Source organism: Micromonospora palomenae (assembly GCF_007829925.1).
In the GTDB taxonomy this organism is placed as follows: domain Bacteria; phylum Actinomycetota; class Actinomycetes; order Mycobacteriales; family Micromonosporaceae; genus Micromonospora; species Micromonospora purpureochromogenes.
On sequence record NZ_VIXA01000003.1, the window covers coordinates 55502 to 168778 of the forward strand.

The 113277-nt window shown below is 74.0% G+C and carries 107 protein-coding genes, 2 tRNA genes and 2 pseudogenes (2 of these 111 only partly in view); 65 read left to right on the forward strand and 46 right to left on the reverse strand.

Annotated features, from left to right (window positions below):
* The 5 genes from FHX75_RS21195 to FHX75_RS21215 all read right to left on the reverse strand — a co-directional run.
* A protein-coding gene (locus FHX75_RS21195; protein ID WP_154942112.1) for a fumarate reductase/succinate dehydrogenase flavoprotein subunit crosses the window boundary here: on the reverse strand, window positions 1-200 show its start. 1717 nt of this gene lie to the left of the window's left edge; 200 of the gene's 1917 nt are visible here — the first part of the coding sequence; it begins with the start codon at window positions 198-200; its stop codon lies off the left edge, out of view.
* A gap of 13 nt (window positions 201-213) precedes the next feature.
* Complete coding sequence (locus FHX75_RS21200) at window positions 214-1020, reverse strand: hypothetical protein (protein WP_154942113.1); 807 nt, start codon at window positions 1018-1020, stop codon at window positions 214-216.
* 269 nt (window positions 1021-1289) lie between these two features.
* Window positions 1290-2681 carry a TldD/PmbA family protein gene (locus FHX75_RS21205; protein WP_154942114.1) on the reverse strand — a complete coding sequence of 464 codons (1392 nt, stop codon included), beginning with the start codon at window positions 2679-2681 and terminating at the stop codon, window positions 1290-1292.
* Window positions 2678-4114, reverse strand: a complete 1437-nt coding sequence (locus FHX75_RS21210; RefSeq protein WP_154942115.1) for a TldD/PmbA family protein — start codon at window positions 4112-4114, stop codon at window positions 2678-2680. Before FHX75_RS21210 ends, FHX75_RS21205 begins: the two co-directional genes overlap by 4 nt.
* Window positions 4115-4147: 33 nt before the next feature.
* Complete coding sequence (locus FHX75_RS21215; RefSeq protein WP_154942116.1) at window positions 4148-4696, reverse strand: Uma2 family endonuclease; 549 nt, start codon at window positions 4694-4696, stop codon at window positions 4148-4150.
* 286 nt (window positions 4697-4982) lie between these two features.
* Here FHX75_RS21215 and FHX75_RS21220 point away from each other — a divergent pair, with 286 nt between their 5' ends.
* From FHX75_RS21220 to FHX75_RS21240, 5 genes are all read left to right on the forward strand, one after another.
* The gene (locus FHX75_RS21220) at window positions 4983-6038 is read left to right on the forward strand and encodes an ABC transporter ATP-binding protein (RefSeq protein WP_246158524.1); all 1056 of its coding nucleotides are present in this window, start codon (window positions 4983-4985) and stop codon (window positions 6036-6038) included.
* On the forward strand, window positions 6035-7240 hold the full coding sequence (locus tag FHX75_RS21225) for an ABC transporter ATP-binding protein (protein ID WP_154942118.1): 1206 nt from the start codon (window positions 6035-6037) through the stop codon (window positions 7238-7240). Before FHX75_RS21220 ends, FHX75_RS21225 begins: the two co-directional genes overlap by 4 nt.
* Window positions 7237-8247 carry an ABC transporter permease gene (locus FHX75_RS21230; RefSeq protein ID WP_154942119.1) on the forward strand — a complete coding sequence of 337 codons (1011 nt, stop codon included), beginning with the start codon at window positions 7237-7239 and terminating at the stop codon, window positions 8245-8247. Before FHX75_RS21225 ends, FHX75_RS21230 begins: the two co-directional genes overlap by 4 nt.
* 10 nt (window positions 8248-8257) lie before the next feature.
* The gene (locus FHX75_RS21235; RefSeq protein ID WP_154942120.1) at window positions 8258-9244 is read left to right on the forward strand and encodes an ABC transporter permease; all 987 of its coding nucleotides are present in this window, start codon (window positions 8258-8260) and stop codon (window positions 9242-9244) included.
* 203 nt (window positions 9245-9447) lie between these two features.
* On the forward strand, window positions 9448-11142 hold the full coding sequence (locus tag FHX75_RS21240) for an ABC transporter substrate-binding protein (protein WP_246158417.1): 1695 nt from the start codon (window positions 9448-9450) through the stop codon (window positions 11140-11142).
* Between the two features lie 56 nt (window positions 11143-11198).
* On the opposite strand, the gene FHX75_RS21245 is transcribed toward FHX75_RS21240, so the two are convergent.
* Entirely contained in the window at window positions 11199-13340 is a 2142-nt protein-coding gene (locus FHX75_RS21245; RefSeq protein ID WP_154942122.1) for a prolyl oligopeptidase family serine peptidase, read from the reverse strand.
* Between the two features lie 87 nt (window positions 13341-13427).
* Between FHX75_RS21245 and mshB the strand changes: the two genes are divergently transcribed.
* From mshB to FHX75_RS21260, 3 genes are all read left to right on the forward strand, one after another.
* Window positions 13428-14351: an N-acetyl-1-D-myo-inositol-2-amino-2-deoxy-alpha-D-glucopyranoside deacetylase gene (gene mshB / locus FHX75_RS21250; RefSeq protein ID WP_211364534.1), complete on the forward strand. Its 924-nt coding sequence runs from the start codon at window positions 13428-13430 to the stop codon at window positions 14349-14351.
* Between the two features lie 17 nt (window positions 14352-14368).
* Complete coding sequence (locus FHX75_RS21255; protein ID WP_154942695.1) at window positions 14369-14806, forward strand: hypothetical protein; 438 nt, start codon at window positions 14369-14371, stop codon at window positions 14804-14806.
* Window positions 14807-14887: 81 nt separating this feature from the next.
* Window positions 14888-15352, forward strand: coding sequence for a hypothetical protein (locus FHX75_RS21260; protein ID WP_154942124.1), 465 nt, complete (start codon window positions 14888-14890; stop codon window positions 15350-15352).
* Window positions 15353-15606: 254 nt separating this feature from the next.
* Here the strand turns inward: FHX75_RS21260 and FHX75_RS30900 are convergent, their stop codons facing one another.
* Window positions 15607-17112 carry a hypothetical protein gene (locus tag FHX75_RS30900; RefSeq protein WP_170285428.1) on the reverse strand — a complete coding sequence of 502 codons (1506 nt, stop codon included), beginning with the start codon at window positions 17110-17112 and terminating at the stop codon, window positions 15607-15609.
* Window positions 17113-17219: 107 nt separating this feature from the next.
* The gene (locus tag FHX75_RS21270) at window positions 17220-18179 is read right to left on the reverse strand and encodes a GNAT family N-acetyltransferase (protein WP_154942125.1); all 960 of its coding nucleotides are present in this window, start codon (window positions 18177-18179) and stop codon (window positions 17220-17222) included.
* 79 nt (window positions 18180-18258) lie between these two features.
* Here FHX75_RS21270 and fdxA point away from each other — a divergent pair, with 79 nt between their 5' ends.
* From fdxA to FHX75_RS21295, 5 genes are read left to right on the forward strand one after another with little or no spacing between them, the layout of a single operon-like run.
* Window positions 18259-18585 (forward strand): ferredoxin, encoded by a 327-nt coding sequence (fdxA, locus tag FHX75_RS21275; protein ID WP_007464872.1) that lies wholly within the window; start codon window positions 18259-18261, stop codon window positions 18583-18585.
* Complete coding sequence (gene dapC / locus FHX75_RS21280; protein ID WP_154942696.1) at window positions 18582-19697, forward strand: succinyldiaminopimelate transaminase; 1116 nt, start codon at window positions 18582-18584, stop codon at window positions 19695-19697. The genes fdxA and dapC overlap by 4 nt, the downstream gene beginning before the upstream one ends.
* A gap of 7 nt (window positions 19698-19704) precedes the next feature.
* A complete protein-coding gene (locus FHX75_RS21285) occupies window positions 19705-20751 on the forward strand; it encodes a prephenate dehydrogenase (RefSeq protein WP_154942126.1) in 1047 nt (348 codons plus the stop codon).
* Window positions 20752-20755: 4 nt separating this feature from the next.
* The gene (locus tag FHX75_RS21290; RefSeq protein WP_154942127.1) at window positions 20756-21394 is read left to right on the forward strand and encodes an SIMPL domain-containing protein; all 639 of its coding nucleotides are present in this window, start codon (window positions 20756-20758) and stop codon (window positions 21392-21394) included.
* Complete coding sequence (locus tag FHX75_RS21295) at window positions 21394-22041, forward strand: nucleoside/nucleotide kinase family protein (RefSeq protein WP_154942128.1); 648 nt, start codon at window positions 21394-21396, stop codon at window positions 22039-22041. The genes FHX75_RS21290 and FHX75_RS21295 overlap by 1 nt, the downstream gene beginning before the upstream one ends.
* On the opposite strand, the gene FHX75_RS21300 is transcribed toward FHX75_RS21295, so the two are convergent.
* A complete protein-coding gene (locus FHX75_RS21300) occupies window positions 22018-24597 on the reverse strand; it encodes a hypothetical protein (RefSeq protein ID WP_154942129.1) in 2580 nt (859 codons plus the stop codon). The two genes, FHX75_RS21295 and FHX75_RS21300, sit on opposite strands and share 24 nt — an antisense overlap.
* 93 nt (window positions 24598-24690) lie before the next feature.
* Window positions 24691-25248: a sugar O-acetyltransferase gene (locus FHX75_RS21305; RefSeq protein WP_154942130.1), complete on the reverse strand. Its 558-nt coding sequence runs from the start codon at window positions 25246-25248 to the stop codon at window positions 24691-24693.
* A 114-nt stretch (window positions 25249-25362) separates the two neighbouring features.
* On the opposite strand from FHX75_RS21305, the gene FHX75_RS21310 reads away from it, so the two are divergent.
* The gene (locus FHX75_RS21310) at window positions 25363-28752 is read left to right on the forward strand and encodes a S8 family serine peptidase (RefSeq protein ID WP_154942131.1); all 3390 of its coding nucleotides are present in this window, start codon (window positions 25363-25365) and stop codon (window positions 28750-28752) included.
* A gap of 84 nt (window positions 28753-28836) precedes the next feature.
* On the opposite strand, the gene dapD is transcribed toward FHX75_RS21310, so the two are convergent.
* Window positions 28837-29796 (reverse strand): 2,3,4,5-tetrahydropyridine-2,6-dicarboxylate N-succinyltransferase, encoded by a 960-nt coding sequence (gene dapD, locus FHX75_RS21315; RefSeq protein WP_154942132.1) that lies wholly within the window; start codon window positions 29794-29796, stop codon window positions 28837-28839.
* An 80-nt stretch (window positions 29797-29876) separates the two neighbouring features.
* Here dapD and dapE point away from each other — a divergent pair, with 80 nt between their 5' ends.
* Entirely contained in the window at window positions 29877-30950 is a 1074-nt protein-coding gene (gene dapE / locus FHX75_RS21320; protein WP_154942133.1) for a succinyl-diaminopimelate desuccinylase, read from the forward strand.
* A 169-nt stretch (window positions 30951-31119) separates the two neighbouring features.
* Here dapE and FHX75_RS30905 read toward each other — a convergent pair whose 3' ends face one another.
* Window positions 31120-31275, reverse strand: coding sequence for a hypothetical protein (locus tag FHX75_RS30905; RefSeq protein WP_170285425.1), 156 nt, complete (start codon window positions 31273-31275; stop codon window positions 31120-31122).
* 159 nt (window positions 31276-31434) lie between these two features.
* Here FHX75_RS30905 and FHX75_RS21325 point away from each other — a divergent pair, with 159 nt between their 5' ends.
* The 8 genes and pseudogenes from FHX75_RS21325 (at window position 31435) to FHX75_RS21355 (ending at window position 42944) form a co-directional block, all read left to right on the forward strand.
* On the forward strand, window positions 31435-32334 hold the full coding sequence (locus FHX75_RS21325) for an LOG family protein (protein ID WP_154942134.1): 900 nt from the start codon (window positions 31435-31437) through the stop codon (window positions 32332-32334).
* A gap of 3 nt (window positions 32335-32337) precedes the next feature.
* Window positions 32338-32883 (forward strand): LOG family protein, encoded by a 546-nt coding sequence (locus tag FHX75_RS21330; protein ID WP_154942135.1) that lies wholly within the window; start codon window positions 32338-32340, stop codon window positions 32881-32883.
* Between the two features lie 133 nt (window positions 32884-33016).
* On the forward strand, window positions 33017-36646 hold the full coding sequence (locus FHX75_RS21335; protein WP_246158429.1) for an ATP-dependent helicase: 3630 nt from the start codon (window positions 33017-33019) through the stop codon (window positions 36644-36646).
* 100 nt (window positions 36647-36746) lie between these two features.
* Window positions 36747-39422: pseudogene (locus tag FHX75_RS21340) on the forward strand (ATP-dependent helicase); the annotation flags it as partial.
* Between the two features lie 300 nt (window positions 39423-39722).
* Window positions 39723-40499 (forward strand): annotated as a pseudogene (locus FHX75_RS32115) (RecB family exonuclease); the annotation flags it as partial.
* Between the two features lie 204 nt (window positions 40500-40703).
* Window positions 40704-40907 (forward strand): transcription antiterminator/RNA stability regulator CspE, encoded by a 204-nt coding sequence (cspE, locus tag FHX75_RS21345; RefSeq protein ID WP_007464836.1) that lies wholly within the window; start codon window positions 40704-40706, stop codon window positions 40905-40907.
* Window positions 40908-41157: 250 nt separating this feature from the next.
* A complete protein-coding gene (locus FHX75_RS21350) occupies window positions 41158-42462 on the forward strand; it encodes a DEAD/DEAH box helicase (RefSeq protein ID WP_154942137.1) in 1305 nt (434 codons plus the stop codon).
* 281 nt (window positions 42463-42743) lie between these two features.
* The gene (locus tag FHX75_RS21355) at window positions 42744-42944 is read left to right on the forward strand and encodes a hypothetical protein (RefSeq protein WP_154942138.1); all 201 of its coding nucleotides are present in this window, start codon (window positions 42744-42746) and stop codon (window positions 42942-42944) included.
* Window positions 42945-43096: 152 nt separating this feature from the next.
* Here the strand turns inward: FHX75_RS21355 and FHX75_RS32030 are convergent, their stop codons facing one another.
* From FHX75_RS32030 to FHX75_RS21375, 4 genes are read right to left on the reverse strand one after another with little or no spacing between them, the layout of a single operon-like run.
* Window positions 43097-43663: an RrF2 family transcriptional regulator gene (locus FHX75_RS32030; RefSeq protein ID WP_281290827.1), complete on the reverse strand. Its 567-nt coding sequence runs from the start codon at window positions 43661-43663 to the stop codon at window positions 43097-43099.
* 1 nt (window position 43664) lies between these two features.
* Complete coding sequence (locus FHX75_RS21365; RefSeq protein WP_154942139.1) at window positions 43665-44549, reverse strand: ABC transporter permease; 885 nt, start codon at window positions 44547-44549, stop codon at window positions 43665-43667.
* Window positions 44539-45318, reverse strand: a complete 780-nt coding sequence (locus FHX75_RS21370; RefSeq protein ID WP_154942140.1) for an ABC transporter ATP-binding protein — start codon at window positions 45316-45318, stop codon at window positions 44539-44541. The genes FHX75_RS21365 and FHX75_RS21370 overlap by 11 nt, the downstream gene beginning before the upstream one ends.
* Window positions 45315-46373, reverse strand: a complete 1059-nt coding sequence (locus tag FHX75_RS21375) for an ABC transporter substrate-binding protein (protein ID WP_154942141.1) — start codon at window positions 46371-46373, stop codon at window positions 45315-45317. Before FHX75_RS21375 ends, FHX75_RS21370 begins: the two co-directional genes overlap by 4 nt.
* A 265-nt stretch (window positions 46374-46638) precedes the next feature.
* On the opposite strand from FHX75_RS21375, the gene FHX75_RS21380 reads away from it, so the two are divergent.
* Genes FHX75_RS21380 through nudC form a run of 3 tightly spaced genes read left to right on the forward strand, consistent with a single transcriptional unit; the run spans window position 46639 to window position 50286 of the window.
* Window positions 46639-47949: a M16 family metallopeptidase gene (locus FHX75_RS21380; RefSeq protein ID WP_154942142.1), complete on the forward strand. Its 1311-nt coding sequence runs from the start codon at window positions 46639-46641 to the stop codon at window positions 47947-47949.
* 55 nt (window positions 47950-48004) lie between these two features.
* Entirely contained in the window at window positions 48005-49342 is a 1338-nt protein-coding gene (locus FHX75_RS21385; protein ID WP_154942143.1) for a M16 family metallopeptidase, read from the forward strand.
* Window positions 49339-50286 carry an NAD(+) diphosphatase gene (gene nudC / locus FHX75_RS21390; RefSeq protein WP_154942144.1) on the forward strand — a complete coding sequence of 316 codons (948 nt, stop codon included), beginning with the start codon at window positions 49339-49341 and terminating at the stop codon, window positions 50284-50286. Before FHX75_RS21385 ends, nudC begins: the two co-directional genes overlap by 4 nt.
* A 155-nt stretch (window positions 50287-50441) precedes the next feature.
* Here nudC and FHX75_RS21395 read toward each other — a convergent pair whose 3' ends face one another.
* From FHX75_RS21395 to FHX75_RS21405, 3 genes are all read right to left on the reverse strand, one after another.
* Entirely contained in the window at window positions 50442-50717 is a 276-nt protein-coding gene (locus FHX75_RS21395) for a hypothetical protein (RefSeq protein WP_154942145.1), read from the reverse strand.
* A gap of 215 nt (window positions 50718-50932) precedes the next feature.
* Window positions 50933-51166 (reverse strand): DUF397 domain-containing protein, encoded by a 234-nt coding sequence (locus FHX75_RS21400; RefSeq protein ID WP_154942146.1) that lies wholly within the window; start codon window positions 51164-51166, stop codon window positions 50933-50935.
* A 72-nt stretch (window positions 51167-51238) separates the two neighbouring features.
* Window positions 51239-52216, reverse strand: coding sequence for a helix-turn-helix domain-containing protein (locus FHX75_RS21405; protein ID WP_154942147.1), 978 nt, complete (start codon window positions 52214-52216; stop codon window positions 51239-51241).
* A gap of 229 nt (window positions 52217-52445) precedes the next feature.
* Between FHX75_RS21405 and FHX75_RS21410 the strand changes: the two genes are divergently transcribed.
* The gene (locus tag FHX75_RS21410) at window positions 52446-53705 is read left to right on the forward strand and encodes an MFS transporter (RefSeq protein ID WP_154942148.1); all 1260 of its coding nucleotides are present in this window, start codon (window positions 52446-52448) and stop codon (window positions 53703-53705) included.
* Window positions 53706-53774: 69 nt separating this feature from the next.
* Here the strand turns inward: FHX75_RS21410 and FHX75_RS21415 are convergent, their stop codons facing one another.
* Window positions 53775-54017, reverse strand: coding sequence for a mycoredoxin (locus tag FHX75_RS21415; RefSeq protein ID WP_154942149.1), 243 nt, complete (start codon window positions 54015-54017; stop codon window positions 53775-53777).
* A 94-nt stretch (window positions 54018-54111) separates the two neighbouring features.
* On the opposite strand from FHX75_RS21415, the gene FHX75_RS21420 reads away from it, so the two are divergent.
* From FHX75_RS21420 to FHX75_RS21430, 3 genes are all read left to right on the forward strand, one after another.
* The gene (locus FHX75_RS21420; RefSeq protein ID WP_154942150.1) at window positions 54112-56277 is read left to right on the forward strand and encodes an ATP-dependent DNA helicase UvrD2; all 2166 of its coding nucleotides are present in this window, start codon (window positions 54112-54114) and stop codon (window positions 56275-56277) included.
* A gap of 124 nt (window positions 56278-56401) precedes the next feature.
* Window positions 56402-56656, forward strand: coding sequence for a hypothetical protein (locus FHX75_RS21425; protein ID WP_088964418.1), 255 nt, complete (start codon window positions 56402-56404; stop codon window positions 56654-56656).
* A 127-nt stretch (window positions 56657-56783) separates the two neighbouring features.
* Window positions 56784-57149, forward strand: coding sequence for a WhiB family transcriptional regulator (locus FHX75_RS21430; protein WP_088960445.1), 366 nt, complete (start codon window positions 56784-56786; stop codon window positions 57147-57149).
* Window positions 57150-57456: 307 nt separating this feature from the next.
* Here the strand turns inward: FHX75_RS21430 and FHX75_RS21440 are convergent, their stop codons facing one another.
* From FHX75_RS21440 to FHX75_RS30910, 3 genes are all read right to left on the reverse strand, one after another.
* Window positions 57457-58788, reverse strand: coding sequence for an ABC1 kinase family protein (locus tag FHX75_RS21440; protein ID WP_154942152.1), 1332 nt, complete (start codon window positions 58786-58788; stop codon window positions 57457-57459).
* Window positions 58789-58943: 155 nt separating this feature from the next.
* On the reverse strand, window positions 58944-60029 hold the full coding sequence (locus FHX75_RS21445; protein ID WP_154942153.1) for a ThiF family adenylyltransferase: 1086 nt from the start codon (window positions 60027-60029) through the stop codon (window positions 58944-58946).
* Window positions 60030-60234: 205 nt separating this feature from the next.
* Window positions 60235-60402, reverse strand: coding sequence for a DUF5679 domain-containing protein (locus FHX75_RS30910; RefSeq protein WP_012014940.1), 168 nt, complete (start codon window positions 60400-60402; stop codon window positions 60235-60237).
* Between the two features lie 513 nt (window positions 60403-60915).
* On the opposite strand from FHX75_RS30910, the gene FHX75_RS21450 reads away from it, so the two are divergent.
* Both FHX75_RS21450 and FHX75_RS21455 read left to right on the forward strand, forming a co-directional pair.
* The gene (locus FHX75_RS21450) at window positions 60916-61446 is read left to right on the forward strand and encodes a M48 metallopeptidase family protein (protein WP_154942154.1); all 531 of its coding nucleotides are present in this window, start codon (window positions 60916-60918) and stop codon (window positions 61444-61446) included.
* 132 nt (window positions 61447-61578) lie between these two features.
* Window positions 61579-62187 (forward strand): hypothetical protein, encoded by a 609-nt coding sequence (locus FHX75_RS21455; RefSeq protein ID WP_154942155.1) that lies wholly within the window; start codon window positions 61579-61581, stop codon window positions 62185-62187.
* Window positions 62188-62283: 96 nt separating this feature from the next.
* Here FHX75_RS21455 and FHX75_RS21460 read toward each other — a convergent pair whose 3' ends face one another.
* Window positions 62284-63519, reverse strand: a complete 1236-nt coding sequence (locus tag FHX75_RS21460) for a zinc-dependent metalloprotease (RefSeq protein ID WP_170285429.1) — start codon at window positions 63517-63519, stop codon at window positions 62284-62286.
* Between the two features lie 181 nt (window positions 63520-63700).
* Between FHX75_RS21460 and FHX75_RS21465 the strand changes: the two genes are divergently transcribed.
* The 7 genes from FHX75_RS21465 (at window position 63701) to FHX75_RS21495 (ending at window position 70071) form a co-directional block, all read left to right on the forward strand.
* On the forward strand, window positions 63701-64714 hold the full coding sequence (locus FHX75_RS21465) for a YlbL family protein (protein WP_170285430.1): 1014 nt from the start codon (window positions 63701-63703) through the stop codon (window positions 64712-64714).
* 115 nt (window positions 64715-64829) lie between these two features.
* Entirely contained in the window at window positions 64830-67811 is a 2982-nt protein-coding gene (locus tag FHX75_RS21470; protein WP_211364537.1) for a UPF0182 family membrane protein, read from the forward strand.
* A 151-nt stretch (window positions 67812-67962) separates the two neighbouring features.
* Window positions 67963-68472 carry a SigE family RNA polymerase sigma factor gene (locus tag FHX75_RS21475; protein ID WP_154942158.1) on the forward strand — a complete coding sequence of 170 codons (510 nt, stop codon included), beginning with the start codon at window positions 67963-67965 and terminating at the stop codon, window positions 68470-68472.
* Complete coding sequence (locus FHX75_RS21480) at window positions 68462-69376, forward strand: superantigen-like protein SSL4 (protein WP_154942159.1); 915 nt, start codon at window positions 68462-68464, stop codon at window positions 69374-69376. The genes FHX75_RS21475 and FHX75_RS21480 overlap by 11 nt, the downstream gene beginning before the upstream one ends.
* A 59-nt stretch (window positions 69377-69435) precedes the next feature.
* Window positions 69436-69512 (forward strand) — tRNA-Met (locus tag FHX75_RS21485).
* Window positions 69513-69638: 126 nt separating this feature from the next.
* Window positions 69639-69712 (forward strand) — tRNA-Met (locus FHX75_RS21490).
* A gap of 110 nt (window positions 69713-69822) precedes the next feature.
* Window positions 69823-70071 carry a hypothetical protein gene (locus FHX75_RS21495; protein WP_154942160.1) on the forward strand — a complete coding sequence of 83 codons (249 nt, stop codon included), beginning with the start codon at window positions 69823-69825 and terminating at the stop codon, window positions 70069-70071.
* 35 nt (window positions 70072-70106) lie between these two features.
* On the opposite strand, the gene FHX75_RS21500 is transcribed toward FHX75_RS21495, so the two are convergent.
* Entirely contained in the window at window positions 70107-71438 is a 1332-nt protein-coding gene (locus FHX75_RS21500) for an ABC transporter substrate-binding protein (protein WP_246158432.1), read from the reverse strand.
* A gap of 208 nt (window positions 71439-71646) precedes the next feature.
* Between FHX75_RS21500 and FHX75_RS21505 the strand changes: the two genes are divergently transcribed.
* Both FHX75_RS21505 and FHX75_RS21510 read left to right on the forward strand, forming a co-directional pair.
* Window positions 71647-72480, forward strand: a complete 834-nt coding sequence (locus tag FHX75_RS21505; protein WP_154942162.1) for a phosphoribosylaminoimidazolesuccinocarboxamide synthase — start codon at window positions 71647-71649, stop codon at window positions 72478-72480.
* Between the two features lie 128 nt (window positions 72481-72608).
* Window positions 72609-73547 carry a ribose-phosphate diphosphokinase gene (locus FHX75_RS21510; protein ID WP_154942163.1) on the forward strand — a complete coding sequence of 313 codons (939 nt, stop codon included), beginning with the start codon at window positions 72609-72611 and terminating at the stop codon, window positions 73545-73547.
* A gap of 14 nt (window positions 73548-73561) precedes the next feature.
* Here the strand turns inward: FHX75_RS21510 and FHX75_RS21515 are convergent, their stop codons facing one another.
* Window positions 73562-74029: an ATP-binding protein gene (locus FHX75_RS21515; RefSeq protein WP_154942164.1), complete on the reverse strand. Its 468-nt coding sequence runs from the start codon at window positions 74027-74029 to the stop codon at window positions 73562-73564.
* Between the two features lie 119 nt (window positions 74030-74148).
* On the opposite strand from FHX75_RS21515, the gene macS reads away from it, so the two are divergent.
* Together macS and FHX75_RS21525 are read left to right on the forward strand one after the other, a co-directional pair.
* Window positions 74149-75282, forward strand: coding sequence for a MacS family sensor histidine kinase (gene macS, locus FHX75_RS21520; RefSeq protein WP_154942165.1), 1134 nt, complete (start codon window positions 74149-74151; stop codon window positions 75280-75282).
* Window positions 75283-75296: 14 nt separating this feature from the next.
* Complete coding sequence (locus tag FHX75_RS21525; protein WP_154942700.1) at window positions 75297-75944, forward strand: response regulator; 648 nt, start codon at window positions 75297-75299, stop codon at window positions 75942-75944.
* Window positions 75945-75957: 13 nt separating this feature from the next.
* Here FHX75_RS21525 and FHX75_RS21530 read toward each other — a convergent pair whose 3' ends face one another.
* The 3 genes from FHX75_RS21530 to FHX75_RS21540 all read right to left on the reverse strand — a co-directional run bounded on the left by FHX75_RS21530 (window position 75958) and on the right by FHX75_RS21540 (window position 78402).
* Window positions 75958-76530 (reverse strand): DUF5709 domain-containing protein, encoded by a 573-nt coding sequence (locus tag FHX75_RS21530; RefSeq protein ID WP_154942166.1) that lies wholly within the window; start codon window positions 76528-76530, stop codon window positions 75958-75960.
* 73 nt (window positions 76531-76603) lie between these two features.
* On the reverse strand, window positions 76604-77344 hold the full coding sequence (locus FHX75_RS21535) for an ATP-binding protein (RefSeq protein WP_246158435.1): 741 nt from the start codon (window positions 77342-77344) through the stop codon (window positions 76604-76606).
* Between the two features lie 56 nt (window positions 77345-77400).
* Complete coding sequence (locus FHX75_RS21540) at window positions 77401-78402, reverse strand: SDR family oxidoreductase (RefSeq protein ID WP_154942168.1); 1002 nt, start codon at window positions 78400-78402, stop codon at window positions 77401-77403.
* Between the two features lie 298 nt (window positions 78403-78700).
* Here FHX75_RS21540 and FHX75_RS30915 point away from each other — a divergent pair, with 298 nt between their 5' ends.
* From FHX75_RS30915 to FHX75_RS21555, 3 genes are all read left to right on the forward strand, one after another.
* Window positions 78701-78994 (forward strand): hypothetical protein, encoded by a 294-nt coding sequence (locus tag FHX75_RS30915; protein WP_170285431.1) that lies wholly within the window; start codon window positions 78701-78703, stop codon window positions 78992-78994.
* Window positions 78991-79236 (forward strand): hypothetical protein, encoded by a 246-nt coding sequence (locus FHX75_RS21550; RefSeq protein WP_154942169.1) that lies wholly within the window; start codon window positions 78991-78993, stop codon window positions 79234-79236. Before FHX75_RS30915 ends, FHX75_RS21550 begins: the two co-directional genes overlap by 4 nt.
* 474 nt (window positions 79237-79710) lie before the next feature.
* A complete protein-coding gene (locus FHX75_RS21555; RefSeq protein WP_154942170.1) occupies window positions 79711-80910 on the forward strand; it encodes a glycosyltransferase in 1200 nt (399 codons plus the stop codon).
* Between the two features lie 8 nt (window positions 80911-80918).
* On the opposite strand, the gene FHX75_RS21560 is transcribed toward FHX75_RS21555, so the two are convergent.
* From FHX75_RS21560 to aroA, 4 genes are read right to left on the reverse strand one after another with little or no spacing between them, the layout of a single operon-like run.
* A complete protein-coding gene (locus FHX75_RS21560) occupies window positions 80919-81782 on the reverse strand; it encodes a hypothetical protein (protein ID WP_211364564.1) in 864 nt (287 codons plus the stop codon).
* 60 nt (window positions 81783-81842) lie between these two features.
* A complete protein-coding gene (gene hisN / locus FHX75_RS21565; RefSeq protein ID WP_154942172.1) occupies window positions 81843-82661 on the reverse strand; it encodes a histidinol-phosphatase in 819 nt (272 codons plus the stop codon).
* Between the two features lie 25 nt (window positions 82662-82686).
* Complete coding sequence (gene rsgA, locus FHX75_RS21570) at window positions 82687-83772, reverse strand: ribosome small subunit-dependent GTPase A (RefSeq protein WP_246158533.1); 1086 nt, start codon at window positions 83770-83772, stop codon at window positions 82687-82689.
* 18 nt (window positions 83773-83790) lie between these two features.
* Window positions 83791-85092, reverse strand: a complete 1302-nt coding sequence (gene aroA / locus FHX75_RS21575; RefSeq protein ID WP_154942173.1) for a 3-phosphoshikimate 1-carboxyvinyltransferase — start codon at window positions 85090-85092, stop codon at window positions 83791-83793.
* Between the two features lie 102 nt (window positions 85093-85194).
* Here aroA and FHX75_RS21580 point away from each other — a divergent pair, with 102 nt between their 5' ends.
* The 5 genes from FHX75_RS21580 to rsrA all read left to right on the forward strand — a co-directional run bounded on the left by FHX75_RS21580 (window position 85195) and on the right by rsrA (window position 88629).
* The gene (locus FHX75_RS21580) at window positions 85195-85893 is read left to right on the forward strand and encodes an SOS response-associated peptidase (RefSeq protein ID WP_154942174.1); all 699 of its coding nucleotides are present in this window, start codon (window positions 85195-85197) and stop codon (window positions 85891-85893) included.
* Window positions 85894-86093: 200 nt separating this feature from the next.
* Window positions 86094-86486, forward strand: coding sequence for a WhiB family transcriptional regulator (locus FHX75_RS21585; protein ID WP_088979381.1), 393 nt, complete (start codon window positions 86094-86096; stop codon window positions 86484-86486).
* Window positions 86487-86606: 120 nt separating this feature from the next.
* A complete protein-coding gene (locus tag FHX75_RS21590; RefSeq protein ID WP_154942175.1) occupies window positions 86607-87215 on the forward strand; it encodes an alpha/beta hydrolase family protein in 609 nt (202 codons plus the stop codon).
* A gap of 306 nt (window positions 87216-87521) precedes the next feature.
* Entirely contained in the window at window positions 87522-88340 is an 819-nt protein-coding gene (locus tag FHX75_RS21595; protein ID WP_154942176.1) for a sigma-70 family RNA polymerase sigma factor, read from the forward strand.
* A 1-nt stretch (window position 88341) separates the two neighbouring features.
* Entirely contained in the window at window positions 88342-88629 is a 288-nt protein-coding gene (rsrA, locus tag FHX75_RS21600) for a mycothiol system anti-sigma-R factor (protein ID WP_154942177.1), read from the forward strand.
* 112 nt (window positions 88630-88741) lie between these two features.
* On the opposite strand, the gene FHX75_RS32280 is transcribed toward rsrA, so the two are convergent.
* Entirely contained in the window at window positions 88742-88816 is a 75-nt protein-coding gene (locus FHX75_RS32280; protein ID WP_369700219.1) for a 50S ribosomal protein bL37, read from the reverse strand.
* A 249-nt stretch (window positions 88817-89065) separates the two neighbouring features.
* Here FHX75_RS32280 and FHX75_RS21610 point away from each other — a divergent pair, with 249 nt between their 5' ends.
* Complete coding sequence (locus FHX75_RS21610) at window positions 89066-89281, forward strand: biotin/lipoyl-binding carrier protein (protein WP_088973021.1); 216 nt, start codon at window positions 89066-89068, stop codon at window positions 89279-89281.
* Complete coding sequence (locus FHX75_RS21615; RefSeq protein WP_154942179.1) at window positions 89278-89790, forward strand: GNAT family N-acetyltransferase; 513 nt, start codon at window positions 89278-89280, stop codon at window positions 89788-89790. Before FHX75_RS21610 ends, FHX75_RS21615 begins: the two co-directional genes overlap by 4 nt.
* On the opposite strand, the gene FHX75_RS21620 is transcribed toward FHX75_RS21615, so the two are convergent.
* Window positions 89781-90374 carry a TetR/AcrR family transcriptional regulator gene (locus tag FHX75_RS21620; RefSeq protein WP_211364565.1) on the reverse strand — a complete coding sequence of 198 codons (594 nt, stop codon included), beginning with the start codon at window positions 90372-90374 and terminating at the stop codon, window positions 89781-89783. The two genes, FHX75_RS21615 and FHX75_RS21620, sit on opposite strands and share 10 nt — an antisense overlap.
* Window positions 90375-90480: 106 nt before the next feature.
* On the opposite strand from FHX75_RS21620, the gene FHX75_RS21625 reads away from it, so the two are divergent.
* A complete protein-coding gene (locus FHX75_RS21625; RefSeq protein ID WP_154942181.1) occupies window positions 90481-92070 on the forward strand; it encodes an MDR family MFS transporter in 1590 nt (529 codons plus the stop codon).
* An 80-nt stretch (window positions 92071-92150) separates the two neighbouring features.
* Here the strand turns inward: FHX75_RS21625 and FHX75_RS21630 are convergent, their stop codons facing one another.
* On the reverse strand, window positions 92151-93986 hold the full coding sequence (locus FHX75_RS21630) for a tetratricopeptide repeat protein (RefSeq protein WP_246158439.1): 1836 nt from the start codon (window positions 93984-93986) through the stop codon (window positions 92151-92153).
* Window positions 93987-94169: 183 nt separating this feature from the next.
* On the opposite strand from FHX75_RS21630, the gene FHX75_RS21635 reads away from it, so the two are divergent.
* Together FHX75_RS21635 and FHX75_RS21640 are read left to right on the forward strand one after the other, a co-directional pair.
* On the forward strand, window positions 94170-95201 hold the full coding sequence (locus FHX75_RS21635; RefSeq protein ID WP_154942702.1) for an SIS domain-containing protein: 1032 nt from the start codon (window positions 94170-94172) through the stop codon (window positions 95199-95201).
* A gap of 25 nt (window positions 95202-95226) precedes the next feature.
* On the forward strand, window positions 95227-96762 hold the full coding sequence (locus FHX75_RS21640; RefSeq protein WP_154942183.1) for a PAS domain-containing sensor histidine kinase: 1536 nt from the start codon (window positions 95227-95229) through the stop codon (window positions 96760-96762).
* 82 nt (window positions 96763-96844) lie between these two features.
* On the opposite strand, the gene FHX75_RS21645 is transcribed toward FHX75_RS21640, so the two are convergent.
* Window positions 96845-98740, reverse strand: coding sequence for a glycosyltransferase family 39 protein (locus tag FHX75_RS21645; RefSeq protein ID WP_154942703.1), 1896 nt, complete (start codon window positions 98738-98740; stop codon window positions 96845-96847).
* A gap of 1006 nt (window positions 98741-99746) precedes the next feature.
* On the opposite strand from FHX75_RS21645, the gene FHX75_RS21650 reads away from it, so the two are divergent.
* From FHX75_RS21650 to FHX75_RS21660, 4 genes are all read left to right on the forward strand, one after another.
* Window positions 99747-101459 (forward strand): nitrite/sulfite reductase, encoded by a 1713-nt coding sequence (locus FHX75_RS21650; protein WP_154942184.1) that lies wholly within the window; start codon window positions 99747-99749, stop codon window positions 101457-101459.
* The gene (locus tag FHX75_RS30920) at window positions 101456-101617 is read left to right on the forward strand and encodes a hypothetical protein (protein ID WP_170285433.1); all 162 of its coding nucleotides are present in this window, start codon (window positions 101456-101458) and stop codon (window positions 101615-101617) included. Before FHX75_RS21650 ends, FHX75_RS30920 begins: the two co-directional genes overlap by 4 nt.
* Window positions 101614-102375: a phosphoadenylyl-sulfate reductase gene (locus tag FHX75_RS21655; RefSeq protein ID WP_154942185.1), complete on the forward strand. Its 762-nt coding sequence runs from the start codon at window positions 101614-101616 to the stop codon at window positions 102373-102375. Before FHX75_RS30920 ends, FHX75_RS21655 begins: the two co-directional genes overlap by 4 nt.
* Window positions 102376-102464: 89 nt before the next feature.
* Window positions 102465-103223 carry a sirohydrochlorin chelatase gene (locus FHX75_RS21660; protein WP_154942704.1) on the forward strand — a complete coding sequence of 253 codons (759 nt, stop codon included), beginning with the start codon at window positions 102465-102467 and terminating at the stop codon, window positions 103221-103223.
* A 127-nt stretch (window positions 103224-103350) separates the two neighbouring features.
* Here FHX75_RS21660 and FHX75_RS21665 read toward each other — a convergent pair whose 3' ends face one another.
* Both FHX75_RS21665 and FHX75_RS21670 read right to left on the reverse strand, forming a co-directional pair.
* Complete coding sequence (locus FHX75_RS21665) at window positions 103351-103608, reverse strand: WhiB family transcriptional regulator (RefSeq protein WP_088960482.1); 258 nt, start codon at window positions 103606-103608, stop codon at window positions 103351-103353.
* A gap of 442 nt (window positions 103609-104050) precedes the next feature.
* Window positions 104051-105001 carry a diacylglycerol/lipid kinase family protein gene (locus FHX75_RS21670; RefSeq protein WP_154942186.1) on the reverse strand — a complete coding sequence of 317 codons (951 nt, stop codon included), beginning with the start codon at window positions 104999-105001 and terminating at the stop codon, window positions 104051-104053.
* 43 nt (window positions 105002-105044) lie between these two features.
* Here FHX75_RS21670 and FHX75_RS21675 point away from each other — a divergent pair, with 43 nt between their 5' ends.
* On the forward strand, window positions 105045-105434 hold the full coding sequence (locus FHX75_RS21675; protein ID WP_154942187.1) for a hypothetical protein: 390 nt from the start codon (window positions 105045-105047) through the stop codon (window positions 105432-105434).
* A gap of 23 nt (window positions 105435-105457) precedes the next feature.
* On the opposite strand, the gene FHX75_RS21680 is transcribed toward FHX75_RS21675, so the two are convergent.
* From FHX75_RS21680 to sodN, 3 genes are all read right to left on the reverse strand, one after another.
* The gene (locus FHX75_RS21680; RefSeq protein ID WP_154942188.1) at window positions 105458-105865 is read right to left on the reverse strand and encodes an ATP-binding protein; all 408 of its coding nucleotides are present in this window, start codon (window positions 105863-105865) and stop codon (window positions 105458-105460) included.
* A 32-nt stretch (window positions 105866-105897) separates the two neighbouring features.
* A complete protein-coding gene (locus FHX75_RS21685) occupies window positions 105898-106353 on the reverse strand; it encodes a GNAT family N-acetyltransferase (RefSeq protein WP_154942705.1) in 456 nt (151 codons plus the stop codon).
* Window positions 106354-106418: 65 nt separating this feature from the next.
* Complete coding sequence (gene sodN, locus FHX75_RS21690; protein ID WP_154942189.1) at window positions 106419-106823, reverse strand: superoxide dismutase, Ni; 405 nt, start codon at window positions 106821-106823, stop codon at window positions 106419-106421.
* Window positions 106824-106907: 84 nt separating this feature from the next.
* On the opposite strand from sodN, the gene FHX75_RS21695 reads away from it, so the two are divergent.
* From FHX75_RS21695 to FHX75_RS21705, 3 genes are all read left to right on the forward strand, one after another.
* The gene (locus FHX75_RS21695) at window positions 106908-107258 is read left to right on the forward strand and encodes a S26 family signal peptidase (RefSeq protein WP_246158441.1); all 351 of its coding nucleotides are present in this window, start codon (window positions 106908-106910) and stop codon (window positions 107256-107258) included.
* Window positions 107259-107399: 141 nt separating this feature from the next.
* Entirely contained in the window at window positions 107400-108578 is a 1179-nt protein-coding gene (locus tag FHX75_RS21700; RefSeq protein WP_154942190.1) for an NAD(P)-dependent malic enzyme, read from the forward strand.
* 169 nt (window positions 108579-108747) lie between these two features.
* On the forward strand, window positions 108748-109710 hold the full coding sequence (locus FHX75_RS21705; protein WP_211364539.1) for a zinc-binding dehydrogenase: 963 nt from the start codon (window positions 108748-108750) through the stop codon (window positions 109708-109710).
* 114 nt (window positions 109711-109824) lie between these two features.
* On the opposite strand, the gene FHX75_RS21710 is transcribed toward FHX75_RS21705, so the two are convergent.
* Both FHX75_RS21710 and FHX75_RS21715 read right to left on the reverse strand, forming a co-directional pair.
* On the reverse strand, window positions 109825-110793 hold the full coding sequence (locus tag FHX75_RS21710) for an alpha/beta hydrolase family protein (protein ID WP_154942192.1): 969 nt from the start codon (window positions 110791-110793) through the stop codon (window positions 109825-109827).
* Window positions 110794-110898: 105 nt separating this feature from the next.
* Complete coding sequence (locus FHX75_RS21715) at window positions 110899-111786, reverse strand: alpha/beta hydrolase family protein (protein ID WP_154942193.1); 888 nt, start codon at window positions 111784-111786, stop codon at window positions 110899-110901.
* Window positions 111787-111944: 158 nt separating this feature from the next.
* On the opposite strand from FHX75_RS21715, the gene FHX75_RS30925 reads away from it, so the two are divergent.
* Entirely contained in the window at window positions 111945-112115 is a 171-nt protein-coding gene (locus FHX75_RS30925) for a hypothetical protein (RefSeq protein WP_170285434.1), read from the forward strand.
* Between the two features lie 22 nt (window positions 112116-112137).
* Here FHX75_RS30925 and FHX75_RS21720 read toward each other — a convergent pair whose 3' ends face one another.
* On the reverse strand, window positions 112138-113259 hold the full coding sequence (locus FHX75_RS21720; protein ID WP_154942194.1) for an acetate/propionate family kinase: 1122 nt from the start codon (window positions 113257-113259) through the stop codon (window positions 112138-112140).
* Window positions 113256-113277: the 3' end of a phosphate acetyltransferase gene (gene pta, locus FHX75_RS21725; RefSeq protein WP_154942195.1), read on the reverse strand. It continues 2045 nt past the right edge of the window; only the last 22 of its 2067 coding nucleotides appear in the window; the start codon falls outside the window, past its right edge — the gene reads right to left on this strand; its stop codon occupies window positions 113256-113258. Before pta ends, FHX75_RS21720 begins: the two co-directional genes overlap by 4 nt.

Here is a 113277-nt window from a genome sequence, read left to right on the forward strand (position 1 = left end):
CGGTTGTTCACGTTCCCCATGGCGGCCGCCGCGCCGCCCTCGGCCATCACGGTGTGCGCCTTGCCGAAAAGCGACTTGGAGATGATCGCGGTCTTCTTGCCCGCCAGGCGGGCCTCGATCGCCGCGCGCAGGCCGGCGCCGCCGGCCCCGATCACGACGACGTCGTAGTGGTGTCGTTCGATGCGAGTGGTAGTCGTCATGTCCAGGCGCCCTCTAGTTGATGAACCGCAGGTCGTTGAACCAGCCGGCCGCGACCGCCATGACGTAGAAGTCCGTCAGGGCGAGGGTGCCGAGGGTGATCCAGGCGAGCTGCATGTGCCGGACGTTCAGGGCGGAGACGAAGGTCCAGGCCTTGTACCGCATCGGAGCCTTCGAGAAGTGCTTGAGCCGCCCGCCGATGATGTGCCGGCAGGAGTGGCAGGAGATGGTGTACGCCCACAGCATCACCACGTTGCCGAGCAGGATGATGTTGCCCAGCCCGAAACCGAAGCCCTTCGGCGAGTGGAAGGCCAGGATCGCGTCCCAGGTGTTGATCAGCGAGATGATCGCGGCGGCGTAGAAGAAGTAGCGGTGCAGGTTCTGCCCGAGCAGCGGGAACCGGGTCTCGCCGCTGTACGCCTTGTGCCCGTCCGGCACCGCGCACGCCGGCGGCGACAGCCAGAACGAGCGGTAGTACGCCTTGCGGTAGTAGTAGCAGGTCAACCGGAACAACAGCAGGAACGGCAGGGTCAGCGCGGCGTCCGGGACGATCCACCAGCCGGGGAGGAACCGGCCGAAGTGCGAGGCGCCCTCCACGCACCGGTCGGTCACGCACGGGGAGTAGAACGGGGTCAGGTAGTGGTACGCGTCGACCCAGTACCACTTGTGCATGAAGACCCGGACCGTCGCGTACGCGACCCAGGCGCTGAGCCCGAGGAAGGTGAGCAGTGGGGCGAGCCACCATCGGTCGGTCCGCAACGTCTTCGCCGCGATGGCGGCGCGCGCCCGCGCCCCCAGCGGCTTCGTTGCCGTTGATGTCATTCGAGTCGTCTCCCTGACGGGGCCCTCGCGGGCGGCGGATCACGTTCCGTTCGGTCAGCGGACCGGTGGGACTGGGGTCCACTGCCACGTCTTTGCGCACACCAACGACCGCACCGGCATGACGGCGCAGCTAAGTGACACACGTTACGCCGATCTCCACGGCCCGGCCGCGCAACGCAGTGTCCCGTGTGTCCCGCAGGTTGGAAAGACCCGGAGCATGATCAATGTGCGGTGGCCGGAAAAGATCGTCCCCGGTGGACGCCGGACGGTCAGCCGGAGGCGCCGCCGGTGAAGTTCCACGCCGCCAGGCGCAGCGCCGGCGCCTCCCACCAGACCCCGTCCAGCCGGTCCGGCTGGCGGACCGGCCGTCGGCCGAGGCCGAGCACCGCGCCCGGCGCCAGCGCCCGCGGGTACGACTCGGTGAACCGGAAGTCACGGACCGCCCGGGTCGGCACGCCGTCCTCGACCAGCCACACCCCGTTGCGGGTCAGGCCCGTGATCACCAGGCTCTTCGGATCGAGCACCCGGGTGTACCAGAAGTCGCTGACCAGCAGTCCGCGTTCCATCCCGGCGACCAGCGCGGCGGTGTCCCCGTCCGCCACCGCCCCGGGCGTGACGTCGGCACCGCCGTCGGGCCGCCCGGCGGGGCCGGCCGCGGCGAGCAGGCGGAGGTTGCGCGGGATCGGGCCGAAGGTGGACGCGCCGACCATGCCGTGGCCGGTGGACCCGGTGCCCACCTCGGCGCCGCTGCGCCGGTCGTGCGCCACCGCGCTGGTCACCCCGGCCTCGACCAGCGTCAGCGCCCGCCGGGCGCTGCCCTCCAGGTCGTACGGCAGGGCGGAGGCGTGCAGCGGGTCGTCGACCAGGGTCACCGACGGGTCGAACTGGGCGGTGCCCGGCTCGGCGAAGGACTGCCGCTCGGCGTACCGCTTGCCGTTGAAGCCGTACCAGGAGAAGTTCTGCAGCAGGTCGCCCACCGCGGCCGGCTCCAGCACCACCTCGTACCGGCCCGGGGGCAGCTCCACCGGGTCGGCGGCGGCGCGCGCCTTGCCGGCGGCCCGGGCGCCCAGCGTCGCCCCGTCGAGGTCGGACAGGCGGTCGGCGCAGAGCCGCGCCACCCCGTCCGCGCCGCCGGCCCGGGCGATGCCGTCCATCGCCGCCTCGGTGGTGCGGCCCTGCGCGGTGTGGCCGGCGGAGTTGGCGAACGCCCCGGACCGGTACGACGTCCGGCAGTAGCCGGCCGCCTCCAGACCGCCCACCGCGTCGACGAAGGCGCGGACCCGGTCCGCCCGCGCGTCCGGCTCGGCGTAGGCGGTGTCCTCGTCGAGCAGGCCGCTGGAGCGCACCGCCGTGGGCGGGGTCAGCCCCGGCCAGGCCGGGTCCGGCGGGCAGAGCCGCGCCGCCGCCAACGTCCGCTCGACCAGCGCATGCAGGCCGTCGGCGTCGACCAGGCTGCCACCGCCGGCGGCGGTCCGGCCGTCGACGTGCAGCCGCAGCCGCACCGAGACCCCGGACTCGGCCACGTTCTGGTGGATGAAGGAGTTCGCGAACCGGGTCAGCGCCAGGTCGTGCCGGGTCACCGCCACCTCGGCCTGCGCGTCGGGGCCGGCCAGCCGGTGGACCAGCTCCACCACCTGACCGGCGACGTCCAGCTCGGTCATGCGTGCACCCCCACTCGGACGGAACGGAAGCGGGCCGGCGCGGCCGGGTGGCCGGTGTGGCCGACCTGGCCGGGCTGGCCCTTTCCGCAGTTGGGCGTGCCCCAGGCGACGGTCTCGGAGGAGAGCATGTCCATCGAGCGCCAGAAGAGCGGGCCGATGCCGGTGTAGGTGGGGTTGCGCAGCATCCGCCCGCGCCGGCCGTTCTTCACCTCCCAGCCGATCTCGCAGCCGAACTGGAAGTTGAGCCGCTTGTCGTCGATCGACCAGGAGCGGTTGACGTCCATCAGCACCCCGTCGTCGGTGGCGGCGATGATCTCGTCGAGCGTGTGCGGGCCGGGCTCCAGGCCCACGTTGGTCATCCGCACCATCGGCAGCCGGGCCCAGCCGTCGGCCCGTACGCTGCCGCCGTAGTCGAGACCGGCGACGGCGGCCGAGTCCCGGCCGGCGAGCACCCCCACCCAGCGCCCCTCGCGGACCGCGTCCCGGCGGACCGCCGGGGAGCCCTCGTCGTCGAAGCCGAAGCTGCCCAGCGCGCCCGGGATGGTCGGGTCGATGGTGACGTTCATCAGCTCGGAGCCGTAGCGCAGCGAGCCGAGCTGGGCCAGGTCCAACCAGGACGTGCCGGCGAAGGCGGCCTCCCAGCCGAGGATGCGGTCCAGCTCGATGGCGTGGCCGACCGACTCGTGGATCTGCAGGGCGAGCTGTTCGCCGCCGAGGATGAGGTCGGTCTCGCCGGCCGGGCACTCGGGCGCGGTGAGCAGCGCCCGGGACTCCTCGGCGATGCGCGCGGCGTGCGCGGTGAGGTCCAGCGACTCGACCAGCTCCCAGCCGGTGGTGCCGTACTGGCCGCGGTAGCTGGGGTAGGAGCGGCGCTGGGTCTCGCCGTCACCGATGGAGGTGGCCGAGATGCCGCCGCCGCACTCGCGGATGCGCTGGTCGATCCGGTGCCCCTCGCTGGAGACGAACCACTTGGCGGTGTCCCAGATCTGGTAGAGCCCCTCGGCCAGGTCGGCGCCGTGCTCCCGCATCGTTGCGGTGGCCCCGACCAGCAGGTCACCCTTGTCGGAGAGGGCGACCCCGAGCGGGTCGACCCGGCACGACGAGGCCCAGCTCGCCACGGCCGCCTTGGTCGGCACCAGGTCGATCGGCGGGCCGGGCACCCGCGCGCTCGCGGCGGCGATCGCCGCGGCGCGCCGGCCGGCATCGCGGGCCGCCGCGTCGGACAGCTCGGGTACGGCGTGAAAGCCCCAGCTCGACCCGACCAGCGCCCGCACCCCCAGGCCGATGCTCTCGTCCTGGGTCAGCTCCTCGATGGCGCCGTTGCGGGCCGACATCGACTCGTAGCGGCGGTGCATCACCCGGGCGTCCGCGTACCGGGCGCCCGCGTCGAGGGCGGCCTGGACGGCGGCGGAGGCCGCGTCGAACTCGGTCATGCGCCCGACCCTAGGCGAGCCGGCCGACGTTCGTCAGGAGACGAGATCCTCCGGCCGGATGGTGGCCTGCACGGGCTCGGTCAGCGTCAAGGTCTCGCCGCGCTTGACCGAGGACTGTTCGACGTAGTTGCGGCCCCGGCGGCGGAAGAGGCGCAGACCACCCGTCTCCTGCTCGATCAGCAGGTACCACTCGATGCCGGCGGCGGCGTAGTAGTGCATCTTGAGCACCTTGTCGGTGGCCGCGTTGCTGGGCGAGATGATCTCGCAGATGAGCCGGACGTCGGCTGCCTCGATCATGAGCTCGTCCAGGTCGACCGGCCCGGTGATGACGAGATCGGGAATGGGGACCCGGCCCGGTCGGAGCCGGACGTTCACCGCCTCCAGGAGTTCGAGCCCGGCGGTCTCCGCCGCGGCTTCGAGGATATTGCCCAATTTGCGCGAGAGGCGCTGGTGGCGGGGAGTGGGGGCCGGGGTCACGTGGAGGCTCCCGTCGAAGAGTTCGACGCGTTGCTGCGTCTCGCCGAGGGCGAGGTACTCCTCTTCGGTCCACGGTCCCTCGTGGTCGAACACCGCCGCGGTCATGGTCACCTCCACCTCTCTCGCGCGACGCCTCTCGTGCCTGCCGCGACCATCGTCGCACCTCAGGTGTGACGGCCCGACCGGCGACACCGGATCACGGTGGTGGATGTCCTGGTGAGGGCTGTTCACGCCCGTTGTCGACTCGTTACGCTGTGGGCCGCTGACAGCCCGCCGCTTGTAGCTTATTTTCACCCTCGAAGTTTTGTTGTAGGTTCTCTACAACCTGAGGGAGGCGGTCGTGGACAGTCCGGAACCCGTGCCGTCCGGGCAGTCGGACGACCGCCCCGGCGTGCCGGAGCAGCGCACTGTCGAGGCGCCCCACCTGCGGGTCGACGACCTCCGGGTCCGCTTCGACACCACCGACGGGGTGGTACGCGCGGTCGACGGGGTCTCCTTCTCGGTGGCGCGCGGGCGCACGCTCGGCATCGTCGGCGAGTCCGGCTCGGGCAAGAGCGTCACCTCGCTGGCCATCCTGGGCCTGCACGACGCCAAGCGGACCACCATCACCGGTGAGATCACCCTCGGTGGTCGTCAACTGGTCGGCCTCGCCGACGAGGAGGTGCGCCGGCTGCGCGGCCGGGACATGGCGATGATCTTCCAGGACCCGCTGTCGGCACTGCACCCGTACTACACGGTGGGCCGGCAGATCGCCGAGGCGTACCGGGTGCACCACCCGGGGGCGGGCCGGCGGGAGGCGCGTACCCGGGCGGTCGACATGCTCGGCCGGGTCGGCATCCCGCAGCCGGCGCGCCGCTTCGACCAGTACCCGCACGAGTTCTCCGGCGGCATGCGGCAGCGGGCGATGATCGCGATGGCGCTGGTCAACGACCCGGACCTGCTGATCGCCGACGAGCCGACCACCGCCCTCGACGTGACCGTGCAGGCGCAGATCCTGGACCTGCTCACCGACCTGCAGGCCGAGTTCCACTCGGCGATCATCCTGATCACCCACGACCTGGGCGTGGTCTCCCAGGTCGCCGACGACGTGCTGGTGATGTACGGGGGCCGGGCGGTCGAGCGGGGCACGGTCGAGCAGGTGCTGCGGCGCCCGCAGCACCCGTACACCTGGGGGTTGCTGTCGAGCGTGCCCTCGCTGCACGGCGACGCGGACGCGGACCTGGTGCCGATCCCCGGTACGCCGCCCTCGCTGATCAACCTGCCGTCGGGCTGCGCGTTCCACCCGCGCTGCCGGTACGCCGGCCGCAACGGTGACCGCTCGCGCACCGAGGTGCCCGAGCTGGGCCCGGCGGGCGAGGCCGGCCACCTGGTCGCCTGCCATCTGCCGGCGGCCGACCGCAGCCGGCTCTACCAGGAGGACGTGGCACACGTGGGGGTGGCCCGGTGAGCGCGAACAACGCCGCGGAGCGGACATCCGGGGCCACGGCGGCGACCGACGAACCGCTGCTGCGGGTACGCGGGCTGACCAAGCATTTCCCGGTGCGCACCGGACTGCGCAGCCGGGGGCTGGTGCGGGCGGTCGACGGGTTGGACTTCGACGTGCGGCCGGGGGAGACCCTGGGCCTGGTCGGGGAGTCCGGCTGCGGCAAGACCACCACCGGCCGGATGCTGGTGCGGCTGCTGGAGCCCAGCGCCGGGACCATCGAGTTCGCCGGCCGGGACATCACCCACGCCCGGCGGCGGGAGCTGCGGCCGCTGCGGCAGGACCTCCAGATCATCTTCCAGGACCCGTACGCCTCGTTGAACCCCCGGCACACCGTGGGCCGGATCGTGGCGATGCCGTTGCAGGTCAACGGCATCGACCCGCCCGGCGGGGTGCGCAAGCGGGTGCAGGAACTGCTGGAGCTGGTCGGGCTGAACCCGGAGCACTACAACCGCTACCCGCACGAGTTCTCCGGCGGGCAGCGGCAGCGCATCGGCATCGCCCGGGCGCTGGCGCTGCGGCCCAAGCTGATCGTCGCCGACGAGCCGGTCTCCGCGCTGGACGTCTCGATCCAGGCGCAGGTGATTAACCTGCTCCGGGACCTGCAACGCGACCTCGACCTGGCGTTCGTGTTCATCGCCCACGACCTGGCCGTGGTGCGGCACTTCTGCCAGCGGGTCGCCGTCATGTACCTCGGCCGGATCGTCGAGATCGGCGACCGGACCGACATCTACGAACGGCCGCAGCATCCGTACACCCGGGCCCTGCTGTCGGCGATCCCGGACGTGACGGCGCTCGGCCCGGCCGGGCGGATCCGGCTGGCCGGCGACGTCCCGACGCCGCTGGACCCGCCCTCGGGCTGCCGGTTCCGCACCCGCTGCTGGAAGGCGCAGGACGTCTGCGCCACCGAGGAACCGGCCCTGGTGCCCCGGAACGGCGGCCGGCAGGCCACCGCCTGCCACTTCCCCGAAGGGGAACCGGCCGGCACGAGCCCCGAAGGGGAACCGGCTGGCGCGAGCCCGGAGTCCGGCCCGGTGGCCGCCGCCGGCCCGGTGGTTCCGGTGCGGCGGGCGGAGTCGGTGGAGTCGGCGGAGTCGGCGGCTCCGGCCGGGTCAACGCCCCCGGCCGGGTCGGTGGGCGCGAGCGGCGAGGAGGTGGCGAAGTGAGTCTGTCCCCGATCGAGGGCGTGGCGCTGGCCGAGATCGAGTCCGGCGGCGACGGCGACGCGCCGCGGAGCAGAGGCGTCGTCGGCCGGTCGCCCGGGCAGCTCGCTCTGGCCCGGCTGCGCCGGGACCGGACCGCCCGGGTCAGTGCCGCCCTGCTGGTCTTCTTCGTGGTGGTCGCGCTGGTCGCCCCGCTGCTGTCCATGGTGTACGGCGTCGGTCCCGGCCAGGACTTCAAGGACAAGCTGGACCGGTGCTGCGGCATGCCGCTGGGCTATCTGGGCGGCATCTCCGGCGAGCACTGGTTCGGGCTGGAGCCCGGCACCGGCCGGGACATCTTCATCCGGATGGTGTACGGGCTGCGGACGTCCCTGCTGATCGCCTTCTCGGCGGCGGTGCTCAGCACCGCGCTCGGCGTGACGCTCGGTGTCGTCGCCGGCTACCTCGGCGGCTGGGTCGACGCGGTGATCACCTGGATCACCGACCTGGTGCTGGCCATGCCGTTCCTGATCATCGCGCTGGCCCTGACGCCGACGCTGGTGCTGCGCTTCTACGGCCAGCGCGCCGCGGTGCCCGAGGCGTTCGGCGTGGCGATGCTGATCGGGATCTTCGCGGTCTTCGGCTGGACCAGCACCGCCCGGCTGGTCCGCGGGCAGGTGATCGCGCTGCGCGAGCGGGAGTTCGTGGAGGCGGCCCGGGCCAGCGGCGCCGGCCTGGGGCACATGCTCTTCCGGCAGTTGCTGCCGAACATCTGGGCGCCGATCCTGGTGGCCTTCTCGCTGGCGGTGCCGCAGTTCATCACCAGCGAGGCGGCGCTGGCCTTCATCGGCGTCGGGCTCTCCGAGGAGACGCCGAGCTTCGGCCGGATGATCTTCCGGAGCCTGCGGTACCTGGAGACCGACCCGATGTACGTCTTCTTCCCCGGCGTCACGATCTTCCTGCTGGTGCTGGCCTTCAACCTCTTCGGGGACGCGCTGCGCGACGCGCTCGACCCGAAGTCGTCGCGGTAGGGGTGCCGACATGGCCCGTTTCCTGATCAAGCGGATCTTCTCCGCCGCCCTCACCCTCTTCGTGGTGAGTGTGCTGACCTTCCTGATGTTCTTCGCGCTGCCCCGCGACCCGGTCAGCGGCATGTGCCCGAAGAACTGCAACCCGGAGCGGCTGGAGCGGGTACGCCAGGAGCTGGGGCTGCGCGACCCGCTCGTCACCCAGTACGCCGGCTACATGAAGGGCATCTTCACCGGCCGGGACCTGGGCAGCGCCCAGGGCGGTCGGTGTGACGCCCCCTGCCTGGGCTGGTCGTACGTGGCCAACGAGGCGGTCTCCGACACCATCGCCCGGGTGCTGCCGGTGACGCTGAGCATCGTGATCCCGGCGGCGATCCTCTGGTTGCTGCTCGGGGTGGGTCTCGGCATGATCTCCGCGCTGCGCCGGGGCACCTGGGTGGACCGGGCGGCGATCGGCTTCTCGCTGACCGGCGCCTCGTTGCAGCTCTACTTCGTCGGCGCGGTGCTGCTGCTGGTCTTCGTCTACACCACGCGGCTGCTGCCGGTGCCCAGCTACACGTCGATCGTCGACAATCCGCTGAGGTGGGCGAGCGGGCTGGTGCTCGCCTGGGTCGCGCTGGCCTTCCTCTTCTCCGCGATCTACGCCCGGCTGTCCCGGGCGCAGATGCTGGAGACGCTGTCGGAGGACTTCGTCCGGACCGCGCGGGCCAAGGGCCTGGCCAAACCCCAGGTGTACGGGCGGCACGCGCTGCGCGCGGCGATCACCCCGGTGGTCACCATCGCCGGGCTGGACGTCGGCGGGGCGCTGGGCGGCACGGTGATCACCGAGCTGACCTTCGGCCTGACCGGGCTGGGGCGTACCGCCGTGGACGCGGTCAAGGGCGGTGACCTGCCCACCATCATGGCCACCGTGCTGATCGCGGCCTTCTTCGTGGTGGTCGCCAACCTGGTGGTGGACCTGCTCTACGCCGCGATCGACCCGCGGGTGCGGCTGGGCTGAGGCCGTCGCGGGTCGGGCGCGGACACCCGATGTACGCGCCGTTGAAATTTATCGACAACTGTTACACAACTCGAAGGTTTTCTTCTTTACGATCCTCGGGACGTCGGCGGGTCCCCGCCCGGCGCCCGCAGAGCACACGGTGGAGGAGGTACGACATGCGACCACGGGTGGCGGCAGCCGCATCCGGCGCTATCGCACTGGTTGTGGCGTTGGGCGCGTGCACGAAGAACACGGACGACGGCCCGGTGGTGGACAACAACCGGAAGCAGACCGGGGTGATCGCGACCGACCCGAAGGACTCCCAGGGGCCGGCAGCCGAGGTCGAGGGGGCCCAGAAGGGCGGCACCTTCAGCATCATCCGGGAGACCCCCATCTCCCACCTGGACCCGCAGCGGACGTACTCGTTCGCCGGCCTGATGGCCAACCCGCTCTTCGCCCGCTACCTGACCACCTGGAAGGACGACGGCAAGGGCGGCTTGGTGCTCGTCGGTGACCTGGCCGAGACGCCCGGCACCAACGTCAACAACGACTGCAAGGTCTGGGAATTCAAGATCAAGGACGGGGTGAAGTTCGAGGACGGCAGCGCGATCACCTCCAAGGAGATCGCGTACGGCATCGCCCGCTCCTTCGACCCGGACCTGCCCGGCGGCCCGACCTACATCCAGGAGTGGCTGGCCGACAGCCCGCAGTTCGACACCAGGTGGGACTTCAAGAAGAACAAGACCGGGCTGCCCCCGGGCCTGACCACGCCGGATGCGAAGACGCTGCGCTTCGAGTTCGCCAAGCCCCGGTGCGACCTGCCGTTCGCCGTCTCGCTGCCGACCACCGCGCCGCTCAAGCCGGAGATGGACACCGGCGTCAACCTCGACCAGAAGCCGTTCTCGTCGGGGCCGTACAAGGTCGCCAAGCACCAGGTCGGCGTGCAGCTGACCCTGGACCGCAACCCGAACTGGGACCCGAAGACCGACCCGGTGCGGCACCAGTACCCGGACCAGTTCGTCTGGACGTTCGGCCCGACCGCCGACGCCGCGAACAACCGGGTGATCGCCGACAACGGCGCGGACCAGAGCGCGCTCGCGTGGAACTTCGTGCCCGCCTCGCTGGTGGCCAAGGTCGCCGGTGACGCCAACCTGAAGTCGCGGACCATCCTCTCCCCGACGCCGAGCGCCAACCAGCTGGTCATCAACACCCAGCGGGTCACCGACCTCAAGGTCCGGCAGGCGCTCAACTACGCCATCGACCGCGACGGCCTGATCAAGACCATCGGTGGCTCCACCGTGGCGGCCCCGCTGACCACGCTGATGCCGCCGGCGACGATCGGCTACAAGGCGTACGACGCGTACCCGGCGGGCGCCAGCGGCGACATCGACAAGGCCAAGGAGCTGCTCGGCGGCCAGACCCCGCAGCTCGTCCTCGGCGCCTCCGACGACTCGGAGGAGCAGGAGATGGCCACCCAGATCAAGAGCAACCTGGAGAAGGCCGGCTTCAAGATCACGATCCGGAACATCCCGGACGACGCCAAGCTCGACGAGATCAAGAAGAAGAACAACCCCTGGGACCTGTACATCGGCAACTGGGCGGCGGACTGGCCGAGCGGCGCGTCCATCCTGCCGGTGCTCTACGACGGCCGGTCGATCAAGGCCGAGGGCAACAGCAACCAGTCCTACTTCAACGACCCGGCCATCAACGCCGAGTTCGACCGGATCCTGGCCATGGCCCCGGCCGACCAGGGCCCGGAGTGGGGCAAGCTCGATGAGCGGATCATGAAGGAGCACGCCCCGGTGGTGCCGCTCTACGTCGACGTGGCCTACGTCGTGCACGGCTCCAAGGCCGGCGGGGTCTTCATCTCCAGCGTCTTCGGCTACCCGTCCTTCGTCAACGCGCACGTCAAGCAGTAACTCGCGGTAGGGACGGGCCCCGGTCGACAACGATGTCGGCCGGGGCCTTCCGCGTCTCAGAGGTGCGTACGCAGGAAGTCCAGCTCCAGCCGGAGCAGCCGCTCGGACAGCCCGTCGGCGGCCATGTGGCTGGCCCCGGTCAGCGGCAGCACCGCGTGCGGGCGCCCGGTGGCCAGCAGCGCCGCCGACAACCGCAGCGTGTGCGCGGCCACCACGTTGTCGTCGGCCAGGCCGTGCACCAGCAGCAGCGGCCGGGCCTGCTCCGAGTCGAGCAGCGGCTCGGCGGCCAGCTCCACCAGCGAGTGGTGGCCGTACACGTCGATCCCGTCGTCCGGCAGGCCCAGGTAGCGCTCGGTGTAGGCGGTGTCGTACAGGTGCCAGTCGGTGACCGGGGCGCCGGCGATGCCGCAGCGGAACAGCTCCGGGTGCCGCAGCACGGCCAGCCCGGCCAGCCAGCCGCCGAACGACCAGCCCCGGATCGCCACCCGGTCCAGGTCCAGGTCCGGGTGCTTGCCGGCCAGCGCGGTCAGCGCGTCCACCTGGTCGGCAAGGATCACGTCGGCCAGCCGGCGGTGCACCGCCTTCTCGAACGAGGGCGCCACCCCCGGGGTGCCCCGGTTGTCGACGGTCACCACCGCGAAGCCGGAGTCGGCCCACCACTGCCGTTCCAGCCAGGCCGCCCGGGCGGCCACCACCTCCTGGTGCCCCGGACCGCCGTACACGTCCAGCAGCACCGGCAGTCGGGTGCCCTTGACGTGGTCGCTCGGGTAGAGCACGCCGGACGGCAGCCGCCGGTCGGTCACCCGGACCAGCATCGGGCGCGGGGCGTACGGCGGGGTGGCGGCCAGCGAGCGCAACTGGGCCACCTCCCGGTCGCCGCGCCAGACCGACCAGCTCGTCCCCGCGTCGTCCAGCGAGGCGGTGCCCACCACCAGCACGTCCCCGCCGACCGCGGCGGTGTGCCAGCCGGGGGTGCCGCTCATCCGGCGGGCATCCACGCCGCCGCCGATCACCGTGCGGACCCGGTACAGGTGGCGCTGGCTCGGCTCGCCCTCGCTCGCCTCGACCAGCAGGTCCGCCGGGCCGCCGCCGGTGGGCAGCCGCCCCACCACCCGGCGTACGTAGAGCGAGGGCGGGGTGAGCAGGGTGCCGTCGGCGAAGAGGCAGCGGGCGTCGTACCCGTCGTGGGCCAGCTCCCCGCCGACCAGGACCCGGCCGTCCGGCAGGTGCGCCGGGGTGCCCGGGATCGGCTCCACCCAGCGCGGGTCGGCCAGCTCGGCGTGCACCTGGGTCTCCCCGGTGCGCGGGTCCACGGCCAGCACCAGGCCGTGCTGCTGCGAGCGGCGCAGCACCGTGATCAGCGGCCCGCCGTCGGCCCAGCCCACCGACGCCAGGTAGGGGTAGGTCTCCCGGTCCCAGTGCACGTCGACCCAGCCGTCGTCGAGGTCGAGCAGGTGCAGGCTGACCTCGGCGTTCGGCCCACCCGCGCGGGGGTACGCGACCGTGGTCGGCGGGCTCGTCGGGTCGGCCGGGTCGTGCAGGTGCCAGCGCGGCAGCCGGGACTCGTCCACCCGGGCGGCCAGCACCGACCGGCCGTCGGGCGCCCACCAGTAGCCGCGGAACCGGTCGAACTCCTCGGCCGCGACGTGCTCGGCCAGCCCCCAGGTCACGCCGGAGTCCTCGCCGGCCAGCAGGGTGTCGGTGCCGTCGGACTCGACCACCCGCAGCTGGCCCCGGCGGACCCCCTCGGCGGCGTCGGTGACGTACGCCAGCCGCTCGCCGGTCGGGTCCGGCCGCGGGTCGATCACCGGCCCGACGGTCTCCACCTCGACCACGTCGCCGTGCACCAGGTCGGCCCGGAACAGCCGCCCGGCCAGCGCGAAGACCGCCACCCGGCCGGCGGCGTCGAGGGCGTACGAGCCGATGCCGGCGCTGCTGAGCCGCAGCCGTTCGCGCAGCGCCCGCTCGCCGGGGGCGAGCGCGCCCGGTTCGGCGTCGGCGCCGAGCAGCGCGGCCGGGTCGGCGATCAGCCGCTCCTCGCCGCTGGCGACCTCGAGCGACCAGAGTTGCTCGGCCGGGTCCTCGGGACCGCCCGAGCGGAGGAAGACCACCCGGGAGCCGTCGTCGGCCACGGAAACGGCGCGCGGCGCCCCGTGGCTGAACCGACGGGTGCGGGCGGCCAGCTCGGGAAAGTCCACAGCTCCAGATCGTAGGGCGGCTCACGACGTGATGTGGCCGACCTGGGCGGACGCGTCAGGCTCGGCGGACAAGGACCGCCGGTTAGAGTGACGGACGTGACGACGCTGCCCGATCGACGCCTTCTGCTGGTTCACGCGCATCCCGACGACGAGTCCATCGGCACCGGGTCGACGATGGCCTGGTACGCCGCCAGCGGCGCCCACGTCACGCTGGTGACCTGCACTCTCGGCGAGGAGGGCGAGATCCACGTGCCGGAGCTGGCGCAGCTCGCCGCCGCCGAGGCCGACCAGCTCGGCGGCTACCGGATCGGCGAGCTGGCGGCCGCCTGTGCCGCGCTCGGCGTCACCGACCACCGCTTCCTCGGCGGCGCCGGTCGCTACCGCGACTCCGGCATGATGGGGCTCGCCACCAACGAGCACCCCCGGGCCTTCTGGCAGGCCGACCTCGACGAGGCCGCCGGGCACCTGGTGGAGATCATGCGCGAGGTCCGCCCGCAGGTAATGATCACGTACGACCCGAACGGCTTCTACGGGCACCCCGACCACATCCAGGCCCACCGGGTGGCGATGCGGGCGCACGAGCTGGCCGCCGCCGAGGGCTTCGCCCCGGCCAAGGTCTACTGGACGGCCATGCCGCGCAGCGTGCTGGAGGCCGGCCTGACCGCCTTCACCGAGGCGTCCGACAACCCCTTCGACGGCATCGACAGCATCGAGGAGTTGCCCTTCGGCACGCCCGATCCGCAGATCGCCGCGCGGATCGACGCCACCGACCAGCACGCCGCCAAGGAGGCGGCGATGCGGGCGCACGCCACCCAGATCCCGGCCACCTCGTGGCTGTACTCGATCGCCGGCAACTTCGGCGCCGAGTTCATGGGCGTGGAGTACTTCACCCTCGCGGTGGGCGAGAAGGGCCCCGGCAAGGGCCCGTACGGCTGGGAGGACGACCTGTTCGCCGGGCTGGCCGCGGACGGCACCGACCGCTCCCCGGTCGCGGCGGCCGGGCTCCGGTGACCCTGCCCGCCGCGCCGATGACGGTGGTCGAGGAGCAGGTCACACCGCCGCCCCCGGGCCGGTCCACGCGGCTGCTCGACGTCGCCCTGCGGATCGCCGGCGGGCTGGTCTCGGTGGTCGGCGGGGTGCTGGTGGCGCTGCTCGGGCTGCTGCTGTCCACCGTCCGGGTGGGCGGTCACCTGATCGGGGTGTCGGTGCTGGTCACCATCGGTGCGGCGATCGCGGTGAGCTGGTTCGCGTACGCCACGGTCGGCCGCAAGTGGGCGGTGGCGCTGCCGGCGTTGCCGTGGTTCGTGCTGATGGCCGTGGCGGCGGTCCGTACCACCGAGGGCGACCTGCTCGTCGCCGGCGACAACTGGGTGGGGCTGGGCATGATCACCGCCGGGGCGATGACCTTCGCGGTGATGGCGTTCCGGCAGATCCTCGGCCCGCCGCAACGACGTCACGACGGGTGATGACGCCGCACAGCCTGTGGTGGTAGACATTCCTGCCAGAAGGCTCGCCACTGGGGCGGGCGGTACGGCGGGAGGCGTGCGATGGGGAATCGGTGGCGCGCGGTCGGCGTGCTCGCGGGGGCGCTGTTCGCGGTCAACGTGGTGGCTCGGGTGATCATCAAGCTCGGCTTCGACGGGAACGACACCGCCGCCGACCGGGTCTCGCTGGGCATGTTCGTGGTGATCGGGTTGATCCTCGCCGGGGTGGTCTTCGTGCAGGGCCGTACCCGTCCGGTGGGCGCCTGGGGCGCCGACGTTGGCGCGGCGGTGCTGGTGGCGCTGCTGCTCACCGTGCTGGTCGGGCCGCTGCTGGTCGGCAACAACCCGTTCGGCGGGGGCGCCGGGCTGTTCTTCGCCCAGATCTGGCTCTACCTGCTGGCCGCCGGGGCCGGCGTGGCGGTCGGCTACCTGGTGCTCACGGCGCTCGGCCGCGACCACCGCTCCCAGCAGCTCAAGCGGTACGCCGAGATCAAGTCCGCCAAGCCGCGCCGGGTCGTCCGCCGCTGAGGCGGGTGACGTGTCCCGCTCGGGCGGGGTGCGGTCGCGGCCGACTCTGATCGACTCCGTGTCGGCGGAACGGCGGTATCGCGGCGCCCCGATACCGCCACGTCAGCGATACGGAGTGGATCATCCGCCTTCGGCCGGCGGAGTCGGTCAGGTGGGGGCGGCCGCCCCTCGATCGTGCGGCTGTTCGTTCTCCGGCCAGCCGCGGGCCGGGCGCCGCCGGACGTGGCGGGCCAGGCCCGGGGCGTGCCGCTCGGCTAGTGGGCGGGAGAGGAAGCCCGACCCCTACCCTTCGTCCCCGGCAGCGGGGAAGTGGCCACCGCCGTGCCGTCTTCGGCGGTGAGCACGGTGCCTTCCGGGGTGATGACCTCGTCGCCCGGCTCCATCTCGGCCGGCACCATCGCGGTGAGCACCCGGTCGGCGGTCGGTCCCGATTCGGCGTCCTCGGCGTGCGTCCGTACCGGCTGCCGGTCGGTAGCGTCCCTGCCCGCGTCGCCGCCACCCGACCGGGGTTGCGGAACACGGGTGCCCGAGCCCCTGCCCGACGGGGACGCCGGCAGCGCCGGCCGGGTCGCGGTGGAGTCCAGCTCCCGGCGGAGCGCGGCCACCGGCGTCGTCGACTCGGACACCGCTTCCTCCAGCTCCGCCGCCCGCCGCTCGATCTCCTCGACCTCCACCGCCAGCGGCGTCACGTCCGCCAGTTCCGCCGCTCGCCGCTCCACCTCCGCCAACTCCACCTCGGGCGACTCGGACCGAGGCTGTTGCGGGCCGGAGCGATCGGGGGTGGCCGACCTGCCGCCGCTCGCCGAACGTCCGGAGCCCGAGCGCCCGGAATCCGAGCCGGCCGAGTGCCCGGAGCCCGAGCGGCCGGTGCCGGAGCCGGTGGTCTTCCGGCCCTCGCGCAGCGCTTTGATCAGGGCGTCGACGAGTTCGTTCTTGCGCATGTCGGCGGTGCCGGTGATGCCGCGTCGGCGCAGTCGGTCGCGGAGTTGGTCGACCTTGAGGCGGGCGATCTCGCTCTCGTTGACCTCGGGGGTGTTCGGGGTCTGGTTGCCCGGCTGCTCACCGGTTCCGCCGCCCCGCGACCCGGACCCGCCACCCGAAGCCGATCCGCCGCCCGAAGCCGAGCCGGACGTGCTGCGCGAGCCCGAGCCGCCACGGGAGCCGGAGTTCGTGCGCGACGTACGGCCCGTGCCGGAGCTGATCGTCTTCCGGCCCTCGCGCAGCGCCTTGATGAGGGCGTCGACGAGTTCGTTCTTGCGCATGTCGGCGGTGCCGGTGATGCCGCGTCGGCGCAGTCGGTCGCGGAGTTGGTCGACCTTGAGGCGGGCGATCTCGCTCTCGTTGACCTCAGGGGTGTTCGGGGTCTGGTTGCCCGGCTGCTCACCGGTTCCGCCGCCGCGCGACCCGGACCCGCCACGAGAAGCCGACCCGCCCCGGCCGCGGGCGGTGCCGCCGTCGCGGGAGTGGCCCCGCGAGCCGCCGTCGGAGCGCGACGCCGGGCCGCTGCCGGAGGTGTTGCGGGAGCGGATCGTCTTCCGGCCTTCGCGGAGCGCCTTGATGAGGGCGTCAACGAGTTCGTTCTTGCGCATGTCGGCGGTGCCGGTGATGCCGCGTCGGCGCAGTCGGTCGCGGAGCTGGTCGACCTTGAGGCGCGCGATCTCGCTCTCGTTGATGTCCGGGGTGTTCGGGGTCTGGTTGCCGGGGACGTTCTTCGTCGCCGTCGAGGCGCTGGCGCGTCCCGATCCGCTGCGCGTGGCCATCGAGCAGGTCCTTCCTGGTCCGGGGTCGAAGGAGGCGTCACGACGTGCGTCGTGCCGCCTCCAGTTCCTCCGGTACCCCGAACGACCTGCGGGAACCTTTTCTCGGCTCAGTCCGGGGCGACCCGGGTCAGGTAGGTGTGGTGGGTGGTGAAGCCGAGTCCCCGGTAGAGCGTCACCGCGGCGGTGTTGCGCTGCTCCACCTGGAGGAAGGCGTGCGTCGCCCCCTCCGCCACGCCCCAGTCGACCAGGGCCCGGACCACCCGACCGGCCAGCCCGCGCCGCCGGGCCTCGGGCACCACCTCGATCAGGCTGAGCCCGAGCCAGCGTCCCCGCCCGGTGACGGTGCCCCGGCCGATCGCGACCAGCGTGCCGTCGGCGTACACGTGGGCGAAGCGGACCCGGTCCACGGCGGTGAGCACGTGCCGGGCGGCGTCCGGGAGGCCGCCCTTGCGGCCGGCGGCGATCGCGAGCCAGTCGTCCGACGGCGCGGCGGCCAGCTCGACCGGCGGTGAGCCGGCCGGGGCCGACGCGGCCGGCGGCAGCGCGGCGAGGGCGACGGTCTGCACCAGCACCGGTGGCCGGCTGCCCCAGCCCCGAGCGTCCAGCTCCGCGCCGACCGGCGCGGCCAGCGGGAGCGGGGTGTTCACCATGGCCGGTTGCCCCTGGTCGGCGTACCAGCGCTCCACCGCGTCCAGCGCGGCCGGCAGCGGCCGGTCCGGGTCGCCCACCGGCAGCGCGGAGTTGGCCCGGCCGGACCAGCCGGCGGCGGACCGCAGCAGCCAGTCGCCCAGCCGGTCCCGGACGGCGGCGGGCCACGCCTCGTCGGAGGCCAGCTCCAGCTCGATCACGGCGGAGGCGGTCGGCCGGCGGGTCGGCGGCACCCGCTTGGCCCGGTGCACCTCGGTCACCGGCACCCGCAGCCGGCCCTGCGTGGTGGCGAGAGTGAGATGAGTCTCGGTCAGCTCGACCAGCTCGCCGAGAGCGTCCGAGAAGAGGGGGCGGCCCTCACGAATCCCCACAATGCGGCGCACCACGATCCGGTGGCCCACGTCCTGCTGTCGGAGCACGATCGACCTCCTCCCCGGCGAGATACTAGGCTCTTACCGTCGCGGGTGATCGCGGCGCGTCTTGCGGAGGAGAAGACCGGTGACCTACATCATCGCCGAGCCGTGCGTGGATGTGCTCGACAAGGCATGCATCGAGGAGTGCCCGGTCGACTGCATTTACGAGGGCAATCGGATGCTCTACATCCACCCCGACGAGTGCGTCGACTGTGGTGCCTGTGAGCCGGTCTGCCCGGTCGAAGCCATCTTCTACGAGGACGACGTCCCGGAGCAGTGGAAGGACTACACCGGGGCCAACTACGAGTTCTTCGAGGATCTCGGCTCGCCGGGTGGCGCGTCGAAGATCGGCAAGGTGGAGAAGGACGCGACGTTCGTCGCCGCCCAGCCGCCGCGCGGAGAGGGCCACTGAACCGGCCCGCGCCGGTCTCGTCGCGGCTGCCCGAGTTCACCTGGGACACGCTGGACGCCGCGGCCACCGTGGCCGCGGCGCACCCGGACGGTCTGATCAACCTCTCGATGGGCACGCCGGTCGACCCGGTGCCCCCGGTGATCCGGCAGGCGCTGGCGGACGCGTCCGACGCCCCGGGATACCCGCTGACCGCGGGCACCACGGCGCTGCGCGACACCATCGCCGGCTGGGTGGCCCGGGCCTGCGGGGCCGGGGTCGACGGGCTCGGCGTGCTGCCGACGATCGGCTCCAAGGAACTGGTCGCCTGGCTGCCCACCCTGCTCGGGATCGGCCCCGGTGACGTGGTCGTGGTGCCGTCGATCGCCTACCCGACGTACGAGGACGGGGCCCGGCTCGCCGGTGCCACCACCGTCCGCGCCGACTCGCTGACCGCGGTCGGCCCGACCTCCCGGGTACGCCTGGTCTGGGTCAACTCGCCCGGCAACCCGACCGGTCGGGTGCTGCCCGCCGCCCACCTGCGCAAGGTGGTCGACTGGGCCCGCGAGCGGGGCGCCGTGGTGGCCAGCGACGAGTGCTACCTGCCGCTGGGCTGGACGGCCGACGCCGAGCCGGTCTCGGTGCTCTCGCCCGAGGTCTGCGGCGGGTCGTACGACTCGGTGCTGGCGGTGCACTCGCTCTCCAAGCGCTCCAACCTGGCCGGCTACCGGGCCGGTTTCGTCGCCGGTGATCCGGCGCTGGTGGCCGAGCTGCTCAAGATCCGCAAGCACGCCGGCATGATCGTGCCCGCGCCGGTGCAGGCCGCCATGGTGGCCGCCCTCGCCGACCAGGCGCACGCCGACGAGCAGCGGGAACGCTACCGGGCCCGGCGGGAGACGCTGCTCGCCGCGTTCACCGGGGCGGGCTTCACCGTGGAGCACTCCGAGGCCGGGCTCTACCTGTGGATGACCCGGGGCGAGGACTGCTGGGCGACGGTGCACTGGCTGGCCCGCCGGGGCATCCTGGTCGCCGCCGGCGTCTTCTACGGCCCCGGCGGGGCGCAGCACGTCCGGGCCGCGCTGACCGAGTCCGACGCGCACGTCGCGGCGGTCGCCGCGCGGCTCGCACAGGCCTGACGCGCCGATGGGCGGGGCCGGCGGGGTGGTCCGGGCGGCGGTGGTCGGCACCGGACTGATCGGCGGTTCGGTGCTGCTCCGGCTGCACGCCGCCGGGCTGGACGTGGCCGGCTGGGACCCGGACGAGGCGACCCGGCGGCAGGCCCGGCGGGCCGGCGTACCGGCACCGGAGCGTCTGGTCGACGCCGTGGCCGACCGGGACGTGGTCTTCCTCTGCGGTCCGCTGCCCACCCTGCCGCGGACCCTGGTCGAGGTGGCCACGGCGACCACCGAGGACTGCCTGCTCACCGACGTCGGGAGCACCAAGGCGGAGCTGGCCGCGTTCGCCGCCGCGCAGGGGCTGACCCACCGCTTCGTCCCCGGCCACCCGATGGCGGGCACCGACCGGGCCGGGCTGACCGCCGCGGTGCCGGGGCTCTTCGACGACGCCGCCTGGGTGCTCTGCCCCGCGCCCGGCCCCGGCCTGGCCGCCTTCCGCCGGCTCACCGTGCTGGTGATGGAGGTGTTCGCCGCCCGGGTGGTGCCGATGGCGGCCGACCGGCACGACGCGGTCGTCGCGCTCGCCTCGCACGTGCCGCACCTGCTCGCCGGCGCCCTCGCCGGCGCGGCCGAGCGCTCCCCGCTGCGCGACGCCGTCCTCGGCCTCGCCGCCGGCAGCTTCCGCGACGGCACCCGGGTCGCCGGCACGCCACCGGAGCGGACGGCGAACATGCTGCTCGCCAACCGGGCGGAGGTGCTGGCCGCGCTGACGTCGGTCACCTCCTTCCTGGACGAACTGGCGGCCGCGCTGCGCGACGACGACCGGGCCGTGCTCACCGCCCGGCACGGCGAGGGCCGCGACGCCCGGGCGGCGCTGGCCGGCCGCGCGACGGTCGAGCTGCGGCGGGCCTTCCCGCTGGCCGGCGGCGGGGACGCGGAGCTGCGCTTCCTGCTCGAGCTGGGCGCGGCCGGCGGGTACCTCGACGGGTGCCGGACGACCGGCGACCAGGTCGAGTACGTGGCCCGCCGGTTGGCCGTGGAACCGGGCGGCCCACCGGACCCGCCGCTAGGGTGAGGGCGTGACGGACGGACCGGTCGTGGCGGTGCGCGGTGAGGCGTACCGGGAGGTCGCGCCCGAGCTGGCCCGCTTCCAGGTGACCGCCACGGCCCGCGAGCGGGACCGGGAGGTCACCCTGACCCGGCTCGCCGAGCGGGCCGCCGCCGTGCGGGTGCTGCTCGACGAGCACGCCGCCGCCCTCGACCGCCGGGAGGCCGGCGACCTGCGGGTACGCCCCGAGACCAACCGTTCCGGCGAGCGGGTGGTCGGCTACCACGGCAGCGTCACCACCAGCGTCACCGTCACCGACTTCGCCGTCCTCGCCGAACTGATGCTCCGCCTCGCCGACCAGGAGCAGGTCGAGGTGGCCGGCCCCTGGTGGTCGCTGCGGCCGGACAGCCCGGCCCACCGGGAGGCCCGGCACGCCGCCATCGCCGACGCGCTGCACCGGGCCCGGGAGTACGCCGAGGCGTTGGGTGCCCGGGTCACCGCCCTGCTGGAGCTGGCCGACGCGGAGGAGGGGTTCGCCCCGATGGGCGGCGCGGCGTTCGCCCGAATGGAGAAGGGCGCCCCGCCGGAGCTGGAACTCGACCCGCAGCCACAGACCGTGCACGCCGTGGTGCGGGCCCGGTTCACCGTCAGCGACCCGGTGCTGCCCTGATGCCCGAGGCCACCCTGCTCCCGCTCGACGACCTGGTGGCCCGGGCCCGTGCCCTGGCCGAGGCGGGGCCCCGGCAGTTGCTCGGCATCGCCGGGGCGCCCGGGGCGGGCAAGTCCACTCTCGCCGAGCGGATCGTCGCGGCGATCGGCCCGAGCGCCCGGCTGGTGCCGATGGACGGCTTCCACCTGGCCCAGGCCGAGTTGGAGCGGCTGGGCCGCGCCGCGCGCAAGGGCGCGGTGGACACCTTCGACGCCAACGGGTACGTCTCGCTGCTGCGCCGGCTGCGACGGCTGGAGCCGACCGCGGTCTACGCGCCGCTGTTCCGCCGGGACCTGGAGGAGCCGGTGGCCGGGGCGATCGAGGTGCCGCCCTCGGTCCGACTGGTGGTGACCGAGGGCAACTATCTGCTGTTCACCGACCCGCCGTGGGACGAGGTGCGGCCGCTGCTGCACGAGGCGTGGTTCGTCGACCTGGACGCGGAGTCGCGGCTGCGCCGGCTCGTCGCCCGGCACGAGGCGTACGGGCGGACGCCGGAGCAGGCGGCGGCCTGGGCGTACGGCAGCGACGAGACCAACGCCGCCCTGGTCCGCGACACCGCGAACTACGCCGACCTGGTGGTACGCCTAACCGACCCCCCGCCGGGGTGACGGGACGCCGCGCCGCAGCAGCCGGGCGACCATGGCTCGTTCCCGCTGGAACTCCACCGCCTCCGGATATCCGCTGTGGTTGCGGATGGGCGGGTCGGCGACCTCCCCGCCGCTGGGGTGCAGCGCCTCCGGGTCGACGACCGGCACCTCCCGCTCGCCGGCGGTGACCTGCCAGCCGAGCGGGTCGGTGGGGCGCCAGAAGTTGGTCCAGGCGACGCACCCGTCGGGCCAGGTGAGGGTGCCGGCGAGCACCCGGAGCCGGTCCGGCCCGAAGTACGCCGGGAAGACCCGGCCGTAGAGCCGGGTGAGCTGGCAGCCGTAGGAGAAGAACCAGATCCGCCGGCGCCAGCGGGCCGGCAGTTGGAGCAGCATCGAGGCGCAGATGACGGTCCCCTGGCTGTGCCCGGAGAGGATCACCCCGTCCATCCGGCGCGGGTCGTGCTCGGCCAGCGCGAGGATCCCGGCGACCCGGGTCTGGAGTTCGGGCACCGCCCGCTCGGCGTAGCTCGGCGGGGCCAGCGGGTGCGCGGCGCGGGGCCAGAAGGTGCCGACGTCCCAGACGACGCCGACCGAGCGGCGGACGGTGTCGTTGCGGTAGACCAGCAGCCCCAGCCCGGCGACCACCACCGGCAGCCAGCCCAGCATCATGTCGCCGACCTCCGCGACGGTGTGGATCACCGCCTGCCAGCCGACGGCGGACCCGGGGACGGGACGGCTGCGGGACAGCGCCGCCGCGCAGCAGAGGGCGGCCAGCACCACCGCCACGGTGGCGTAGCAGCCGACCAGCCGGACGGCGTGTTCGCCGACCAGCCGGTGCAGGGCCCGGTAGCCGCTGACGTCGCGGCAGCGCCGCCGGTCGTGGGCGGAGTGGACGGTCCCCGGCCCGGTCAGCGCGGCGTACTCCTGACGGCGCAGCCGCTGGAAGAGCAGGACGGCGCGGATCCCGGTGCCGACGAGGGCGGCCATTGCCACGGCGAAGGCCAGCCCGGCCCAGAACACCGCCAGCGGCGGCATCACCCGTTCGGGCCCGGCGTCGTCGTTGAGCCGTTCGGCGACCCAGTGCAGCAGCCCGGCGCTGTAGGCGATCGCCATCATCCAGCCGGCGCCGGCGATCAGGGCCGGACCTCGACCGCCCCAGGCCAGGTCGGTGTGCGGGCCGGGAGGCTGCTGGTCGGCGTCGCCGCGGGTCCGGGGCAGCAGCAGGCCGGTCGCGGCGACCGCGATCGCCGGTACGGCGAGCATCCAGATGCTCAGTCCCCGCGGTGCGGCGGGTACCCCGGGCAGCCCGCCCTCAATCCAGCCCACCCCGAGCGGCAGCAGCGCGGCGCCGAGCACCGGGGCGAGCAGCGCGCGCCGCCCCGACCGGGTGACCGCGCCGATGGCGATCAGCAGCAGCACCTGGTACGTGGCCAGCCAGGCGACGGCCGTGTCGTACCCGGGCAGCGACCGGTCGGCCAGGCAGCCCGGCGTGTCGGGGGCCGCGGTGCAGCCGGCCGGTGGCCGGAACTGCGACAGCGGCCGGCCGGCGGGCCCGTCGGGCAGTGCCAGGAGCACGAAGGTTCCGGTCAGTCCCAGGCCGAGGAGCGCCCCGACGGCGATGCTCCACCGGCCCAGCGGGGTGTCCCCGCGGCGTCGGGTCAGGTAGGGCCGGCCGATCGCGACGACGGCTGCCCCGACCACCGCGGCGAGGGCGGCGACGGTGGGCCAGGCGACCACCGCCCGGGCGCCCCGGGGCGGGTCCATCACCAGCACCGCCGCGATCGGCACCGACGCGGCGACCGCCGCCGCGGTGCACAGGTGCAGCACGGCGGCCCGGCGCAGCTGCCCCTCGCCGCACCAGAAGGTCGGGTCCTGCAACGGGTTCGCCGGCGGCGGGTCGGCGGGCGGCGCGACCTGCGGTCCGGCGTCGGTCGGGCGGCGGGCGGCACGCGGCTGGGCGGGCATCTCGGCCTCGTACTGGTAGGTGCGCCAGGCGACCATGCCGAGCACGGCCAGCACGGCCAGCGGCAGCAGCAGGCCGACGGCGAGCGCGTGGGCGTCCGCCCGCCACCAGCCGCGGCCGAGGAACTCCCACGGGCCGGGCACCCGCCCCAGGCAGTCCGGGTTCACGCACTGCCAGGCGATCAGGTCCACGCCGACGCCGGTCAGCGCGATCGCCAGGGTGGCGGTGAGGCTGAGGCAGAAGAGGCGGATCAGCCAGGCCGCGATGCCGGAGCGGCCGGCCCAGCGTTCCGTGCCCGGGTCCGGAGGGATGTCGGGGCGGGCGTGCAGGGCCACGTTGGCCAGAGTGAACGGGAGCAGCACCGTCCACAGGGCCCGCTCGACGTCCCGCACGGTCCGCGCGCCGGAGGTGAGCTGCCCCCAGCTGTACGCCTCGACCGTGATCGGGTCGTCCGGGCCGGCGGAGGTGGACCGGTAGAAGCCGGTGACCGTGCCGCCGGCCACCAGGGCGGGTTGCGGGCCGACCCCGGCGGGTTCGGGTCGCAGCCCGAGGAGCTGGTCGGGCGGGGTGTTGGACACCCCGTGCACCCGTAGTTCGAGCACCCGATCGCCCATCCGTGCCCCCTGGTGTCGCGCTCACTACCCAGAGTGCACCCTGGCGCCCGGTTCCGGCCACCCGTACGTCTGCTGTTTCAGCAGGTCAACGGGTCATTCGAGGGTGCGTACCGGGCGGGCGGGATTGCCGACGGCGACCACGTTCGGTGGCAGATCCTTGGTCACGACGGCGCCGGCGCCGACCACGGTGTTCGCGCCGACGGTCACCCCGGCGAGCACGATGGCCCCGCCACCGAGCCAGACGTTGTCGCCGATGGTGATCGGCTTCGCGGCCTCCCACTTCTCCCGGCGGGGGCCCGGTTCGATCGGGTGGGTGGGGGTGAGCAGCTGCACGTTGGGTCCGATCTGGACGTCGGCGCCGATGGTGATCCGGGCGACGTCGAGGAAGACCGCGTTGAAGTTCACGAAGCACCGCGGGCCGAGGTGGATCTGCCAGCCGTAGTCGCAGTAGAAGGGTGGACGGATCCAGGTGTCCTCGCCGAGCGAGCCGAGCAGCTCGCGCAGCGCGGCAAGGCGCCCCTGCGGGTCGGTGGCGGGGGTGGTGTTGAAGCGCTCCATCAGCTGCGCGGCGCGGTCGAGGTCGGCGATGATCTCGGGCTCGTTGGCGATGTAGGGCTCGCCGGCCAGCATTCGTTCCCGCATGGACGTCACCGGGCGATCATCACCGGTCCGGCCCCCCGCCAGGGGCGGGGACCGTCATATTCCGGACTTTCCTTCTGCATACCCGGTATGTAATTCTGGTCGCTGTCAATGTGACTCCCGTCTATGAAGACGCTTCACGAGGAGGATCCGTTGCACAGAACCAGAAGAAAGACCGTCGCGCTCGGGCTGGTGCTCGGCCTGGCGCTCGGTGCCCCGGCCACCGCCTCGGCCGCCGTACCGACCGCACCGGTGGGCGCCGAGGCGTCCCGACCGGCCGGGAAACCGTCCGCCCCGACCGGCGGGTCGACCACCGTCACCCTGGTCACCGGGGACCGGGTCACCGTCACCGGCTCCGGCGACGCCGCCGTCCGGCCCGCCGCCGGCCGGGGTGACGTGCGATTCGTGGTACGCCGGGAGCGCGGGCACCTGACCGTGGTGCCCCAGGACGCGCTGGCGCTGATCCGCGCCGGCCGGGTCGACCGTCGACTCTTCGACGTCACCGAGCTGATCTCCGCCGGCTACGACGACGCCCGCCGCGACGACCTGCCGCTGCTGGTGTCGTACGCCTCGGGGGAGGCCCGGCGCGGCGTGGCCGCGCTGCCCGGCGCCCGGGTGACCCGGGACCTGCCGGCGATCCGCGGCGCCGCCCTCACCACCGGCAAGTCCACCGCCGGTCAGGTGTGGGCGGCGGTCACCACCGGCTCCACCGGCACCCGGCTCGGCGCGGCGGGGGGCGTCGAGCGGCTCTGGCTCGACGGTCGCCGCCGGGTCACCCTGGACCACAGCGTCCCGCAGATCGGGGCGCCCACCGCCTGGTCGGCCGGCTTCACCGGCAAGGGCGTCAGCGTCGCGGTGCTGGACACCGGCGTCGACACGACCCACCCCGACCTGGCCGGCAAGGTGGCCGAGTCGCGCAACTTCACCGAGGTCACCGACGACCGGGACACGGTCGGCCACGGCACCCACGTCGCCTCCACCATCGCGGGCAGCGGCGCCGCCTCCGGCGGCCGGTACAAGGGCGTCGCGCCGGACGCCACGCTGCTCAACGGCAAGGTCTGCGAGGACATCGGGTGCAGCGACTCGGCCATCCTGGCCGGGATGCAGTGGGCCGCCGTCGACAAGCGGGCCACCGTGGTCAACATGAGCCTCAGCGGCTGGGACTTCCCCGAGGTCGATCCGCTGGAGGAGGCGGTGCAGACGCTGACCGCGCAGACCGGCACCCTCTTCGTCACCGCCGCCGGCAACGCCGGGTCGGACGCCTCCGTCGGCTCCCCGGCCAGCGCCGACGCGGCGCTCGCCGTCGGCGCGGTGGACCGCGACGACCAGCTCGCCGAGTTCTCCAGCCGGGGCCCCCGGGTGGGCGACGACGCGGTGAAGCCCGACATCACCGCGCCCGGCGTCGACATCGTCGCCGCCCGGTCCGCCGCCGGCAGCATCGGTGACCCGGTGGGGGAGAAGTACGTCGCGCTCTCCGGCACCTCGATGGCCACCCCGCACGTGGCCGGCTCGGTGGCGCTGCTGGCCCAGCAGCACCCGGACTGGAAGGCCGGGCAGTTCAAGGCGACCCTGATGGCCGCCGCGAAGCCGCACCCGGCGCAGACCGCGTACGAGCAGGGGGCCGGCCGGGTCGACCTGACCCGCGCGATCGGCCAGCAGGTGACCAGTGACCCGGTGAGCGTCTCCTTCGGCCGCGCGCTCTGGCCGCACGGCGACGACGCGCCGATCACCCGCACGGTGGCCTGGCGCAACGCCGGCCCGACCGCCGTCACGCTCGACCTGAGCACCGAGATCACCGGTCCGGGCGGCCAGCCGGCGCCGGCCGGGATGTTCCGCCTCGGCGCGACCCGGGTGACCGTGCCCGCGGGCGGTCGGGCGGAGACCACCGTCACCGCCGACACCCGGTTGGGTGCCGCCGACGGCTACTGGACCGGCCGGGTCGTGGCCCGCTCCGGCGCCACCGTCGCGGTGACCCCGGTGGCGGTCAACCGGGAGGTGGAGAGCTACACCCTGACGCTGACCCACCTGAACCGGTCCGGCGCGCCGACGGCCGACTACTACACCAGCCTGGCCAGCCTGGACCGCTTCGACGTCCGGGACGCCTACGACCCCGACGGGGTGGCCCAGGTACGCCTGCCCAAGGGGCGCTACGGCCTGAGCACGCTCATCTTCGAGCCCGCCCCCGAGGGCGAAGCCGGCGGGCTCACCATGCTGGCCCAGCCCGAGCTGACCGTCGACCGGGACCTCTCGGTCACCGTGGACGCCCGGCGGGGCAAGCCGGTCCTGACCACGATCCCGAAGCGGGACGCGGCACCGCTGCTGATCGACGTCAGCGCGGTCTTCTTCGGCGACGAGGGCAGCATCTACGGCTTCGGGCTCTGGGCCGACAGCTTCGCCGGCCTGACCACCGCCCAGCTCGGCAACCCGGTCTCCGCGGACCGGTTCGTCTCGACGATCAGCAGCCAGTGGGCCGACCGGGAGGCCGCCAGCAGCCCCTACCTGTACGCGCTGAGCGAGGCGGTCCCCGGGCGGATGCCGACCGGTTTCGTCCGGCACTACCGGGCCGGTGACCTGGCGACCGTGGTGCACCGGTTCCGGGGCGGCTACCCGGGGATGGTCGCCGAGCGGTTCGTCGTGCCGGAGCTGGAGTACAACACCGGTGCCTCGGCGATCATCCTGCCGACCGAGGTGCCCGGTGAGCGGGTGGAGCACTACAACACCAGGGGCGTGCGCTGGGAGTCCGAGATCGACTTCGGGGTGGTCGACGAGGAGGGCTGGCTGGACCCGAAGGCGGCGCTGTTCTCCGTGCCGACCGCGTACAAGGCGGGGCGGACGGTCCACGAGACCTGGAACCAGGCCCCGTACGGGCCGTCGTTCCCGGCCCCGCGCTGGCCGGAGGAGAGCGTCAGCCGTACCGGTGACCTCATCTTCGTCGGCCTGCCGGTGCACAGCGACGCCGCCGGGCACCCCGGTGGGTCGGTCACCGACACCGCCCGGACCGCCCTGTGGCGCAACGGGAAGCTGGTCGGCGAGAGCGAGTACGCCGGCTACGGCGAGTTCACCGTGCCGCCCGCGGCGGCCGACTACAAGCTGACGGTGTCGGCCACCCGGAGCTTCACCGACCTGAGCACCGCGGTGGAGTCGACGTGGACCTTCCGGTCCGGTCACGTCGCCGGTGACACCCCGGCCCGGCTGCCGCTGATGGCGGTGCGCTTCGCCCCGCCGCTGCGGGTCGACAACAGCGCGCCGGCCGGCCGACTCTTCGCCGTGCCGGTGCAGGTGCAGCGGCAGCCCGGGGCGCCGGCCGCCGGGGTGGAGAAGCTGACCGTCGACGCCTCGTACGACGGCGGGAAGACCTGGCGCAAGGCCGCCGTGCTGCGGGTGCCCGGGAAGGGCTGGGTCGCGCTGCTGCGGCACCCGGCCGGCCCCGGTCACGTGTCCCTGCGGGCCACCGCCCGGGACACCGCCGGCAACACGGTGACCGAGCGGATCGTCCAGGCGTACCGCCTGCGGTGAGCAACGCCGGGCCCGCGGTCTCCCCGCCGTGGGCCCGGACGCCGGTCGGGGTCGGGGCGGTTCGCCCCGGCCCCGGCCGGCCCGTCAGTCGTTGGCGTGCAGGGCGGCGTTCAGCTCGATGCCCTTGCCGGTGCGCTGCTTCGCCTCCAGCGCGCCGGTGACCGAGTTGCGCCAGAAGAGCAGCCCGTCCACGCCGGAGAGCTCGCGGGCCTTCACCACCCGCCCGTCCGGAAGGGTGATCTTCGACGCGGCGGTGATGTAGCAGCCCGCCTCGACCACGCAGTCGTCGCCGAGCGAGATGCCGACGCCGGCGTTCGCGCCGATCAGGCTCCGCTCGCCGATGCTGACCTTCTCGGTGCCGCCGCCGGAGAGGGTGCCCATGATCGAAGCCCCGCCGCCGATGTCGGAGCCGTCACCGACCAGCACGCCCTGCACGATCCGCCCCTCGACCATCGAGGTGCCCAGCGTGCCGGCGTTGAAGTTGACGAAGCCCTCGTGCATCACGGTGGTGCCGGCGGCCAGGTGCGCGCCGAGCCGGACCCGGTCCGCGTCGGCGATCCGGACCCCGGAGGGGACCACGTAGTCGGTCATCCGGGGGAACTTGTCCACTCCGTACACCGCCAGGTACCGGCCGGCGGCCCGCTCGATCACCCGCAGCTCGTCGACCCGCTCCGGCGGGCACGGCCCGGCGGACGTCCAGGCCACGTTGGCCAGCTTGCCGAAGATGCCGTCCAGGTTGACCTCGTTGGGTCGCACCAGGCGGTGGGAGAGCAGGTGCAACCGGAGGTACGCGTCGGCGGCGTCCTTGATCGGGTCGTCCAGCGAGCCGATCACCGTGGTGACCTCGACGGTACGTAGACCCGGCAGCGCCCGCTCGCCGATCGCGCCCGGCGGCAGGTCGAGCACGTCGCCCTGGTCCTCGCCGGGGACCAGCGGCAGCTCGCCAAGTCCGAGCTTGCCGGTCGGGTACCAGGTGTCGAGCACCTGGTCGTCAGCGGTGACGGTGGCCAGGCCGATGCCCCAGGCGGGTACTGCGGACGTCACTGTTACACCTCTCGTTCGCGGCTGCGGGGCAGGCGGGCGCACTCCCCGCCAGCACCGAATTTGACGGTACCGTGCCCAGCATGGAGAACCCGCTGACCCCCGAGGTCTTGGCTGATCCGGTGGCCCTGACCCGTGCCCTGGTCGACATAGAGTCCGTCTCCCTCAACGAGAAGGCCATCGCCGACTGCGTCGAGGAGGTGCTGCGGGGCGTGCCGCACCTGGCCACGTTCCGACACAACAACACGGTGATGGCCCGTACCGACCTGGGTCGGGCGTCCCGGGTGGTGCTCGCCGGCCACCTGGACACGGTGCCGCTGAACGACAACTTCCCGTCGACGATGCGCGGCGACCTGATGTACGGCTGCGGCACCTCGGACATGAAGTCCGGGGTGGCGTTCGCGCTGCACCTGGCGGTGACCCTGCCCGACCCGCGCTACGACGTGACGTACTTCTTCTACGAGGCCGAGGAGATCGAGTCGAGGTACAACGGGCTCACCCTGGTCGCGCAGGCGCACCCGGAGTGGCTGGAGGCCGACTTCGCGGTGCTGCTGGAGCCGACGTACGGGATCGTCGAGGCCGGCTGCCAGGGCACCATGCGGGCGGTCGTCACCACGCACGGCGAGCGCGCCCACGCCGCCCGGTCCTGGCACGGGGTGAACGCCATCCACGGCGCGGGCGAGGTGCTGCGCCGGCTTGGGGCGTACGAGGCCCGACGGGTCACCATCGACGGCTGCGACTACCGCGAGGGACTGAACGCGGTGCGGATCGCCGGCGGGGTGGCCGGCAACGTCGTCCCGGACCGCTGCGAGATCGAGATCAACTACCGGTACGCCCCGGACCGTGACCCGGCCGCTGCCGAGGCGCACCTGCGGGAGGTCTTCGCCGGCTTCGACCTGACGGTGACCGACGCGGCGGCGGGCGCGGCCCCCGGCCTGGAGTCGCCCGCGGCGCAGGAGTTCCTCGCCGCCGTCGGCGCCGCGCCGATCGGCAAGCTGGGCTGGACGGACGTGGCCCGGTTCGCGGCGATGGGCATCCCGGCGCTGAACTTCGGCCCCGGCGACCCCAACCTCGCCCACCACAAGGACGAGCACGTCGAAATCACCAAGATCCGCGACGGCGCCGCGACCCTGCACCGCTGGCTCGCCTCCGCCTGACCCCCCGCCGCCCGGCCCGGCTCGCCCCCGGTCTGCCCGCCTCGGCTCGGCTCGGTGATCAAGAGGTTTGCGTCAGGAGAGGCCCTTCCGGGTGACGCAAACCTCTTGATCACCACCGAGCGCCGGCGGGGCCGGCGGGGTGCGGTGGGTGGGTGGGGTGCGGTGGGGGTCAGGCGGTGGTCAGGGCAGGGGAGTCGGTGGTCTCGGGGTCGGCGGTCGGTGCCGCCGGGGACTCCAGCTGTCGGGCACGGCGGCGCTCGGCCACCACGTCACGGATGCGCCGCTGCATCTGCCGGCGGATCCGGATCCGCTCGTTGTTGTTCATCACGCTTGCTCCTCCCCCGAAGGCGCGCGACCGGGGCATACCCGGTATGTGAATAGTAAGACGTACGAGCGACAGAATTAGTTGCCCAAGATCGCGAACTATTTCTCCGGCTCGCCGGGCGCCACCCCCGGCCGGTGCCGCTCCACTACGGTTGCTCCCATGAGCCAGAGCAACGGGCGGCAGCCGGGCCGCGATCCGGAGCGGCACCGGGGCGCGGTCACGCTGCGCCGCGGCGCGATCCCGACCAGCACCGCCGACCAGCGGCTGCTCGATTCCCGGGGCCGGGGCGACTGGAAGACCAAGGACGCCTGGCGCGCGCTGCGGATCCTCTCCGAGTTCGTGGAGGGCTTCGACACCCTGGCCGACCTGCCGCCCGCCGTCAGCGTCTTCGGCTCCGCCCGCAGCCACCCGGACAGCCCCGAGTGCCGGCTGGCCGAGGAGTTGGGCGCGGCCCTGGCCCGGGCCGGCTACGCCGTGATCACCGGCGGCGGGCCGGGTGTGATGGAGGCGGCCAACCGGGGGGCCAGCGACGCGGGCGGGCTCTCCGTCGGGCTCGGCATCGAACTCCCCTTCGAGCAGGGGCTCAACGACTGGGTCGACCTGGCCATCGACTTCCGGTACTTCTTCGCCCGCAAGACCATGTTCGTCAAGTACGCCCAGGCGTTCGTGGTGCTGCCCGGCGGCTTCGGCACCATGGACGAACTCTTCGAGGCGCTCACCCTGGTGCAGACCGGCAAGGTCACCCGGTTCCCGGTGGTGCTGATGGGCAGCGCGTACTGGCGGGGGCTGCTCGACTGGCTGCGGGACAGCATGGCCGCCGAGGGCAAGATCGGGCCGGTCGACCTGGACCTGATCTGCCTCACCGACGACGTGGATGCCGCCGTGCAGCACATCGTCGAGGCCGAGGCCGCCCTCTCCGCCGAGCAGGACGCCGTGCGCGAGGAGGCCGTCGCCCGGACCGCCGCCGACCAGCAGGCCGCCGCGGACAGCGCGGGCAACCGCGCACAGGGCGGCGGGCCGGCGGGCCCGACCGGGTCGGGCGCGGGCCGGCGGGGCTGAGCCGTGGCGGCGATCTGCGTCTTCTGCGCCTCCTCCCGTACCCTCGACCGGCGCTGGCTGGAGTTGGCGGCCGAGACGGGTGCGGAGCTCGCCCGGCGCGGACACACGCTGGTCAGCGGCGGTGGCTGCGTCGGGATGATGGGCGCCCTGGCCGACGGCGCGCGGGCGGCCGGCGGGCGCACCGTCGGGGTGATCCCGCAGGCGCTGGTCGACCTGGAGGTCGCCGACCTGGCCTCCGACGAGCTGCTGATCACCGACGGCATGGCCAGCCGCAAGACGCTGATGGTCGACAAGTCGGACGCCTTCCTCACCCTGCCGGGCGGACTGGGCACCCTGGACGAGCTCTTCGAGGTCTGGACCACCGCCACGCTGGCCCTGCACGCCAAGCCGATGGTGCTGGTCGACACCGACGGCTTCTACCGCCCGCTGCTGGACTGGCTCGCCACCCTCGCCGACCAGACCTTCCTCAAGCCCGCCGGCCTGGGCCTCCTCCTGGTCGCCGACACCGTCCCCGCCGCCCTCAACCTCCTCGAATCCCACCTCACCTGACCCGCGCCGCGCGGGTCGATCATGAAGTTGTCGTCGTCGATGCCGGCGTGTCGTGGCGACAACTTCATGATCGACAAATGTCCGGCGGGGTGGGGGCGGGGTGGGTGTCGGAGGGGCGTGGTGGGATGTGGGGGTGCAGGGGTACCGGCTGGTGCGCCGGCCTGCCGGACCGGGCCCGGGGGCGGAGCGGTCCGCCGCGACGGTTCGGGGGGACCGGCCAGCCGGCGGAGCGATCCAGGGACACGGCCGGGCGGGCGCGGGCGTCGAGGGGGAGCCGCGGTCCGAGGGGTCGGCGGTCGATGACGCGCATCCCGGTGCCCGGCTGACCGACCCGCTCCAGGCGGAGATCGTCGGCCACACCGACGGGCCGATGCTGGTCGTCGGCGGCCCGGGCACCGGTAAGACCAGCACCCTGGTCGAGGCGGTCGCCGCCCGGGTGGCCGAGGGGGTCGACCCCGAGCGGATCCTGGTGCTCACCTTCGCCCGGCGGCAGGCCACCGACCTGCGCCACCGGATCGAGGCGCGGATCGCCGGGGCCGGCCAGCTTCCGGAGAACAGGCGGGCGGCCAGCAGCCCGCCGGCGGGGAGCAGGACCGCAACCGGGGCCGCCCGGGTGGTCCGCGAGCCGCTGGTGCGCACCTTCCCCGCGTACGCCTTCGGGCTGCTCCGCCGCGCCGCCGCCGAGCGGGGCGAGCCGTCGCCCCGGCTGCTCACCGGTCCCGAGCAGGATCTGATCATCCGCGAGCTGCTCGACGTGGTGGGCGAGGAGCCCGGCGACGACCCGGTCGGCTGGCCGGAGGATTTGCGCCCCGCGCTGCGTACCCGGGCCTTCGCCGGCCAGCTGCGCGACCTGCTGATGCGGGCCGCCGAGCGCGGCGTCGGGCCGGTCGAGCTGGCCCGGCTCGGCGAGAAGCTCGGCCGCGCCGACTGGCCGGCCGCCGCCCGCTTCCTCCGCGAGTACGTCGCCGTGCTCGCCCTGCGCGACGTCGCCAACCGCGGCTCGATCGCGTACGACCCGGCGGAGCTGGTCCGCGCCGCCACCGGGATGCTGCTGGACGACCCCGAGCTGCTGACGGCCGAGCGGCGCCGGCTGGCCCACGTCTACGTCGACGAGCTGGCCGACACCGACCCCGCCCAGCAGGAGCTGCTCGCCGTCATCGCCGGCGGCGGCAAGCCCCTGGTCGCCTTCGCCGATCCGGACTCCTCCACGTACGCCTTCCGGGGCGCCGACCCGGCCGTGGTGCACACCTTCCCGCACCGGTTCCGGACGGCCTCCGGCGCGCCGGCCGCGCAGGTGGTGCTGACCACGTCGTACCGGGCCGGGGCAGGACTGCTCGCCGCCACCGGGCGGCTGGCCCGGCGGCTGCGCGGCCCGGCCGCGCACCGGGCCCTGCGCCCGCTGCCCGACGCGCCGCCCGGCACGGTGCAGGTGCGCACGTTCCGCTCCGGCACCAGTGAGTCGGCCTGGCTCGCGCACGCGCTGCGGTCGGCGCACCTGCTCGACGGGGTGCCCTGGTCGCGGATGGCGGTGCTGGTCCGCTCGACCAACCTGCACCTGCCCTCGCTGCGCCGCGCCCTGCACACCGCCGGGGTGCCGACCGTGGTGCACGGCGAGGACCTGCCACTGCACCTGCAACCCGCGGTGGCGCCGCTGCTGCTCCTGCTGCGCTGCGCGCTGGAGCCGGATCGGCTGGACGAGGAGACCGCCGTCGCCCTGCTCCACTCGCCGCTGGGCGGCGCCGACCCGCTCGCCGAGCGACGGCTGCGCCAGGGGCTGCGGGCGCTCGCGCTGGCCGCCGGCGACCGCCGCCCCTCCGGCGAGCTGATCGTCGAGGCGCTGCGCGACCCGGCCGAGCTGGCCGCGATCGACCGGCGCTGGGTCGAGCCGGCCCGGACGGTGGCCGAGCTGCTCGCCACCGCGCGGACGGCGGCGGCCACCCCCGGTGCCACCGCCGAGGACGTGCTCTGGGCGGTGTGGCGGGCCAGCGGCCTCGCCGAGCGCTGGGCCGGGGCGATCAACCGGGGCCGGGCCGCCACCGGCGAGCACGAGACCGCCCAGCGCTGGCGCGCCGAGGCCGCCGACCGCGACCTCGACGCGGTGCTGGTGCTCTTCGACGCCGCCGCCCGCTTCACCGACCGCCTGCCCGGCGCGCGTACCGAGGTCTTCCTCGACCACGTCCTCGGCCAGGACCTGCCGGCCGACACCCTGGCCGCCAGCGCGGACCGGGGCGAGGCGGTCCGGCTGCTCACCGCCCACGCGGCCAAGGGACTGGAGTGGGACCTGGTCGCCGTCGCCGGGGTCCAGGAGGGAATCTGGCCCGACCTGCGGCTGCGCGGCAGCCTGCTCGGCTCCGAGCGACTGGTCGACGTGCTCGCCGGCCGGGCCGACGGTGCTGGCGCCCGGGCCAGCCTGGTCGGCCAGACCTCGGCCCTGCTCGACGAGGAGCGCCGGCTCTTCCACGTCGCGGTGACCCGGGCCCGGCGCCAGCTGCTGGTCACCGCGGTCGCCTCGGCGGCGGTCGGCGGCGACGACCACGAGGAGCAGCCGAGCCGTTTCCTGCACGAGCTGGGCACCACCGAGCCGCCCGCGACCGGGTCGGGTGGCCCCGCGCCGACCGGCCCGAAGCCGACCGGCCCGGCACCCGATCCGCAGGCGACCACCTCGAGCGGCCCGGCGACAGCGGCCCGGCCCGGCGCCACCGTGTCGTCGGCTGTGGACGACGACGAGCCGCACCAACCCGGGGAGCTGCCGGTCGGGCGTCCGCCCCGGGCGCTCACCCTGTCCGCGCTGGTCGCGGAGCTGCGCACCGCGGTCACCGACCCGGCGGCGCCGCCCGCCCGGCGGCGCGCGGCGGCGGCCGAGCTGGCCCGCCTGGCCGCCGCCGGCATTCCCGGCGCCCACCCGGACGACTGGTGGGGCCTGCGCGGCCTCTCCGACGACCGACCGCTGGTCGACGAGGGTGAGCCGGTCCGGGTCACCCCGTCGGCGATGGAGAGCGCGCTGCGGTGCAGCCTGCGCTGGCTGCTGGAGCGGCACGGCGGCAGCGGCCCGGCCAGCGCCGCGCAGGGCGTCGGCAACCTGGTGCACGCCGCCGCGATGCTCGCCGAGGACGCCAGCGCCGACCGCACCGCCCTGCTGGAGTACGTCGCCGCCCGGTTCGACGCGATCGAGCTGGCCGCCCGGTGGATGGTCGGTCCGGAACGCTCCCGCGCCGAGGCCATGGTGGACAAGCTGCTGCGCTGGCTCGCCGGCAACCCGCGGCGGCTGCTCGCCATCGAGCACGAGTTCGCCGTCCGCCTCGACGATCCGACCCGCCCGGTCGAGCTGACCGGCCGGGTCGACCGGCTGGAGGTCGACGCCGACGGCCGGCTCGTGGTGATCGACCTGAAGACCGGCAAGTCGACGGCCGTCACCGAGCGGGAGGTGGCCGAGCACCCGCAGCTCGGGGCGTACCAGGCGGCGGTGGAGGCGGGGGCGTTCGCCGAGTTCGGCGAGGAGTCCGGCGGTGCCGCGCTGGTGCAGCTCGGCACGGGGGCGAAGGACGCCAAGGAGCAGGCCCAGGCCGCCGCCGGGGAGGGCCCGGAGGCCGGCTGGGCCACCGCCCTGGTCCGGCGCACCGCCGATACGATGGCCGCCGCCACCTTCGCCGCGGTCGCCAACTCGAAGTGCCGGGTCTGCCCGGTGCGGACCAGCTGCCCGGTCTCGGGGCAGGGGCGCCAGGTCGTCGAGCCCCCGGCGATCCGCACCCCGGAGGACCCGTGACCGCGCGCAGTGGGCGAGCCAGGCGGGCGCGAGCCAAGGCGGAACCGGGAGCGCGAGGAGTGAGCTTGCGAGCCAGGCAGGCGCGAGCGAAGGCGGAACGGTGACCCAGCCGACCCTGTTCAGCACCGCCGCCCCGGCGCCCCGGGCCGCCGACGCCGGGCCCCGCTACACCCCGGTCGAGCTGGCGAAGCTGCTCCGGCTGCCGGCCCCGACCCGGGAGCAGGCGGCGATCATCGCCGCGCCGGTGGAACCGCTGCTGGTGGTGGCGGGTGCCGGATCGGGCAAGACCGAGACGATGGCCGCCCGGGTGGTCTGGCTGGTCGCCAACTCGTACGTCCGACCGGAGCAGATCCTCGGCCTCACCTTCACCCGCAAGGCGGCCGGTGAGCTGGCGCACCGGGTGCGTACCCGGCTCGACCAGCTGGTCCGGCGGCTGGGCCGGCGCGGGCGCGACCCGCTGGACGACCCGCTCGCCGGCGAGCCGACCGTCTCCACCTACCACTCGTACGCCGGCCGGATCGTCACCGAGCACGGGCTGCGCGCCGGGTACGAGCCGACCACCCGGCTGCTCACCGAGGCGTCCCGCTGGCAGCTGGTCGACCTGCTGGTGCGCAACTACGACGGGGACATGTCCGAGGTCGACCGGATGCCCAGCACCATCACCGACGCGGTGCTGGCGCTGGCCGGGGAGCTGGACGAGCACCTGGTCGACCCGGACGAGCTGGCCGCCTGGACCGGCCGCTTCTTCGCCGACGTGCAGTCCCGCCCCGGTCGGGTCTACGCCGACGTGCGCAAGGCGTTGCAGTTCCAGCAGACCCGGCTCAAGCTGCTGCCGCTGGTGCGGGCGTACGCGCGGCGCAAGGACGACTTCGAGGCGATGGACTTCGCCGACCAGCTCGCCCGGGCCGCGCGGGTGGCCCGCGACCACCCGGCGGTGGGTGCGGTCGAACGGGACCGCTTCCGGGTGGTGCTGCTCGACGAGTACCAGGACACCAGCCACGCCCAGGTGGTGCTGCTCAACGCGCTGTTCGGCGGCGGCCACCCGGTCACCGCGGTCGGTGACCCGTGCCAGTCCATCTACGGCTGGCGCGGGGCCAGCGCCGGCACCCTGGAGCGGTTCCCGACGGAGTTCGCCCGCGCCGACGGCACCCCGGCCGAGGTGCTGAGCCTCACCACGAGCTGGCGCAACCGGCCGGAGATCCTCGGCGTGGCCAACGCGCTCTCCCTGCCGCTGCGCGCCGCCGGCGCCCGGGTGCCCGAGCTGCGCGCGGCACTGAGCGTCCGGGACCCGATCCCGCACCGCAGCCCGGGCGGCCACGCCGCCGGCACCGTGCACTGCGCGCTGCTGGAGACGTACGCCGACGAGGCGGACTGGATCGCCGACAGCGTGCTCGCCGCCTGGCGGGGCGCCGCCCGGCTGCCCGGGGCGCTGCCCGAGCACATCCCGGTGCCGCAGCGCCCCACCACCGCCGTGCTGGTCCGGCTGCGCAGCCAGATCCCGGCGATCGAGGCGGCGCTGCGGGCCCGCGGCCTGCCGGTCGAGGTGGTCGGCCTGGGCGGCCTGCTGGACACTCCCGAGGTCCGCGACGTGGTCTGCACCCTGCGGGTGCTCGCCGACCCGACCGACGGGGCGGCGCTGCTGCGGCTGCTCACCGGCGCGCGCTGGCGAATCGGGCCGCGTGACCTCGTGGCGCTGCACCGGCGTGCCCGGGCGATCGCGCGGGCGCGGCACCGGCTCACCGGCGACGACGGGCCGGAGATCGCCGTGGACATGCTGGACGAGGCGACGCTGGTCGAGGCGCTGGCCGACCTCGGGCCGGCGCAGGCGTACTCGGCCGAGGGCTACGCGCGGCTGCGCGCGTACGGGATGGAACTGGCGCTGCTGCGCTACCGCCTGGACCAGACCCTGCCGGAGCTGATCGCCGACATCGAGCGGACCATCGGCCTGGACGTGGAGGTGGCGGTCCGGGCCGGCCGGGACGGCGCCGGCGACGCCGGGCTGGCCCGGGGTCACCTGGACGCACTGGGCGACGTGGCCGCCCGGTTCAGCGGCGAGACCCCGGGGGCCACCCTCGCCGGGTTCCTGGCCTACCTGGCCGCCGCCGAGGACGAGGAGCGCGGCCTGGCCCCCGGCGAGGTGGAGGTGGTCGAGGGCGCCGTGCAGGTGCTCACCGCGCACGCCGCCAAGGGTCTGGAATGGGACGTGGTGGCGGTCGCCGGGCTGACCCGGGGAGTCTGGCCGGGGCCGGTGCGCAACTCCGACCACTGGCTGGGCGGGCTCGGCGTGCTGCCGTTCCCGCTGCGCGGCGACGCCGACGGGCTGCCCGAGCTGGGCCTGGCCGGGGCGGAGGACCAGCGCGGGGTGGCCCGGGCCCTGGAGGACTTCACCGACGCCTGGCGGGCGCACGACGAGCGGGAGGAGCGTCGGCTGGCGTACGTGGCGGTGACCCGACCGCGTCGGCTGCTGCTCTGCTCCGGCTACTGGTGGGGAGAGGGGACCAAACGCTTCCGGGGTCCGTCGGTCTTCCTTCGTGAGGTGCACGACGCCTGCCTCGACGGCGTGACCGGGCACCTGGTCGACGCCTGGGCGCCCGAGCCGGCCGGGGACGCGGTCAACCCGACCACCGAGATGGTGCTGCGGGCGGAGTGGCCGGCGGACCCGCTGGGCGCCCGCCGGCCGGCGCTGGCCGAGGCCGCTGCGCTGGTCCGCCGGTTCCTCGCCGACCCCGCCGCGGCCCGCCGCGAACCGCCCGCCGCCGTCTCCGCCGCTGTCCCGGCGGCCCGCCCGCCGGCCGCCGACGGCACCGAGCCCTCTGCCGCCGGGACGGAGCCTGCTGTCGGCGGCACCGCATCCTCTGCCGACGGCACCGAGCCCTCCGCCGACGGCACCGAGCCCTCCGCCGACGGCACCGAGCCCTCCGCCGACGGCACCGAGCCCTCCCCCGACGGGACGGAGCTCGCTGTCGGCGGCACCGCGCCCGCTGCCGCCGGGACGGAGCTCGCTGTCGGCGGGACCGCGTCCGCTGCCGCCGCGACCGAGCCGGCCACCGGCGGAACCCGACTCGCCGCCCGTGGCTCCGCTGGTGACACCGTGGCCGTGGCGGTGCCGGCCGGTGGGGAGGCCGACGTCGAGGACCCGGAGGTGGTGCGCTGGCGGCGGGAGGCCGACCTGCTCCTCGCCGAACGGGCCGAGCTGCTCCGGCAGGCCGAAGCCGTGGAGGTGGCGCTGCCCGGGCACCTGTCGGTGACCCAGCTGGTGGCGCTGCGCCGCGATCCGGAGGCGCTGGCCCGGACGCTGCGCCGGCCGATGCCGACCGAGCCCAACCCGTACGCGCGGCGGGGCACCGCCTTCCACACCTGGCTGGAGCAGCGCTTCGGCGCCGACCGGCTGCTCGACGTGGACGAGTTGCCCGGCGCGGCCGACGCGGACGCCGCGCCGGACGAGGCGCTGGCCGAGTTGCAGGAGCGCTTCCTGGCCAGCGAGTGGGCCGGGCGGGTGCCGGTGGAGGTGGAGGTGCCGTTCGCCACGGTGCTCGCCGGGGTGGTGGTCCGGGGCCGGATGGACGCCGTCTTCGCCCGCCCCGGCGGCCGGTACGACGTGGTCGACTGGAAGACCGGCCGCCGGCCCACCGGCCGGGAGGCCGAGGTGGCGGCGGTGCAGCTGGCCGTCTACCGGCTGGCCTGGGCCGAGCTGGCCGGGGTGCCGGTCGACCGGGTCGGCGCGGCCTTCCACTACGTCCGGGAGGGCGTGACGGTGCGGCCGACGGACCTGCTCGACGCCGACGGGCTCACCGCGTTGATCGCCGGCGTACCGGAATTTCCGCCCGGGGGTGGCGCGCCGGCCAATCCGTGATAGGTTCGTCCTGTTGCAGTTTTGGTTTCCAGAGACTCTGTGTGCGCCTGGCGGATTGTGGCCCCAGGCGCTCTTTGTTGTGTCCGGAGTTCTCCGGGCGGGGCGACCAGAAGCGACAAGCGATTCGCGCATTCCCGCGCGGAGCGCTCCTCTTCGAGTCCGCAACAGGTGCGGGTTCGACGTTCCGTCAAGGAGACAGAACACATGGCTATTGGCACCGTCAAGTGGTTCAACGCTGACAAGGGCTTCGGCTTCATCACCCCGGACGGCGGCGGCGCTGACGTCTTCGCCCACTTCTCGGCGATCCAGTCCTCCGGCTACCGGAGCCTGGACGAGAACCAGCGGGTCGAGTTCGAGGTGACCCAGGGCCAGAAGGGCCCGCAGGCGGAGAACATCCGCCCGCTCTGATCCTCGGATCAACCCGTAACACCCTGATCTTCGGATCGACCCGTAACACCCTCCGCGCCCTCCGGGCGCGGTGACGGGACCGGTCCGCCGCGCCGCCCCCCGCTTAGGCGGGAGTGGCGTGCTGCGGCGGACCGGCCTGTACCCCTTCGGTTCGTGCTTGTGAGTCGTGGCGGATCTGCTCCGCCGGCGACAGCGCCGATTCACCGGCGCCCTCCCTCGACACGTGCCGCGTCGAGGAAGGCATTTCCGCATGACCATGACCATTCCCACCTTCGCCGCGACCGGCCTGGCGCCGGCGCTGCTCACCGAGCTGACGGCGCAGGGCATCACCGAGCCGTTCCCGATCCAGACGGCCACCCTGCCGGACTCGCTCGCCGGCCGCGACGTGCTCGGCCGGGGCCGTACCGGCTCGGGCAAGACGCTCGCCTTCGGGCTCCCGCTGCTGTCGCGTACCGCCGGCCGCCGGGCCCGCCCCGGTCGCCCGCTGGCGCTGGTGCTGGTGCCGACCCGTGAGCTGGCCCAGCAGGTCACCACCGCGCTGGCCCCGTACGCCCGCGCCGTCGGGCTGCGCTGCGCCACCGTGGTCGGCGGCCTGTCGCTGCAGCGGCAGGCGGACGCCCTGCGCTCCGGCGCCGAGGTGGTCGTGGCCACCCCCGGCCGGCTGCACGACCTGATCAACCGGGGCGACGCCCGCCTCGACCAGGTCGCCATCACCGTGCTGGACGAGGCCGACCAGATGGCCGACATGGGCTTCCTGCCGCAGGTCACCAAGCTGCTGGAGCAGGTCGTCCCGGACGGCCAGCGGATGCTCTTCTCCGCCACCCTGGACGGCGGCGTGGACAAGCTGGTCCGCCGCTTCCTGAGCAACCCGGTCTCGCACTCCGTCGACCCGGGCACCGCCACGGTGACCGCGATGACGCACCACGTGCTGCACGTCGACGCGGCCGACAAGCCGGCCGCGCTCACCCAGATCGCCGCCCGTGAGGGCCGCACCATCATGTTCATGGCCACCAAGCACCGTGCCGACCGGATGGCCCGCCAGTTGCTGGCCAAGGGGGTACGCGCCGCCGCCCTGCACGGCGGCAAGTCCCAGCCGCAGCGCACCCGGATCCTGGAGCAGTTCCGCACCGGCCAGGTGACCGCCCTGGTCGCCACGGACGTGGCGGCCCGGGGCATCCACGTGGACGGGCTGGACATGGTGGTCAACGTGGACCCGCCGACCGAGGCGAAGGACTACCTGCACCGGGGCGGCCGTACCGCCCGGGCGGGCGAGTCCGGCACCGTGGTCACGCTGGTCCTGCCCGAGCAGCGCCGGGACGTCTCCCGGCTGATGAGCGTGGCCGGGATCAAGCCGCAGTCGACCCAGGTACGCCTCAACGACGGGTCGCTGGCCCGGGTGACCGGTGCCCGGGAGCCGTCCGGCGTGCCGGTGACCATCGCCGTCCCGCAGCCGGCGCCGGCCGCGCGTACGTCCAACGGTGGCGGGGAGGTCGGGCGCTCCGCGCACCGCACCTCGGGCCGCTCCCGGCGCCCGCGCCGCCCGCGTACCGCCTGACCTTTTCCGGCCCGCAGCGGCCGCGCACCGCCCGACGGCGGTCGCGCGGCCGCTGTTTCCGTTTCCCGGCACGTTCCGTCCGGCCCGGGGCCGCGGCATCGCCGAAGATCGTCGACGTGGTGGGGCCGGACGGCCACGCTGGGTGAACGTTCGGCCGGCTGAGTCGGCAAACAGGCGAGGTTGGGTCCGATCGGCGACTGTCCCGAGGCCCCTGCCTGATCGAAGCTTGTAGCCGGGGGGAAGATCCGGCCGGGGGACGGCCGGGCACGGGAGGGGTGACCATGGCGGGCGACGCCGATTCGGGGGCGGTGCGCGAGCTGCTGGTGGTGTTCGCGGTGGCGGGCGCGGGGCTGGTGCTCGCCATGGTCGCGGCGTTCGCGCCCTGGCACCCGAGGCCGGGGCGCGCCGCCCCGGCCGGGCTGGTGGAACTGCGCAGCCCGGCCGGCTCGGCCGGCCCGGCGGTGGAGCTGACCTCCGGCTAGCCGGGGGATGGTCCCGGGACCGCGGCCGGCGAGGGGCCGGCACGCGGGGGACCGACCTCCGGCTGGCCGGAGGCGGTCGCGGGACAGCGGCCGGCGAGGGGCCGGTACGCGGGGGTGGCCGGTCGGGCTCCGGGGGGAGGACCGACCGGCCGTCACCCGATGGCGGAACGCTCCCGGCGGACCAGCAGGTCGGCCAGCGTGGTCCGGTCGACCACCACGGCGATCGCGCCGTGCACCGCGAGCCAGACGTCGCGCAGCCCTGTCGCCACCCCGTGGTAGCCGGCGTCCTCCGCCGGCAGGCCGCGCACCGTGGTCAGCGAGCCGCCGACGGCGCGCAGCACGTCCCCGACGCTGATCTCCCCGGCGGGCCGGGTCAGCGCGTACCCGCCCTCAGTGCCCCGGTGGCTGTGCAGCAGCCCGGCCCGGCGCAGGTCCAGCAGGATGCCCTGGAGGAAGCTGAGCGGAATGCCCTGGCTCTCCGCCAGGGCCGCCGCCTTCACCAGCTCGCCACCGGTCCCGCCGGCCGGCACCGACCCGCCGGCCGGCACCGATTCGCCGGCCGGCCCGGACCGGGAGCCGGGTGACGTACCCGACCCGCCCGCCGGGACGGGCGCCGTCGGCGGCTCCGAGCCCGCCGGCCCGCCGTCGCCGCCGGTCGAGGCGGCGGCGACGGCGAGCATCGCCCGGAGCGCGTAGTCGCTGCGCGCGGAGACGTACACGTCACTGACCGGCCTGGTCCAGCACGCCCCAGCGGCGCCGGATCGCCTTGTCCGCCGCGCCGAAGGCCGCGTCGACGAGCAGGCCGACGACCAGGATCACGATCATCGTGGAGAGCAGCCAGGGCGAGTCCGCCAGCTCCCGGGCGTAGGTGAGCTGCGCGCCGAGCGAGGTCTGCGAGATGCCGACCACCAGCAGCTCACCAGCCATCAGGCTGCGCCAGGAGAAGGCCCAGCCCTGCTTCAGGCCGGCCACGATCGCCGGCAGCGCGGCCGGTGCGATGACGTACCGGTAGAGGTTGAGTCCCCGGGCGCCGAGGTTGCGGCCGGCCCGCAGCAGCAGCGGCGGCACGTAGTCGACGCCGCTGATCACCCCGTTGGCGATGGACGGCGCGGCCCCGAGCACCACCACGAAGAAGATCGCCTTCTCGCTCAGCTCGAACAGCAGGATCGCCAGCGGGAACCAGGCGATGGACGGCATGGTCTGCAGGGCGGTGATCATCGAGCCGATGGCCGCCCGGAGCACCCGGGACCGGGCCACCGCGAGGCCGACCAGCAGGCCCACCGCGACCGAGAAGACGTACCCGACGGCGGCCCGGCGCAGCGTGATCGCGATGCCCTCCCACAGCTGAGCGCCGCTCGCCTGCCGGATCAGTTCCTCACCCACCACCACCGGGCCCGGCAGCGACCACGGCGGCTTCCAGCCGCTCCAGACCACCACCTGCCAGATGCCGATGGCCAGGGCCAGCGCGGCGAGTTTCGGCCAGGTGGCCGCCCAGAGCCGGGCGCCCCGGGAGACCTCCTTGTCCCGACCGGCGATCTCCAGCGCGTCCAGCCCGGAGATCTCCGCGTCGGTACGCGGCGCCCCGGTGAGGGTGTCACCGGCCATGACGGCCCACCTCCGTACGAAGTCGGTCGGTGACCTCGGCGGCGATCGCCGCGACCTCGGGGGAGTCGATGCGCCGGGGTCGGGGCACGTCCACCTCGGTCGACCAGATGATCCGGCCGGGTCGGCTGCTGAGCAGGATGATCCGGTCGGCGAGCCGGGCCGCCTCGCGGACGTTGTGGGTCACGAAGAGCACCGACAGCTTCCGCTCGGACCAGATCCGTTCCAGCTCGTCGTGCAGGATGTCCCGGGTCATCGCGTCCAGCGCGCCGAACGGCTCGTCCATCAGCAGGACCGGGGTGTCCAGGGCCAGGGTGCGGGCCAGCGCGACCCGCTGGCGCATCCCGCCGGAGAGTTCGTGCGGGCGCTTGCGGCCGAACTCGGCCAGGTGGACGGTGCGCAGCAGCTCCGCCACCCGCTCGCGCCGTTCGGCCCGGGGCAGCCCACGCAGCTTCAGCGGCACCTCCACGTTGGCCTCGACGGTCAGCCACGGAAAGAGCGCCGGCTCCTGGAACATCAGCCCCGGGCTCGCGTCGCCGGCCAGCGCGATCCGCCCACCGCTGGTCCGGTCCAGGCCGGCCACCAGGTTGAGCAGGGTGCTCTTGCCGCAGCCGGAGGCGCCGACCAGGCAGACGAACTCGCCGGGCGCGACGTCGAGGCTCACCCCGTCGAGGGCGAGGACGGCGTTCGCCCCGCGCCCGTACACCTTGGTCACGCCGGAGAGCGCGACCGCGGTGGTCGCGCTCCCCGGCGCCGTCGTGGTCGACGTCATGGCTGGGCGACCTCGGTCTTGCCCTGCGTCTTGAGCACCTCGTTGAGGTACGTCAGGTCGTACAGGCCGTCGAGGCTGACCGGCTGGGTGAGTTCCACCGCGACCGCGTGGTCGAGCCCGGTCTTCAGCGAGGAGGCGATGGGGTCGTTGGTGAACTCCAGCGTGGGCCAGGCCTGCTTGATCAGCTTGACGTCCAGCGGCTTGCCGGTGATCTTGCCGATGTGCTCGGAGATGGCCTGCTGGGACTCGTCCGGCTTGGTGTTGACGAACTCGTTCGCGGCGACCTGCCCCTCGACCAGCTTCTTCACCACGTCGGGGTGGGCCTTGAGGAACTTGGTGCTGACGATCAGGTTGGTGATGACGAACTTCCGGTCCGGCCAGAGGTCGCGCTCGTCGACGAGCACCTTGCCGCCGGCGTTGACCAGCCGGGAGACGAACGGCTCGGGCACCCACGCGCCGTCGATCGCGCCGCTGCCGAAGGTCTCCACCGTCTGGGCGTTCTCCTGGGGCACCACGGTGACGTCGCCGCCGCCCTCCTTGGTGGTCTTCAGGCCCTTCTCCTTGAGCCAGTAGCGCAGCGCCACGTCCTGGGTGTTGCCCAGCTGCGGGGTGGCGATCTTCTTGCCGCGCAGCTGCTCGACCGAGGTGATCTCCGGCTTGACCACCAGGGCCACGCCGCCGGAGGCGGCGCCGGAGATCACCCGGACCGCCTCGCCCTTGGACTTGGAGAAGGCGTTCACGGTCGGGTTCGGACCGATGTACGTCGCGTCGAGCGCGCCGGAGAAGACCGCCTCGATGGCGGCGGGGCCGGCGTTGAAGGTCTTGGTCTCCAGCTTGACGTCGGTGCCGAGCTTCTCGGTGAAGATGCCCTTCTCCACGCCGACCACGGCCGGGGCGTGGGTGATGTTGGGGAAGTAGCCCAGCCGCAGGCTGACCGGGCCGGAGTCGCCGGCCTCGCTGTCGTCGCCGCACGCCGCCGTGGTCCCCGCCGTCGCCACGCCGATGACGGCGAGGGTGGCGAGGGAGACCAGCCGACGGAAGGGAAGCCGTCTCATCGTCCATCCAATCCGCAGTATTCCTACTTAGTTGGTAGGAAGAGTGGGGCAGCGGTCGGCCGGCGTCAAGACCCATCCACGATCCGGGACGGCCTGCCGGGGAATCTCGGCAATTCCCACCTGTTCGGTGGGGTTGGCGGCGTCGGTCGGTCGACCCCGCGTACCGCCGTCCGGCGGCGCACCCCCCGCGCCGGAGCACCCGCCGGTGTCGACCGCTGCGCGAAGGTCGCCGGTGCCGGGGTGCCGACGCGTTAGGGTCGGTCTCGTGCCGACGCGCAGAGTCAGAATCCCCGCGACGAAATATCCGGTCGAGCGGTACACCCTCGACAACGGCCTGCGGGTGGTCCTCACCCCCGATCGCAGCGCCCCGGTCATCGGGGTCGCGGTCGTCTACGACGTCGGCATCCGGTCCGAGCCCGAGGGGCGTACCGGCTTCGCCCACCTCTTCGAGCACCTGATGTTCCAGGGCTCGGAGAACCTGGAGAAGCTGGCCCACTTCCGGCACGTCCAGGGCGCCGGCGGCACCTTCAACGGCTCCACCCACCTGGACTACACCGACTACTTCGAGACGCTGCCGAGCAACGCCCTGGAACGGGCGCTGTTCCTGGAGGCCGACCGGATGCGCGGTCCCCGGCTGACCGAGGAGAACCTGCGCAACCAGGTCGACGTGGTCAAGGAGGAGATCCGGGTCAACGTGCTGAACCGGCCGTACGGCGGCTTCCCGTGGCTGACCCTGCCGCCGGTCATGTTCGACACCTTCCCCAACGCGCACGACGGCTACGGCTCCTTCGTCGACCTGGAGTCGGCCACCGTCGCCGACGCCGCCGACTTCTTCCGCCGCTACTACGCCAGCGGCAACGCGGTGCTGGCGGTCAGCGGGGACATCGACGTCGCCGAGGCGACCACCCTGATCGAGCGGCACTTCTCCGACGTGCCGGCCCGACCCGCGCCGCGGCGGCCCGACTTCACCGAGCCGGACCTGACCGTCGAGCGGCGCAGCACGTACACCGACACGCTGGCGCCACTGCCGGCGGTCGCCGGGGCCTGGCGGGTGCCCGACCCGATCGACGACTTCGCCGGCTACCTGCCCTACGTGGTGCTGGCCGAGGTGCTCACCGACGGCGACGCCTCCCGGCTGGTCGAGCGGCTGGTCCAGCGGGACCGGACGGTCACCGGCCTCGGTGGCTACCTCGGCTTCATGGGCGACCCGTTCGACGTGCGCGACCCCACCGCGCTGCTGCTCCAGGCGCACCTGCCACCCGGCGGGGACGTGGACAAGGTGCTGCGCACCATCGACGAGGAGGTGGACCGGCTGGCCACCGACGGGCTGACCCAGGGCGAGCTGGCGCGTACCCAGGCCAGGATGGCCACCCACCTGCTGCGGGACACCGACGCGGTGCTCGGCCGGGCGCTGCGGATGGCCGTGCTGGAACAGCAGCGCGGCGAGCCGGGCCTGCTCAACGAGCTGCCCCGGCTGGTCGGCGAGGTCACCGAGGAGCAGGTCCGGGCCGCCGCCGCCACCCTGCGGCCGGAGCGCCGCGCCGCCGTCGAGGTCATTCCCGGAGGTGCCCGGTGAGCGCGAGGAGTGAGCCGGGGTTGCGAGCCCCGCAGTCGCGAACAGAGGTGACCAGGTGACGACGACCGCCCCCGCCACGCCGCGCGCGCTGCCGGCGCTCGGCCCCACCCGCAAGCTCAAGGTGCCAAAGCAGGCCGAGCGGCGGCTCGCCAACGGGCTCACGGTGATCGCGGTACGCCGCCCCGCCGTGCCCCTGGTCGAGCTGCGGCTGTGGATGCCGTTCGGCCGTACCCACCTGGCCCGCGGCGCGGTGCTCTCGCAGACCATCCTCTCCGGCACGCAGACCCACACCGCCACTCAGATCGCCGCCGAGTTGCAGAAGGTCGGCGGCGGGCTGTCGGCCGGCATCGACCCGGACCGGCTCATGCTCTCCGGGGCCGCCCTGGTCACCGGCCTGGACCGGATGCTGGAGCTGGCGGCCGACGTGCTGACCGACGCGACGTACCCGGCCGACTGGGTCGGCACCGAGCGGGACCGGCTGATCGACCGGATCCAGGTGGCGCAGAGCCAGCCGGCGCACCTGGCCCGGACGGCCCTTCTCAAGCGCATCTACGGCAGCCACCCGTACGCGGTGCAGACCCCGGAGCCCGAGCAGGTCCGCGCGGTGAAGCCGCCGGCGCTGCGCAAGCTGCACGCCGAGCGGGTGCACCCGGCCGAGGCGGTGCTGGTGCTGGTCGGCGACGTGCGGCCGGAGCGGGCGCTGGACGCCGCCGAGCAGGCGCTCAGCGGCTGGCGCGGCGAGACCCGGGGCGTCGACCTGCCGCCGACCCCGCCGTTGGAGCCCGGTCCGCTGCTGCTGGTCGACCGGCCCGGCTCGGTGCAGTCGTCGCTGCGCATCGCGCTGCCGGCGGTGCCGCGCACCCACCCGGACCACGCCGCGCTGCAACTGGCCAACCTGGTCTTCGGCGGCTACTTCTCCTCCCGCTGGGTGGAGAACATCCGCGAGGACAAGGGCTACACGTACGGGCCGCACTCGTCGGTCGAGCACTCGGTCGCCGGCTCGGTGCTGGTCGCCGCCGCTGAGGTGGCCACCGAGGTGACCGGCCCGGCGCTGCTGGAGACGACGTACGAGCTGGGCCGGCTCGCCTCGCTGCCGCCGAAGCCGGACGAGCTGGAGCAGGCCCGCCAGTACGCCCTGGGCACCCTCCAGCTCGGCATGTCCACGCAGGCCGGTCTCGCCTCGCTGACCAGCGCGTACGCCGGCAACGGGCTGCGGCTGGACTTCCTGGCCGAGCACGCCGCCCGGCTGGCCAAGGCGACCCCCGAGGACGTCGCGGAGGTCGCGGCCCGCTACCTCGCCCCGGCGAAGGCGGTCACCGTGGTGCTGGGCGACGCCGACCGGATCGAGGGACAGTTGGCCGCGCTGACCCCGGTGCGCCGGGAGTCGGCGTGAGCGGCGAGCTCACCCCGCCGCTGGCCCGCACCACCCTGGATCGGGCGGCGCATCGGCGTACCGACCGGGACTGGCTGGCGCAGGCCTGGCAGCGGTCCCGGGTGCTGGTGCTCGACTCGTCGCGGGAGGGGATGGCGCTGGTGCGCACCGATGCCAACCCGCCGGCGCTGGTGCTGCGCGAGCCGGCCGAGCTGGACGGGATCGCCGACGCCGCGCCGCTCTTCCTCGGCCTGGAGCCGGACGGTGCGCCGGTCTTCGCGGTGGACGCGCCGCTGCCCGACCTGCCGGGCACCCGGGCGGTGCACCTGCGGGACATCGGGCACCTGCTCAGCGACCGGGACGCGGGCATCTTCACCACCGCGCTGGCGCTGGTCAACTGGCACCTCGGGCACGGCTGGTCGCCGCGGACGGGGCACCGGACGGAGATCGACGAGGGCGGCTGGTCCCGGGTGGACGCGCAGGGCCACCGGGCCTGGCCGCGGACCGACCCGGCGATGATCGTGCTGGTGCACGACGGGGTGGACGGCCCGGACGGGCGCTGCCTGCTCGGCAACAACGCGACCTGGCCACGCACGGCGGGGGAGCGCCGCTACTCCTGCCTGGCCGGTTACGTCGAGCCGGGGGAGTCGGCCGAGGCGGCCGTGCTGCGCGAGGTCCACGAGGAGGTCGGGGTCGCGGTCGAGCGGATCGGGTACGCGGGCAGCCAGGCCTGGCCGTTCCCCGGCTCGCTGATGCTCGGTTTCCTGGCCGAGGCGGACCCGAAGGTGCCGGTCCGGGTCGACCCGACGGAGATCGCGTACGCCCGCTGGTTCACCCGCCGGGAGGTCGGCGCGGTGCTGGCCGGGCGCGCGGTGGACGCCGGCGACGGGGATCGGGTGATCCTGCCGCCGCCCTCCTCGATCGCCCTCTTCCTCATCCACCGCTGGCTGGACGGGCACTGCTGACCGGCTGACGGCCCGGGCACCGGGCCTGGACGCGGTCCCGGCCCGGGACCGTCGTTGCCGCGACGATCCCGGGCCGGGAACACGGACCGTCGTGGCGGATGAGGCGAGGAACACGGCGGGGGAGCCGGTCCGACCACGGCGGACGTCGGTGGTTGTCAGGTGCCGCTGGCCTCCCACCACTCCTGGTGGACGACGCCGGGCTCGTCGAGTGGGAGCACCTTGACCCGTTGCCGGCCGGACCGGACGGCGCCGACGGTGGACAGCGCGCGGGCGAGCAGCAGCGCGGCGTCGCGGTCCTCGGCGTGCACGATCTGACGGCGCGGTTCGGGCGCGGTCGTCTCGTCCCGCAGCAGGCCACCACCGGCCCAGGCGGCGGCGATGTCGTTGTCGGCGGCGGTGCGGATGTCGGTACGAACGATCAGGAAACGCATGGCTGTCTCCGGATGGACCGCGACGGGTGAGCACTCTGTGGAAGTTCCACGTCACTCTTTCGTCATGTTACGCCCGCACGTCGTCCCAGCAAGTGAAACGCGGCCATCCGTCCGGTCTCATCCGATCATCCGATGCCTGGTGGGGACGTTCGCGCCGGCGGAGACGACGAGAGGCCGCCGGCGGTGCGCCGACGGCCCCTCGCTGCGTCACCGGATCAGTTCAGATCGAACTGCCCGTTCTTCGCGCCGCCGACGAAGCCGAGCCAGCCGGCCCGGTTGAACAGCAGCACGGGCCCGCTCGGGTCCTTGCTGTCCCGCAGCGCGACCACGGCCGGACCGGCTCCCAGCGGCGCCACCTCCACGCAGTTCGAGGTCTGGCTGCGGGTGCTCTTGCGCCACGGGGCGTCGGCGAGCTGCCGGGCGGAGACGGTGTTGCGGATGTCGTTCATGGTTCTGCTCCTGCTCCTGGAACTCCGATGGGGACGAGTGACCCGCCCGGCCCCGACGGGGTCCGGTGTGGATCACCGTTCCGTCAGGCGCCCGGAGTGTCGCCGGCGCTGGACCGGCGCCGCTGCCGACCCGTGGGCCGACGTGGACGGGGCTGCCGAGTCGGTCAGCCGCCCCGTCGCCTCGAAGAGCCAGGAGAGGGTGTCCGATGCGGAGAGCGCCGCCGAGCACAGCCACTCGAAGGCCACTTTATAGCGATTTACCGGGTTTGCCTCGTGTGACATGACGTCGATGAAGCCGCCTTCGATCGCCAGGGTCTCCGGATCCTGCGGATCGGCGAACCGGTAGAGCGAGAAGGCGGTGGGCGGCAGGTAGAAGTCGCCGATCACCGTGTCGCGTTGCAGCAGGTGCAGCGTGACGTTGGGAAGGATGGCCAGCTCACAGAGCTTCACCAGCTGCTCCTGCAGCACCTCCGGCGGCCCGGCCCGGCGGCCCAGCGCGGCCTCCTCCAGCACCGCCGTGTAGCGCGGGCCGTCGACCCGGTCCAGCAGCGACTGGCGGGCGAGCCGGGCGCGTACCTCGGTCTCCGGGTCCTCGCCGGCCTCGGGGTCGCCGGTCGCGCTGGCCGCCCGGTCGGCCGAGACGATCCGCAGCCGGGCGTAGCCGGGGGTCTGGAGCAGCCCCGGCACCAGCACCGGGTTGTACTCGCGGATCTCCGCGCAGCCGGCCTCGATCTCCGCCCAGCCGAGCTGCTGCTGCGTCATCACCGGGTACGACTTGCGCCAACCGCGCATGTCCCCGGCCTCGTGGGTGATCCCGATCAGGTCGTCGCGCGCCTCCGGCTCGGCGCCGTAGAGGTCCAGCAGGAGGCGTACGTCGTCCGGGTCCGGGCGGCTGCGCCCGTTCTCCAGCCGGGACAGCTTGGACGCCGACGCCCAGCCGATCCGCTCGATGACCTGGTCGCCGGTGAGTCCCGCCGCCTCGCGCAGGCGGCGCAGTTCGGTGCCGAGCCTGCGTCGTCGCAGGATCGGACTGGGTACGGCAGGAGGCACGGGTGTCCTCGTTTCGCGTCGACCGCCGCGGACGCGACGGTAACTGTATGAAATTCGCCCCCCACGGTCAGTATGGACGGCGCGACCGGTGCCGGAGGGTCCGGCGAGGGCGTGTCACGAGACAAAAAGAGGACTGTGGAAGGTGTCGGCCGTCCGGGCGACGATGACCGGGCCGGCCGCACCTCCCCCTGACGCGCCGACCGGCGCCATCCCCGCGGAGGGAACCCTCATGCGCACCGTCCTGCGCCGCCCCGACTTCCGACTGCTCTTCGGCGCGCTGCTGGCCAGCATGGCCGCCGAGTCGATCCTGCTGCTCGCGCTCGCCATCTGGGTCAAGGATCTGACCGGGTCCGACGGGCTGGCCGGCGCCACCATCTTCGCGATCATCGCCCCGATGACGCTGGCGCCGCTGGTCGGTTGGGTGGTCGACCGCTACCGCCGGCGGCCGTTCTTCGTCGCCGCGAACCTGGGCACCGCCATGCTGCTCACCCCGCTCTTCGCGGTCCGGGACCGCGCCGATGTCTGGATCATCTACGTGGTGGCCGCGCTGTACGGCTTGTCGTATCTCACGCTCAGCGCGACGCTCAGCGGCCTGATCCGGCAGCTGGTGCCCAGCGAACTGCTCGCCGACGCGAACGGGGCGCTGCAGACCGTGCGGCAGGGGCTGCGGCTCGGCGGCCCGCTGGCCGGGGCGGCCCTCTACGCGGCCGTCGGTGGCTGGCTGCTCACCACCCTGGCGATGGTCGGGTTCGTCACCGCCGCCGCCGTGGTCGGGCTGCTCCGGGTGGCCGAGACCGAACCGGCGGCGGCCACCCTGCGCTGGCCGGCCGAGCTGGGCGCCGGGCTGCGGCACCTGGCCGGCGAGCCGGCGCTGCGCCGGGCCCTGCTCGGCTACGGGCTGGGCTCGCTGGTGATGGGCTTCAGCGAGTCGTTGATCTTCGCGTACGTCGACCAGGGGCTGGACCGCGACGCCGCGTTCGTCGGGGTGCTGGTCACCGTGCAGGGGGTGGGTGGGCTGGTGGGCGGCCTGCTCTCACCCGCGGTGGTACGCCGCATCGGCGAGGTCGGGGCGCTCGCCGCCGGGGTGACCTTCTTCGGCCCGGCCGCGCTGGCGCTGGCCTGGCCGGACCTCCGCCTCGGGGTGCTGGCGCTGCTGCTGGCCGGGGTCTCGTTGCCGCTGACCATGGTGGGGCTCGCCACGCTGATCCAGCGGCGTACCCCGCCCCGGCTGCTGGGCCGGGTCGCCGCGGCGTCCGAGGCGCTGGTCAGTGGCCCGCAGGCGTGCTCCATCGGGGCGGGCGCGCTGCTCGTCGGGGTGTTCGACTACCGGCTGCTGTTCGTCCTGGTCGGGGTGGTCACCACCGCCGCCGGCGCCTGGCTCTGGCGCGGCCGCCGGCTCTCCCCGCCGCCCGGGACGCCCGCTGGAGTCCCGTCGCCCCGCCGCCCCCACCCGGCCGAACACCTCACCCCCGACGCCACCCGCCTCTGAGCGCCCGTACCCGGACACGGAAAAGTGGCCGTTCCGGGGGAACGACCACTTCTCCTGAGTGCTGAGGGGTCAGCCGGCGAGGCTGGCCAGGTGCTGCTTGACCTGGGTGATGGAGGGGTTGGTCAGGGCACTGCCGTCGGCGAAGCGCAGCGTGGGGACGGTCTGGTTGCCGCCGTTGACGCTCATCACGAACTGGGCCGCCTTCGGGTCCTGCTCGATGTCGACCACCTCGTACCCGATGCCCTCCCGGTCCAGCTGCGACTTGAGCCGGTGGCAGTAGCCGCACCACGGGGTGGAATACATCGTCAACATGGTCAGGTCCTCCAAGTGCTCGCGTCGCCCCGGCCTGTCGTTCAGGTCAGGCTAACCGCTGCAACATCAGCGGGAGCTGAGATGATTCCTCGCTGTGGGGGTTCACTCAGCGGCGGAAGTCGTGCTCGCCGGGCTCGACCCGGAGCAGCGCGCGGCGGTGACCGCCCCCGCCGGCCCGGTCTGCATCCTAGCCGGCGCGGGCACCGGCAAGACCCGTGCGGTGACCTCCCGAATCGCCCACCGCGCGCTCACCGGCGAGATCTCCCCCCGGCATGTGCTGGCGGTCACCTTCACCGCCCGGGCCGCCGCCGAGATGCGGGCCCGTCTCACCGTGCTCGGGGTGTCCGGTGTCCAGGCGCGGACCTTCCACGCCGCCGCGCTGCGCCAGGTGCGCTACTTCGCGCCCCGGCTGCTGGAGGGGCGCGCCATGCCCGAGCTGCTGGACAGCAAGGTGCGGGTGGTCACCCTGGCCGCCGCCAAGGTCGGCCTGCGCGCCGACCGGGCCGCCGCGCGCGACCTCGCCGGGGAGATCGAGTGGGCCAAGTCGTCGCTGGTCGAGCCGGGGGAGTACGTAATCGCCGCGGCCAAGGCGCTGCGCGAGACGCCGTACGAGCCGGCGAAGGTGGCCGAGGTCTTCGCCGCGTACGAGCGGCTCAAGCGCTCCAACGGCGTGATCGACTTCGAGGACATGCTGCGCGCCGCGGTCTGGGGGATCGAGGAGCACCGGGACGTCGCCGAGCAGGTGCGCGGCCAGTACCGGCACTTCGTCGTCGACGAGTACCAGGACGTCAACCCGTTGCAGCAGCGGCTGCTGGACGCCTGGCTCGGCGGCCGGGACGACCTGACCGTGGTGGGCGACGCCAGCCAGACGATCTACTCGTTCACCGGGGCCACCTCGTCGTACCTGGTCGACTTCCCGCGCCGGCACCGGGGCGCGACGGTGGTCCGGCTGGTCCGCGACTACCGCTCCACCCCCCAGGTGGTCGGGCTGGCCAACGCGGTGATCTCGCAGGCCCGGGGCGCCGAGGCGCGGCTGCGGCTGGAGCTGCACGGGCAGCGCCCGCCGGGCCCCGAGCCGGAGCTGCGGATCTTCACCGACGAGCCGGCCGAGGCGAACGCCGTCGCCGCCCGCTGCCGGACCCTGGTCGACGGGGGCACCCCGGCCAAGGAGATCGCGGTGCTGTTCCGGACCAACGCGCAGTCCGAGGCGTACGAGAAGGCGCTGACCGAGGCCGGCGTGCCGTACGTGGTGCAGGGGGCGGAGCGGTTCTTCGAGCGGGTCGAGGTGCGCCAGGCGATGGTTGCGCTGCGGGCCGCCACCCGCTCGATCCCGGGGGAGACCCCGCTGCCGGCCGCCGTGGTCGAGGCGCTCACCGCGGTGGGCTGGGCCCCCGACGCGCCCCCGCCCGGCGGCGCCGCGCGGGAACGGTGGGAGGCGCTGGCCGCGCTGGTCCAGCTCGCCGAGGAGTACGCGGCGACGCCGGAGGTGCTGCCGATCGGCGAGGCCGCCGCGGTGGAGCGGCCGGTGACCCTCAGCGACTTCAACGAGGAGCTGGCCCGCCGGGCCGCCCAGCAGCACGTGCCGACCGTCGACGGGGTGACGCTGGCGTCGCTGCACTCGGCCAAGGGGCTGGAGTGGGACGCGGTCTTCCTGGTCGGGCTCTCCGAGGGCACCCTGCCCACCACGTACGCCCGTACCCCGGAGCAGGTCGAGGAGGAGCGCCGGCTGCTCTATGTCGGGATCACCCGCGCCCGGCAGTGGCTCTGGCTGTCGTACGCCTCGGCCCGCTCGCCGGGCGGCCGGGCCCGGCGGCCGTCCCGGTTCCTACCCCAGCTGGACCGCTCCGGTGGTGGCGAGCGGGCCGGCGGCGGCGTGGCGAAGCGCACCGCCGCGCGCCGCCCCGCCACCCAGATCGTCTCCTGCCGGATCTGCGGCGCGACCCTGCTCGCCGGCCCGGACCGCAAGCTGGGCCGCTGCCCGACCTGCCCGTCCGACATCGACGAGGACCTGTACGAGCGGCTGCGGGACTGGCGGGCCCGGGTGGCCGGCGCGCAGAAGGTCCCGGCGTACGTCGTCTTCACCGACGCCACCCTGACCGCGCTGGCCGAGCGGCGTCCCGGGCGGACCGAGGAGCTGATCGCCATCGCCGGGATCGGGCCCCGCAAGCTCGGCCTCTACGGCGAGGCGGTGCTGGCGCTCGTGGACGGTGCGGCGGTGGACGACATCGCGCCGCAAAAAACTTTCGAAATCTCGTCGTAAATTCGTTTGCCCTCGCCCCCGGGCGAGGAATAGCCTCATGGCACACCTCGGGAGCGGCGCCATTCCGGCTGCTCACGGGGTGGGAGACCAAGTCGGCACGAGGAACGTGAGGGAGGTGGCACCCGTGGAGATCTTCACCTATGAGCGTCCGGCGGCGATGCCAGCTGCCTGCGCTCCGCTGTCGACTGTCCGGGTGGCCCTTGCCGCCACGCGACCGTCGGTTCCGCAGGTGCACCAGGTCCAGGCTCAGGCCGAGCTGACCCTGACCGTCGCACCGATCGGAGTCGAGGGGACCAGTGGCTTCACGGGCATGGGCATCGGTGTCGCCAAGAAGCGCACGGATGTCCGCGGCGTTCCACCTCGAGGTAGACCGGTCTGAATCCAGACCACCGGCTCACCTCGAGGCCGCGGAACCCGCTCACCGGGATCCGCGGCCTCAGTTTTTTGCCCGCCGTACGTCGGAAATGCGATCCACGAGATCGAAGTGAGAGAGAGGTGACCGGGCGATGAGTCTGGCGTTGGCCCCGCTCGACGTGAGCGTCGAGATGGAGGCGAACCTGCCCTGCCGGAAGTTCGACCCTGACCTGTGGTTCTCCGACCAGCCCGCCGAGCTGGAGTTGGCCAAGTCGCTCTGCGGGGACTGCCCGCTGCGCGTCGAGTGCCTCGCCGGTGCGGTGGAGCGGGCGGAGCCGTGGGGCGTCTGGGGCGGCGAGATCTTCGAGCGTGGCGCGGTCGTCCCGCGCAAGCGGCCCCGTGGCCGTCCGCGCAAGGAGGACCTCGCCCGCGACGCGGCGCTCCGGGTCGAGGCCGAGGCGCGACTGGTGGCCAGTGGTGTGGCCACGTCGCGCAACGCGGTCCGGCTGGCGGCCTGACAACTTCCCGTTCCAACCCCGCCGGTGTCCGACACCGGCCGCGAGAAAGCCGAAACCAATGCTGCTGAACTACCCGAACGGAACCGAGATGCAACTACTCCACGAAGCGTTGTCCCGTGCCCGAATGCGCCGGCCTCAGGCCGGTCGTACCACCACGAGCACTGAGGCAACCCGTTCCGCCCGTACCGTCGCGATGAAGAGCCGGAGCCAGTCGGCTCGCGACCTGGGCGCTCTCTAGATCCCTACCGAGTACGCGGGGGCGGTGACCGGAATCCGGTCACCGCCCCCGCGTCGTCGCGTGGCCCGGTCAGGCCACCGGCGCGAAGCCGGGCAGCCAGCGTTCCAGGATCCCCCGGTACGGCGCCTTGGCCTCGAGCTGGCACAGCACCCCGATCGAACCCAGCGTCACGCGGTGGATCATCAGGTACGACGGGGGCAGGTTGAGCTGCCGGCTGAGTTGGTAGGTCGGCGACTTCGGGCTGGCCAGGCGGGCCGCCTCGGACCGCAGCCAGGCCCGGGTGAACCGGAATTCCTCGGCGGCGATCGGTTCCAGCATCGGCCGCAGGAAGTCGAGCACCGCGTGGGCGTCGATCGGCTCCGTGGAGCTGACGAAGCCCTCCTTCCGCAGGCCGTCCACCACCCCGTCCGCGTCGCCGCGCAACGCCAGCCCGGCGATCCGGCCGATCGGCTCCGGGGTGCCCTCCGGCATCCGCGCCACCGCGCCGAAGTCGATCACGCCGAGCCGGCCGTCGGGCAGCAGCCGGAAGTTGCCGGGGTGCGGGTCGGCGTGCAGCAGGCCGGCCCGGGGCGGCGCGGACAGGTGCAGCGTCGCCATCAGCCGGCCCGCCTCGTCCCGCTGCTCCTCGGTGCCCTCGCGGATGATGTCCGCCAGCGGCGTCCCCTCGATCCACTCGGTGACCAGCACCCGGGGCGAGCTGGAGAGCACGGCCGGGATGAAGATCTCCGGGTCGTCGGCGTACGCGGCGGCGAAGGCCCGCTGCGACTCGGCCTCCAGCTCGTAGTCCAGCTCCTCGGTGACCCGCTCCCGCAGCTCGACCAGCAGCGGCTTGACGTCCAGACCCGGCTGGATGGCCCGGAACATCCCGCCCAGCCGGGAGAGCTGCTTGAGGTCGGCGAGCAGGGCGTCGCCGGCGCCCGGATACTGGATCTTGACGGCCGCGGTCCGCGCCTCGCCGGTCTCCGGGTCCCGCCAGATCGCCTTGTGCACCTGCCCGATGCTCGCCGCGGCGGCCGGCGTGTCGTTGAACTCGACGAACCGGTCCCGCCAGTCCGGCCCGAGCTGCTCGGCGAGCACCTTGTGCACGGTCGCCGCGGGCAGTGGCGGAGCCGCCTCCTGGAGCTTGGTCAACGCCTGCCGGTAGGGGGCGGCGATCTCCTCCGGCAGCGCCGCCTCGAAGACCGACAGCGCCTGACCGAACTTCATCGCCCCGCCCTTGAGCTGCCCGAGGACGCTGAAGAGCTGCTCGGCGGTGCGCTGCTGGATCTCGGCGGAGATGACGTCGGAGGCGAGCCCGGTGACGCGCTTACCCATGCCGAGGACGGTCCGCCCGGCGAAGCCGAGCGGCAGAGCGGCGAGCTTGGCGGTCCGGGACACGGCCCGGCGCGGGATGTCGGTCACTTGGTCATTGTTACCGACTCGGTGGGCCCGCTGCTGCTCCGAAGCCGGGCTCGGCCCCGGCTTCCCTCCTCCGCGCCCCCTCCGGCCCCACCTGTCCCGCCGCTCGAGCGGGCCGACGCGCCACCGGCCGTTCTCCCGCTGCGGCGGGTGGCTGGTCAGCGCCGGCGGCCGGCGCATCCGCAGGAGGGGTGCGGCGGCCACATCCGGCGCCGGAACCGGCCCGCCGCACCGATCTCCACGGCGCAGCCGAGCGTCTCGGGAGCGCCGCCGTCGAGGTGGGCCAGCGCCTCGGCGACCGCGTAGCCGACGGCGGCCAGCAGGGTCGCGGCAGCGCACGCCTGGTCGGCCGGGTCCGCCGCGAGCTGGGCGGCGAGCCCGGGCCAGCCCGGGTCCCGGTCGGCCCGGTGCAGGTCCAGGCAGTGCAGGCAGGGACCGACCGGCGGTCGCACCAGCGGCCCGACCACGGGTACGCCCTCGCGCAGGCCGAGCAGCAGGTGCGGCTGGCGACGCTGGGCGTACCCGGCGGCGAGCAGGGCGGCCGGCCGGTCGGCGCCGAGGTGGACCACCAGCTCCACCCGGCCGCGGCGCAACGGGCGGGTCTGCGTGCCGGGGGCGGTCCGGCCGATCGCCGAGCGGAGCGCGGCGGCCAGCGGGCGGCCCACGTCGGACGCGGCCAGCCCGGTGCCGACCAGGTCGGCGGGGCCGACCGTGCCGGCGAGCTCGGGTGCCACATGACCCACTCCGGCCTGCGCCAACGCGACGGCGACCGGGCCGCCGAACCGGCCGGCGCCGGCGACCACCACCCGGGCGGCCCGCCGCCGACGCAGCACCTGCGCCGGGGTGCCGGGCAGGGTGGGCGCGGCCAGCGCGAGCGCCCCGGCCTCCGCGGCGAGGCGGCTGCGCGCCGGGCCGGCCAAATCCCGGGGGAGCAGCGTGTGCGCGGGTACGACCAGGCCGGCGGCGCGCAGCGCGTCCAGCAGTTCGCGGGCCTCGTCCGGGCCGATCCGGGCGGCCGCGGCGTCGGCCAGGACCCCGCGCTCGCTGCGGCTGCCGTCGAGCAGGTCGAGCAGGCGCGCGGCGCGCGGGTCGGCGACCTCCAGCAGGACGGCGCGCCCCGGGTCGAGCCCGAGTTGCAGGGTGTGCCGATCGCGCCAGAGCCGGGTCAGGCCGGGCAGCAGGGTCGGGCGGGGCAGGGGCGGGCGGGAGAGGGCCGGGTGGGCCGGGCGGGTCGACGGGCTCATGACGACGGATCGTGACCGAGTCGGCGCTGTCCGTCGATCGTTGTCCACAGGTGCGCGGCGCTCTGTCCAGCGCTGTCCACAGGAAGCGGCGGGATATCCACAACCGGCGGGTAACTCTGTCGCCCTCCCGACACCGTCGTGCCGCCGGGAACGGCGCGGGGGAGGGGCGGCCGCCGGCCACCCCTCCCCCCGGAACGCGTACGGGTCAGACCTTGGCCTTGCCCAGGATGCGGTTCACTGTTGTGCCGCACACCGGACACTTGCCCTTGGCCATGTTCATCCCGGTCTTCGAAACCTCGACGCGCCCCTCGAAGTCCCGCTTCTCCTTGCACTTGACGCAGTAACCGTTGTAGGTCTGGGCCTGGTCGGCCACGGTAGCCTCCTCGTCTCGTCCGCCGGGCGAGCCGGCCCGGCGGGTCTCCCGGCGGCGGGCCACGCGGGGCCCAGGCGCTGGGTCTTTCTCCGCGGACACCTTCGTGACCGCTGGTTGGCGGACCCTACCCAGATCTGGGCGAATCCATGTCAGCTGTGCATCGACACTGTGAGGAAGTCGACGTCGAGAGTGTGCATGCCGGAATGGGCCGGATTAGTGAGTTTGCCGGGGACACGCCGGTCGGAGACCCGCAAAAACGCCCGCACGGGGCCCGAGCGGCGCTGCGGACGGTGATCACCTACGGTGGGTGGGACGCGAGCGTCGAGTGCCTCCCCGGCCGCCACGAAGGGTGATCGGGGCGGCCCGACATGGTCATCCACAGTTTTTTTCGGGACTCCTCGCGACCAAACACCATTTTCCGGGCGCGTGTCGCGGTGTTGACCCTTGCGGACCCCTGGTCAGTACGCATTAGCTTTCCCTCGTGGCAGGAATGCACGGCTGCGCGGCCCACTGATGGCTGGGGCGCGGAAGCCGGTCGTCGAGGTACGGCGCAGTCAGCGCCGGCGACGCACGGTGTCCGCCTACCGCGACGGGGAGCGGGTCGTGGTGCTGATCCCCGACCAGTTCTCCCGAGCCGAGGAGAGCGAGTGGGTCGACCGGATGCTCGCCCGGCTCGCCGCCCGTGAGGGCCGGCTCGCCCGCTCCGACACCGAACTGCTCGACCGGGCGCTGCGCCTGATCAACCTCTACCTCCCCGACCAGGGCAGCGACGCCCTGCCGGCCAGCGTCCGCTGGGTCACCAACCAGAACGGCCGGTGGGGTTCCTGCACCCCGGCCGACCGGACCATCCGGATCTCGCACCGCCTCCAGGACATGCCGGACTGGGTCCTCGACTACGTGTTGCTGCACGAGCTGGCGCACCTGATCGTGCCCAGTCACAACGCCCGGTTCTGGGAGCTCGTCGGCCGGTACCCGAAGACCGAGCGGGCCCGCGGCTACCTGGAAGGCGTCGCCGCCGCCTCGGCCGTACCCGTCCCCGGCTGACCCCGCACCGCTCTGGCCGGCCCGCTCCCGCCGGCCGCGCGTCCCTGTCGGCGACGTGGCGGCATCCGTCCGCCTCGGATACCGCCATAGCGGCGACACGGAGTCGATCACCCCGGACGTTAGGGTCGGAGGGTGACCCGACGTGTGGTGGTGGCGTTGCTCGGCCCGGTGGCCTGGGCGCCGCCGGGAATCGATCCGGTGGACTGGCGTACCGCGCTGGCCGAGGACACCGTCGACATGCTCGCCACGCTCAGCGAGGTGGAGACCGCGGTGGCGGTCACCCCGGCGGACCGCTGGCTCGCCGACGCCGTGATCTGGCCGGGTACCGCCGTGCACGAGGTGGCCGAGCCCACGGTGAACGCCGTACTGGCCGCGCTGCCCGGGTACGACCAGGCGGCCGTGGTTGCCGCCGACGCCCCGGACCTGCCCGGCCTGACCCTGGGCAAGCTGCTCCGGCCGCTCACCAGCCGGCCCGTGGCGGTCGCCCCGGTCGAGGGAGAGGGGCCCGGCCTGCTCGGGGTGGCGACCCGGCTGCCCGTACCCGGATGGTTGCCGGCGCTGGACCTCGACGCGGCGGTGCCGGCGGACGTGCGCCGCGTGGCGCCGGCCCCGGGCGACGTGGCGGTCACTCCCGCCTGGCGGCGGCTGCGCGGCCCGGCCGACCTGGCCGCCCTGAACCCGGCGGTCGAGGGCTGGGAGGCCACCCGGGCCCTCCTCTCCGGCCCCGCCCGTCGAAGCTGACCCCCCACGCCCTGCCGATGAACGCTGCACCGGACGGGTGTGCGGACGCCGCCGGCCGGGCGCGCGTGGTGCGCGGCCCGGCCGGTGCGGTGCGGATCAGGACTTGTCGGTGTCGTCCCCGGAGTCGTCGGAGCGGGGCGGGGTGCCGCCGCCCGGCGCCTGCTCCTCCGGGCCGCCCGGCGCGGTGAAGTCGAAGTTCGCCAGCTCGTCGTCGAGGTCGAGCTGGGCGGTCGCGAAGGCCACCGGGTCGGCGAAGTCGTCGTCGGAGGGGAGCAGGTCGGGGTGGCCCCAGACCGCGTCCCGGCCGGAGATGCCCCGGTGCGTGGTGAGCGCGGCCCAGAGCGCCGACGCCTCGCGCAGCCGGCGCGGTCGCAGCTCCAGCCCGACCAGCGCGGCGAAGGTCTGCTCGGCCGGACCGCCGGCGGCCCGGCGGCGGCGGAACGCCTCGCCGAGGCGGACCACGTTGGGCAGCCGCTCGCCGGCGGCGTTGTCGACCACGTGGCAGACCCAGCCCTCGACCAGCGCGAGCACCGTCTCCAGTCGGGCCAGGGACGCCTTCTGCGCCGGGGTGTCCTCCGGCGTGAAGATGCCCTCCAGGGCGATGGCCTGCATCGACTCCGGGTCGGTCGGGTCGACCCGGCCCATCGCCTCCTCGATCGCCTCCCGGTTGACCCGGATGCCGGAGGCGTAGTTCTCCACCGCGGTCAGCACGTGCCCGCGCAGCCACGGGACGTGCTCGAAGAGCCGCTGGTGGGCGGCCTCGCGCAGGGCGACGTAGAGGCGTACCTCGTCCTCGGGCAGCTCCAGGCCCTCGCCGTACGCCCGGATGTTGGCCGGGACGAGCGCGGCGGTGCCGGCCGGGCCCAGCGGCAGGCCGATGTCGCCGGCCGAGAGCACCTCGGCGGCGAGCGAGCCGAGCGCCTGGCCGAGCTGCCCGCCGAAGAGCGCCCCGCCCAGGGTCGCCACCATCGACTGCATCGGGCCGAGCTGGGCCCGTGCCTCCGGCGGCACCAGGTCGCCCATCGCGCCGACCATCCGGCTGGCCACCGGGTCGCAGAGCTTGCGCCAGACGTCGAGGGTCTTGTAGATCCACTCGTTGCGGTTCCACGCCACGGAGGTGCGGATGCCGGACGGCAGCGCGGAGGCCGGCTCCAGCCAGAGGTCGGCGATGCGCAGCGCCTCCTCCACCGCGTGCCGCTCGTACGGCGACACCGCCGGGTCGCCCGCGGCGGCGAGCTGGCTGGCGGCCACCTGCCGGGCCAGGTCCCAGTTGACCGGCCCGCTGCCCGACGCGGAGAGCAGGTGCTGCAACTGCGACATGAACTGCTGCATCTGCGCGGGATCGTTGGGGTCTGGTGGTTGCCCACCCGGGAGCGCGAAACCGAACGGAATATCAGGCACGACGTCTACGGTACGCGCGCCGCGCCCCAGGTCGCCCTCGCTGTCGTTGCGCTGAGGGCGAAGTCGGCCTCGGCGCCCGGGCGGCACCGCCTGAATCGGTACGCTCTGCCGCATGAGACGTCGCGGCGTGACCGTCCTCCTCGGTGCTCTGCTCACCACTCTGCTCAGCATCGGCGTGCTCGGCGCGCCCATCCCGTACGTGGTGCTCGGCCCGGGGCCGACGGTGAACACCCTCGGCACCTCGGACGGCAAGGAGGTCATCCAGGTCACCGGCCGATCGACGTCCAACTCCGCCGGCCAGCTGCGGATGACCACGGTGGGGGTGCAGCCCACGGTCAAGCTGCGCGCGGCGATCGCCGGCTGGCTCTCCGCCGACGAGGCGGTGGTGCCGCGCGAGCTGGTCTACCCGCCGAACGAGAGCCAGGAGGAGGTGGAGAAGCGCAACGCCGAGGACTTCCAGAACTCGCAGACCAGCGCCGAGACCGCCGCGCTGGTGGAACTCGGCTACCCGGTGCAGGTGGTGGCCAAGGAGGTCGCCTCCGACGGCCCGTCGGCGGGCGTGCTCAAGGCCGGCGACGTGATCACCACGGTCGACGGGGTCAAGGTGACCACGGCGACCAAGCTGGTGGAGCTGGTCCGGGCGAAGCCGGCCGGCACCGCGCTGCGAATCGGCTACACCCGCGACGGCGTGGCCGGCACGGCCACGGTCACCAGCCGGGAGCAGGACGGCCGGCCGCGCGTCGGGCTGGTGCCGGAGCAGCGGCAGCCGCACCCGTTCACGCTGAAGATCGACCTGGCCAACATCGGCGGGCCGAGCGCCGGGCTGATGTTCGCCCTCGGCATCGTGGACAAGCTCGAACCGGCCGACCTGACCGGCGGGAAGATCATCGCCGGCACCGGCACCATCGACGACGAGGGCCGGGTTGGTCCGATCGGCGGGATCGCGCAGAAACTCGTCGGGGCGAAGAAGGCCGGCGCGAAGGTCTTCCTGGTGCCGGCGGACAACTGCGCCGAGGCGGTCCGCAATCCGCAGCCCGACCTGCCCCTGATCAGGGTCGGCTCGCTGGACGAGGCATTGACGGCGCTGGAGACGTTGCGGTCGGGCGGGCAGCCGATCCGCTGCTGAGCCCGGGCACCGCGACAGCCCGCCGTGACCTTGGACCGACACGTTCAGGAACACCCCGTACTCTGGGTGCCTGTCCGGAGCCGATCACATCGAGCGTGCGGAGCCAACAGTGGTCATGCGTAGCAGCCCCCTGCCGAGGATGAGTCGGCGCGGACGCGTCACCATCGGTGTCCTGGTCGGGGTGTTCGTGCTCTTCACCCTGCTCGGCTGGGGTGTCCAAGCCTGGACGGACTGGCTCTGGTTCGAAGAGGTCCGCTACACCCAGGTCTTCACCGGGGTGCTGGTCACCCGGCTGCTGCTCTTCCTCACCATCGGGGTGGGGTTGGGGCTCTTCGTGGCCGGCAACCTCTGGTTGGCGTACCGGCTGCGACCGGCGCTGCGGCCGCACTCGCTGGAGCAGGCCACCCTGGAGCGCTACCGGATGCTGCTCACGCCCCGGATCGGCACCTGGATCAGCGTGACCGCGGTCGTGCTCGGGCTCTTCGCGGGCCTCTCCGCGCAGAGCCGGTGGAACCAGTGGCTGCTCTTCCGCAACGGCGGCGACTTCGGCGTCAAGGACCCGGAGTTCGGCGTCGACGTCGGCTTCTACGTCTTCCAGCTGCCCTTCTGGCGCTACCTGCTCGGCGTCGGCTTCACCGCGGTGGTGCTGGCGCTGCTCGGCGCGCTGGCCGTGCACTACATCTTCGGCGGGGTGCGGCTGCAGGGCGTCGGCGACCGGATGACCAACGCCGCGCGGGCCCACCTCACCACGCTGGTCGCCGTCTTCGTGCTGCTCAAGGCCGTCGCGTACGTGCTGGACCGGCGGGCGATGCTGCTGGAGTACAACGAGGGCGCCAAGCTCTACGGCGCCGGCTACGCCGACGTCAACGCGCTGCTGCCGGCCAAGGAGATCCTGGCGTACATCTCGGTGGTGGTGGCGATCGCCATCATCGTCTTCTCCAACGCGGTGATGCGGAACCTGGTCTGGCCGGGCATCGCGCTGGCCCTGCTCGGCGTCTCCGCCGTCGCGATCGGCGGCATCTACCCGTGGGCGGTGCAGACCTTCGAGGTCAAGCCGAGCGCCCGGGACAAGGAGGCGCCGTACATCGAACGCAGCATCGGGGCCACCCGGGCCGCGTTCGGGTTGGGCGACACGAAGACCACCGGGTACGCGGCGAACAATCTCACCCCGCCGGCGAACCTGGCCACCGACACCTCGGTGGTGCCGAACGTCCGGCTGCTCGACCCGCAACTGGTCTCCGAGACGTACACGCAGCTCCAGCAGGTCCGCGGCTTCTACGACTTCGGGCCGAAGCTCGACATCGACCGGTACTCGGTGGCGAACAAGACCTCCGACTACGTGGTCGGCGTCCGCGAGATCAACTACAACGAGCTGACCGACCAGCAGAACAACTGGATCAACCGGCACACCGTCTACACCCACGGGTACGGCCTCGTCGCGGCCCCGGCCAACCAGGTCGTCTGCGGCGGCCAGCCGTACTTCGTCTCCGGCTTCCTCGGTGAGAAGGCGCAGGAGGCGTGCTCCTCGCAGGCCGAGCAGATCCCGGCCACCCAGCCGCGGATCTACTACGGCGAGCGGATGGAGGAGAACGACTACGCGATCGTCGGGCAGGCCGACGAGACCCGCAACGCCGAGTTCGACCGGCCCACCCCGACCACCGGCGGCGAGCAGTACTACACCTACACCGGTGAGGGCGGCGTCGACATCGGCTCGTTCACCCGTCGGCTGCTCTACGCCATCAAGGAGCAGGAGTCGAACTTCCTGCTCTCCGAGGCGGTCAACGACAACTCGCGGCTGCTGTACGTGCGCAACCCGCGGGACCGGGTGGAGAAGGTCGCCCCCTTCCTCACCCTCGACGGCGACCCGTACCCGGCGGTGGTGGGCGGCCGGATCCAGTGGATCGTCGACGGCTACACCACCGCGGCGACCTACCCGTACGCCGAGCGGGTCAACCTGCAGACCGAGACCGCCGACGAGCTGACCAACCGGGGCACGTTCCAGCTAGCCCGGGAGAACGTCAACTACATGCGCAACTCGGTGAAGGCCACCGTCGACGCGTACGACGGCACGGTGCGGCTCTACGAGTTCGACGAGACCGACCCCGTGCTCAAGGCCTGGAACAAGGCGTTCGGCGGGGACCTGGTGCTGCCGAAGAACGCCATCCCGGCGGAGCTGGCCGAGCACTTCCGCTACCCGGCCGACATGTTCAAGGTGCAGCGGAACCTGCTCACCAAGTTCCACGTGACCGACCCCGGTGACTTCTACTCCGGCCAGGACTTCTGGCAGGTGCCGAACGTGCCGGACGCGCCGGACAGCGGGCAGAAGCAGCCGCCGTACTACCTGTTCACCCAGTTCCCCGGGCAGCAGGGGCCGCGCTTCCAGATCACCGCGGCGGTCACCCCGAACGGGCGGCAGAACCTCGCCGCGCTGATCTCCGGGTCGTACGTCGACGGTCAGCCCAAGCTGGAGGTGTGGGAGCTGCCGGACCAGACCCGGGTCTCCGGGCCGGTCCAGGTGCACCAGCAGATGACCAACAACGCCAACATCCGGCAGCAGCTCAACCTGCTCTCCTCCAACCAGGCCCAGGTGCATTACGGCAACCTGCTGTCGCTGCCGTTCGGTGACGGGATGCTCTACGTCGAGCCGGTCTACGTGAAGAGCAACCAGCAGGACGCGTACCCGCTGCTGCAGAAGGTGCTGCTCTCCTACGGCGACGGCGGCTCCTACGTGGCGCTGGCCGACAACCTCACCGACGGCATCAAGCAGCTTGTCGACCAGGGCAAGCGGGCCGGGCAGGGCACCACGCCGCCGCCCGGCGGGACTCCGCCGCCACCCGGCGGGACCCCGCCGCCGCCCCCGGGCGGCGCCAACCCGCCGCCGCTCACCGGTGAGCTGGCCGCCGCGGCGGAGCGGGTGCAGACGGCGATCGTCGAAGTCAAGGCCGCGCAGACGTCCGGCGACTTCGAGCGGTACGGCCGGGCGCTCAAGGCGCTGGACGAGGCGATGACCGCCTTCCAGCAGGCGCAGCAGGCCGCCGGGCCGGCGCCGACGCCGAGCGGCAGCCCGTCGGCGCCGTCACCGACGCCGAGCGGCTGAGCCGCAGCGCGATCCGACGAGCCCGCGACCCGAGGACCTGCCGGTCCTCCGGTCGCGGGCTTGTCGCTTTTCCGACCCGATGCCTGCAACCGAGCGGCCCCGTCCACCGTCTTGTCAGCAGGTGGGGGAAACGGGGAGACGTGGTGTGAGCATGAGGGACGCGCAGAGCTTTGACGAGTTCTACCGGAGCACGTCCGGGCGGACACTCCGGTACGGCCACGCGGTGGCGGGTGACCACGGCGAGGCGCAGGACCTCGTGCAGGAGGCGTACGCCCGGGCCTGGCGGCAGTGGGGCAGCCTGGCCACCCACCCGGCGCCGGAGGCGTGGCTGCGGCTGGTGGTCAGCCGACTGGCCACCGACCGGTTCCGCCGGCTGCGCGGCTGGCGCACGGCGGTGAGCCGCACCGGCTTACCCGAGGACGTACGGCCACCGGGCGAGGACACCGTCCTGCTGGTCGCTGCCCTGCGGCAGTTGCCGGCGAACCAACGGCAGGCGCTGGCCCTGCACTACCTGTTCGACATGCCGGTGGAGGAGATCGCCCGCGAGACGGGGGTGCCCACCGGCACCGTGAAGTCCTGGCTGTCCCGGGGCAGGACGAGGCTGGCCGAGCTGCTGCCCGGCGTCGCGTCCGAGAAGCTGGAGGTCAACGATGTCGCGTGAACTGACCGGTTTCTACCGTTCGCTCGCCGAGGACACCGACCCACGCGGCCTGGCGGCGCCCGACATGGTGCGCCGGTACGCCGACCGCCGGGCGCGGACCCGGGCGGCGCTGGGGGTGCTGACCGCGGCGGCGCTGGTCGGCGGGACGGCCGTCGGCGCCCAGTTCGTCCTCACCGCCGGCCCGGCCACCCGGGTCGGGCCGCCCGCCGACACCCCGGCCCCGCCCTCGCCTGTGCCGTCGGACCCGACGCCCACCCCGTCGGCGACCTCGCCCGGCCCGAGCAGGTCGGCGTCGCAGCAACCGCCGTCGACGTCGTCGACCCGCGTCCCGCCGCCCGCCCGGACGCCGACCTCGATTCCCGACTCGGCCTTCTTCGCCCTGGCGGCGGCGAACGACACCGGTGCGGGAGCGAGGTTCGGCGAGGGTCAGGTGCTGCCCGCCCTCTGCGGCGCGGAGCCGGGCGCGTCGCGGACGGTGCGGCAGCGGGTCCGGACGGTGCCGTTCAAGCTGGCCGGGGCGCCGGAGGGGAGCATCCCGGACGGCCTCTACCAGCACAGCATCACCATCTACCGCGACGGTGCGGCGGCCGACGCACTCGACGAACTGCGGGACGCGGTGCGCGAATGTCCCCAGCAGCAGCTCGGCGACGTGATCCGCCGACAGAAGCTCCTGCCCAGCAGCGGCTACGGGGAGGAGTCGGTGCTGTTCGAGGTGCGCGGGCCCTACCAGGTCCCCGACGGCGGTCCGACCGGCGAAGTGGTCCACCTGGTCCGGGCCATCCGGATCGGCTCCGTGGTGACGGTGCTCTGGGACCAGGGCTGGGAGGGTAGTTCCACCCCGAAGTCGCAGCTCGACGCGGACAGCCGGCGGGCGGTGACGGCGATCCGCGACTGGTTGCGCTGACTGCGTTCCGGGCCCGTTTTGCGGGTCGGGCACCCCGTACGCTACGGTTATCGAGCCGACGCGGGGTGGAGCAGCTCGGTAGCTCGCTGGGCTCATAACCCAGAGGTCGCAGGTTCAAATCCTGTCCCCGCTACCACGACGAACGGCCCGAGGATCTGATCCTCGGGCCGTTCGCCTTTTCCACACCCGAGCGGGCGCCCGGCCGCCGATTCGGGACCCGGCTGATCTCGGTCCCGGGGATGCGCTAGGCTTATGGAGCCGACGCGGGGTGGAGCAGCTCGGTAGCTCGCTGGGCTCATAACCCAGAGGTCGCAGGTTCAAATCCTGTCCCCGCTACTCGTTCGAAGGCCCCGGAGCCCTGCTCCGGGGCCTTCGCCGTTTCCGCCCGCCGGGGGTTTCCATCCGTCCGGCGTGCCCCGCTTGCCCGCCTCGGTCAGGATGGGGGCATGGCATCTTGGAACAGGTGGTGGGGCCGGCTGAGCGCGGTCCTCGGTGCGGTCGTGCTCTCGGTCTTCGTACCGGTCGCGGCCTGGGCGTCCACGGGTCAGGGCGAGCTGGTGGTGGAGGCGGCACGGCGTAGGGGCCGGGGCGGTGGCGGCATCCTGGGCCTGCTCTGCTGCCTCGTCGTGGTGGGGTTGATCGTGTACCTGGTGCTGCGGCTGATGCGCAACCGCCGCAACCGTCCGCCGAGCTGATCGGGTCGGCTCCGGCCGGCAGACGCCGGCCGGGGTCACTCGGCCAGCGCCCCCTGCGCCTGCGCCATGAACTTCGACGTCGTGGCCCGCGCCCCCACCCGCCCCGACCGGACGTCCTGGGCCGCCGCCGTGAGCAGCGCGCGCACCCGGGCGTGCCCCCGGGGCGGTGGGGCCGGGGCGGGCCCGACCAGGTCGTTGAGGGCGGTGCCGAGGGTGGCGACGCGCTTGACCACCGGATCGTCGGACGCCTGGATGACGGCCTGCCGCACGGCCAGGTCGGCGGGCAGCCCGCGGTCGGTGCCGAGGATCCGGCCCACCTCGACGTTGGTGGTGAGGAAGGTGACGACGTCGGCCACCACGCCGGGGTGCCGGGTGCCGTGGAAGCCGGCCCAGAACATCGAGGCCAGGTCCCACTGGGCGGCCGGCGGCCCGGGGAAGGCGGCCAGCCCCAACTCGTCGTCGGTGTAGCGCTGGAGTTCGGGAAGCTGGTGCGACCAGGCGAACGAGGCGGCGGTGTGCCCGGTCACCACGAGCTGTCGGGCCGGTTCGCCGCCGTCGGCCCGGTCCACCAGCGCGGCGGCCGGGGTCGCCCGTTCGTTGCGGGCCCGCTGCCAGAGCTCGAACCAGTCGACCAGGGCCGCCGAGCCGAAGCCGAGTTGCCGCCCCTGGTAGAACTTGCCGCCCTGGCCGCGCAGCCAGAGCCAGAGCGCCCGGTGGTCGCCGGACGGGTCCATGGTGCCGGCCACCCGCCCGCCGCTGGCCTGGGTGACCCGCGCGGCCCAGGCCAGGTAGTCGGCCCACGGCATGATCGTCGGGGCGGGCACCCCGAGCCGGCGCAGCAGGTCCTTGTTGTAGACCACGGCGGCGTGCGTCTGCGCGGCGGGGACGCCGTACAGCCGGCCGTCCACCCGGCCGTAGTCGGCCAGCCCGGGCGGCAGGCCGCCGAGGTCGAGCCGGCCGTCCGCGGCGTACGGGCTGAGGTCCAGGGCGATGCCGCGCTGCGCGTACTCGGTCAGCACGGTGTCGTCGACCTGGAACAGGTCCGGCACGTTGCCGCCGCCGGCCTGGGTGGCGAGCCGGTCGTAGTAGCCGCCGGCGGCCTGCCAGGTGACCCGGAAGGTGACCCGGGGGTTGCGCGAGGAGTAGAGCCGCAGCGCCCGCTCGGTGGCCTCCGCGCGCCGGGTGTTGCCCCACCAGAAGACCGACAACTCGATCGGCCCGTTCTCGTCGACCGGGGCGGCTGGGCCGTCGCTGCACCCGGCGAGGCCGCCGGTGGCGAGCGCCGGCACGGCCAGCAGCGCGCCGAGCAGCCGCCGCCGGTCCGGGTCGGCGCCGGGCCGGGGGCGCGGAGGGCGGGCAGCGGGCACGGGGGGCTCCTGGTGCGCGGCGGTGCGGGCCGGACCATTCACGCAGGCGGTGCGCCCGGGTGTCAACGCCGGGCGGCCGGCGGCGGCGGGGACGGTCGCTCGGGCGCTGACCGACATCGATACGCGCCGAGCCGCCCCGGGCCTTCCGGCTGCGGGACGGCCGGTGGCCGCACCGGGCGTCCCGACGTCGTCTGATGTACTAGGGCGCGTGGAACTTCTGCACTCGGGCAAGGTCAGGGACGTCTACGCCGACGGCGACGACCTGATCCTGGTCGCCTCCGACCGCATCTCGATCTACGACGTGGTGCTGCCGACGCCGATCCCGGACAAGGGTCGACTGCTCACCGCCCTCTCCGTCTGGTGGTTCGAGCAGCTCGCCGACCTGGTGCCGAACCACGTCATCTCGACCACCGACGTGCCCGCCGAGTTCGCCGGCCGGGCGATCCGCTGCCGGCGGCTGGAGATGGTCCCGGTGGAGTGCGTCGCCCGCGGCTACCTGACCGGCGGTGGCCTGAAGGAGTACCAGCGCACCGGCGCCGTCTCCGGCGTGGCGCTGCCGCGCGGCCTGGTCGAGGCGTCGATCCTGCCCGAGCCGATCTTCACCCCGTCGACGAAGGCGCCGGTGGGGGAGCACGACGAGCCGATCACCTTCGCCGAGGTGGTGGACAAGGTCGGCGCGGAGACCGCCGAGCGGCTGCGCCAGATCACCGTCGACGTCTACCGCCGCGGCGCGGAGCTGGCCGCCGACCGGGGCATCCTGGTCGCCGACACCAAGCTCGAACTGGGCTGGACGCCGGACGGCACGCTGATGCTCGGCGACGAGCTGCTGACCTCCGACTCGTCCCGGTTCTGGCCCGCCGAGTCGTACCAGCCGGGCCGCGTGCAGTTCTCCTACGACAAGCAGTACGTCCGGGACTGGGCGACCGACAGCGGCTGGGACAAGCAGGGCCCGGCCCCCGAGGTGCCGGCCGAGGTGGTCGAGGCGACCCGGGCCCGCTACGTCGACGTCTACGAGAGGCTCACCGGCAACCGCTGGGCGTAGTCACTCGACCCGGTCGAGGGTCGCCACCGCCTCGCGTCACCGCCGCAGCTCGCGCTCCCGGTGCGCGAGAGACAACGCGCCGTCGCCCACGCGTCGTCCGGCCGGCGGCCGTCCGTACGATCTGGACCGTGCGTGACATCGCCGTGTTCAGCGGAACCGCCCATCCCGAACTCGCCGCCGAGATCTGTGCCCACCTCGACGTCCCGTTGCACCCGGTGCGGGTCTCCCGGTTCGCCAACGACTGCCTGGAGGTGCAGTTGCAGGCGAACTGCCGGGAGCGCGACGTCTTCCTGATCCAGCCGCTGGTGCCGCCGGTCCAGGAGCACCTGGTCGAGCTGCTGCTCATGATCGACGCGGCCCGGGGCGCGTCCGCCGGCCGGATCACCGTGGTGCTGCCGCACTACGCGTACGCCCGCTCGGACAAGAAGGACGCCCCGCGCATCTCGATCGGCGGGCGGCTCGTCGCCGACCTGCTCACCTCGGCCGGGGCGCACCGGGTGCTGGCGATGACCCTGCACTCGCCGCAGGTGCACGGCTTCTTCAGCGTCCCCGTCGACCACCTGCACGCGCTGCGCGAGCTGGCCGCCCACTTCCGGCGCTACGACCTGACCGACACCGTGGTGGTCTCGCCGGACCTGGGCAACGCCAAGGAGGCCGCCGCCTTCGCCCGGATGCTCGGCACGCCGGTGGCGGCCGGGGCGAAGCAGCGGTTCAGCGACGACCGGGTCGAGATCAGTACGGTGATCGGCGACGTGGCCGGCCGGGACGTCATCGTCCTCGACGACGAGATCGCCAAGGGCAGCACGGTGATCGAGCTGATGGCTCACCTGCGCGAGCGGAAGGTGCGCTCGATCCGGCTGGCCTGCACACACGGGCTCTTCTCCAGCGGCGCGCTGGAGCGGCTGAGCGGGGAGGACGGGGTGCTGGAGATCGTCTGCACCAACACGGTCCCGATCCCGGCGGAGAAGCGGGTGCCGAAGCTGGAGATCCTCTCGGTGGCGCCCGCGTTGGCCGAGGCGATGCGGCGGATCCACAACGGCGAGTCGGTCAGCGCGCTTTTCGGCTGAGTAGGGCGGCCGGGTCAGTCGCCGGCCGGGCCGCCCGCGCGGCGCAGCGCCCGGGTCAGGGCGCTGATCCGTACCGTGGTGCCGGCCGGGCTGGTCTCGACCTCCATGGCGTCGCTCAGCTCCCGGGCCAGCCAGAGCCCCCACCCGCCGGCGGTGTCCGGCGCCGGGCGGCTGTGGTCGCCGAGCCGCTGCGCGCTGATTCCCGCGCCGTGGTCGGAGACCTCGCAGACCAGCTCGTCGGCCCGCCGCCACAGCCGCAGCCAGCCCCGGCCGCCGCCGTGCCGGACCGCGTTGCTGATCAGCTCGTTGACGGCGAGGACGAAGTCGTCCAGCCGCTGGCCGTTCAGCCCCGAGGCGTGCGCGCAGGAGGTGACCGAGTGTCGCAGCTCGGTCACCTGGGCCTGCTCGAAGGCCTCGGCGATGAGAACGGAAGATTCGATGGGCACAACCGTACGCGGCGGGGGCGGATCTGCGTTCGTCATGGCCCTGTCCCGACAGCCGGTCTCGGAGTTTCGCGGCATTTCCACCGTACGTCAGGGTTCTTCGTACCGCGACCGGCGGCGCCGCCGAGCCGGTCGGCGGCTGTGGCATCGTGACGGCCATGCCGTCACCGCCGGGTGGTCTCGAGGTGCCGCTGTGGCGTTCCATCGCCGTCTTCCGCTTCGCCGCCCTGGGGTACGTCTGCCTGCTGGTGCTCCGCGACGCCGACCGGTACGCCCACCCGCTCGCCGCCGGCGCCGTCCTGCTGGCGATGCTGGCCTGGTCCGGGGCGACCGCCGCCGGCTACGCCCGGCCGGCGAACCGGCACTGGCCGCTGCTCCTGGCCGACCTGGGCGTCGTACTCGTCGTCCTCGCCGTCTCCCCGTGGGTGGTCGGCCGTCCGGCGCTGGCCGCCGGTGTGCCGACCCTGGCCGTGGTCTGGCTGGCCGGCCCGGTGCTGGCCTGGGCGGTCTCCGGCGGGCGGCGACGCGGCGCGGTCGCGGCGCTGGCGCTCGGCGCGGCGGACCTGGCCAGCCGGGGACGGATCGGCCCCTCCTCGCTCACCGGGGTGATCCTGCTGCTGCTCGCCGGGGTGATCGTCGGGCACGTCGCGCGGCTGGCGGTGACCGCCGAGGAACGGCTGCACCGGGCGGTGCAGCTGGAGGCGGCCACCCGGGAGCGGGAGCGGCTGGCCCGGGGCATCCACGACTCGGTGCTCCAGGTGCTGGCCCTGGTGCAGCGGCGCGGTGCCCACCTCGACGGCGAGGCCGGTGAGCTGGCCCGGCTCGCCGGCGAGCAGGAGGCGGCGCTGCGCGCCCTGATCGCCGGGGTCGACCCGGCGCCCGCCGCCGCCGACGAGCCGACCGGGACCCTCGACCTGCGCGCCCTGCTCGGCCGGTACGCCTCGGCGACGGTCTCCGTCTCCGCCCCGGCCACCCCGGTCCCGCTGCCCGCCCCGGTGGCCCGGGAACTGGCCGCCGCCACCGCGGCGGCGCTGGACAACGTGCGGCGGCACGCCGACGGGCGCGCCTGGGTGCTGGTCGAGGACGAGGGGGAGACGGTGACGGTGTCAGTGCGCGACGCCGGCCCGGGCATCCCGGAGGGCCGGCTGGTCGAGGCGGCCCGGCAGGGGCGGTTGGGCATGAGCCAGTCGATCCGGGGTCGGATCGCCGACCTCGGCGGCGAGGTGCGGATCGTCTCCGCGCCGGGGGAGGGCACCGAGGTGGAGCTGGTGGTACCGAGGGAGGACGGGTGACCGGGATACGCGTGATGGTGGTCGACGACCACCCGATGTGGCGGGAGGGGGTGGCCCGCGACCTCACCGAGGCCGGCCACCGGGTGGTGGCGACCAGTGGTGAGGGGCGGCAGGCGGTCCGGGTGGCCGCCGCGGCCCGGCCCGACGTGGTGGTGCTCGACCTCCAGCTGCCCGACATCTCCGGAGTCGAGGTGATCCGGGGCCTGCGGGCCGTGCTGCCCGAGGTGCGGGTGCTGATGCTGTCGGCCAGCGGCGAGCAGCAGAGCGTCCTGGACGCGGTGAAGGCCGGCGCCACCGGCTACCTGGTGAAGTCCGCCGCGCCGGCCGAGTTCCTGGACGCGGTGCGCCGTACCGCCGCCGGGGAGCCGGTCTTCACGCCCGGCCTGGCGGGACTGGTCCTCGGTGAGTACCGCCGGCTGGCCGGCGCCACCGACGGCGGGGCCCGGTCGGGCCGGGACGACGCGGCACCCCGGCTCACCGAGCGGGAGACCGAGGTGCTGCGTCTGGTCGCCAAAGGGCTGTCGTACCGGCAGATCGCCGAGCGGCTGGGGCTCTCGCACCGCACCGTGCAGAACCACGTCCAGAACACGCTGGGCAAGCTCCAGTTGCACAACCGGGTCGAGCTGACCCGCTACGCGATCGAGCGCGGGCTCGACGACTGAGAGGCTGTCGGGGTCAGTGCGACTCCGGCGGCCGGGTCTCGTGGATCGCCAGCTCCTCGGCGGTGGCCCCGCCGCCGGCCGAGCCCGCGTCGTAGGCGACCGAGTCGGTCTCCTGGTCGGTGTGCGCCCCCTCGTCTGGTTCGACCAGCCGGCCCACCTGCGAGTCGGCGATGGTGCCCAGCTTGCCGTGGTCGTAGATGGAGACCGGGGAGTGCGGGTCCGAGGTGGGACCGGGGTTCATCACGTCGGCGTCGAGCTGCGCCTCGGCGGCGGCCTGGTCGCTGTCCGCCTCGGCGGCGATGTCCGGGTCGACCGGGCCGGCCAGCGGGTCGTCGGCGGGGCGCTCGTACTGCTCCCGCTGGAGCTTGTAGTCCAGCGACTCCCCGTCGAGCTGCTCCTCGGCGGTGGTGCCGAAGCTGTCGACCGCGACCGGTGTGCGGTCGCCGGGCAGCTGGGCCGGCTCCGGGCCGTCGGCCTCGCGGCCGGTGAGGACGTCGTCGTTGGCGGTGGAGTCGTCGTCGGCGGTCTGCGGCAGACCCTCCGCCTCAGGGTCGGAGAGGGGGGTCGGGTACTCGTCGTCGCGCATGACTGATCACTACCCACTGCCATGCCCGGGGTAACCGGAGCCGGGTCCCGCAATCGGGACGAAAAGGGAGAAGTCAGCCCTGGCGCGCGGCTTCGTCCTCGGCGTGGAGCACGCACCAGACCACCTTGCCGTTCGGCACCGGGGTGCTGCCCCAGCGGCGGGCCACCGTGTCGATCAGCAGCAGGCCGCGGCCGCCGGTCGAGGTCAGCGGAGCCAGACCGGCGTACGCGGGCTGGCGGGGGGAGTGGTCGCGGACCGCGACGTGCAGCGCACTGTCGCGCGGCGCGAGGCGGACCGTCATCGGCGTCCGCGCGTGGGCCACCACGTTGTTGACCATCTCGGTCACCGCGATGGACGCCGGCTCGGCCAGCTGCGGCACACCCCAGCGGGCGCAGCCGTCGGCGATCATCGCCCGGGCCTGCCGGGCGGCCCCCACCGTGGGCGCCAGGTCCGCGGCGAGCACCGCCGCCATCGGGGTACGGGCCAGCGCGGCGGTCGCCTCGTCGGCGGTCGCGTACACCGGCAGCCCGGTCGCGTCGGCGCCGGTGACCGTGCCGGCCGGGTCGAGCACCAGCAGATCGGCGGCGGGCCAGTCGGTGACCGCGCGGCGGACCTCGGCGAGCAGGCGCGCGGCGCTGCCGTCGGTGGAACGGAGCCTGGCCACGTCGACCACGATCGGGCCGGGCCGGTCGCTCAGTCGCGCCAGCAGGGCGTCGCGGACCGGGTCGGCGGCGGTGGGCTCCAGCACGCCGCTCAGCCGCACGGTCGCGGACGACTCGTCCGCCTCCACCAGGCATCGCGCGTCCGTCGGCATGATCGTCCCATTGTGCATGCCGGCGGCCGGACGCGCACCCGGCCGCTCCGTGCCGGTCATCGCCGTTCCGCCCGGGAGCGGCGGGTCATCGCGGCCATCGTGCCGACCGCGGTGCCGGCGGCGGCCAGCCCGAACGCGGCGGTCACCCGGACCACCTGCCGGCGTCGGCCGTGCCAGCCGCCCTCGCGCTGCGCCTCGGCGTCGGCGCGGAAGACGTTGCCGGTGCTGTCCGCCGCGCCCGACGGCCCGAACTGCGTCCGGTGGGCGTACCAGCCGAGGACCCGCTCGGCCAGCGCCGGCGCGAGCCGCCACTGCAGGCCGATCAGCCGGGCCGCGCCGCCGGCGTACGCCTCCCGGCGGGGGCGGCGCAGCAGCCGGACGATGGTCTCGGCCACCATCTCGGGTGGGTACACCGGCGGCGGCGGGACCAGCTCGCGCCCGGTGTGGTTGCCGGCGTGCCGGAAGAACGGGGTGTCGATGGTGGCCGGCAGCACGGTGCAGATCGAGATGTTGCCCCGGCCGGTGACCCGCAGCTCCTGCCGGACCGTGTCGGCCAGCCCGCGGATGCCGTGCTTGGTGGCGTTGTACGCCGACTGGTAGGGCATCGCCACCTCGGCCAGCACCGAGGCGTTGTTGACCACGACCCCGCCGCCGGAGAGGCTCAGCCAGGGCAGCGCGGCACGGATGCCGTAGGCGGCGCCCAGCAGGTTGACCTCCAGCACCCGGCGGAACTCCGACACCGGGATCTCGTCGAAGAGCCCGACCGCGCTGACCGCCGCGTTGTTCACCCAGCCGTCGATCCGGCCGTACTCGGCTGCGGCGCGGGCGGCGAGTTCCTCGACCGCCACCGGGTCGGTCACGTCGGTGGGCACCGCCAGCGCCCGCCCGCCCAGCTCCCGGCAGCGCCGGGCGACGTCCTCCAGGGCGGGCTCGCTGCGGGCGGCGAGGACGATGTCCGCGCCCCGGCGGGCCAGCGCGTAGGCCGTGGCGGTACCGATGCCGCTGGAGGCGCCGGTGACCACCACGACGGCGTCCGAGAGACTGCGGGTTAGCGGCATTCTTCGTCGGTACCCCGACCGGAGTGGGTCATGCGGCCGGGTGGGCACGGATCGGCACCGGGGCGGGCGGCCGCCAGGGCGGCCGGCGTGAGCCCGGGGCCGAGGGCTGGGGCGGCCGCGTGAGCCAGGTCGACACGACGGCGTGTCGCAGGTCGTACGGGGTGCGGGCCAGCGGTGAGGCTTGCACCCCGGGCGCGAACGTTGCCGATCGCGCTCACCGCGCCGTTTGCCGGACAGTGCGGGATACCGGACATATAGTCCACATCAGGACGAAAGCATAAATTTCACCGGAAGATCGATGACCATGGCCTATACCGCGTACGTCTTCGAGTACGTATATTCCGGCACCAATATGGGCGTCTACCTGCACGGCTTTCCCACGGACACGGCAGTCACCTACTCGGCCCGACCGGTGCGCGTGGTTGGGGCTGGCGCCCCGATTGGCGTCCAACTCACAGTCGGTCCCGTTTACCCGCATGTCGACGGCACGCTGGCCCGCGTGGCGGACATCACGGGCGTCTGGCACGACCACATCGGCAACCCGCCCTGGTCCTTCGTCATGCTCGACGCCATCGAGGAGGCAGTCGCATGAGAGGCGAATCCGAGATCGAGTACCACGTCTGGCACACGCCGGAAGGCGAAATACGCGGTGTCGGCCGTGTCGCGCCCGGCGCGCCGTCGAACCTGGGTGCCATCCCGCTCACCCCAGAGCACCCCGGCCTGCGGGTGACAACCATCACCATGCGTGAGGTGGAGGATCCGACCTACTTCGAACGTGTACTGCTCCAGGAGGGCCGGTTCGTCGACCGGGAAGACCGGACCACCGGTAGGTGAGCCGCCCGGCGATCTGGGTGGGGTTCGGTCGCGCAGTTGGGGGCAGTTCGGGGTTTGGACAGTTGTCAATGCCAGTCTCGACCTTGAACAGCACCCCCTTGCTGCCCCGGGCATCGCCCGGGGCAGCACCTGGTGCGCGGCTTCAAGGCACGCTCGCAGCGCACCGTGGGCCGAGCAGCGATCCCGGCATGCCGGGCCTTCCGGACACCCGGCTGAACCATGGCGTAAACCGATCACCCCGGAAGGCCCGGTACGGGCCTCCGTTCGCCCGAACACACGCGCCGCGAAGGCGCGTGGGACCTGCGGAAAGTCTGGTGGCGGGGGCCTGTCGGCGGCTCGCTGGCCGGGTGCCCGCAGCGGCCGGCCGGGAGCGTTCCGACTGCTCCCGATCTGCCAGGTTTCGGCTCGCCGGGGCCGGGTTAATGGGACCCTCTGACCGGAGGACCATCCCTCACGAATCGCATGGAGGTGACCATGCGCGTCGGCCTCGTCTGCGCGCACGCCGGCTCGGCCCGGCATGCGGACGCCCCCGCCGTCGGCACCCACGAGCACATCGCCCGGGTCGCCGCTGAGCTGGCCGGGCGCGGCCACGACGTACGGGTCTACGAGCGCCGGGACGACCCCGCCCTGCCGGAGGTCGTCGAGGTGGACGGCTACCGCCTCGAACGGGTGCCCGTCGGGCCGGCCAGGATCACGCCCACCGCCGAGCTGGTGCCGTACGTGTCGGAGTTCGGGCGGTGGCTGGCCGACCGCTGGGCCGCGGAGTGGACCCCCGAGGTGGTGCACGGGCACTACTGGATCGGCGGCCTGGCCGCCGCCCACGCGGTACGCGAGACGGACATCCCGGTCGTGCAGACCTTCCACTCCCTCGGCGTCGAGCAGCTGCGCCACCTCGGCCAGCAGTACGACGGCCCGGGGGAGCGGATCCCGCTGGAGCGGGCGTTGACCCGGGCGGTGGACATCGCGGTCGCCCAGTGCAACGACGAGGTGGACGAACTGACCCGGATGGGCCTGCAACGCACGTCGGTGGCGATGGTCCCCGCCGGGGTGGACATCGAGCGGTTCCACCCCGACGGCGAGGCGGCCCCCCGCGACCAGCGGGCCCGCATCCTCTCCGTCGGCGGGCTGTCGCCCGGCCACGGCCAGGAGGACCTGATCCGGGCGATGCGCCTGGTGGGCGACGCCGAGCTGGTCATCGCCGGCGGCCCGCCGCCCGAGGAGCTGGCCACCCACGCCGAGGCCCGCCGGCTGCGCGAGCTGGCCGAGCGGACCGGGGTCGCCGACCAGGTGAAGCTGGTTGGGGCGGTACCGCACGATCAGATGGCCACCTGGTACCGCTCGGCCGACGTGGTCGCCTGCACCCCGCACTACTCCTCCGCCGGCCGGGTGTCGCTGGAGGCGATGGCCTGCGGCGTACCGGTGGTCGGGTACGCGATGGGCGGCATCGCCGACGCCGTGGTCGACGAGGTCACCGGGCGGCTGGTGCCCCCGGGCGACGTCCGCACGCTGGGCGTGACGCTGCGCCGGCTGCTGGCCGACAACGCCGGGCGGTTCGCGTACGGGCACGCGGCGGTGGACCGGGTGCGGTGCAGCTACACCTGGGAGCGCACCGCCAGCGCCCTGGAGCGGCTCTACGAGCGGGTGGTGCTCCGGCGCAAGCCGGTCGAGGCCTGACCGCTCGTCTACAGCGGTGGCCGGCCGGAGCCGGCGCCGACCGCGATCCGTTCCCGTCGCCGGACGACGGCATGGTGGTGCTGTGGTTCGGCGTACCGGGTGAGCCCGATGACCGCGGCGAGGGTGACCAGGAAGCCGACCGCGGCCAGCCACTCCCGGCCCGGCCAGATCCGGTCGTTGAGCAGCAGCAGGCCGACGATCGCGGCGGGCACCGCCCCGGCGGCGTCCATCGCGGCGACGGCGGCCGTGGTGGAGCCGCGCTGCATCGCCAGCCCGAGCAGCAGCTGCCCGACCAACGAGTGGGCGATGAGCAGGTAGAGCAGCGGGTCCTGGACGAACGCCTCGGCCGTCGGCGCGGAGGCCAGCGGGCGGGCGGCCACCGCGGCGGCGGAGAACGCCATCCCGGCCAGCGAGCCGAGCGCCACCGACCCGGGCGGCCCGTGCAGGCGGACGGCGAAGAAGCCGAGCACCCCGATGCCGCCCAGCGCCACGGCGAGGGCGACCAGGCCGGCGGTGCCGAGGGACTTCGACGGCGCCGGCTGGGCGGAGAGCACCAGCGCGGTGATCCCGCCGAAGAGCAGCACCAGCAGGGCCACCTCCGCCTTCGGCAGCCGCCACTTGAGCACCACCACGCCCAGCACGGCGGTGACCCCCAGCCCGGCGGCCACGCTGGCCTGCACCAGGAACAGCGGCAGGTCCCGGCGGGCCAGGAAGGCCAGCACGAACCCGATCACCTGGCAGAGCAGACCGACCAGGTAGGTGCGGTGCACGGCCAGCTTCAGCAGCAGCCCCGGATCGAAGGTGTGGTGCACGGTCGTCCGGGCGGCGGCGACCGACTGCAACATGTTGGCGAAGCCGTACGCGACGATCATGGCCGCGAGGAAGCACCAACCGGAGGACACCACCTGGCGAGGATAGAGGGTACCCGGGGGTCAGCGCGCGGTTGGCCGACCCAGCCGGGCGAGGATGTCGGCGTGCAGCAGGCCGTTGCTGGCCACCGCGCTGTGCTCCCCGGAACCATCCCCAGCAGGGACTCCACGGCCGGACAGATCGGTGAACACGCCCCCGGCCTCGGTCACCACCGGCACCAGCGCGGCGACGTCCCAGAGCGACAACTCGGGCTCCACCATGACGTCCAGTGCACCCTCGGCCAGCAGCATGTAACCGTAGAAGTCGCCGTACGCGCGGCTGCGCCAGGTGTCCCGCATGAGCTGGAGCATCGCGTCCAGCCGGCCCGCCTCCTCCCAGCCGCTGAGCGAGGAGTAGCAGAAGCTCGCGTCGGCCAGGTCGCCGACGGCGGAGACCCGGATCGGCGTGCCGGAGGCGGCGTCCGGCCCGGCGTACGCGCCCTCGCCGAGCGCGCCCCACCAGCGGCGGCCCAGCGCCGGGGCGGAGACGAGCCCGACCACGGGACGGTCCCCCTCCAGCAGCGCGATCAGGGTGGCCCAGACCGGCACGCCCCGGACGAAGTTCTTGGTGCCGTCGATCGGGTCGACCACCCAGCGCCGGCCCCCCGGCCCGGCGGCCGGCTGCTCGCCGTACTCCTCGCCGAGCAGGCCGTCGCCGGGGCGCCGGTCGGCCAGCAGCGCGCGGATCTCCCGCTCCACGGCGGTGTCCGCGTCGGAGACCGGGGTGAGGTCCGGCTTGGCCTCGACCCGCAGGTCGAGCGCGCGGAAGCGGGCCGAGGAGATGGCGTCGGCGGCGTCCGCGAGCTGGTGGGCGAGGGCGATGTCGTCGGCGTACCCGGTCATGGGCGCAACGGTAGCCACGCCCGGTTCAGGACCCGGCGAGCGGGTCGCCCGGATTCCGCTGGTCGGCCTCGCCGCGCGCGTCACCCTCCCCGGACCGGGAGGACAACAGCCGACGGTACGACGCCAGCCGGCGCGGGTCGGCCTTGCCGGCGGCCACCCAGGCGTCCAGCGCGCAGTCCGGCGCGTCGGCGGTGTGCGGGCAGTTCGGCGGGCAGTCCACCGTCGCCTCGACCAGGTCGGCGAAGCCGTGCAGCAGGCTCTCCGCCGAGACGTGGGCGAGCCCGAAGCTGCGTACCCCGGGAGTGTCGATGATCCAGCCCGGGTCGCCGTCGACGCCCGGCGCGGGCGGCAGCCGCAGCGCCACGGCGCTGGTGGAGGTGTGCCGGCCCCGGCCGATCGCGCTGACCACGCCGACGGCCCGGGCGGCCTCCGGCACCAGGCGGTTGACCAGCGTCGACTTGCCCACCCCGGAGTGACCGACCATGACCGAGACCCGGCCGGCGAGCAGCGCCCGCAGCGCGTCGAGGTCGGAGTCCGGGCGGACCAGCACGTACGGCAGTTCCAGCTCGGTGTAGTAGCCGAGCACCTGCTCGGGCCCGGCCAGGTCGGCCTTGGTCAGGCAGAGCAGCGGCTCGATGCCCGCGTCGTACGCGGCCACCAGGCAGCGGTCGATGAAGCCGGTGCGCGGCGGCGGGTCGGCCAGCGCGCTGACGATCACCAGCTGGTCGGCGTTGGCGACCACGACCCGTTCCAGCCGCCCCTCGGCGGTGGTCGCGTCGTCCTCGGCGGTCCGCCGCAGCACCGAGCGCCGCTCGGCGATCCGGACGATCCGGGCCAGCGCGCCGGCCGCCCCGGAGGTGTCCCCGACCAGGCCCACCCGGTCGCCGACCACCACCGACTTGCGCCCCAGCTCCCGGGCCCGCATTGCGGTCACCGTGTCGTCGGCGTCGGCGCCGGCCAGCACGCAGGTGTAGCGGCCCCGGTCGACGGCGATCACGAAGCCGTCGACCGCGTCGGCGTGCCGGGGTCGGGTGCGGGTGCGTGGACGCGAGGATTTTCCGGGCCGGACCCGTACGTCGTCCTCGTCGTACTCCCGCCGTCTGGTCGCCAGGACCGCCCCCTCTACGCCTCAGCTCTTGCCGGTCACCATTGCCGACCATAGTGCCGGGAACTCGGGCATGGTCTTGGAGGTACACGCCACGTCGTCCACCTCGATGCCGGGGACGGCCAGCCCGGCCACCGCGGCGGCGTGCGCCATCCGGTGGTCGGCGTAGGTGCGGAAGGTGCCGCCGCGCAGCGGGCGGGGCCGGATCTCCAGCCCGTCGGAGGACTCGGTCAGGTCGGCGCCGAGCGAGCTGAACTCGCGGGCCAGGGCGGCGATCCGGTCGGTCTCGTGGCCGCGGATGTGCGCGATGCCGGTGAACCGGGACGGGGAGTCGGCCAGCATGGCCAGCGCGGTCAGCGCCGGGGTCAGCTCGCTGACGTCGGAGAGGTCGGCCTCCAGGCCGTGCACCGTGCCGGTGCCGCGCACGGTCAGCCCGGCGGTGCCGAGCGTCACCTCGCCGCCCATCCGGTGCAGCAGCGAGCGGAGCTGCTCGACCGGCTGCGCGCTGCTGCGCGGCCAGCCCTGCAACGTCACCTCACCGCCGGTGACCAGCGCGGCGGCGAAGAACGGGACCGCGCCGGAGAGGTCCGGCTCGATCTCCCAGCCGCGCCCGGCCAACGGGCCGGGCTCGACCACCCAGACGTCCGGAACGCTGTCGTCGACCGCGGCGCCGGCCGCCCGCAGCATCTGCACGGTCATCCGCAGGTGCGGGGCGGAGGGGACGGGCGGGCCCTGGTGACGCACCACCACGCCCCGGTCGAAGCGCGCGCCGGCGAGCAGCAGGCCGGAGACGAGCTGGCTGGAGGCGGAGGCGTCGATCACCACCTCGCCGCCGGTCACCCGGCCGGTGCCCTGCACCGTCAGCGGCAGGCTGCCGGCGGCCGGGGCCTCGACGCGTACGCCGAGCGAGCGCAGCGCGCCGATCAGCGGGCCGAGCGGGCGGACCCGGGCCTGCGGGTCGCCGTCGAAGGTGACCCGTCCCTCGGCCAGGCCGGCGACCGGCGGCGCGAAACGCATCACCGTGCCGGCCAGCCCGACGTCGACGTGGGCCGGGCCGACCAGCCGGTGCGGCCGGACCAGCCAGCGCTCGTCGTCGGAGATCGACATGTGCGCGCCCATCGCCCGCAGCCCGCCGGCCATCAGCTCGGTGTCCCGCGCGCGCAGCGGCCCATGCAGGGTCGACGGACCGCTGGCCAGGGCGCTGAGCACCAGCGCCCGGGCGGTCATCGACTTGGAACCGGGCAGGCGCAGCGTCGCGGCAACCGGATCGCTGGCGGTAGGTGCGGTCCACGGCTGCGGCGGCCGGGTCGCGGTCGGATTCCCCACGGTTACATTCTGCCAAGCTCGCCGGCCCGTGGAGCCGGCCGTCGGTCCTACTCCCGGTTGGCGGGACAGCCGGGAAGCCGGCGGGGCGTTAGCGTGTGCGCCATGTGCGGGAGGTACGCCACGACCCGGAGCGCCGGTGACCTGAGCGCGCTGTTCGAGTCGTACGACGACACCGACGGCCGGCTCGGGCCCGACCACAACGTCGCGCCGACCGACCCGGTGCCGGTCGTGCGGATGGACGCCGAGGCCGGGCGGGTGCTGTCGGCCGGGCGCTGGGGCCTGGTGCCGCACTGGTCCCGCTCGGCGGCCGGCGCCGCCCGCATGATCAACGCCCGGGTCGAGACGGTCGCCACCAGCCGCGCGTACGCCGACCCGTTCGCCCGCCGGCGCTGCCTGGTCCCCGCCGACGGCTGGTACGAGTGGGTGCGCCGCCCCGCCGGCGGCAAGCAGCCCTACTACATGACCCCCCGCGACGGCTCGGTGCTGGCGTTCGCCGGCATCTGGTCGCGCTGGGAGTCGCTGCTCACCTTCAGCGTGCTCACCACCGCCGCGGTGGGGGAGCTGGCCGAGGTGCACGACCGGATGCCGCTGCTGCTGCCCGCCGACCGCTGGGCGGCCTGGCTCGGGCCGGCCGACGACCCGGCCACGCTGCTCGCTCCGCCGCCGGTCGACTGGCTCGCCGGTCTGGAGATCCGGCCGGTGGGTCCGGCGGTCGGCGACGTGCGCAACGACGGGCCGGGGTTGATCGAGCGGGTGCCGCTGCCCGAGGAGCGGGTCGAGGGGGAAATGACGCTTTTCTGAACGCGATTCGCGACATTGTCGCGTACGAATTGCCAGAGTTCCGGGCGAAATTTCGCTCGGATCTTCAGTCATCTTTGTGCACAGCCCCTTGTCTCCGCGTCCACGGGTGCGATAGAACACAGCGCCGGCACTGGGAGCGTCTTCGCGCGGTGCGAACGATGCCCGTCGATCTTGCCGGTCCCACGGGGGAGGTGGGTGTGATGACCCGGGCGCGTATGCCCCGACCGCACGAGGTGGCCGCCGCACGACGAGATCCGCGACTGTTGCGGGCGTTGCGCGAACGCCGCCAGGACGAGGCCTGGCGGACCAGAGGGACCTGCCAGAGCGTCGATCCGGAAACATTCTTTCCGGCGCCCAACGAGCCGGCCGACGCCGCCGTCGCGCTCTGCCGCAGTTGCGACGTGCAGGGCTCGTGCCTGGCCTGGGCGCTGGAGGTCGGCGACTGCCACGGTGTCTGGGGCGGCACCACGCCGCGCGAGCGACGGGCCATGCTGGTCGCCTGGCGCAGCGAGGTGCAGCCGGATCCGGACGCCGCGGACGACGCCGGCCCGCCGGTGCGCGACCGCCTGCTCACGCTGGTGCCGCTGAGCTGAGCCGGCACCCGCCCGCCACGGCACCGCTCGTCGACTGAGCCGGCCGGGACGACCCCACGGTCGGGGGTCCCGGCCGGCCTGGTCGCCGTGCCCGGCGGCCCGGCGGCGCAGAATGGCCCGGTGCGCGACGAGATCGACACTCCACGGGGCCCGGCCCGGGTCGAGGCCGACCTGCCGGCCGGCCCGCCGGTCGCCCTGCTCGTGCTCGGGCACGGGGCGGGCGGCGACGTGGACGCCCCCGACCTGCTCGCGGTCCGGGACGCGGCCGTCGGCGCGGGGGTGGCGGTCGCGCGGGTGACCCAGCCGTACCGGGTGGCCGGGCGGCGGGCGCCGGCACCGGCCGGGCACCTCGACGAGGCGTGGACGGCGGTGGTCGCCGGGCTGCGTACCGGGCACCCGGACGTGCCGCTGCTGGTCGGCGGGCGGTCCAGCGGTGCCCGGGTGGCCTGCCGTACCGCGGCGGCCGTGGGCGCGGCCGGGGTGGTCGCGCTGGCCTTCCCGCTGCACCCGCCGGGCCGGCCGGAGCGGTCCCGCGCGGCCGAGCTGCTGACCGGGCTGCCCACCCTGGTGGTCAACGGCGACCGCGATCCCTTCGGCGTGCCCGACGCCGACACCTCGGTCCGCGTGGTCGTCCGCCCCGGTGAGCGTCATGACCTGCGCAAGGACCCGACCGCCGTGGCCACGGCCGTGGTCGCCTGGCTCCGCGAGCGGGGCTGGGCGCTGCCCTGAGCCACGCCGGGTAGCCGTCCATCACTGTCGGTGAGCTGCCTGGGGCGGGATGCGACCACGAGCGTGATACCCCAGCGGTATCCCGTAGCCGCCGCGAGCGTGACCGGCGCGGCGCAGGGTCGTTGCATCGGATGGTGCCGGCCGCCCGATTTGGGCGAACGGCACCATCCCTCCCAGGCCCTTCCTGGTCCCAGCGTCGGCCTCCGCCGAGGCCGGGACCAGGAACGGGGGCGGCCGGCGGAATGTCCGGACCCCGACCGGGCGTTACCACCACCGGAGCGACACATCTGGCGAGGGGGGTGACCGGTGCCGACCGAGACACGGAGCCGGGAACGGGACGAACGGGAAGCGCGGCAGCTCCGGCAGCTGCTGGGCGGACCGGACTGGCCCGCGACGGTGGGCGGCACGGCGGTGGTGAGAGCGGGCACACCCGGCGGAACCGAATCTGCCGGCAGGTCCGTACGCGTATCCTCGGCGGGGAAGCATCCGACGCGAGGGGATGTGCGGTTGACCACCGAAAAGACGGACGAGCGCAGGGCCCGCTTCGAGCGGGACGCGATGCCCTTCGTCGACCAGCTCTACGCTGCCGGGTTGCGGATGACACGCAACCCCGCGGATGCCGAGGACCTGGTCCAGGAGACGTACCTGAAGGCGTACGCCGCCTTCCACCAGTTCGAGCAGGGCACGAACCTGAAGGCCTGGCTCTACCGGATCCTGACCAACACCTACATCAACTCCTACCGCAAGCGGCAGCGCCAGCCCATCCAGGCGCCCACCGACGAGATCACCGACTGGCAGCTCGCCGAGGCCGAGTCGCACACCTCCAGCGGCCTGCGGTCGGCCGAGACCGAGGCGCTGGACCGGCTGCCGGACAGCGACGTCAAGGAGGCCCTCCAGCAGCTGCCGGAGGAGTTCCGCCTGGCGGTCTACCTGACCGACGTCGAGGGGTTCTCCTACAAGGAGGTCGCCGACATCATGGGTACGCCGATCGGCACCGTGATGTCCCGGCTGCACCGGGGTCGACGTAATCTGCGGAAGCTGCTCGAGCGCTACGCCGCAGAGCGTGGTTTCAGCTCCGCGCAGTCCTCGAAGGGCTCGACCGCCGCTGCCGGCCGGGAGGTGTGACGTGAGCTGTGGAGAGCCGCACGAGACGGACTGCCGTGAGGTGCTCGCGGAGGTCTACCTCTACCTCGACCTGGAGTGCGGGGAGGAACGGCGCACGCTGATCCGCCACCACCTCGACGAGTGCGGGCCGTGCCTGCGCGAGTTCGGCATCGAGCAGGAGGTGAAGGCGCTCGTCGCCCGCTGCTGCGGCAACGAGACCGCCCCCGACGAGCTGCGTGAGCGGCTGCGGGTCCGCCTGACCGAGCTGGTGGTCTTCGAGACGACCGAGTCGCGCGAACTGGCCGACTGAACGTACGCGGAACACGACGGTGGCCCGGGTCGATCCGACCCGGGCCACCGGTCTGTCCGGCCCCGACGGGCCGGCGGAGCTGATCGCGACGGCGGCTGCCCGCCGGGCGGGATCAGGAGTTGGGGCGCTTGCCGTGGTTCGCGCCGCTCTTCTTACGGGCCTTCTTCTTGCGGGCCTTCTTCGCCATAGTGAACCTCCTCGTGATGGTCGGATCCCTGCTGCGGCGACCCTCGGCGCCGGTGCACGCACCGGTCCTCCCGGCGCCAGGGTCCGACCCGCTGATGCTAGTGCGGCCGGTACCCGCCATCGTCCGCCGGGGCAGGGAGAGCGCGCGGCGTTTCCGGTCGTGGACGTGGCGCCGCCCGCTCCCGGCCCATCGCGTGCCGCCGCATGATTGGATACGTCGGCAGGCAATCGCGAGAGGGAGGGCCGGGAAATGGCCGAGGAGATCCGTGCCGAGATGGTGGCCAACGTCTGGAAGGTCGTCGCGTCGGCCGGGGACACCGTGTCCGAGGGGGACACGCTCGTGATCCTGGAGTCGATGAAGATGGAGATCCCCGTCGTCGCCGAGTCCGACGGTGTGGTCAAGCAGCTCGCCGTCAACGAGGGCGACGTCGTGCAGGACGGTGACCTGATCGCGGTGATCGATTGACCGGCCTGCTGGTCCGCCCGGCGACCTCGGCCGACTTCGCCGCGGTCGCCCGGCTGACGGTGGCCGCGTACGAGGCGGACGGGCAGCTCAAGGGCGAGCACGGGTACGCCGAGGTGCTCGCCGACGTGACGCACCGGGCGACCCACGGCGAGGTGCTGGTGGCCGTGGACGAGGCGACCGGCGAGGTGCTCGGCTCGGTGACCTTCGTGCTGCCCGGCAGCCCGTACGCGGAGCTCTCCGGCCCCGGCGAGGCGGAGTTCCGCATGCTCGCCGTGGACCCGGCGGCCCAGGGCCGGGGTGCCGGGGCGGCGCTGGCCCGGGCCTGCGTCGACCGGGCCGCCGCGCTGGGCTGCGCAGCGGTGGTGATCTGCGTACGCGGTGGGTTCGCCGCGTCGGCGCATCGGCTCTACGAGCGGATGGGCTTCGTCCGGCTGCGCGAGAAGGACTGGTCGCCGGTGCCCGGGGTGGACCTGCTGGGCCTGCGGCTGGCGCTGACCGGTCAGTCCTGAGCCGGGTCCGCCTCCGGCTCACCGATCCCGGCGAGCAGCTCGTCGGCGACCTCCAGCGCGATCCTCTTGCGCTCCTGGTCGGTGATGTGCGGGGCGCGTACGGCGAACCAGCTGCTGTGCACCGCGAAGAGGGTCAGGGTCGCGCGCAGCTGCGCGGCGGGTGACTTGTCGCCCTGGCACAGCTGGTCGGCGAGGCCCAGCATCCGCTCGCGCATCTGCATGCCGGCGGAGAGGCTCTTCAGCACGGTCTGGTTCTGCTCGAAGAACCGCATCACCGAGGGCTGCTCGCTGGCGAACATCATGTCGGCGTACATGTTCAGCAGCGCCCGCCGGGTGGCCCGGGTGGGCGGCTGTGACCGGGCCCAGGCGATCAGCTCGTCGATCCGCCGCACGCGGTCCTCGACCAGGCTGTTGACGATCTCGTCCTTGCTCTTGAAGTGGTAGTACAGCGCCGCCTTGGTGACGTTGAGCCGCTCGGCGATCTCGCGCAGCGAGGTCCGCTCGTACCCCTGCTCGGTGAAGAGCTCCAGCGCGACGGCCTGGATGCGCTCACGCGTGCCGCCTGTGCTCTCCCTCACCTGCACCACCCAACCCGCTTGACGGTTTCTCGCTGTCCAACTTACCGTGCGGCTAGTAAGGTAACTAGCCGGGCGGCAAGTAAGTGCGTCACTTCTCCGGGGGAGCTTACCCATGAGTCAGGAAAGCCAGACGGCGGCGAGACCCAACATCAGGGTCGTGCTGTTCGGCCTGATGATCGCGATGATGCTCGCGATGCTCGACAACATGATCGTCAGCACCGCGCTGCCGCGGATCGTCGGCGAGTTCGGCGGCCTCGACCACTTCACCTGGGTCGTCACCGCGTACGTCCTGGGCACGACGGTCTCCACCCCGATCTGGGGCAAGCTCGGCGACCTGTACGGGCGCAAGGCGGTCTTCCTGACCTCGGTGGTCGTCTTCCTGGTCGGCTCGGCGCTCTGCGGGATGGCCGGCTCGGACATGCTCGGCGGCCCCGGCGACGGCATGGTCGAGCTGATCGCGTTCCGCGCGGTGCAGGGCCTGGGCGCGGGTGGCCTGATGGTCGGCGTGATGGCGATCATCGGTGACCTGGTGCCGCCCCGCGAGCGCGGCCGCTACCAGGGCATGATCGCCGGCATCATGGCCATCGCCATGGTGGCCGGCCCGCTGGTCGGCGGCTTCATCACCGACAACCTCTCCTGGCGCTGGGCGTTCTACGTCAACCTGCCGCTGGGCGGTGTCGCGCTGCTGGTGCTGGCCACCACCATGCACCTGCCGAAGTACCGGACCGAGCACAAGATCGACTGGCTGGGCGCCGCCCTGCTCTCGGTCGGCATCACCGCGATCGTCCTGCTCACCACCTGGGGTGGCAACGAGTACGACTGGGTCTCCCCGCAGATCCTCGGCCTGGCGGTGCTCGCCGTGGTGGCGCTGGTCGCCTTCGGCCTCGTCGAGCGCCGGGTTCCCGAGCCCATCCTGCCGCTGGGGCTCTTCGCCAACCGCAACTTCGCGCTGATCTCGGTGATCGGCTTCCTGCTCGGCTTCGCGATGTTCGGCGCGATGAACTTCCTGCCGCTCTACCAGCAGACCGTGCAGGGCGCCTCGGCCACCAACAGCGGCCTGCTGCTGCTCCCGCTGATGTTCGGCATGCTGGTGGTCTCGCTGGTGGTCGGCCGGGCGATCACCAAGACCGGCCGGTACCGGATGTTCCCGATCGTCGGCGGCGTGGTGATGACCGCCGGCATGCTCCTGCTCAGCCGCCTCGACGTGGACACCGGCAAGGTCGAGTCCTCGCTCTACATGGTCGTGCTCGGCGTCGGCATGGGCTTCCTGATGCAGACCTCGATGCTGATCGCGCAGAACAGCGTCGAGCAGAAGGACCTCGGCGCGGCCAGCGGCGCGGCCACCTTCTTCCGCTCCATCGGCGGCTCGTTCGGCATCTCGCTCTTCGGCGCCATCTTCGCCAACCGGCTCGCCGACTCCGCCGCCGGCAGCGCGTTCAGCGGCGGCACCGGCGAGGGCGGGGGGATGGACCTGGAGAAGCTCAAGGACCTGCCGGCCCAGGCGCGCGAGCTGGTGCTCGGCGGCCTCTCCGGCGCGATCTCCCACGTGTTCCTGTGGGCGGTGCTCTTCACCGTCGTGGTGCCGGTGCTCGCCTGGTTCATCAAGGAGGTCCCGCTGCGGTCGTCCAACGACGCCCCGCCGGCCGGGGCGACCCCCGAGGAGCAGGCCGAGACCGCCCTCGGCAAGGCCCCGGTGGCCTGACCCGGCTCCGTCGCGGCCGCGTCGTCCCCTCCCCGGGTACGACGCGGCCGCCCCGCTTATCCGAACCCGGTCGGGCGGGGTCAGGGGCGGCGGACGGCGCGGGCCAGGCGGGCGCGGAGGCGGCCCAGCAGCCCCGGACGGCGGGGCGGCGGCACCGTCGCGGCGGCGACGATCCGGTCGGCGAGCGCGGTGGTCGCCTCGTCCAGGGCCGGGGTGGCCAGCGCCAGGTGGGCCAGCGAGGTGGCGATCGGCACCGGCCGGTCCCGGGCCACCTCCGCCGCGTCCGCGAGCCGCTCGGCGACGACCCGCGCCACGTCGGGGCGTACCGCGGGATCGACCCAGGCGGCGGTGACCAGGGCGAACAGTGCCGCCTCGGTGATCCAGTCCTCCACACCCCAGACCAGCTCGACCAGCACCCGGCGCCGGGTCGAGTCCGCCCACGGCTCGTCGGTGCGGTGGTGCAGCAGGCCGAGGCAGGCCCAGACCTGCACGCAGCGCACCCAGAGCGACGGGTCCTGCCCGGTCAGCACCCGCCCCAGCGCGGTGGCGGGCGCCTCGGGCGGATGCACCAGCAGCCCCAGCAGGTCGCCCAGCTCCAGGGTGGCCAGCCCCACCGCGGCGTCGTACGCGGCCGGCGGGTGGGGCCAGGCGGGATGCGCCAGATGACGGACCCGGTCCGCCGCGTCGGCGGAGGGGACCGGCAGGGTGGGCGCCGCGGTGCTGCCGTCGTAGCGCCAGAGCTGGCAGGCGGTGGCCCGGCGGGGCTCCCGCGGGTCCGGGTCGGCCACGCCGGTGACCTCGACGTCCAGGCCCGGCACGGCCGCCGCCACGGTACGCATCGCGCTCGGCGGCTCGACGGCGGCCAGCCGTACCGAGGGGCCGGGCGCGCCGTCGGCGGCCAGGGCGCGGCGGAGCGCGTCGACCATCGCGCCGGACGCCGGGGTGACCTGCCCGAGCCAGGGCCGGCCCCGGCAGCACTCGGCCAGGTCGCCGTGCTCGTGGCTGTCGTCGGGATGGTCCCGGACGAAGTCGGCGAGGGCGACCAGGTGCGCCACGTCCCCGTCGCGCAGGTAGCGCAGCCGGTGCGCGGTGTGCACGGCACAGTCGAACGTCGGGTCCCGGGCCAGCGCCCGGTCGATCCACTCCAGCGCCGCGTCCAGCCGGCCGGTGTCGGCCAGGGTGCCGGCGATGTCCGCGTACACGGCGAGGTCGTCGGGGTCGTGGTCGACGGCCCGTTCCAGGGCGGCCAGGGCGTCCCGGGTGCGGCCCGCGCTGCGGTACGCGTACCCGAGCCACACCTCGCCGAGTTTGGTCGGCTCGGCGCGTACCCCCCGGCTGGCCCAGGTGACGGCGAGGGCGACCTCGCCGAGGCGCCGGGCCAGCGCGGACGCCGCGCCCAGCAGCAGCGCGTGGCGCGGGTGCGCGGCCACCGCGTTGCGGGCCAGGGTGAGGTACGGCAGCAGCGGCGGCCGGCCGGCCCGGGGCACCGGATCGGGTACGGCGGCGCAGACCTGCATCAGGATCCGGGCGGCGCGTTCCGGGTCGAGCCGTCGCGCCAGTTCGGGGGCGCTCACCCAGGGCACGCCGGCCCAGTCGACGCCGGGCGCGTGCCCGGTGGCGGCGACCAGCAGGTCGAGCCCCTCGGCCGGGCGCCCGGCGGCGGCGAGCAGGTGGGCGCGGGCCACCACCGCGCCGACGAAGACCCGCTGGCCGAGCGGGAAGAGCTCCAGGTCGCCGCCGGAGGCCGCCGCGATGCGGGCCAGCGTCTCGTGCACCTCGGGCAGGGTCGGGGCCTGGACGATGGCGGCGGCGAGGTGACCGGCGGCGTGCGGCAGGTCGCCCTCGTCGAGCGCCAGCCGGGCCAGCGCGAGCTCCTCCGCGGCGGACAGCACGGGTTCGTCAGGTCCCTCCGACACGTCGGCCTCTCGCTCGCAGTTCCAGGGCTGGGCAAGCCTAGGGGATGACGCGCCGATCTGGTGATCCACTGCGCATTCCTGCTCGTACGATTGATCAGACGCGAGCAATGGTGCAAGACTGAGCATGAAACGCGCGGCAATCGCGCAGTGGGAGGAGCTTCCGTGACGCGTCCAGGGGCCGGGATGGCCGCCGACATCGACGAGCAGCCGGCCGGTTACGCCCGGTTGCTCACCGCCGAGCACGCCGGGGCGATCGCCCGCGTCGCGGCGGTGATCGCGCAGCGGCGGCCCCGGCACGTGGTCTTCACCGCCCGGGGCACCTCCGACCACGCCGCGCTCTACGGGGCGTACCTGACCGAGATCCGGCTCGGTCTGCCGGCCGGGCTCGCGTCGCCGAGCGTGGTCACCCTCTACGGGGCCCGCCCCAACCTCTCCGACGCCCTGGTCGTCGGGGTCAGTCAGAGCGGCGGGTCGCCCGACCTCACCGAGGTGCTGCGCGCCGCCCGCGACGCCGGGGCGCTCACCCTGGCGGTCACCAACGCCCCCGGCTCGCCGCTGGCCGAGACCGCCGAGCTCTCCGTCGACATCGCCGCCGGGCACGAGCGGGCGGTCGCCGCGACCAAGACGTACACCGCCGAGCTGCTGGCCCTGCTGATGCTGGTCGAGGGCGTCCGGGCCGGCGACGGGGTGCTCCCCGCCGACGAGCGGGCCGCGCTGGACGCCCTGCCCGGGCTGGCCGAGCGCACCCTGACCGACCCCACCCCGGCCCAGCTCGCGCCCCGCTACCGCTTCGCCGGCCAGCTCGTCACCACCGGCCGGGGGTACGCGTACCCGACCGCCCGGGAGGCCGCGCTGAAGCTGATGGAGACCTCCTACCTGCCCGCGCTCGCCTTCTCCGGCGCCGATCTGCTGCACGGCCCGCTGGCGATGACCGACCCGGACGTGCCGGTGCTGGCCGTGGTCGGCTCCGGACCCGGCGGCCGGTCGATGGAGGAGGTGCTGCCCCGGCTCGGCGAGCGCCGCGCCGACGTGGTGGTGGTCGGCTCCGCCGAGGTCGAGGGGGCCACCCGGATGGCCGTGCCCGAGGTTGACGAGCGGTACGCCCCGCTGCTGGACATCCTGCCCCTGCAACGGCTGGCGCTGTCGCTGGCGCTGGCCCGGGGCGAGGACCCGGACGCCCCGCGCGGGCTGAAGAAGGTCACCGCGACGAGGTGACGCCCGGCGTGGCACGCTGTGTCTCGTGTCCACGCTGCGCGACCTCGCCGAGGAGCACACCCAGCTCCGGCCGGCCGACATCGACCACCTGCACCGGATCGCGGGGGACTGGCAGCTGCTGTCCGACCTCTCCTTCGCCGATCTGCTGCTGTGGGTGCCGGTGGACGGCGACGGGACGTTCCTCTGCGTCGCCCAGGTCCGCCCGACGACCGCCCCCACCGCGTACCTCGACGACCAGGTGGGGCGGATCGTCGGCGGGCCGGAGGTGGCGCACCTGGAGGTCGCCTACCGGCAGGGCCGGATCTGGCGGGAGGGCGACCCGGTCTGGTACGGCGACGTGCCCGCCCGGCACGAGGCGATCCCGGTCCGGCTGCGCGCCGCCGACGGCGAGTCCGGTGAGGTGGTCGCCGTGGTGGGCCGGGACACCAACCTCTCCACCGCCCGTACGCCCAGCCAGCTGGAGCTGAACTACCTCACCACCGCCGACGACCTGGCCCAGATGACCGCCGACGGCACCTTCCCGCCGCCCCGGCACCCGGGCGAGACCACCTCGGCGCCCCGGGTCGGCGACGGCCTGGTCCGGCTGGACGCCAACGGCAAGGTCACCTACGCCAGCCCGAACGCGCAGTCGGCGTACCGGCGGCTGGGCTACGCCTCCCACCTGGTCGGGGAGGACCTGGCCAAGCTGCACCGGCGGCTGGCCAGCGACCCGCTGGAGGGGACCGACGCGGCCAACGGCGTGCTCGCCGCGCTGCGCGGCGAGGCCCCGCCCCGGCGGGAGATCGACGCCCGGGGCGCCACCATGCTCACCCGGTCGCTGCCGCTGATGCCGGCCGGCGTGCCGATCGGCGCGCTGGTGCTGGTCCGCGACATCACCGAGGTACGCCGCCGCGACCGGGCGTTGATCACCAAGGACGCCACCATCCGGGAGATCCACCACCGGGTGAAGAACAACCTGCAGACCGTCGCCGCGCTGCTGCGCCTCCAGGCCCGCCGGGTGTCCATGCCCGAGGCCCGGGTGGCGCTGGAGGAGTCGGTACGCCGGGTCGCCTCGATCGCCCTCGTCCACGAGACGCTCTCCATGTCCAGCGACGAGGCGGTCGAGTTCGACGGGATCGTCGACCGGGTGGCCAGCGCGGCCACCGAGGTCGCGGCGACCGAGGTGAGCGTCGGCATGCGCCGCAAGGGCAGCTTCGGCGTACTGCCCGCCGAGATCGCCACCTCGCTGGTGATGGTCCTCAACGAGCTGCTGCTCAACGCCGTCGAGCACGGCTTCCCGCCGGCCGGTGAGGACGGTGCCGCCGGCCCGGAGGGCGGCGCCGCGCCGCAGGTGGTGGTCACCGCGCACCGGTTCCGCAAGCAGTTGCACGTCTCGGTCGCCGACAACGGGCGCGGCCTGCCGGCCGAGTTCGACGCCGAGCGCGGTGGCCGGCTGGGCCTGCAGATCGTCCGAGCGCTCGTCACCGGGGAGCTGCGCGGCAGCATCGAACTGCGCCCCGGCGCGGCCGGCGGCACCGAGGCCGTGCTGGTCGTGCCCCTGGCGCGCGGGGAGCGCGGCTAGCCGCGTGCTGGTCGTGCCCTTGGCGCGCGGGGAGTGCGGCTAGCCGCGCGCTGGTCGTGCCCTTGGCGCGCGGAGAGTGCGGCTAGCCGCGCGCGGTGAGCAGGGCGACGGTGACGCCGGGCCGCTGCCACACCTGACCGACGGTGAAGCCCGCCCGCAGCGCGTCCCCCTTGGCGCCGGGCACCGCCGTCACTGGATCGGGTCGCCGGCCGGCCACCACCAGCCACACCCGCCGCACCCCGGCCAGGCACTCGGCCGGCCGAGCGCACTCGGTGGCCCAGAGGTCCGCGCGCTGCCGCTGGTCGCGGACCACCAGCACGTCGCGCGGCCGCGCCCCGCCCAGGTGGTACGCGAGCCCGAGGTCGAGGAAGAGCCAGCCGTCCCGGGGGTGCACGACGACCGCGTCACCGGGCTGCTGGCCGGCCGCGACGATCCGCGCCGCACCCCGGTAGTCGACGGTCGCGCTGCGCGGCCAGCCGTGCGTCTGCCGCAGCGCCGCCTGGTCGGGCAGGCCGAGCAGCCCGGCGAGTACCACCACCGCGAGCGCCCCCGACACCGACGCCAACGCTGCCGGCACCGACGCCCATGCTGCCGACGCCGACGCCGACGCCGACGCCGACGCCGACGCCGACGCCGACGCCGACGCCGACGCCGCTGGGCTGGCGGCCGTGGCCCGGGTCGACCCATCCGGCCCGCGCTGCTCTGCCGGCGGGCCGGCTGTCGGTGCACCGGCCAGCGCCGCGCCGGCGAGCACGCTCGCGAAGGGCACGGTGAAGACCAGGTAGCGGGGCACCCAGAGGGCCACCACCAGCGCGCCGACGAAGACCAGCAGTACCGGCAGGAGCACGCAGAGCCCGGGCAGCAACGCCCGGCGACCCGCCCGGACCGCGCCGAGGGCGGCCAGCCCGACCAGCAGCCCGCCCACCACCGAACTCTGCGCCACCGCGCCGGGCAGCGCCGCCAGGTCGGCCAGCCGCGCCGGTTCGACCCAGTCGAGCTGGCGGGAGCGCTGCCCCCGGGCGGTGAGCAACAGCGGGGTGAGCAGCACGAGCACCGGCAGCACGGCGAGCACCCAACGCACCGTCAACCGCCCGTCCCGATCGGCCGTCCCGTCCCGGTCGTCCGTCGCGTTCCGGTCGTCCACCGTTCCGTTCCGGTCGTGCGCCGTTGCGTTCGGGCCGTGCGCCGTCTCGTTCTGCTCGGGCGCCGCCCCGTTCCGGCGGTCCGCCGTGCCGTTCCGGTCGTGTGCCGGGGCGGGTGGTGCGTCGGTCGGGCCGTGGTCCGTCGGGCCGGCGGGCGGTGGGGCGAGGTCGGCCGCCGGTGCGGGCGGTGGGGCGAGGCCGGCCGCCGGTGCGGGCAGCGGAGCGAGGCCGGCCGCCGCGCGGCCGCGCCACCACGCCACCAGCACCACCGCGGCGTGCGCGGCCAGCAGGGTGAGCGCCAGCAGGTGGGTCAGGCCGAGCGCGGCGACCGCCGCCGCGTACCCGGCCCAGCGAATCCACGCGGGCCGGCGCAGCGCCGCGACCAGCAGCAGGGTGGCCAGCACCGCGAAGAGGCTGGCCAACGCGTAGGGGCGGGCCTCCTGGGCGTACCGGGAGGTGCCGGGAAGGACCGCGAAGAGCAGGCCGGCGAGCAGGCCGGCCCGCGTCCCCAGCAGCCACCTGCCGAGTACGGCCGTGAGTCCGGCCGCCCCGGCCATGGCCAGCGCCGAGGGCAGCCGCAGCGCCGTCGCCGAGTCCCCGAAGAGCCGGACCCAGCCGTGCATGAGCAGGTAGTACGGCCCGGTGGCGGCGTCCACGGTGCCGGTGAGCCGGAGCAGGTCGCCCAGCGGGCGGGTGGCGGCGCTCCAGGTGGCCAGCTCGTCCCGCCAGGGCTGGGCGTGGCCGATGCCGTAGAGCCCGACGATCAGCGTGGCCAACAGGGGCGGCGCCCAGACGAGCCGTGCCCACCCCTCCACCGCATGCCGCTTTCCGGACATACTGCCCACGCGCCGAGCGTCCCACACCGCGCCGGGCCCCGCTGCCACAGCGGCCCTGGCCGCCGTGCTGCCCATCCCACGAACACGGCCAGAGCTTTACCCGCTGTCCCGCGCAGCTTGATCGCACGCCTGGTGCTGGCCTTGGGGAGTTGGCTGGACGCTCGCGCTGGCCCTGGGAACCGTGGCCGGACCCGGCGCTGGCCCTGGGAAGCTTGGCCGGACCCGGTGCTGGCCCCGGGAAGCGTGGCTGGATGCCTCGTGCGGGCCCTTTCGAGCTGATGTCGTAGACGATTCACCAGTGCGGCGAACAGCCTGCGGCGCTCTCCCTCCGCCCCCGACCGGCCCCGCTCGGCCGGTGCGGTGACGTGACCGCAGGGACCCGGCGGGCGGCCGTTGATTCGTTCACGACATCAGCTCGAAAGGGCCGGCGCAGGGCATGTGGTGGCAGGGGCCTGAGCCGACCATGGGCCGCCCGAGGAGTGCGGGAGGCCGTGTCGACAAACGGGGGCGGACTACCGGGGGCGTGCAGACCACCGAGGCCTGAAGAGCCACCCGGGCTTGAAGAACCACCCGGGCTTGAAGAACGGTCGGGCGTGAAGAAGCACCGGGCGTGAGGGAACACCGGCAGATGCCGGCTCTGCCCGGGCAACCCATTCGCGGAGGTCGAAAGGCCGGCGGAGGCGGTCGCAGCGCGGGGGCGGTGCCGGCGGGGGCGCAGCCCGTGATGTGGGATGGCGCACGCGCTCGTTGGCCGGCCCCCCGGGGGTGTGGCAGCATGGCCCCATGACCGCCGCTGTCGTCCGCCGCTTCGTGGCCCGTCGCCACGTCGACTACGGCCGCGTGCGCAGCGCGATCTGTCCGGCCCACTGACGACGCCCGACCCATCTGTCTCGGGCGCGTACTGCGCGCCGGCCGTTCCGACACCGTTGTCCTCGGCCCGTCCCACGGGTCGGCCGCCGCGCCCGCGTATCCCACCGAGGCACAGCAGACAACGGAGGACGCCGCGATGGCGGTCAGCAGCACCCCGGCCCGCCCGGAGACCCCGGCGGCGCCCGCCGCCCGGGCAGCCCGTCGTCCGCGCGGCGAGGGGCAGTGGGCGCTCGGCCACCGCGAGCCGCTCAACGCCAACGAGCGGATCAAGAAGGACGACGACCCGCTGAACGTCCGGGCCCGGATCGAGAACATCTACGCCCACCGCGGCTTCGCCGCCATCGACCCGCAGGACCTGCGCGGCCGGTTCCGCTGGTGGGGCCTCTACACCCAGCGCAAGGCCGGCATCGACGGCGGGCGCACCGCCGTGCTGGAGCCGCACGAGCTGGAGGACGAGTTCTTCATGCTCCGGGTGCGGGTCGACGGCGGCCAGCTCAACCTGGCCCAGCTCCGGGTGATCGCCGACATCTCCCGTGAGTTCGCCCGGGACACCGCCGACATCACCGACCGGCAGAACATCCAGTACCACTGGATCCGGGTCGAGGACATGCCGGAGATCTGGCGCCGGCTGGAGTCGGTCGGCCTGCAGACCACCGAGGCGTGCGGCGACTGCCCGCGCATCGTGCTCGGCAGCCCGGTCGCCGGGGTGGCCCGCGACGAGGTGCTCGACCCGACCCCGGCGATCGACGAGATCGTCCGCCGGTACGTCGGCGACAAGGCGTACTCGAACCTGCCGCGCAAGTTCAAGACGACGATCTCCTGGCTGGTCGACACCCCGTACGAGGCGAACGACATCGCCTTCCTCGGGGTCGACCACCCGGAGCACGGCCCCGGCTTCGACGTCTGGGTCGGCGGCGGCCTCTCCACCAACCCGATGCTGGCCAAGCGGCTGGGCGTCTGGGTGCCGCTGAACGAGGTGCCGGACGTGTGGGCCGGCGTGGTCGGCATCTTCCGCGACTACGGGTACCGCCGGCTGCGCAACCGGGCCCGGCTGAAGTTCCTGGTCGCGGACTGGGGCGTGGAGAAGTTCCGCGAGGTGCTGGAGAAGGAGTACCTGGGCCGGACCCTGCTCGACGGCCCGGCCCCGCAGCTGCCCGACAAGCCGGTCGACCACATCGGCGTGCACCGCCAGCGCGACGGCCGCAACTACGTCGGGGCCGCCCCGGTGGTCGGGCGGGTCTCCGGCAGTCAGCTCACCCAACTGGCCGACGTGGTCGAGGCGCACGGCAGCGACCGGGTACGGCTCACCCCGTACCAGAAGCTGCTGGTGCTCGACGTGCCGCCGGAGCGGACGGAGCCCCTGGTCGACGCGCTGCGCGGGATCGGCCTGGAGGCCCGGCCGTCGGCCTGGCGGCGCGGCACCATGGCCTGCACCGGCATCGAGTTCTGCAAGCTGGCCATCGTCGAGACCAAGCGACGCGGCGAGGAGCTGGTGGCCCGGCTGGAGGAGCGGCTGCGCGACTTCGACGCCGACATCTCCATCCACCTCAACGGCTGCCCGAACGCCTGCGCCCGCACCCAGGTCGCCGACATCGGCCTCAAGGGGCAGCTGGTGGTCGGCCCGGACGGCCGGCAGGTGGAGGGCTTCCAGGTGCACCTCGGTGGCGGGCTGGGCATGGCCCAGGGGCAGACCGCCGGCTTCGGGCGCAAGCTGCGCGGCCTGAAGACCACCGCCGATGAGCTTCCGGAGTACGTGGAACGACTGGCCCGCCGCTACCTGGCCGGCCGGAGCGAGGGCGAGACGTTCGCCAACTGGGTGATCAGGGTCGACGAGGAGGAGCTTCGATGAGTAGCGAAACCCGTTCCGCGCCGCTGTACTGCCCGTACTGCGGCGAGGAGGACCTGCGGCCGAACGAGGCCGGGCACGGCGCCTGGGAGTGCCACGCCTGCGCCCGCGTCTTCACGGTGCGGTTCACCGGCCTGCTCGCCAAGGTGGTGGCCCGATGAACCTGGTCTCCGCCGCGAACCTGGGCCTGGTCGGCGTCGGCGGCCCGAAGCCGGCCGAACCGGCCCGGCGTGACCCGGAGGAGCTGCGCGCGCTGGCCGAGCGGGCCGGCCGGGAGCTGGAGGGCGCCCCGGCGCTGGAGATCGCCCGCTGGGCCGCCGAGACCTTCGGCGACCGGTTCTGCGTGACCAGCTCGATGGCCGACGCGGTGCTGGCGCACCTGGTGTCCCGGGTCGCCCCCGGGGTGGACGTGGTCTTCCTCGACACCGGGCTGCACTTCCCGGAGACGCTGAAGGTGCGCGACGAGGTGGCCCGCCGACTGCCGGTCAACGTCCGCTCGATCCGTCCCCGGCTCACCGTGGGCCAGCAGGACGGCGAGTACGGCCCCCGGCTGTTCAACCGTTCTCCCGACGACTGCTGCCAGCTGCGCAAGGTGGAGCCGCTGGAGCGGGCCCTGGCCGGGTACGACGCCTGGGCCGCCGGGCTGCGTCGGGACGAGTCGCCCACCCGGGCGAACACGCCGGTGGTGACCTTCGACGCCCGGCGCGGCAAGGTGAAGGTCAACCCGATCGCGGCCTGGTCCCAGGCCGACGTGGACTCCTACATCTCCCGGTACGACATCCCGGTCAACGAGCTGTTCAGCCGCGGCTACGGCTCGATCGGCTGCTGGCCGTGCACCCGGCGTACCAAGGCGGGCGAGGACCCGCGGGCCGGCCGCTGGGCCATGTTCGAGAAGACCGAGTGCGGCCTGCACGTCTGACCGGGCCGGTTCCCGGCGCGGGGGAGACCGCGCCGGGAACCGGCGGACCGGCCGTGCCGGTCGGCGACCATTCGGGGCCGGAGCGGGGGATCCGGCCCTGCCCGGCGCCGGGCGGTGGCCGCCCGCCGGTGGTGCTGGTGGCGCACGGCAGCCGGGATCCCCGGGCGGCCGAGGCGACCCGGGCGCTGGCCCGGGCGGTCGAGGCGGTCCGGCCCGGCACGGCCGTCCTGCCGAGCTGGCTGGACCACACCGCACCGGACCCGACGGCGGTGCTGCGCGGGCTGGCCGTGGCGGGGCACACCCGGGCGGTGCTGGTGCCGCTGCTGCTCACCGCCGCCTACCACCGGCGGGTGGACATCCCGGCGGCGGTGGTGGCGGCCCGCGACACGGCGCCGGAGCTGGCGGTACGCGTCACCGACGTGCTCGGCCCCGCCGACGGCACGGTCGACGCCCGGCTGCTGGCCGGGCTGCGGCGGCGGTTGGCGGAGGCGGAACCGGACGGCTACGACGCCCTGGTACTGGCGGCGGCGGGCACCCGGGACGCCCGGGCGCGCGGCTCGGTGGGCCGGGTCGCCGCGGCGCTCGCCGCCGAACTTGGGGTCCCCTGCACCGTCTCGTACGCCTCGGCGGCGCCGCCGACGACCGACGTGGCGGTGGCCCGGCTGCGCGCCGCGGGCGCCCGGCGGGTGGCCGTGGCGGCGTACTTCCTGGCGCCGGGGCTCTTCCACGACGGGGTGGTGGCGGCGGCCGGCCGGGCCGGCGCGGTGGCGGTCAGCGGGCCGCTGACCGACGCGCCCGAGCTGGCCGAGCTGGTGCTGCGGCGGGTCGACGCGGTGCAGCGGTGGTGATCGGGTTCACCGTTCCGTCGATGATCGGACCGGGCGCCGTCCGGGTACCGGGGCAGCCGTGCGGCTCCCGGACAGCAGAACGCCCCGGCCGGTGGAACCCGGCCGGGGCGTGTCGCTGTGTGATCGGTCAGGCGGAGTGAGCGCGCAGCACCCGGATGCCGCCGCGGCGCTTCACCGCGCGGCGCTCCTCTTCGCTCATCCCGCCCCAGACGCCGGCGTCCTGACCGGACTCCAGCGCCCACTGCAGGCAGTGGTCGGTCACCGGGCAGCGCCGGCAGACGGCCTTGGCCTGCTCCACCTGCAGGAGGGCCGGACCGGACGTCCCGATCGGGAAGAACAGCTCCGGGTCCTCGTCGCGGCAGACGGCATCGTGGCGCCAGTCCATGGCGGCAACACTCCTCATTCTGGATGGGTGGCAGATAACGCTGGTGCTTTTCTTATATGCGTCCGCAGTGCCGGTCGTAACCGTTCGCGTCCGACTATTCGGCAGTGCGTGAGCAGGCTTGTGCAGTCCCTGGACCTGCTGGAACAGCTCAACCTGCCGAGCATATCCAGGCAATGTCCCGGTAACTCAAGTTCGCTTGTGAATACTTTCACGAACGCCGTCGATGTCAAGGGTGCCGCGAGGAAAAACTCCGCACGGTGAGCAAGCTCACGACCCTTTTGTCCGGATTTCAGGCGTCCCTGGTTACCCGGCGTACCACAGTCGAGGATCAATATAGTACAGTGCGCGTGACATTGCTGACATTTCCGGCACCAACCCCTCGTTGTGGCGGACACCGCGTCGTGCGGTGTAACGACCGTCAACCTAGGGCGTTACCCGAGACCTAGCAGATTACTCTCAGTGCGTCGGGAACGGATGTGAATCTGACTTTCTCCCGTTCGCCAAGGTAGTCGCCGTCGAGCTGGAACGCCTGCGGGCGCGCGCTGATCAGCGTGAACTCGGGCACGTCGTGCAGCCGGAGCACCTGCTTGCCGCGCGGATCGGGGTGCCGGGACAGGAACTGCGTCACTGTGCGTGTGGTGCTGGCCACCCGGAGCTGTCGCAGCGCCATCACGTCGAGCCCCAGGTCGAACGAGGCCTCCGGGTTCGGGTTGATCTCCCGCTCGCCCAGGTACGTCCACGGGGCGCAGTTCTGGATTATCACCGTCGCCAGCTCGGCCTCGGCCGCCTCACCGGGGCGCTCCAGGGTGATCGCCGGGTGTCGCCGGTCGGAGTCGAGGAAGTACTGGCTGAGCGTGGAGCGGAAGTAGAGCGCCGGGGTGGAGACGCGACCGCGTTTGCGGGCCTGTTCCACCCGGTGGATCACCGCCGCGTCCACTCCGAAGCCGGCGCAGAAGGTGAAGTAGCGGTCGTCGGCCCGGCCCAGCCCGATCGTGCGCGAGCGGCCCAGCCGCAGCCCTTCGAGGATCATGCTGGTGCCGTCCGGCCACTCCCGGGGCAGCCCCAGGGCGCGGGCGAAGACGTTGGTCGAACCGCCCGGCACGGTGGCCAGCGCGGGCAGTCGCTCGGCGGGCGTACCGCCGGGGCGGGCGGCCGGCGGCGCGGCCTTCATCAGGCCGTTCACCACCTCGTTGACCGTCCCGTCGCCACCCAGCGTGACGACGACGTCGACCCCTTCGGCGACCGCCTCCCGGGCGATGTCCATGGCGTGACCCCGTCGCCGGGTGTACCGCACCGACAGGTCTACTTCGCTGCGCAGGGCCCGGACCAGGACGTCCCGGCTGCGCTCGCTGGTGGTGGTGGCCTTCGGATTGACCACCAGGACGGCCCGCATGGGCGGCACTGTACCCCGATCCGTCACGGGTATCGTGGCGCGCGTGACCATCGACTCCGGCCCGGTGCCCGACACGCTGCGCTGGGCGGTACGGCTGCTGCGCGGCGAGGCGGTCGCGCTGGCGCTGCTGGCCGCCTGGCTGATCTGGGCCGACCTGACCGCCACCAAGACCGATCTCGTGTCGGCACTCTTCGTGACCGCGTTCGCGTTCGCCGGCGCCGCCGCCCTCTGGGCTCTCGGCGCGGCGCTGGTCCGTCGCCGGGCCGGTGCCCGGGCGCCGGCGATGGTGCTCCAGCTGATGCTGCTGCCGGTCGGGTGGTTCATGATCTCCGGCGGCCTGGGGTGGCTCGGCGTACCGCTGATGGTCCTCGGGGTCGGTGTCTGCGCGCTGCTGCTCAGCCCGCCCACCACGCGGGCCCTCGGGTTTCACTGACCGCCACCGGCGGCCCCGGCGGCTCAGTAGCCGGAGGAGCGGCGGGTCAGCAGCGAGATGGTGGCCCGGCCGTCGGCCGCGTCCGCGAAGGCGGCCGTGGTCAGCGCGGTGAGCACCTTCCAGGCGAACGAGGACTCCGACGGCAGCGTGGCGCCCCGCACCGTCGGCACGGTCACCTCGACGGTGAGCGCGTCCTCGGTGACCGAGAAGCGGCACTCCAGCTCGGCGTCGCGGGTGGCGATGGCGAGCAGCATGGCGCAGGCCTCGTCGACCGCGATGCGCAGATCCTCGATCTCGTCGAGGGCGAACTGGAGGCGGGCCGCGAGCCCCGCCGTGGCGGTGCGCAGCACGCCGAGGTAGCCGCCGTCGGCGGGCACCGTGAGGTGCACGACGTCGTCGTCGGTCGTCGGCTGGCCGGTCAGTTGAGTCACGCCTCATCCCCCCGGTCGGGGACTCTACCCCCTCAGGCGTCCGGCCGGGCGGGGGCCGAGGTCGACTGGGCGGCGAGCCCGTGCAGCGCCGACCCGCTGAGCCGGTACGGCACCCACTCGTCGAGCTGCACCGCGCCGATGGAGGCGTAGAAGCGGGCCGCCGGATTCCAGTTGATCATCCACCACTCCAGCCGCTCGTAGCCCCGCTCCACGCAGATCTCGGCGAGCGCGGCGAGCAGCAGCCGGCCGGCGCCGGTGCCCCGGTGGTCGGGGCGGACGTACAGGTCCTCCAGGTAGACGCCGTGCACGCCGGCCCAGGTGGAGAAGTTGAGGAACCAGAGCGCGAACCCGACCGGCTCGTCCCGGTCGTCCACCGCGACGTGCCCGAACAACGCCGGCGCGGGGCAGAACAGGGCGGCGGTGAGCTGTTCCTCGGTCAGCCGACACTGGTCGGCGGCGCGCTCGTAGTCGGCGAGTTCGTGCACCATCGCGACGACGGCCGGCACGTCCGCGGGACGCGCCGGCCGGATCGTCGGTGCCGGGGAGGCCAGGCTCACGCCTTCTTGGTCTCCCAGAAGATCTTCGAGATCTCGTCGATCTTCTGCAGCAGCTCGTCGGCCTTGGTCGGGTCGGTCGCGCCCTTGGCGCCGGCCGCGCCGGCCATCTTGGTGGCCTCGTTGAAGAGCTGGTGCAGGTGCGGGTACTTCTCGAAGTGGGCCGGCTTGAAGTAGTCGGTCCACAGCACCCAGAGGTGGTGCTTGACCAGCTCGGCCCGCTGCTCCTTGATGATGATGGCCCGGGTGCGGAACTCCGGGTCGGTGTTCGCCTGGTACTTCTCGCAGATCATTTTGACCGACTCGGCCTCGATCCGGGCCTGGGCCGGGTCGTAGACGCCGCACGGCAGGTCGCAGTGGGCGCTGGCGGTCAGACGGGGCGTAAGGATGCGGGGAAGTCGCATCTGGGTCCTCCACGGGATGTTTGCGATGATCCAAGCCGACATTACTCCTGGGGGCGTCCCCGGCAGGGGTGGAGGGGAAACCTGGTGACGGTCGAGCGGGCGGACCCGCCGGCGCGGCTGCGCCGGTGGCTCACGGCCGTCGGCGTGACCGGTCCGTCCATGGCGCCCACGCTGCGGCACGGGGACGCCGTACTGGTCCGTCGGGGCGGCCGGTCGGTCCGGCCGGGCGACGTCGTCGTCGCGGTCTTCCGGACCCGGCCCGAGCTGCTGGTGGTCAAGCGCGCGGTCCGTCGGCAGGACGGCGGCTGGTGGGTACGCGGCGACAACGCACTCGTCACCGACGACTCCCGGGCGTACGGGGTGGCCGACGTGCTCGGACGGGTGGTGTGCCGCTACTGGCCCCGCCCCGGCCGGCTGCCACGCGGCCCGTTATGACCCTGCTCACATCGGCGCACCCCTGGCGTGACTATGCTCGGAAAGTGCCCGGGTGACCCCCCGCACCGCGTGCCGCCGCCAGGCGCCTCACCTCGCGCCCGCGCCGGCCGCTCCGTCTGCTCGACAGATCCTGGAGTCACCATGTCTGCGTCCACCGTGGATCCCGCTGATCCCGTCTTCCGGCTGCACGTCGGCGGCAAGATGGCCGTCACCTCGACGGTCCCGCTGACCAGCCGGGAGGACCTCTCCCTCGCCTACACCCCGGGCGTCGCCCGGGTCTGCGAGGCGATCGCCGCCGACCCGGCCCTGGCCGACGACTACACGTGGGTGTCGCACACCGTCGCGGTCGTCACCGACGGCTCGGCCGTGCTCGGCCTCGGCAACATCGGCCCGCGCGCCGCGCTGCCGGTGATGGAGGGCAAGGCGGTGCTGTTCAAGCAGTTCGCCGGCGTGGACGCGGTACCGATCTGTCTGGACACCCAGGACGTGGACGAGATCGTGGCGACGGTGACGGCGCTCGCCCCCTCCTTCGGCGGGATCAACCTGGAGGACATCAGCGCCCCCCGCTGCTTCGAGGTGGAGCGCCGGCTGGACGAGGCGCTGGCCATCCCGGTCTTCCACGACGACCAGCACGGCACCGCGATCGTCGTGCTGGCCGCGCTGCGCAACGCGGCGGCGCTGCTCAACCGCAAGCTCGGCGATCTGCGGGTGGCGGTCAGCGGCGCCGGCGCGGCCGGGGTGGCGGTGACGAAGATGCTGGTCGCCGGCGGCGTGAACCCCGACCAGGTCGTGGTCTGCGACTCCAAGGGCATCATCGGCCGGCACCGCGACGGGCTGACCGGCACCAAGGCCGAGCTGGCGGAGTCCACCAACGCCGAGGGCCGCCAGGGCGACATCACCGAGGCGCTGCGCGGCGCGGACGTGCTGGTCGGCGTCTCCGGCGGGCAGATCCCCGAGGCGGCGATCGCCGGCATGGCGCCCGGCGGCATCGTCTTCGCCCTGGCCAACCCCACCCCCGAGGTGCACCCCGAGGTGGCCGCCCGGCACGTCGCGGTGGTGGCGACCGGCCGCAGCGACTACCCCAACCAGATCAACAACGTGCTGGCGTTCCCCGGCGTGTTCCGGGGTGCGCTGGACGCCCGGGCCACCCGGATCACCGACGGGATGAAGGTGGCCGCGGCGGACGCGATCGCCGGGGTGGTGGCCGAGTCGCTCACCGCCGACGCGATCGTGCCCTCCCCGCTCGACCCCCGGGTGGCTCCCGCGGTGGCGGCGGCGGTCGCCGAGGCGGCCCGGCGCGACGGCGTCACCCGCGCCTGACCGAGCTTCCCGCCAGCACCTCTCCGCCCACCGAGACCCGCAGTTTCCGAGAAAGAGTGGCCTTCCGACGCCGGGAGGCCACTCTTTCCCTGAATGTGCGCGGGGTGGTGACCGGGGAAGGCCGGGTTGTGGGATAGGTCCTGGGTCGGGGGCGGCTCCGCTTGTTACGGTGCCGACCATGCGTGCCGCCTATGCCTCGAGCTTCGACACCGACAATCCGCTCGCCGCGTTGACCGTCGGCGAGCGTCCCGAGCCGATCCACCCGGAGGAAGACTGGGTGACCGTGCAGGTGCTGGCCAGCTCGCTCAACCACCACGACCTGTGGTCCCTGCGCGGGGTGGGCCTGACCCCCGACCAGCTGCCGATGATCCTGGGCTGCGACGCGGTCGGCACCGACCCGGACGGCAACGAGGTGGTCATCTACCCGGTGGTGCCCACCCCCGGCGACCCGCGTGGCGTCTCCATCCTCTCCGAGCACTTCGCCGGCACCCTCGCCGAGCGGGTGGCCGTACCCCGGGTGAACCTGATTCCGCTGCCGACGGGCCTGTCGGCGACCGACGCGGCCTGCCTGCCGACGGCCTGGCTGACCGCGTGGCGGATGCTGACCACCAAGGGCCGGATCGACGACGCCGAGTCGGTGCTGGTCCAGGGCGCGGGCGGTGGCGTGGCCACCGCGGCCGTCGCGCTCGCCGTGGGGCACGGCAAGCGGGTGTACGCGACCAGCCGGGACGCCGGCAAGCGGGAGCGGATCGCCGCCCTCGGGGCGACCGCGCTGGAACCCGGCGCACGCCTGCCGGAGCGGGTCGACGTGGTGATCGAGACGGTCGGCGCGGCCACCTTCGACCACTCGCTGAAGTCCGCCGCCCCGCTGGCCCGGATCGTGGTCTCCGGGGCGACCGCCGGGCACGAGCCGAAGATCAACCTGCGGCGGGTCTTCGCCATGCAGCTGGAGATCCTCGGCACCTCCATGGGTACCCCGGACGAGCTGACCGACCTGCTGGCCTTCTGCGCCGAGCACGAGGTGCGCCCGGTGGTGGACAGCGTGGTGCCGTTCAGCAAGGTCGAGGACGCCTTCGCCCGCCTGCACTCCGGCGACGTCTTCGGCAAGGTCGTCATCGACCACACCGCCTGACCCCCCAAGATCCCGGCAGTTTCCGAGAGAGAGAGAGAGAGAGAGAGTGGCCATTCCGCGTCGGATGGCCACTCTCTCTGTGAAAGTGCGCCGGCCGGCGGCCGGCGGCGGGGGTCAGAGGTGGTCGTCGAGGGTGGCGAGGTTGCCGCGGGCGGCGTCGGCGGGGAGGCGGTCCCGGGCCGCCGCGTCGCCGTAGAGGGTCCAGCGGAGGAACTCCAGCGTGGTGTCGGAGACCACCCGCAGCGCCGCGCCGTCGCTGAGCAGGGCCCGGCCGTGGTCGCCCTTCGGCAGGCTCAGCATCGCCTTCGGCCAGGGGACCGCGTCGTACACCGCCTTGCCGGCGGCGTAGTCGACCACCTCGTCGGCCTCGCCGTGCACGAAGAGTTGCGGCGCGGCAGCCCCGGCGAAGGCGGTGCCGACCCCGAGCGCGGTCCCGGCGAAGACCACCCCGGCGTCGAGGCGTTCGTCCCGGCCGGCGGTGAAGAGGCCGATGGTGGTCACCCCGCCGGCCGAGTGCCCGGCCGCGGCCACCCGGTCGGTGGCCAGCCGGCCGCGCAGCGGGTCACCGGCCCTGCCGTCCAGCGCGAGCACCTTGTCCAGCGCGTACGAGACGTCGGCGGGCTGGTTGAGCACGTCGAGCACGTTGCCGTCGGCGCCCCGGCTGGTGTGCGGGAAGGTCGGCGCGGCCACCACGAACCCGCCCGCCGCCCACCGGGTGAGCAGCTCCGCGTAGTCGTCCGGCCGGCCGTTCAGGCCGTGGCTGAACATCACCACCGGGAACCGCCCGTCCGCCACGTCCGCCCCCCGCTCCGGCCCGCCACCGGCCCCGCCCCGGGCCGGGTACCAGACGGTGACCGGCAGCGGGCGGTCACCGTCCCGGTTGAGCTTCACCTGGCGTACGCCGACGGCGAAGGTCTTCCCCGGCGCGGTGCCGGCGGGTACCCGCGGGGCCGGGGTGGTGGCCTTCGGCGGCTCCGGCGGGGCGGCCGGCCGGGCGGTCGGGGCGGGCGCCGCCGAGCAGCCGGCGAGGCCGACGGAGAGCAGGGCGGTGGCGAGCAGGACCGGGGTGGGGCGACGGGACATGAATCCGATTGTGCCCCCGTCGACGGGGTGTCCGGCCACTGTTGGACGCAGTGTGACCTGCGGCGGACCGCCGGTGGCCGGACCGCGACCGCCGGGCATCCGCGCTCAGGGGCGCAGGCGGTCGTCGAGGGCGGTGACGCCGGGCCGGAGGGCGTCGGCGGGCAGGCGCCGGGCGGCCTCCCGGTCGTCGTAGAGCGTCCAGCGGAGGAAGTCCGTGGTGGTGGCGAGCACCTGGTCGAAGCCCGGGCGGCCCGGGGTCAGGTACTCGCCGTGCCCCTGCCCGAGCACGCTCAGGAAGGCCGCCGGCGCGCCGGCCCGGTCGTACGCGGCCCGACCGACGCCCAGCGGCACCACCGGGTCGGCGGTGCCGTGCACGAAGAGCAGGGGAGCGGCCGGCCCGGCGAAGCTGCCGGCCAGCCCGCCGCCGGCGATCACGATGCCGGAGCGGAGCCGCGCCGAGTACCCCGAGGTGAACATACCGGCGGTGGTGAAGCCGCCCGCCGAGTGACCGGCGGCGGCGACCCGGCTGACGTCCAGGTGCCCGGCGAGCGGGTCCGCCCGCCCCGCGTCGAGCCGGGCCAGGTACCGCACCAGCCGCCAGCCGTCCGCCGGCTGGTGCCGGACGTCGGCCCGGGTGAACGTCCGGGCCCGCAGGTTGGTGTGCGGGTACGTCGGCGCGGCCACCACGAACCCCGCCGCCGCCCAGCGGGTGGTGAGCCCGGCGTGCAGCTCGGGCAGGCTCCACAGGCCGTGGCTGTAGACCACCACCGGGAACCGCCCCGGGGCGACCCGCCCGCCCTCGGCCGGGTACCAGAGCGTCACCGGCAGCGGCCGGGGCCCGGTCGGGTCGATGGTGAGGGTGCGTACCGCGACCGGGTGGAGCCGGTCCGGGGCGTGCCCGGCCGGCGGTGGCCCGCCGACCGCGGCGGTGGCCGGTGCGCAGCCCGCCAGCAGCGCCGTCATCAGCGCGACGACCGGCCGCGGCACCCCCATCCCTTCACGGTAGGGGGCCGGCGGCCCACCCCGGCCCCACCGTCCGGACCGGGTGCCGCCCGCCGCCCGGCCGGTTCCCGTCCACCGCTCGGATCGCAAGCGTCACCCTGGGTTCGGCGGGATCGTGCGGGGTGCGCGGTTTCGCTAGGGTCTCCGGCATGTCTGACGAGTACGTTGACCCCAGCGGCAACACCGAGCAGTTCCGCGCCTTCGCCCACTCGGAGCCCGCCGCGCCCGTCGAGGTGGCGTCCCGCCTGCCGCTGATCGCCGGTGCGGCCGCGGTCGCGGTGCTGCTGGTCGCCGTAGCCGGCTGGCTGGCCCTGGGCTGAGCCGCCGCCGACCCGGTTCCGCTCAGCCGGCGGTCGCCGCCACCACACGGGCCTCCCGGGCGATCTCCCGCTCCTCGTCGGTGCCGATCACGCAGACGCTGACCTCGGCGCCGTCGGGCGAGATCACCCGGTCGCCGGCGCCGGCGTTGCGCGCCGGGTCCACGGCGATGCCCAGCCGGTCCAGCCCGGCCAGCGCCGCGGCCCGGACCTCGGCGGAGTGCTCGCCCACCCCGGCGGTGAAGGTGACCGCGTCGACCCGGCCGAGCAGGGCGTAGTACGCCCCGACGTACCCGGTGATCCGGCGGCAGTAGACGTCGAAGGCCAGCGTGGCGGCCGGGTCCCCGGCGGCCCGCCGCTGGAGCACCTCGCGCATGTCGTTCGCGCCGGTCAGGCCGAGCAGCCCGCTGCGGTGGTTGAGCAGGTCGTCGATCTCGTCCACCCCCAGCCCGCCCTCCCGGCGCAGGTGGAAGATGACCGTCGGGTCCAGGTCACCGCTGCGGGTGCCCATCACCAGGCCCTCCAGCGGGGACATGCCCATCGAGGTGGCCACGCTGCGGCCGCCGGCGACCGCGCAGGCGCTGGCCCCGTTGCCCAGGTGCAGGGTGATCGTGTGCAGCGCCTCGTACGGCCGGCCGAGCAACTCCGCCGTGCGCCGCGAGACGTACGCGTGCGAGGTGCCGTGGAAGCCGTACCGGCGGACGCCGTAGCGCTCGGCGACGTCCCGGTCGATGGCGTAGGTGGCGGCGGCCTCGGGCAGCGAATGGTGGAAGGCGGTGTCGAAGACGGCGACCTGCGGCACGTCGGGCAGCGCCTCCCGGGCCACCTCGATACCGGCCAGGTTGGCCGGGTTGTGCAGCGGCGCGAGCGGCACCAGCTCCCGGATCGCGGTGAGCACCGCGTCGTCGATCAGCACCGGTTCGCTGAACCGCCGGCCGCCGTGCACCACCCGGTGCCCGACCGCGCCCAGCCCGTCCAGGTCGAGCCGGTCCAGGATCTGCCGGACGGCGGTGACGTGGTCGGCCGGCCCGCCCCCGGGCTCGCCGACCCGCTCCACGGTCCCGGAGTCGCGGACCGTCTCGCCGTCGTAGAGCCGGTACTTCACCGACGACGAACCGCAGTTGAGGACGAGCACCCGGTCGGTCATGACGCCTCCGCGGCGGCC

Coding starts and splice junctions, on each gene's coding strand:
- FHX75_RS21200 (WP_154942113.1), bottom strand. CDS start 1,020: ATGACATCAACGGCAACGAAGCCGCTGGGGGCGCGGGCGCGCGCCGCC.
- FHX75_RS21205 (WP_154942114.1), bottom strand. CDS start 2,681: ATGACCGAGCTGGACGTCGCCGGTCAGGTGGTGGAGCTGGTCCACCGG.
- FHX75_RS21210 (WP_154942115.1), bottom strand. CDS start 4,114: ATGACCGAGTTCGACGCGGCCTCCGCCGCCGTCCAGGCCGCCCTCGAC.
- FHX75_RS21215 (WP_154942116.1), bottom strand. CDS start 4,696: ATGACCGCGGCGGTGTTCGACCACGAGGGACCGTGGACCGAAGAGGAG.
- FHX75_RS21235 (WP_154942120.1), top strand. CDS start 8,258: ATGGCCCGTTTCCTGATCAAGCGGATCTTCTCCGCCGCCCTCACCCTC.
- FHX75_RS21255 (WP_154942695.1), top strand. CDS start 14,369: ATGACGGTGGTCGAGGAGCAGGTCACACCGCCGCCCCCGGGCCGGTCC.
- FHX75_RS21260 (WP_154942124.1), top strand. CDS start 14,888: ATGGGGAATCGGTGGCGCGCGGTCGGCGTGCTCGCGGGGGCGCTGTTC.
- FHX75_RS30900 (WP_170285428.1), bottom strand. CDS start 17,112: ATGGCCACGCGCAGCGGATCGGGACGCGCCAGCGCCTCGACGGCGACG.
- FHX75_RS21285 (WP_154942126.1), top strand. CDS start 19,705: ATGGGCGGGGCCGGCGGGGTGGTCCGGGCGGCGGTGGTCGGCACCGGA.
- FHX75_RS21295 (WP_154942128.1), top strand. CDS start 21,394: ATGCCCGAGGCCACCCTGCTCCCGCTCGACGACCTGGTGGCCCGGGCC.
- FHX75_RS21300 (WP_154942129.1), bottom strand. CDS start 24,597: ATGGGCGATCGGGTGCTCGAACTACGGGTGCACGGGGTGTCCAACACC.
- FHX75_RS21310 (WP_154942131.1), top strand. CDS start 25,363: ATGAAGACGCTTCACGAGGAGGATCCGTTGCACAGAACCAGAAGAAAG.
- dapE (WP_154942133.1), top strand. CDS start 29,877: ATGGAGAACCCGCTGACCCCCGAGGTCTTGGCTGATCCGGTGGCCCTG.
- FHX75_RS30905 (WP_170285425.1), bottom strand. CDS start 31,275: ATGAACAACAACGAGCGGATCCGGATCCGCCGGCAGATGCAGCGGCGC.
- FHX75_RS21325 (WP_154942134.1), top strand. CDS start 31,435: ATGAGCCAGAGCAACGGGCGGCAGCCGGGCCGCGATCCGGAGCGGCAC.
- cspE (WP_007464836.1), top strand. CDS start 40,704: ATGGCTATTGGCACCGTCAAGTGGTTCAACGCTGACAAGGGCTTCGGC.
- FHX75_RS21350 (WP_154942137.1), top strand. CDS start 41,158: ATGACCATGACCATTCCCACCTTCGCCGCGACCGGCCTGGCGCCGGCG.
- FHX75_RS21355 (WP_154942138.1), top strand. CDS start 42,744: ATGGCGGGCGACGCCGATTCGGGGGCGGTGCGCGAGCTGCTGGTGGTG.
- FHX75_RS21365 (WP_154942139.1), bottom strand. CDS start 44,549: ATGGCCGGTGACACCCTCACCGGGGCGCCGCGTACCGACGCGGAGATC.
- FHX75_RS21370 (WP_154942140.1), bottom strand. CDS start 45,318: ATGACGTCGACCACGACGGCGCCGGGGAGCGCGACCACCGCGGTCGCG.
- FHX75_RS21375 (WP_154942141.1), bottom strand. CDS start 46,373: ATGAGACGGCTTCCCTTCCGTCGGCTGGTCTCCCTCGCCACCCTCGCC.
- FHX75_RS21395 (WP_154942145.1), bottom strand. CDS start 50,717: ATGCGTTTCCTGATCGTTCGTACCGACATCCGCACCGCCGCCGACAAC.
- FHX75_RS21400 (WP_154942146.1), bottom strand. CDS start 51,166: ATGAACGACATCCGCAACACCGTCTCCGCCCGGCAGCTCGCCGACGCC.
- FHX75_RS21410 (WP_154942148.1), top strand. CDS start 52,446: ATGCGCACCGTCCTGCGCCGCCCCGACTTCCGACTGCTCTTCGGCGCG.
- FHX75_RS21415 (WP_154942149.1), bottom strand. CDS start 54,017: ATGTTGACGATGTATTCCACCCCGTGGTGCGGCTACTGCCACCGGCTC.
- FHX75_RS21430 (WP_088960445.1), top strand. CDS start 56,784: ATGAGTCTGGCGTTGGCCCCGCTCGACGTGAGCGTCGAGATGGAGGCG.
- FHX75_RS21445 (WP_154942153.1), bottom strand. CDS start 60,029: ATGAGCCCGTCGACCCGCCCGGCCCACCCGGCCCTCTCCCGCCCGCCC.
- FHX75_RS21450 (WP_154942154.1), top strand. CDS start 60,916: ATGGCTGGGGCGCGGAAGCCGGTCGTCGAGGTACGGCGCAGTCAGCGC.
- FHX75_RS21460 (WP_170285429.1), bottom strand. CDS start 63,519: ATGCAGCAGTTCATGTCGCAGTTGCAGCACCTGCTCTCCGCGTCGGGC.
- FHX75_RS21465 (WP_170285430.1), top strand. CDS start 63,701: ATGAGACGTCGCGGCGTGACCGTCCTCCTCGGTGCTCTGCTCACCACT.
- FHX75_RS21470 (WP_211364537.1), top strand. CDS start 64,830: ATGCGTAGCAGCCCCCTGCCGAGGATGAGTCGGCGCGGACGCGTCACC.
- FHX75_RS21475 (WP_154942158.1), top strand. CDS start 67,963: ATGAGGGACGCGCAGAGCTTTGACGAGTTCTACCGGAGCACGTCCGGG.
- FHX75_RS21480 (WP_154942159.1), top strand. CDS start 68,462: ATGTCGCGTGAACTGACCGGTTTCTACCGTTCGCTCGCCGAGGACACC.
- FHX75_RS21495 (WP_154942160.1), top strand. CDS start 69,823: ATGGCATCTTGGAACAGGTGGTGGGGCCGGCTGAGCGCGGTCCTCGGT.
- FHX75_RS21515 (WP_154942164.1), bottom strand. CDS start 74,029: ATGACGAACGCAGATCCGCCCCCGCCGCGTACGGTTGTGCCCATCGAA.
- macS (WP_154942165.1), top strand. CDS start 74,149: ATGCCGTCACCGCCGGGTGGTCTCGAGGTGCCGCTGTGGCGTTCCATC.
- FHX75_RS21525 (WP_154942700.1), top strand. CDS start 75,297: ATGGTGGTCGACGACCACCCGATGTGGCGGGAGGGGGTGGCCCGCGAC.
- FHX75_RS21530 (WP_154942166.1), bottom strand. CDS start 76,530: ATGCGCGACGACGAGTACCCGACCCCCCTCTCCGACCCTGAGGCGGAG.
- FHX75_RS21535 (WP_246158435.1), bottom strand. CDS start 77,344: ATGCCGACGGACGCGCGATGCCTGGTGGAGGCGGACGAGTCGTCCGCG.
- FHX75_RS21540 (WP_154942168.1), bottom strand. CDS start 78,402: ATGCCGCTAACCCGCAGTCTCTCGGACGCCGTCGTGGTGGTCACCGGC.
- FHX75_RS30915 (WP_170285431.1), top strand. CDS start 78,701: ATGACCATGGCCTATACCGCGTACGTCTTCGAGTACGTATATTCCGGC.
- FHX75_RS21550 (WP_154942169.1), top strand. CDS start 78,991: ATGAGAGGCGAATCCGAGATCGAGTACCACGTCTGGCACACGCCGGAA.
- FHX75_RS21555 (WP_154942170.1), top strand. CDS start 79,711: ATGCGCGTCGGCCTCGTCTGCGCGCACGCCGGCTCGGCCCGGCATGCG.
- FHX75_RS21560 (WP_211364564.1), bottom strand. CDS start 81,782: ATGATCGTCGCGTACGGCTTCGCCAACATGTTGCAGTCGGTCGCCGCC.
- hisN (WP_154942172.1), bottom strand. CDS start 82,661: ATGACCGGGTACGCCGACGACATCGCCCTCGCCCACCAGCTCGCGGAC.
- FHX75_RS21580 (WP_154942174.1), top strand. CDS start 85,195: ATGTGCGGGAGGTACGCCACGACCCGGAGCGCCGGTGACCTGAGCGCG.
- FHX75_RS21585 (WP_088979381.1), top strand. CDS start 86,094: ATGACCCGGGCGCGTATGCCCCGACCGCACGAGGTGGCCGCCGCACGA.
- FHX75_RS21610 (WP_088973021.1), top strand. CDS start 89,066: ATGGCCGAGGAGATCCGTGCCGAGATGGTGGCCAACGTCTGGAAGGTC.
- FHX75_RS21625 (WP_154942181.1), top strand. CDS start 90,481: ATGAGTCAGGAAAGCCAGACGGCGGCGAGACCCAACATCAGGGTCGTG.
- FHX75_RS21635 (WP_154942702.1), top strand. CDS start 94,170: ATGGCCGCCGACATCGACGAGCAGCCGGCCGGTTACGCCCGGTTGCTC.
- FHX75_RS21645 (WP_154942703.1), bottom strand. CDS start 98,740: ATGTCCGGAAAGCGGCATGCGGTGGAGGGGTGGGCACGGCTCGTCTGG.
- FHX75_RS21650 (WP_154942184.1), top strand. CDS start 99,747: ATGGCGGTCAGCAGCACCCCGGCCCGCCCGGAGACCCCGGCGGCGCCC.
- FHX75_RS30920 (WP_170285433.1), top strand. CDS start 101,456: ATGAGTAGCGAAACCCGTTCCGCGCCGCTGTACTGCCCGTACTGCGGC.
- FHX75_RS21655 (WP_154942185.1), top strand. CDS start 101,614: ATGAACCTGGTCTCCGCCGCGAACCTGGGCCTGGTCGGCGTCGGCGGC.
- FHX75_RS21665 (WP_088960482.1), bottom strand. CDS start 103,608: ATGGACTGGCGCCACGATGCCGTCTGCCGCGACGAGGACCCGGAGCTG.
- FHX75_RS21670 (WP_154942186.1), bottom strand. CDS start 105,001: ATGCGGGCCGTCCTGGTGGTCAATCCGAAGGCCACCACCACCAGCGAG.
- FHX75_RS21685 (WP_154942705.1), bottom strand. CDS start 106,353: ATGGTGCACGAACTCGCCGACTACGAGCGCGCCGCCGACCAGTGTCGG.
- sodN (WP_154942189.1), bottom strand. CDS start 106,823: ATGCGACTTCCCCGCATCCTTACGCCCCGTCTGACCGCCAGCGCCCAC.
- FHX75_RS21700 (WP_154942190.1), top strand. CDS start 107,400: ATGTCTGCGTCCACCGTGGATCCCGCTGATCCCGTCTTCCGGCTGCAC.
- FHX75_RS21710 (WP_154942192.1), bottom strand. CDS start 110,793: ATGTCCCGTCGCCCCACCCCGGTCCTGCTCGCCACCGCCCTGCTCTCC.
- FHX75_RS21715 (WP_154942193.1), bottom strand. CDS start 111,786: ATGGGGGTGCCGCGGCCGGTCGTCGCGCTGATGACGGCGCTGCTGGCG.
- FHX75_RS30925 (WP_170285434.1), top strand. CDS start 111,945: ATGTCTGACGAGTACGTTGACCCCAGCGGCAACACCGAGCAGTTCCGC.
- FHX75_RS21720 (WP_154942194.1), bottom strand. CDS start 113,259: ATGACCGACCGGGTGCTCGTCCTCAACTGCGGTTCGTCGTCGGTGAAG.